This window comes from Pseudomonas sp. RA_15y_Pfl2_54, assembly GCF_963971015.1.
In the GTDB taxonomy this organism is placed as follows: Bacteria; Pseudomonadota; Gammaproteobacteria; order Pseudomonadales; family Pseudomonadaceae; genus Aquipseudomonas; species Aquipseudomonas baetica_A.
The window spans coordinates 1-114,744 of the sequence record NZ_CAXAPN010000022.1 but is presented as its reverse complement, the minus strand read 5'-3'; the positions used below and the strand labels follow the sequence as shown (position 1 = coordinate 114,744).

The window sequence follows — 114,744 nt, the reverse complement described above, 5'->3', positions numbered from 1 at the left end:
TGAAAACAAGGCACGTACGGTCAACCTGACTTACACCTATAAAGTGGGCGGTGTCGGGAATCTGATCACTTCATCTCCCTTGCCGATCAAGGTGACAGGTGTTGCCGCTCCGGGCGACGGCCCACGGGTTGCAAATGAGTTGAACGTACAATATTCGACGACCAGTAATACCTGTCCGAGCAATTCCAGTCTGGGAGCATGGTACTGCGCCGGGGTACTGATTCGCACAGTTGATGATTCGACGGCATTTCATGCCTGGAACCCTAGTCCGGGCGCCGAAAAACTAGGCGGGGTGTCATTCAGCTACATGAAGACGGGTATTGGCATGAATCAACTGCAAGGTAGTCGAACCCAGGGTTTTGTTCTGGAAACGGGGCAGAACTTTACCGTCAATGGGGGCTACCCGCTTCAAGTCCTGTGTTCATACCCCTACGATGGGGGCACTTTGATTCGTAGTGCAGCCGGCTGCGGGGCTGCGAGCAATTTCCCGAGCAGCAGTGTTCCATGTGCTGCTCAAGGCCTCACGACACTGACGACCTGGCGTGCGCACTTCCGGCAGTATCCAGCCAGCAGCACCAACCGCTATCACCATCAATGCAGTTTCGGTGTGGATAGGGCGGGGTTCGCACTCAGTTTACTTTCGCGGGAAAATCCAGCGGGTGAACTGGCTTCGTGGCGACAAAACGAGGTGATGATTAAGACCTGGCCGCAGAACATTTCGAATCTGCCGATCAAGGCGTTCATCTACTTCAATACTGCGAGCCGGGCGGTCGGTGTGGAAGGAGCGAAGAATATTCAGCGGGACTTCTTGAAAACGACAGGTAGACGTATTCCTGTCATTAAAGTCTCGCCCCATGCAGCGAACATCTTCAGTTACTCCGATGCCGATCAAGGGATCTAGGACAAAAAATCGGGCGCCATATCCGTCGCGGGACAGATATGGCGCCGGGTTGTTCAGGCGGTTTTCCAGGTGATCTCTTCTTCACCATCAGCGCTGATGCGCATCCAGCGATCCGCCGTTTCCTCGCCTTCTTCCTCGACCCACGTCCCCGGTGCACAACGCACTTCGACGTTCAGCGCAGCAAACGCGGCGCGGGCGCAGGCGATGTCGTCGTCCCATGGGGTCGCATCGCTTTCCAGGTACAGGCTGTTCCACTTGCCCACGGCTTTGGGCAGCCAGGTCACCGGGATGTTGCCGGCCTTGCACTTGTAGGTCTGGCCTTTCTGTACCCAGTCGCTGCACGGGCCCAACGCTTCACCGAGCCAGGCGGAAATGGCTTTGTGGTCGACGTCGGCGTCTTTCAGGTAAATCTCGATATCCGGTTGGCGCATGGATGTCCTCACTGCGGGTCTGAAAAATCCATTCGCGGATTTAGCCGGCCCCGGGCACTTGCCCGAGACCAAAAGTTATTGAAGAACGAAATAATCGTAGCGCATCGACACGGTGGTCACGAACGGCTCGGCCTGTTCGATCACCGCCGTGCGGCGTTCGGCACTGGCGCGCCAGCCGTGGGGTGTCATCGCCAGGAGGTTGGCGCGATCCTCGGGTTTGTCCAGCGTCAGCTTGAACTCCAACGTCTCACTGTGTGCCAGTGCCATGCCTGACGGCACCAAGGCCAGATGCTTGTCGTCGGTGTATTCGCGAACCTCGTCGTAAAGACGTTCGCGCAGTTCCATCAGATGGCCGCTGGTCGGGCCGACTTTCATCAGGCCGCCACCGACGCTGAGCAGGCGCTTGGCCTCTTCCCAGTCCAGCGGACTGAAAACACTGGCGAGAAACTGGCAACTGCCCGCCGCCAATGGCACGCGGGCCATGCTGGCGATCAACCAGGTCAGTTGCGGATTGCGTTTGCACGCGCGTTTGACCGCTTCGCGAGAGATGTCCAGCGCGTAGCCATCGGCATCCGGCAGGGCTTCGGCGATTTGCGCGGTGTAGTAACCCTCGCCACAACCGATATCGACCCAGCGCGCCGGTGCGTAACTCGCTGCCAGCTCGGCCAGACGCTTGGCCACCGGCGCGTAATGCCCGGCGTTCAAGAAGTCGCGGCGCGCCTCGACCATCGCCTGATTGTCGCCAGGGTCGCGGCTGTTTTTGTGCTGCACCGGCAACAGGTTCAAGTAACCCTGGCGTGCACGGTCGAAGCGATGCCCGGCGGGGCAGACCACGCCGTTGTCCACCGCGTTCAGCGGCTCACTGCAGATCGGGCATGCCAGCATCAGGCGAGCAACTTGATCAGGGTCTGGTAGTAGATCTCGGTCAGCACGTCGAGATCGGCGGCCAGTACGCGCTCGTTGACCTGGTGAATGGTTGCGTTGACCGGGCCCAGTTCAACGACTTGGGTGCCCATGGTCGCGATGAAACGGCCATCGGACGTGCCGCCGCTGGTGGACGCCTTGGTCTCGCGGCCGGTGATGTCCTTGATGCTCGACGACACCGCGTCGAGCAGCGCGCCCGGCTCGGTGAGGAACGGCAGGCCGGACAGCGCCCAGTCGATGTGCCAGTCCAGATCATGCTTGTCGAGGATGTCGGCCACGCGCTTTTGCAGGCCTTCAACGGTCGATTCGGTGGAGAAGCGGAAGTTGAACACCGCCACCAGATCGCCCGGAATCACGTTGGTCGCGCCGGTGCCGGAGTTGACGTTGGAAATCTGGAAACTGGTCGGCGGGAAGAAGTCGTTGCCGTGGTCCCAATGCTCGGCGGCCAGTTCAGCCAGGGCCGGCGCCGCGAGGTGAATCGGGTTCTTCGCCAGATGCGGGTAGGCGACGTGGCCCTGAATGCCTTTGATGGTGAGTTTGGCGCCAAGCGAGCCGCGACGGCCGTTTTTCACCACGTCGCCCACCAGTGTGGTGCTCGACGGTTCGCCGACGATGCACCAGTCCAGACGCTCTTTGCGCGCCGCCAGACGCTCAATCACAGCCTTGGTGCCGTGGTGCGCCGGGCCTTCTTCGTCGCTGGTGATCAGAAACGCGACCTTGCCCTTGTGATTCGGGTAATCGGCAACGAAACGCTCAGCGGCCACGGTCATCGACGCCAGGCTGCCTTTCATGTCTGCCGCGCCACGGCCGCAGAGCATGCCGTGTTCATCGATCACCGCATTGAACGGATCGATCTGCCAGGCGGTCACCGGGCCGGTCGGCACCACGTCGGTGTGACCGGCGAAGCACAGCACCGGGCCGTCGTTGTTGCCGTGGATGGCCCAGAAGTTATCCACATCTTCGATGCGCATCGGCTCCAGCGTGAAACCGGCATCGCCCAGGCGCTGCATCATCTGCTTCTGGCAATCGGCGTCGACCGGCGTCACGGACGGACGGCGGATCAGGTCGATGGCGAGTTGGAGGGTCGGCGAAAGGTCGGCGTGGGCCGTCATGGAGAACTCCGGAGATCATGAATGTGGGCGCGGACTAAATGTGGGAGCGGGCTTGCTCGCGAATGCATTGTGCCAGTCAACATCAACTTTTAATGACACACCGCATTCGCGAGCAAGCCCGCTCCCACAGGGATACAGTCCGGTCAGTCAGACCGCGTATCACGCCAAGCCCCGCAAAATGGCGGTTATCTTAAAGCAAAACGGCGACCATTGGCCGCCGTTTAGTGCATCGATGAGTATTTAGACGACCGGTGCCGGCTCAGGCGTCGCGGCAGGTTTTGGCAGTGACGACAGGAACGCCATGATCAGCGCCGCCAGATACGGCAGCGACTGCACCAGCAGCATCGCCACCCAGAAGCGCATGTCGTTGCTCGGAATGCCTTGCACCAGGAAGATCCCCAGCGCCGCGCCCCACAACAGCAGCATGATGAACAATTCTTCCCGTGCTTCGGAAATCGCCACCCAGAAGCCGTGGTTGTCGGCGTTTTTCGGCGTGCGGAAGAACGGAATGCTGCTGGTGAAGAAGCCGTACAGCACCGCTTTGGCGATGGTGTGCGACAACGCCAGCCCGGCCAGTGCCGCACAGAACGCATCCTTGAGGTTCACGCCCACCGCGCGGCGATACAGGAAGATGATCTTGCCGACCTTGAACACGAACAGCGCCAGCGGCGGGATTGCGAAAATCAGCAGCGGCGGGTCGACCCGTTGCGGCACGATGATCATCGCCGCCGACCACAACAAAGCGCCGATGGTGAAGAAAATGTTCATCCCGTCCGCGACCCACGGCAACCAGCCCGCGAGGAAGTGGTAGCGCTGGCCGCGAGTCAGTTCGGTGTCCTGGCCGCGCAGCAGACTGCGGGTATGGCGCTTGATGATCTGGATGGCGCCATAGGCCCAGCGGAAACGCTGCTTCTTGAAGTCGATGAAGGTGTCCGGCATCAGACCTTTGCCGTAGCTGTCGTGGTAATACGCCGCCGACAGGCCTTTTTCGAACACGCGCAGACCCAGTTCGGCGTCTTCACAGATGCACCAGTCGGCCCAGCCCAGTTCTTCCAGAACCGAGCGACGGGTCATGGTCATGGTGCCATGCTGGATGATCGCGTCACGGTCATTACGGGTGACCATGCCGATGTGGAAAAAACCTTTGTACTCGGCGTAGCAGAGTTTCTTGAAGGTGCTTTCGTTCTGGTCGCGATAATCCTGCGGCGACTGCACCACGGCGATTTTCGGATCGGCGAAGTGCGGCACCATGTGCTTGAGCCAGTCAGGGTGCACGCAGTAATCGGAGTCGATCACGGCGATCACTTCGGCGTCCTTGGCGGTGTGCGGGATCAGGTAGTTCAGCGCGCCGCCCTTGAAACCTGCCAACGGCGCTACATGGAAGAACTTGAAGCGCGGGCCGAGGGTTGCGCAGTAGTCGCGCACCGGTTCCCACACCGCCGGGTCCTTGGTGTTGTTGTCGATGATCAGGACTTCGAAGTCCGGATAGTCGAGGTTGGCCAAGGCGTTGAGGGTCTGTTTGACCATCTCCGGCGGCTCGTTGTAGCAGGGCACATGGATCGACACTTTAGGTCGGTAGTCCGAATCGCCGATCACCGGCAGGAATTCTCGTCGGCGCTTGTGAGTCCACACCGCTTCGGCCAGTTCATGCGCCTCGGTGAGCAACACGATGAACACCCCGAGCGCACCCAGCGCCAGGAGGAAACCCACCGTCAGGCTGAACCAGGTGCTGTATTGCTGGCTGTAGTCGTAACCGATCCACACCAGAACCGAACCGCAGAGGAACGCGATAAAGGTCAGGAAGGTACGGCCACGCTGGCGCAGGGCCGAGCCGTCGATCATCAGCAGCGTCAGCGAGAGCAGCGCCAGCACCACCGAACCGATGGCCAGCACGCGCCATTGCGGAATCGCCACCACTGGGCCTTCAAAGTTGAATTTTTGCTGACGCGCCGCGTTGAACACGCCCCAGTACGCGCCGACCGACCCCTCGTCACTGGCCTTCCACGGCTGATCAAAGGCTTCGATCACGAAGTAGTTGAAGCCCTGGCGGTTGAGTTTGTTGACCAGCGTGCGCAGGTAGATCGCCTGATCCGCCGGCGACGCGTCGGCGCCACCGCGCATGCGACCGTTGCTCGGCCAGCCCACTTCGGACAGCAGCAGCGGTTTTTTCGGGAACATCTTTTTCAGGTCGCGGGCACGGTCGAAAACGAACTGTCCGGCCTTGTCGACGGGAATGAATTCCCAGTACGGCAGCACGTGCGCGGCGATCAGGTCAACGTGCTTGGCCAGTTCCGGGTGTTCTTCCCAAACGTGCCATTGCTCGGAGGTGGTCACCGGCACTTTCACGGCTGCGCGTACGCGATCAAGCAACACGCTCAGTTGCTCGGCAGTGATTTCCTTGCGGAAAATCGCCTCGTTACCGACCACCACCCGAACCACGCTGCGCGAAGTGTTGGCCAGTTCGATGGCGCGCTGGATCTCCCGCTCGTTACGTTCCTGATCGGGGCTTATCCAGATCCCGAGGGTCACGCGTAAACCGAATTCTTCAGCCAGTTTCGGGATGTCTTGCAGGGAGCCGTCGACCGAGTAGATGCGGATGTTGTCCGTCAGCTTGCTCATGATCTCCAGGTCGCGGCGCATCTCCTCATCAGACGGATACTGATCCTTCTGTGGGTATTGTCCCTGCTGAAATGGCGAATAAGAGAAACCGGCGATCTGCTCCGGCCAGTTCGGTGCAGAAACCGGGCGATTGATCAGCGCCCAGAAACCGGTGAACAGGGCGGCGATTGCCAGAACCACCACCAGGTTGAGTCCAAATTTACGCGATGACATAGCTGTTTCGGGTTCCAAAGGCTGTGGAACGGAGGATCGGTCGGCTGTACGCCAGAGGGGCGCGCATCCTACACCGGCAGTTCGCCAGTCGTACATCGGACAGGGAAATGACTGACATTGGGCAACCGGCGTTGACTTAAGTTCTTACACTTGTAGCTTGAAGCTTAAAACTTGTCGCTGCGTAGCCCTATAATGCGCGCCGGTTTTTGGGGTAATGGTCATGAGTACAGAAGATCCACGGTTTGCAGGCATCGCCCGTTTGTATGGCATCGAAGGCCTGGAGCGTCTGCGCGCCGCCCATGTGGCGATCGTCGGCGTCGGCGGCGTCGGTTCCTGGGCGGCGGAAGCCATGGCCCGTTGCGGCGTGGGTGAAATCTCGCTGTTCGACCTGGACGACGTCTGCGTCAGCAACGCCAACCGGCAGTTGCATGCGCTGGACAGCACCGTCGGCAAACCCAAAGTCGAGGTCATGGCCGAGCGCCTGCGCGGGATCAATCCCGACTGCACCGTGCACGCGGTGGCGGATTTCGTCACCCGCGACACGATGGCCGAATACATCACGCCAAACATCGACTGCGTGATCGACTGCATCGACGCGGTCAACGCCAAGGCTGCGTTGATCGCCTGGTGCAAACGCCGCAAGATCCAGATCATCACCACGGGCGGCGCGGGCGGGCAGATTGACCCGACGCTGATTCAGGTCTGCGACCTGAACCGCACGTTCAATGATCCGTTGGCCTCGAAAGTGCGCTCTACGTTGCGCCGCGATTACGGTTTTTCGCGCACCGTGACCCGTCACTACAGCGTGCCGTGCGTGTTCTCCACCGAACAACTGCGCTATCCGAAGCCTGACGGCAGCATTTGTTTGCAGAAGAGCTTTGTCGGCGACGGCGTCAAACTGGACTGTGCCGGTGGATTTGGCGCGGTGATGATGGTGACGGCGACGTTTGGCATGGTCGCGGCAACCAAGGCTGTGGACAAGCTTGTGGCGGGTGTTCGGCGCCCGGCTGACCGAGTCAAACCTCAGGTTTGATGCAGAGGCTGATGGCCCCTTCGCGAGCAAGCCCGCATTGGGATGCGTTCCCCTGTGGGGGCAAACTTGCTCGCGAAGGCGATCAAACAGCCAACGCATTCATCCGCTTGAGCACGGCATTCAAGCCGTTACTGCGCGACGGTGAAAGCTGGCGCGAAAGCCCCAACTGGCTGAACCAGTCCGGCAAATCCACCTGCTGCAATTCATCAGCAGTCAACCCGTTGACCCGCACCAGCAGCAACGCCACCAACCCGCGAATCATCCGCGCATCGCTGCTGGCGCTGAATTGCCAGTAACCGTCCTGCAGTTTGCCCACCAGCCACACTTGGCTTTCACAACCATGCACCCGGTTGGCATCGTTTTTATCCGCATCGCCCAGCGGCGGCAGACGATCACCGAACTGCATCAGCAACCGCGCCCGCTGTTCCCAACCGGCAGCATTCTGAAAGGTTTGCAGCGCTTGCGCGGCGGCGATCGGCAGGCTCATCGCAACAATTCCAGCGCCTGATCCAGCGCTTCAAAAAAGCGCTCCAGATCTTCGGAGTCGTTGTACAGCGCCAGCGATACGCGAATCGCCCCAGCGAGCTCGAAGCTTTTGAGCAGTGGCATGGCGCAGTGATGCCCGGCGCGCACGGCAATGCCTTGCTCGGTGAGCAGGTGCGCCAGATCGGCGTTGTGCACGCCTTCGACGACAAAACTGGCCAGCGCCAGTTGCGGCGAGCCCAGCACGCGAATGCCGTTGCGAGCGGCGAGGCCGCACAGCAGATAATCATGCAGCGCCGCTTCGTGAGCAGACACCGCGTCCTGATCCAGCCCAGCCAGATAATCGAGGGTCGCCCCGAGGCCGATCACACTGGCAATCGGCGGCGTGCCCGCCTCGAAACCCAGGGGCGCCGGGCGGAAGCGCGCGTCGTGATAATTGGCTTCCAGCACCATTTCGCCGCCGAACTGCCACGGCTTCAGGTGTTCAAGCGCCTTGTTGCGCCCGAACAACACGCCGAGGCCATCAGGGCCATACAGCTTATGGCTGGAAAACACATAGAAGTCGCAACCGAGGGCCTGCATGTCCTGCCGACCATGTACCACGCCCTGGGCGCCATCGACCACGGTCAGGGCGTTTTGCGCCTTGGCCATGGCCAGCAACGCGGGCAGTGGTTGCCAGGCGCCGAGCACGTTGGACAACTGACTGACCGCCAGCAATCGGGTGCGCGGGGTGATCAAACGCACTGCCGCCGCGAGGTCGATCAAACCGTCGTCATCCAGCGGCAGGATCACCAGTTTCAGATCGCGACGTTGCGCCAGTTGCTGCCACGGCAGCAGGTTGGCGTGATGCTCCAGGGCGCTGATGACTATTTCATCGCCCGGATGGAAAAGATGTTCCAGGCCATAAGCCAGGAGATTCAGCGCACTGGTGGCGCCGTGGGTGAAGATGATCTGCCCGCTGTCACCGGCATTGAGCCACTGGGCAACCTTGAGGCGACTGTCTTCGAACGCTTGCGTGGCATGGGCGCCGGGCAAGTGCTGCGCACGGTGCACATTCGCTGCACCGTTGGCGTAGTAATGCGCCAATGCGTGGAGCAGGGCCTGGGGTTTTTGCGTGGTGGCGGCGTTGTCCAGGTAAGTCTGGTCTTGCCGTTGCAGTGCGGCGATGGCCGGGAAGTCGGCGCGCCACGGGGAGGGAATCATCATCTGTTCAGCCCTGTGAATTTGGGCGGGGTTTACGCCAGACCCTGCGGGAGCGGGCTTGCTCGCGAAAGCGTAGTGTCATTCAGCACTGCTGTTGAGTGACAGGACGCCTTCGCGAGCAAGCCCGCTCCCACAGGGGATCGGGTGGCTGCTTAGTTGTGAGCGTGCAGCGCTTCGTTCAGTTCGATGGCCGACTTGTGGGTTTTGCACTCCACGGCACCGGTTTGCGAGTTGCGACGGAACAGCAGGTCAGTCTGACCGGCCAGCTCGCGGGCCTTCACCACCTTGACCAGATTGTTGTGCTCGTCCAGCAGCGCCACCTTGGTGCCGGCGGTCACGTACAGGCCCGACTCGACGGTGTTGCGGTCGCCCAACGGGATACCGATACCGGCGTTGGCGCCGATCAGGCAGCCTTCGCCGACCTTGATCACGATGTTGCCGCCGCCCGACAGGGTGCCCATGGTCGAGCAACCGCCACCCAGATCCGAACCCTTGCCGACGAAGACGCCAGCGGATACACGGCCTTCGATCATGCCCGGGCCTTCGGTGCCGGCATTGAAGTTGATGAAACCTTCATGCATGACGGTGGTGCCTTCGCCCACATAGGCGCCCAGACGCAGGCGCGCGGCATCAGCGATACGTACGCCGGCCGGAACGACGTAGTCGGTCATTTTCGGGAATTTGTCCACCGAGAACACTTCCAGCAACTCGCCACGCAGACGGGCTTCGAGTTGCATTTCGGCCAGTTCGCTCTGGTCGATCGCGCCCTGGCTGGTCCAGGCAACGTTTGGCAGCAGCGGGAAGATCCCGGCCAGGCTCACACCGTGCGGCTTGACCAAGCGGTGGGACAGCAGGTGCAGCTTGAGGTAAGCCTCTGGCGTCGACGTCAGTTGTGTATCTTCGGCCAGTACGGTGGCGACCAGCGGCTTGTGGCTCTCGGCCAGACGGGTCAGCAGTTTGCCTTGAACGGCGTCGATGCCTTTGACCGCTTCAGCCAGTTGCGCAGCCTGCGCGGTGGTGAAGGTGATGGCCTGGTTGCCTTGGGTGTAACCGAGGATCGGCGCAACAGCCGCGACCAGTTCTGCCGACGGGTTGAGCAGTGGCTGTGCGTAGAACACTTCCAGCCATGCGCCTTGACGGTTTTGTGTGCCGACGCCGAAGGCGATGCTGAACAGGGAGTTGGACATGTGAATACCTCTAGCAATAAGTGACGGGCTGCTTTACTTGAGTGGGGCCGCGTAGATATCTGGCTTGAAGCCAATCAGGGTTCGGTCACCGAGATCGAGCACCGGGCGCTTGATCATCGAGGGTTGAGCGAGCATCAGTTCGATGGCTTTCGATTGGTCGAGATCGGCTTTGCGTTCGTCGTCGAGTTTGCGAAAGGTCGTGCCTGCCCGGTTCAACACCGTTTGCCAGCCGTGCTCGTCACACCATTGGGTCAGGTGTTCACGGTCGATACCGGCAGTTTTGTAATCATGGAAGTCGTAGCTGACAGCGTGTTCATCGAGCCAGGTGCGCGCCTTTTTCATGGTGTCGCAGGCTTTGATGCCGAAAAGGTGCAACGTTTTACTTGAAACGGTCAAGGAATCGCCCCCTTTACAGGTGCTGGAAAAAAATGGTCCGGGATTATGCCATGCCCCTTCGGGTAAAGCGCAAAACCTGTGGGCGCGAGTTGGCGAGACTGCGACGTAGGTGCAACGGTCACGCGCATCCTAAGCGGCTAATATGGCAGTTCAACGCTGTCGATCTCCTGAGATTTGTGCTTTATGCAAACTGCCTACACCGTCCTGATCCTGCTGATGCTGGTCAGCGTCTCGCGTTTGCTCGGACGGGTCATCCCGTTGCCATTGCCTCTGGTGCAAATCGCCGCCGGTGCCTTGCTGGCCTGGCCGACGCTGGGTCTGCATGTGGCGCTCGACCCGGAGCTGTTCCTGTTTTTGTTCCTGCCGCCGCTGCTGTTTTCCGACGGCTGGCGCATGCCCAAACGCGAGCTCTGGCATCTGCGGGGGCCCATCCTGACGCTGGCGGTGGGGTTGGTGCTGTTCACCGTGGTCGGCGCCGGGTACTTCATTCATTGGTTGCTGCCGACGATTGCGTTGCCCGTGGCTTTTGCTCTGGCAGCCGTGTTGTCGCCAACCGACGCCGTGGCCGTCTCGGCTATTTCGCAGAACCGCCTGCCGACGCCGCTGATGCACATGCTTCAAGGCGAGGCACTGATGAATGATGCGTCGGGCCTGGTGACGTTCAAGTTCGCCTTGGCGGCAGCCGTCACCGGAGTGTTCTCGCTTGCCAATGCGAGCCTGGACTTTGTCGTGGTGGCAATCGGCGGGCTGGCCGTTGGCGTGGCATTGAGCTGGTTGGTCGGGCGCGGGCGCGCCTGGATGATCGCCCGTGGCTGGGATGATCCGGCCACCCATGTGGTGTTCATGTTGTTGCTGCCGTTCGCCGCGTACGTTTTGGCTGAGCGCCTGGGTGTGTCGGGCATTCTTTCGGCGGTGGCGGCGGGGATGATGCAGAGCTGGCTCGACCTGCTGCCGCGCCAGACCAGCACCCGACTGCTCAATCGCAGCGTCTGGTCGCTGCTGGAGTTTGCCTTCAACGGCCTGATCTTTCTGCTATTGGGCTTGCAGTTGCCGGACATTATCAAGGCGGTGGTCAGCCATGAGCCGACGCTGTGGCCAACGTTGTTTTATCGCTGCCTCGATGTGGTGGCGATTTTCCTGGCGTTGGTGCTGCTGCGGTTTATCTGGGTGCAAAGCATCTGGCGGTTGTCCGTGCTGCTGCGGCGTTTGCGTGGCAAAGGTGAGCTGACACAAGTGCCCACCGCCCGTTCCTGCTGGTTGTTGACCGTCGGCGGTGTGCGCGGGGCGGTGACACTGGCGGGCGTGATGTCGGTACCGATGTTGATAGGGGCGCACGCATTTCCTGAGCGTGATCTGCTGATCTTCATCGCTGCCGGCGTGATCCTGCTGTCGTTGATATCGGCCTGCATTGTGCTGCCGCTGTTGCTGCATGGAATCCAGAAGAGTCCAGACGACAAACGCCGTCAGGAAGTCCGCGATGCCTGGCGCCAAACCGCTGAAGCGGCCATTCATGCGCTTGAAACCGAAGAGTTCCCCCCGCAGGACGCTGCACAAGCGGCGTTGGCGGCAGAGCTCAAGGCCCGGATCATGTCCGAATATCGCCATCAACTGGACGTGTTCAATGATTCCGCCGAAGCGCAGGCGCTGGCGTTCCAGATGGATCTGCTGGAACGTCATTTGCGTGTGAAGGCACTGCGGGCGCAGCGCCTTGAGCTCTATAGCCTGAGTCGCCATCACCGGATCGGCGATGACGTGCTCAGGGAAGTGCTGGCTGACCTGGACTTGAGCGAGGCGAATCTGGGAAAGATCAAATAGGCAGTTGGCGATAGTTGATGGGGGGGTAGGTCTGACTTGCAAACAACTTGTCGCCTTCGCTGAGTGTTGTATTTATTTTTGTCTGCCAATTCGACAAGGTCATGAAGTCTGGTATGTGGTAGTGCATGACGGAGTCTTTATCGTACTTGCCAAAAGACAGTGTTTGGGTCGGGTCAACATCAAAGAGATTAAGGTTGACTCGTGCTTTGGTCCAGCCGAAGTTGGTTTTGAAGAAGTTATAAACTACCGGTTTGTTCCACGGAATATTGGCCTGGGGGTGCAGGTGCGCATGATGAAAGCCCAAAGCATGACCAAACTCATGAAGCAGTGTGCGCTCAAAATCAAAGTGGTCCGGTTCTACTCCGATGCACAGGGTCGGAAGGTCAGCGTGGATGTTGAGTGCTTCTGTCCCCATGGTCGAGTAGCTATCCTTGCCGCCCACAGCGATGCGAATTTCCCCCTTGTCATCCGCCACGATTTCAAAGGCCAGACTGACGTAAGGCTCCCATTGGCGAATGATCCTTTCGATTCGGTCTCTCAGGTCAACAGGAACATCGTGGGCGAAAGAGATTTTAAGGGTGCTGGCGTTTTCCCAGAAATAGTTGGCATAAGCGACTGAGCGCTTGTGACGTCCTTGAGACAACGGTTGTACCCGGTCTTCGGTATGTTCTTCATTGATCGAGTCAGTGCAGTTGTTTTTATTCTGCAGCTTCAGTTCTACATAGTGGAATATTTGCATGATCAACATCCGTGTTGGTTGTGAATGTCTGTCCTGATCCATTGGACAAACCTGTTTAAGCGGATGCGAAGATAATCTGGTTGGGCGTTCTTTGGGGGCAGATGTTGTAACTTTATGCTGGATCCACGTTCCGCTATTGCATTTTTTTCAGGGTTTGGAGTATTGGCGCACAGGGATAACTCAGGGCGGCCGGACAGGAGACTGTTGATGGGGTGAATGTGTAACTTTTAATCAGGCCGTTGCGCCAGGTTGCCTGGCGCAAGACTTGGACAGTTACTGCTTGCGAGTAATAAAAGCGCGAATCCGCTCAGCCGCTTCAACGCATTCTGCCAAGGGGGCTACCAGCGCCATGCGCACGCGGCCAGCCCCAGGGTTGACGCCATCCACTTCCCGGGAGAGATAGGAGCCCGGCACCACAGTCACATGTTCTTCGGCAAACAGGTCACGGCAAAACGCCGCGTCATCACCTTGCACATTCGGCCACAGATAGAAGCTGCCATCCGGGCGCTGCACATCCAGCACCGGGCTGAGGATCTCCAATACGGCATCGAATTTCTCGCGGTACAGCGCACGGTTGGCACGTACATGCACTTCGTCATTCCACGCGGCAACGCTGGCCAGTTGGGTTTGTACCGGCATCGCACAACCGTGGTAGGTGCGATACAGCAGGAAGCCTTTGAGAATGTCGGCATCGCCGGCGACGAAACCGGAGCGCAGCCCCGGCAGGTTGGAGCGCTTGGACAGGCTGTGGAAGACCACGCAGCGTTTGAAGTCCTTGCGGCCCAGTTCTACGCAAGCAGTGAGCAAGCCCGGCGGGGGCGTCTGTTCGTCGAAGTACAACTCGCTGTAGCACTCATCGGCGGCGATCACGAAATCGTATTCGTCGGCCAGGGCGATGAGTTTTTTCAGCGTCTCGACCGGGATCAGCGCACCCGTCGGGTTACCCGGCGAGCACAGGAACAGGATCTGGCAGCGCGTCCAGATGTCCGGCGAGACGGCATCGAAGTCGGGGTTGAAACCGTTCTCGTCCAGGCACGGCAGGTAATGCGGCTTGGCACCGGCGAGGAAGGCGGCGCCTTCGTAGATCTGATAGAACGGGTTCGGGCTGACCACCAGTGCGTCGTCACCCCGGTTGACCACGGTTTGGGTGAAGGCAAACAGCGCCTCACGGGTTCCGTTGACCGGCAGCACGTTGCGCGCCGGGTCGATCCAGCCGGTGGGCACGCCGAAGCGGCGCTCGCACCAGCCGGCAATGGCTTCGCGCAGCGCCGCAATGCCGAGCGTGGTCGGGTACACCGCCATCTGATCCAGATTATTGGCCAACGCCTCGGCGACGAAGCTTGGCGAGCGATGCTTCGGTTCACCGATGGACAGCGCGATCGGGCGCTTGTCCGGATTCGGCGTGACGGTGCCGAGCAGGGCGCGCAGCTTTTCGAAAGGGTAGGGCTGGAGCTGGTTCAGAGCGTTGTTCATTCGTGCAGGGTCTCAATGCAAAGCAGATTAATCCGGGCGCGCAGTCAGATGCTGATGCGCGACAGTTTGATATCGGGTTCCTGATTGACGCTCAGATGTTCGACGATCGCATCCTGCAAACGGCTGCACAGCAGCGGATCGGATAACGGCTGATTGTGCGCGTCGGTGATGAAGAACACGTCTTCCACCCGTTCGCCCAGCGTGGCGATCTTGGCGTTCTGCAGTGACAGGTCGAACTCGAGGAATATCCCGCCAACGCGCGCCAGCAGTCCTGGCCGGTCGGGCGCGGTGAGCTCCAGCACCGTCACCGGTCGCTGGGCGTCGTTGTGGATCGTCACCTGCGGCGCAAAGGCAAAGTGCTTGAGCTGGCGTGGTACCCGGCGCTGGATGATCGTCGGGTAGTCGTCCGGGTTGCGCAAGGCTTCGGTCAGGCCTTCGCGGATCTGCTTGACCCGGGCCGGGTTGTCGCCGATCGAGTCGCCATCGGTGTCGAGCACGATGTAGGTGTCGAGGGTGAACTGGCTGCTCGAGGTGATGACCCGGGCATCATGAATGTTCAGGTTGAGCTGGTCCATCGCCGCCACGGTCACGGCAAAGAAATCGTGCTGATCGGGTGCATAGATGAAGATCTGCGTACCGCCCTCGAACTCGCGTTGGGTGGTTTCCTTGATCAGCACCAGTGGGCCACCATCGGTGGGCTGCTGGAGAATTGCATCGCTGTGCCAGGCCACATCGCCTGCTGTGTGACGCAGGAAGTAGTCATCGCCCAACTGCGCCCACAATTGCTCGACATCGTCCGGATCGGTGCCGCCGCGCACCAGGATGTCCAGGGCCGCGCTCTGGGTCTGGCGGATCTGCTCTTCGCGATCCACCGGGTTCTCGAGGCCTCGGCGCAGGGCGCGTTTGGTCTCGGTGTAGAGTTGGCGCAGCAGGCTCGCGCGCCATGAATTCCAGAGTGTCGGATTGGTCGCGTTGATATCGGCGACCGTCAGCACATACAGGTAGTCGAGGCGGGTTTCGTCGCCGACGGCCTGAGCGAAGTCGTGGATCACTTGCGGGTCGGACAAGTCTTTACGTTGGGCCGTGGTCGACATCACCAGGTGGTTCTGCACCAGCCAGACGATCAGACGGCTGTCCCATACCGGTAACTGATGACGCTGGCAGAACGCCTCGGCATCGACCGCACCGATTTCCGAGTGATCGCCATGCCGGCCCTTGCCGATGTCGTGGTACAGGCCGGCGAGGTAGATCAGCTCCGGTTTGGGCAGCTTGCCCATGAGCTTGCTGGCCAGCGGGAATTTTTCCGATACCTGGGTGTACTGCAACTTACGCAGGTGTTTGATGAGGTTCAGGGTGTGTGCGTCGACCGTATAGATGTGGAACAGGTCGTGCTGCATCTGCCCGACGATAAAGCCGAACTCCGGCAGGTAGCGCCCGAGAATGCCATAACGGTTCATCCGCCGCAGGTTTCGGTGGATGCCGACCTTGCACTTGAACAGCTCGATGAACAGGCTGGTATTGCGGATATCGTTGCGGAAGTTGTCGTCGATCAGGTGACGGTACTCGCGCAGCAAGCGAATGGTGTCGGCACGCACGCCTTTGATTTCAGGCTGCTGAGCCATCAACACGAAAATTTCGAGCATGGCGAACGGCGTGCGGCGGAATACATTGTCACTGCGCGCCTCGATATAGCCGTCGTGCAGTTGGAAGCGCGAGTTGATCGGTTGCGGCGGTGCTTCGTCCTCCGGTGCGAGAATGACCTCTTCGAAGTGCTGGATGATCAAGTCGCTGAGCTGGGCGATGCTCATCACTACGCGAAAGTACTGTTGCATGAAGTTTTCGACGGCCTGCTTGGCGTCGTCACCTTCAAAACCCAGTAACCCGGCAATGGTGCGTTGATAATCGAACAGCAGACGGTCTTCAGAGCGTCCGGCCAGCATGTGCAGGGCGTAACGCACCTTCCACAAAAACTCCTGCGAAGAGGCGAGCAAGGCGTTTTCGCTCTCGACCAGGAAGCCTTCGCCGGCCAGCGCGCGCAGGTTGAGAGTGCCGTATTGACGACGGGCAACCCAAAGAATCGTCTGAATGTCCCGCAGTCCGCCGGGCGAGCCTTTGACGTTGGGTTCCAGGTTGTATTCGGTGTCGTTGTACTTGTGGTGGCGAGTCTTCTGTTCGGCGCGCTTGGCCAGAAAGAACTCTTTGGCTGGCCACATGTGCGCGGTACTGGTGACGTCCAGCATGCGCTGGCGCAAACGCTCGGGGCCGCAAATGGTGCGGCTTTCCATCAGGTTGGTGACCACTGTCAGGTCGGCGCGGGCTTCTTCGGCGCATTCATCGACCGAGCGAACGCTCTGACCGACTTCGAGGCCGATGTCCCACAGCAAAGTCAGAAAACGCTCGATGGAATCGCGGAAAACTTCGTGATCGGCGCTGTCCAGCAGGATCAGCAGATCGATGTCCGAGTAAGGGTGCAACTCCCCTCGGCCGTAGCCGCCGACCGCGACCAGCGCGATATCGGCGTCTTCACTCCAGTTGAACTGCTCCCAGGCCTTTTGCAGGATGTTGTCGACGAACCAGGCGCGGTCTTCGATCAGCCGGCGGATGTCACGGCCGCAGCGAAAACGTGTGTCGAGCACCTCGCGGGCCTGGCGGATAGCCTTCTTGAACGCCGCTATGGGGCTCGCTTTCAGGGCCAGTTCAGCCTGGAACTGGCCGCGGTCGAAGAGTTCGGGATCCACCTGCGGCATCGATTGGCTTTCCTTCTGTAAAAGGCTGAGAGCGTGCTGGGGATCAGGCCGAAATGCGCGCGATGGTGTCGTCGGCGCGCAGAGTGAAGATCTCGTAGCCAGTGTCGGTTACCAGCAGGGTATGTTCCCACTGTGCCGAGAGCTTGCGGTCCTTGGTGATCGCCGTCCAGCCGTCGCCCAATACTTTGGTGTCGGCCTTGCCCTGATTGATCATCGGCTCGATGGTGAAGGTCATGCCGGCCTTCAGTTCCATGCCGGTGCCGGCGCGGCCGTAGTGGAGGATCTGTGGCTCTTCGTGGAACACCTTGCCGATGCCGTGACCACAGAATTCGCGAACCACCGAGAAACCGTTCTTTTCCGCATGCTTCTGGATGACTTCACCGATGTCACCCAGGCGGCAGCCAGGTTTGACGATCTCGATGGCCTTGTACATGCATTCCTGGGTGATCTGCGAAAGGCGCTCGGCCCAGACCGGTACTTCGCCGACGTGGAACATGCGGCTGGTGTCGCCGTGATAGCCGTCCTTGATCACTGTCACGTCGATGTTCAGGGTGTCGCCGTTTTTCAGCGGTTTGTCGTTCGGGATGCCGTGGCAGACCACATGGTTGATCGAGGTGCAGATCGACTTCGGATAGCCCTTGTAGTTGAGCGGGGCAGGGATGGCCTGCTGCACATTGACGATGTAGTCGTGGCAGATCTGGTTCAATTGATCAGTGGTAATGCCCGGTTTTACATGCTCGGCAATCATTTCCAGCACATCGGCGGCCAGTTTGCCGGCGACACGCATACCAGCGATGTCCTCGGGGGTTTTGAGGTTGACGGTCATACAGGCTCTCTCTGCGCTCGGCGGCGCTTGCTGATACGGGTAGGGTGGCAACTGTTCGTTTTGCGACCCCGAAAAACGCGATTCTAACAGACCAAAGGAGCAATTCCGCGCCGGTGTGCATCGCTTCTCTCTATACAATGGCGGGTGCCGGGCCGATTCCAAGGGGGCTGCGCCCATGTCCTTGGTGTGATTACAGATTTCGGGTTCCGTTTCTGCACACCCTGTGGTATAAAATGCGCCGCTTTCCGGGGATGCCCCGAAAAGCTTAAATCCACACACGTGTCGACACGATGACCTGGGTGCTTTTGGCTTTATGCCACTGGTTGGTCATTGGGATACGTGGAGGCCAAACCCGACTTATTAAGGAACTATCATGTCCCAAGTCAACATGCGCGATATGCTGAAGGCCGGTGTGCACTTCGGTCACCAAACCCGTTACTGGAATCCGAAAATGGGTAAGTACATTTTCGGCGCGCGTAACAAGATTCACATTATCAACCTTGAAAAAACCCTGCCAATGTTCAACGAAGCTCTGACTTTCGTAGAGCGTCTGGCCCAGGGCAAAAACAAGATTCTGTTCGTCGGCACCAAGCGTTCCGCTGGCAAGATCGTTGCTGAAGAAGCAGCACGTTGCGGTTCGCCGTACGTCGATCACCGCTGGTTGGGCGGCATGCTGACCAACTTCAAAACCATTCGTGCTTCCATCAAGCGTCTGCGTGACCTTGAAGTTCAAGCCGAAGACGGTACCTTCGCCAAGCTGACCAAGAAAGAAGCGCTGATGCGCACTCGTGATCTTGAGAAGCTGGATCGCTCCCTGGGCGGCATCAAGGACATGGGCGGTCTGCCAGACGCACTGTTCGTGATCGACGTTGACCACGAGCGCATCGCGATCACCGAAGCCAACAAGCTGGGCATTCCGGTCATCGGCGTTGTCGATACCAACAGCAGCCCGGAAGGCGTTGACTACATCATCCCAGGCAACGATGACGCAATCCGCGCTATCCAGCTGTACATGGGTTCGATGGCTGACGCAGTTATCCGTGGTCGCAACAATGTTGGCGGCGGCACTGTAGAATTCGCAGCTGAAGAAACTCAGGCTGCAGCTGAGTAATTGACGCCCTGGCGTTGACTCAGTAAGCAAAAAGGGGGCTTGGCCCCCTTTTTGCCACCTCGAAAACCATTTGTCGGCGCCCACTTGTGGTAGCGCTCACCCTGCATCTGTAACGTGCAGCGGCTACAAGGTGATTCGGGAAGAATTGAACGCCCGTTCGATCGGGTGGAATGGTTGAAAACCTATCCAAGAGGAATTTGAAAATGGCAGCAATTACTGCAGCGTTGGTTAAAGAACTGCGCGAGCGTACCGGCGAAGGCATGATGGATTGCAAGAAAGCCCTGGAAAAGGCTGACGGCGACATCGAAAAAGCCATTGATGACATGCGTGCTTCGGGCGCGATCAAAGCTGCGAAAAAAGCTGGCAACGTTGCCGCTGAAGGCGCAATCGCAATCAAGGACGACGGTAAAGCTGCCGTTATCCTGGAAGTGAACTCGCAGACCGACTTCCTGGCTCTGCAAGACGACTTCAAAAACTTTGTTGCTGCCAGCGTTGAAAAAGCTTTCGCTGACAAGCTGACCGATGCGGCTCCGCTGATCGCTGCTCAAGAAGCTGATCGCGAAGCACTGGTTGCCAAAGTAGGCGAAAACGTCAACATCCGTCGTCTGACCCGTATCGAAAGTGACGTTGTGGGCTCGTACCTGCACGGCAACAAGATCGGTGTTGTTGTGGCTCTGAAAGGCGGTGACGTCGAGCTGGCCAAAGACATCGCGATGCACGTAGCTGCAAGCAACCCTGAGTTCCTGCTGCCTTCGCAAGTTTCGGCTGAAGCGATCGAGCGCGAAAAAGCTGTGTTCATGCAGCTGAACGAAGAAAAAATCAAAGGCAAGCCAGAAAACATTGTTGAGAACATGGTCAAGGGCCGTATCAGCAAGTTCCTGGCAGAAGCGAGCCTGGTTGAGCAGGCGTTCGTCAAAAACCCTGAAATCAAGGTTGGCGAGCTGGCCAAGAAAGGCGGCGCAGAAATCGTTTCCTTCACTTACTACAAAGTAGGCGAAGGCATCGAGAAGCCGGTCGACAACTTCGCTGAAGAAGTTGCTGCCCAGCTGGCTGCCGCCAAGCAGTAAGACGGTTTTTCAACTGTCGCCCGAAAGAGGCTGCCCGCTCACGCGCGCAGCCTCTTTTCAGATGGGGCAACCAATTTTTTATTGGTTTCCACTTGGAACTGACTTACAAAGCCATGTTCCGATGGCGCTGAAGCAGCGCCAAGCTAGAGTGAACGCCAGCTGTAAACAGCTCGCAAAGAATTTTAAATACGCCGCAGGAGAGATTCGCAATGGCTCAGCAGGGCAGTGGTTATCAGGCTCGCTATAAACGCATTCTACTCAAGCTTAGCGGCGAGGCCCTGATGGGCTCGGAAGAGTTCGGGATCGATCCGAAAGTGTTGGATCGAATGGCGCTGGAAGTCGGTCAGCTGGTCGGTATCGGCGTACAGGTCGGTCTGGTGATCGGTGGTGGTAACCTGTTCCGCGGCGAAGCTCTGAGCAAAGCCGGCATGGATCGGGTGACAGGCGACCACATGGGCATGCTGGCCACTGTGATGAATGCCCTGGCCATGCGCGACGCGCTGGAGCGTGCCAATATCTCGGCCATCGTGATGTCGGCCATTTCCATGGTCGGCGTAACCGATCACTATGATCGCCGCAAAGCCATGCGCCACCTGAACTCCAAAGACGTCGTGATTTTCGCGGCCGGTACCGGCAATCCGTTCTTCACCACGGATTCGGCAGCCTGCCTGCGCGCAATCGAAATCGACGCGGACGTCGTGCTCAAGGCGACCAAGGTTGATGGCGTCTACACAGCCGATCCGTTCAAAGACCCGCATGCCGAGAAGTTCGATCATCTGACTTATGATGAAGTGCTGGATCGCAAGCTGGGTGTGATGGACCTGACGGCTATTTGCCTGTGCCGCGACCACAAGATGCCGCTGCGCGTATTCAACATGAACAAACCCGGTGCCCTGCTGAACATCGTCCATGGCGGCGCTGAAGGTACCCTGATCGAGGAAGGTCAACAATGATCAACGAAATCAAGAAAGACGCTCAAGAGCGTATGCAAAAGTCTCTGGACTCCCTGTCCCATGCATTCGGTCAGATTCGTACCGGCAAGGCGCACCCAAGCATCCTCGGCAGTGTGATGGTGCCTTACTACGGCACTGACACCCCGCTGAGTGGCGTTGCCAACGTCACCGTGAAAGACTCGCGCACGCTGCAGGTCGTGGCGTTCGAGCGCAACATGCTCGCAGCCGTCGACAAGGCTATCCAGAGCGCCGGTCTGAACCTCAACCCGACTAACCTGGGTGAGTTGCTGTTGATCCCGATGCCGGCCCTCACCGAGGAAACGCGTAAAGGCTTCACCAAGCAGGCACGCAGCGCTGCTGAAGACGCGCGTGTTGCCGTGCGCAATATTCGTCGTGATGCTTTGGGCGAGCTCAAGAAACTGGTCAAGGACAAGGAAATCAGCGAAGACGAAGAGCGTCGTGCCATCGCTGATATCGATAAGCTGACCAAAGAATCCGAGGCCCAGATCACCAAGGCCACGGACGAGAAAGAAAAAGACCTGATGGCCGTATAAGGGTCGAGCTTTAAATGGACAAGACCAAGCAGACTGCGCCGTCCGCGGTGCCGCGCCATGTCGCGATCATCATGGATGGCAACAATCGCTGGGCGAAAAAACGCTTTATGCCGGGTGTCGCCGGGCATAAAGCGGGCGTGGATGCTGTTCGGGCCGTGATCGAGGTGTGTGCTGAGGCCAAGGTCGAAGTGCTGACCCTGTTCGCCTTCTCCAGTGAGAACTGGCAGCGCCCGGCCGATGAGGTCAGTGCCTTGATGGATCTGTTCTTCAAGGCCTTGCGTCGTGAGGCCAAGCGCCTGAACGAGAACAACATCAGCCTGCGCATCATTGGCGATCGTTCGCGCTTCCATCCGGAGCTTCAGGCCGCGATGCGCGAAGCCGAAGCCATGACTGCGGGCTCCAATCGTTTTATCCTGCAGATCGCCGCCAACTACGGCGGTCAGTGGGATATCGCGCAAGCCGCGCAGCGTTTGGCGCGTGAAGTTCAGGCCGGGCATCTGCGTCCGGAAGACATTACTCCTGATCTGCTGCAAACCTGTCTGGCGACCGGCGATCTGCCGTTGCCGGACTTGTGCATCCGCACGGGCGGAGAGCACCGCATCAGCAACTTCCTGCTGTGGCAACTGGCTTACGCCGAGTTGTACTTCTCCGACCTGTTCTGGCCGGACTTCAAACACGATGCCATGCGCAATGCGCTGGCTGATTTCGCTTCGCGCCAGCGTCGTTTCGGTAAAACGAGCGAACAGGTCGAAGCTGGAGCCCGGGTTTAATGCTTAAACAACGAATCATCACTGCACTGATCCTGCTGCCGATCGCCTTGTGCGGGTTTTTCCTGCTCGAAGGTTCCGCTTTTGCGCTGTTCATCGGTCTGGTCGTGAGCCTCGGTGCCTGGGAATGGGCACGTCTGGCGGGCTTCACCGCGCAATCGTTTCGCGTCGGCTTTGCTGCCGTCGTCGCATTTATGTTGTTCGTCATGTACGTGGTGCCCAGTCTCGCGCCGTGGGTGCTGGGTGCTTCGGTGCTTTGGTGGGCAGTTGCGACGTATCTGGTGCTGACCTACCCGCGTTCCAGCGAACATTGGTCCAGTGCTGCCAGCAAGCTAGTGATTGGTCTGTTGATTTTGCTGCCGGCCTGGCAAGGCCTGATGCAGATCAAGCAATACCCATTGGGTAACTGGCTGATCATGGCAGTGATGGTGCTGGTCTGGGGCGCAGATATCGGCGCTTATTTTTCCGGTCGTGCATTCGGCAAGCGTAAGTTGGCCCCTCAAGTCAGTCCGGGTAAAAGCTGGGAAGGCGTCTACGGCGGTCTTGCCCTCAGTCTGGTGATCACCGCTATTGTCGGCCTGGTACGTGACTGGACGGTTGCCGAGTTGCTCAAGGGTTTGATTGGTGCTGCGCTGATCGTCTTCATCTCGGTTGTGGGCGACCTCACCGAAAGCATGTTCAAGCGCAAGTCCGGCATCAAGGACAGCAGTAATCTGCTGCCAGGTCATGGCGGCGTTCTTGATCGTATCGACAGTCTGACCGCGGCCATTCCAGTCTTCGCGGTGTTGCTGTGGATGGCTGCGCCGTGAGCCGCCCGCAACAGATCACTGTTTTGGGGGCGACCGGCTCGATTGGTCTGAGCACCCTTGATGTTATTGCGCGTCACCCTGAGCGCTATCAGGTTTTCGCATTGAGCGGTTTCACTCGCCTGAGTGAGTTGCTGGCGTTGTGCATGCGGCATGTGCCGCAATTTGCCGTGGTACCGCAAGTCGCCGCTGCGCGCGGTTTGCAGGACGATTTGCGCGCAGCCGGTTTGTCGACCCGTGTGCTGGTGGGGGAAGAGGGCCTGTGTCAGGTCGCTTCTGCACCGGAAGTCGACGCGGTGATGGCGGCGATCGTTGGCGCGGCTGGCCTGCGTCCGACTCTGGCGGCCGTCGTGGCCGGCAAGAAGATCCTTTTGGCCAATAAAGAGGCGCTGGTAATGTCCGGCGCCCTGTTTATGCAGGCGGTACGCCAAAGCGGTTCTGTGCTGCTGCCGATCGACAGCGAACACAACGCGATTTTCCAGTGTATGCCACTGGATTTTGCTCGCGGATTGAGCGCTGTCGGTGTTCGCCGGATTTTGCTTACAGCCTCTGGTGGTCCGTTCCGACAGACGCCGATGAGCGAATTGGCGCACGTTTCACCTGAGCAAGCGTGTGCCCACCCGAACTGGTCCATGGGGCGCAAGATTTCAGTAGACTCGGCCAGCATGATGAATAAAGGTCTTGAGTTGATCGAGGCTTGCTGGTTGTTTGATGCAAAGCCGTCGCAAGTCGAGGTGGTGATCCACCCGCAGAGCGTGATTCACTCGCTGGTCGACTATGTCGATGGCTCGGTACTGGCGCAATTGGGGAACCCTGACATGCGCACACCGATCGCCAATGCTCTGGCTTGGCCGGAACGCATAGACTCCGGTGTGGCGCCGCTTGATCTGTTCGCAGTTGCGCGCCTGGACTTTGAGGCGCCGGATGAGCAGCGCTTCCCTTGTCTGCGTCTGGCGCGTCAAGCTGCCGAAGCAGGCGACAGTGCACCGGCGATGCTCAATGCGGCGAACGAAGTGGCGGTGGCGGCGTTTCTCGACGGACGAATCCGTTACCTGGAAATCGCGAGTATCATCGAGCAGGTGTTGAACCTCGAACCGGTCGTAGCACTGGATGATCTCGACGCTGTGTTTACGGCAGACGCCAAGGCGCGAGTTCTGGCTGAGCAGTGGTTGAAGCGTCACGATCGATAGAATTTGAAACACAATGGCGTCACGCGGCACTGAACAGGATTGCGGAGAAAGTAGATGAGCGCGCTCTATATGATTGCCGGCACCCTGATCGCCTTGGGTGTGCTGGTCACCTTTCACGAATTCGGCCACTTCTGGGTCGCGCGGCGCTGTGGCGTCAAGGTTCTGCGCTTTTCCGTAGGCTTCGGCATGCCTCTGCTGCGCTGGCACGACAAACAGGGCACTGAGTTCGTCATCGCCGCGATTCCGCTGGGTGGCTACGTCAAAATGCTCGACGAGCGTGAGGGCGAGGTGCCGGTTGATCAACTGGATCACTCGTTTAACCGCAAGACGGTTCGTCAGCGAATCGCCATTGTTGCCGCCGGCCCTGTCGCCAACTTCCTTTTGGCCCTGGTGTTTTTCTGGGTGCTGGCCATGCTCGGTAGCGAGCAGGTACGCCCGGTCATCGGTGCGGTCGAGTCTGGCAGCATCGCCGCCAAGGCTGGTTTGGGTGTGGGGCAGGAGATCGTCGCGATTGATGGCGAGCCGACCACCGGTTGGGCAGCCGTCAACTTGCAGTTGGTGCGTCGGCTTGGTGAAAGCGGTTCGTTGCAGTTGCTGGTGCGTGAGCAGGGCTCTACCGCGGACTCTCCACGCGAGTTGGTGCTGGATCACTGGCTGCAGGGGGCTGATGAGCCCGATCCTATCCGCTCATTGGGTATTCGTCCGTGGCGTCCGGCCTTGGCGCCCGTGCTTGCCGAGCTTGATCCAGAAGGTCCAGCTCAGGCGGCTGGCCTGAAAACCGGTGATCGCCTTCTGTCTCTGGATGGCCAGGCGCTTAATGACTGGCAGCAAGTGGTTGATACCGTTCGTACGCGTCCTGATACCAAAATCATGCTGCGTATCGAGCGCGACGGTGCTCAAATCGACGTCCCGGTCACCTTGGCAGCGCGCGGCAAAAGCAAGTCTCCAAGCGGTTATCTGGGGGCGGGTGTAAAAGCTGTCGACTGGCCACCGGAGATGATCCGCGAAGTCAGTTACGGGCCGTTGGCCGCGATTGGCGAGGGCGCCCATCGTACTTGGACCATGAGCATTCTGACGCTGGACTCACTCAAGAAAATGCTGTTCGGCGAGCTCTCGGTAAAAAACTTGAGTGGACCGATAACCATTGCTAAAGTGGCGGGCGCTTCTGCCCAGTCGGGCGTCGCTGATTTCCTGAATTTCCTTGCTTATCTGAGTATTAGCCTGGGAGTTCTGAATTTGCTGCCCATCCCTGTACTGGATGGGGGGCACTTGTTGTTTTATCTGATCGAGTGGGCGCGTGGTCGTCCCTTGTCGGATCGGGTGCAAGGTTGGGGGATACAGATCGGTATCAGTTTGGTGGTCGGGGTGATGTTGCTTGCTCTGGTCAACGATCTGGGTCGACTGTAACGCTTCGCTGAATTGCGAATCTGCCGCATTTTGCGGCAGTTTGTTTATTGCCAGTTGGAATAAGAAAGGACTTCATGAAACGTCTGCTGCTAACTGCGGTTCTCACCGTATTGATGATCGCCGAAGTTCACGCCGAGTCCTTCACTATCTCTGATATTCGCGTCAATGGCCTCCAGCGGGTCTCCGCGGGTAGCGTCTTTGGTGCCTTGCCGTTGAACGTCGGCGAGCAGGCGGATGATCGTCGCCTGGTGGAATCCACTCGTGCGTTGTTCAAAACCGGTTTCTTTCAAGATATCCAGCTGGGCCGCGAAGGCAACGTTCTGGTGATCACGGTTGTTGAGCGTCCATCTGTCGCCAGTATCGAGATCGAAGGTAACAAAGCGATCTCTACTGAAGACTTGATGAAAGGCCTCAAGCAATCCGGTCTGGCCGAAGGCGAGATCTTCCAGCGTGCCACCCTCGAAGGTGTCCGTAACGAACTGCAACGCCAGTACGTCGCGCAAGGCCGCTATTCCGCGACCGTCGATACCGAAGTGGTATCGCAGCCGCGTAACCGTGTTGGCCTGAAAGTGAAGATCAACGAAGGCACCGTTGCTGCCATTCAGCACATCAACGTGGTAGGCAACACGGTTTTTCCCGAGGAAGACCTGACCGACCTGTTCGAGCTGAAAACCACCAACTGGCTGTCGTTCTTCAAGAACGATGACAAATATGCCCGTGAAAAACTGTCCGGTGACCTGGAGCGTCTGCGTTCCTACTACCTGGATCGCGGCTATATCAATATGGATATTGCTTCGACCCAGGTGTCCATCACTCCGGACAAGAAGCATGTCTACATCACCGTCAACGTGACCGAGGGTGAGAAATACACCGTTCGTGACGTCAAACTCAGCGGTGATCTCAAAGTACCTGAAGATCAGATCAAGTCCTTGTTGCTGGTGCAGAAAGGCCAGGTGTTCTCGCGCAAGCTGATGACCACTACTTCTGAACTGATCACCCGTCGTCTGGGTAACGAGGGTTATACCTTCGCCAACGTCAACGGCGTGCCTCAGCCGCACGACGATGATCACACCGTAGACATCCTGTTTGCTGTCGATCCGGGCAAGCGTGCCTACGTCAACCGCATCAACTTCCGTGGCAACACCAAGTCCGAGGACGAAGTGCTGCGTCGCGAAATGCGTCAAATGGAAGGTGGCTGGGCTTCGACCTACCTGATCGACCAATCCAAGACCCGTCTTGAGCGTCTGGGCTTCTTCAAGGAAGTCAACGTCGAAACGCCGGCTGTTCCGGGTGTCGACGACCAGGTTGACGTGAACTACAGCGTTGAAGAGCAGGCTTCCGGTTCGATTACCGCCAGCGTCGGTTTCGCCCAGAGCGCCGGTTTGATCCTCGGTGGTTCGATTACCCAGAACAACTTCCTCGGTACCGGTAACCGCGTCAGCGTCGGTCTGACTCGAAGCGAATACCAGAGCCGCTACAACTTCGGCTACGTTGACCCCTACTGGACCGCCGATGGCGTGAGCCTGGGTTACAACGCGTTCTATCGCACAACCGACTACGCTGAACTCGATGCCGATATTTCGAGCTATTCCGTAGACAGCCTGGGTGCGGGTGTTAACGTTGGCTACCCGATCAGCGAGACTTCGCGACTGACCTTCGGTCTGTCTGCCCAGCAAGACAAGATCAAGACCGGCAAATACACCGTTGACGAGATTTTCGACTTCGTTAACAAAGAAGGCGACAACTACCTGAACTTCAAGGCGTCGGCCGGCTGGTCCGAGTCGACCCTGAACAAAGGTGTACTGCCAACCCGTGGTCGCTCCCAGAGCCTCACCCTGGAAACCACCATTCCGGGCAGCGACCTTGCATTCTACAAACTTGACTACCGTGGTCAGTTGTTCCAGCCGATCAGCGAAAACTACACTTTGCGTCTGCACACCGAACTGGGTTATGGCGACGGTTATGGTTCCACAGATGGCTTGCCGTTCTATGAAAACTACTATGCTGGTGGTTTCAACTCGGTTCGTGGCTTCAAGGACAGCACCCTCGGCCCGCGTAGCACACCAAGTTCGGGTAACAACCCGGGTACTGTCAAAGATCCGGACCAAGACCCGCTGCCGTTCGGTGGCAACGTCCTGATTCAGGGCGGTGTGGAAGTTCTGTTCCCGCTGCCATTCGTCAAGGATCAGCGTTCCCTGCGTACTTCGGTATTCTGGGACGTGGGTAACGTTTTCGATTCGCAGTGCAAGGACACCACCAACGCAAACGGCACTTCGTCCAACACCAAGTGCAACGACATCAGCCTGAGCAACATGGCCAGTTCCGTCGGTGTTGGCGTGACCTGGGTTACCGCGCTGGGCCCCCTGAGTTTTGCTCTGGCCATGCCGGTCAAAAAACCGGATAACGCTGAAACTCAAGTGTTCCAATTCTCCCTCGGCCAGACGTTCTAAGCGTCTGACCCAAGATAACGACAATGGATTTTGTAGGAGTGCATCGTGCGTAAGTTGACTCAATTGGTTCTCCTGGCCTCCGTACTGGTGGCAGGCCCGGCATTCGCCGACATGAAAATTGCCGTTCTGAACTATCAGATGGCGTTGCTGGAATCGGACGCGGCCAAGAAATACGCTGTCGATGCGGAGAAGAAGTTCGGTCCTCAACTGACCAAGCTGAAAACTCTGGAAAGCAGCGCCAAGGGCATTCAGGATCGTCTGATGGCCGGTGGTGACAAGATGCAGCAGGGCGAGCGTGAGCGTCTGGAGCTGGAGTTCAAGCAAAAGGCCCGTGACTTCCAGTTCCAGTCCAAGGAACTGAATGAAGCCAAGGCCGTTGCCGACCGCGAAATGCTCAAGCAACTGAAGCCGAAACTGGATAGCGCTGTAGAAGGCGTCATCAAGAAAGGTGGTTTTGACCTGGTGCTCGAACGTGGCGCAGTGATCGATGTCAAGCCTCAGTACGACATCACACGCCAGGTTATCGAGCGCATGAATCAGCTGAAGTAACCCATGACCGTGACTATCAAGCTCGGCCAGTTGGCCGAGTTCCTCGGCGCCACCCTGCGTGGCGACCCGGAGAAGCAAATTACTGGGCTAGCCACTTTGCAAGAGGCTGGCCCAGCTCAGTTGAGCTTTCTGGCAAATCCTCAATATCGAAAATACCTGGCCGGTTCTCAGGCAGCAGCCTTGTTGCTCAAAGACGCCGACGCAGAAGGTTTTGCCGGTAATGCAGTGGTGGTGCCAGATCCTTATCTGGCTTATGCACGTATCTCTCACTTGTTCGATCCCAAACCGAAAGCTGCCGCGGGTATCCATCCCTCGGCAGTCATCGCTGACGACGCTGTGGTTGATCCAACCGCCAGCATCGGCCCCTTCGTGGTGATCGAGGCGGGTGCACGCATTGGGGCGCAAGTCACGCTGGGTGCCCATTGCGTCATCGGTGCCCGCAGCGAAATCGGCGAGGGCGGCTGGCTCGCTCCGCGTGTCACGCTGTATCACGATGTGCACATCGGCAAGCGTGTGGTTATCCAGTCCGGTGCCGTGCTCGGTGGTGAAGGCTTCGGCTTCGCCAATGAGAAGGGTATCTGGCAGAAAATTGCCCAGATCGGTGGTGTGACCATCGGCGACGATGTGGAGATCGGCGTGAATACTGCCATCGACCGCGGCGCGTTGGCCGATACCGTGATCGGCAATGGCGTGAAACTCGACAACCAGATCCAGATTGCCCACAACGTCCAGGTCGGTGATCACACTGCCATGGCCGCGTGCGTCGGGATCTCCGGTAGCACCAAAATCGGCAAGCACTGCATGCTGGCCGGAGGTGTCGGTCTGGTCGGCCACATTGATATTTGCGACAACGTTTTCCTGACCGGGATGACCATGGTGACGCACTCGATTACCGAGCCAGGCGCCTATTCTTCCGGCACAGCCATGCAACCGGCTGCCGAATGGCGCAAAAGCGCGGCACGCATTCGTCAGCTCGATGACATCGCGCGTCGTTTTAAACAGCTGGAAAAGCGCGTTGGGGAAGTGACCCCTGACGGCAATGCTTCATCAGATGGCTGATACCATTTCCATATCAAGTGTGCACAGCCTCTAGACTGCCTCCTTGATTTGCTAGAGGAGTGCGCGTCAGTCGCGCTCCCAATCTTTACATAGGCTTCCCCCCGAAATGATGGACATCAACGAGATTCGCGAATACCTGCCTCACCGTTACCCGTTCCTGCTGGTGGACCGGGTGGTGGATCTGGACACTGAAGGCAAGCGCATTCGCGCCTACAAGAATGTCAGCATCAATGAACCTTTCTTCAATGGTCACTTCCCGGCGCATCCAATCATGCCAGGCGTGCTGATCATCGAAGCGATGGCTCAAGCTGCCGGGATCCTCGGTTTCAAAATGCTCGACGTCAAACCGGCGGACGGCACCCTTTATTACTTCGTTGGTTCCGACAAGCTGCGTTTCCGCCAACCGGTCAAGCCTGGCGACCAGTTGATCCTTGAAGCCACGTTCATTAGCTGTAAACGCAAGATCTGGAAGTTTGAATGCCAGGCTTCGGTCGATGGCAAGCCGGTCTGCTCGGCCGAGATCATCTGCGCGGAACAAAAAGTATGAGTTTGATTGACCCTCGCGCAATCATCGATCCGTCGGCCGTTCTGGCAGACGGCGTCGAGGTCGGCCCTTGGTCGATCATCGGCGCAGGTGTGGAAATCGGCGAGGGTACCGTGATCGGGCCGCATGTGATCCTCAAAGGCCCGACACGTATCGGCAAGCACAATCGCATTTACCAGTTTTCCTCGGTAGGCGAAGACACGCCCGATCTGAAGTACAAAGGTGAAGAGACCCGACTGGTGATAGGTGACCACAACGTCATCCGCGAAGGCGTGACGATTCACCGTGGCACCGTGCAGGACCGTTCGGAAACCACGCTGGGCGATCACAACCTGATCATGGCCTATGCCCACATCGGTCACGACAGTGTCATCGGCAATAACTGCATCCTGGTCAACAACACGGCGTTGGCCGGCCATGTGCATGTTGACGACTGGGCGATCCTCTCCGGGTTCACCCTGGTTCACCAGTATTGCCACATTGGCGCCCATAGCTTTTCAGGCATGGGTACCGCGATCGGTAAAGACGTTCCCGCGTTTGTCACCGTGTTTGGCAACCCGGCCGAGGCGCGCAGCATGAATTTCGAAGGCATGCGCCGTCGCGGTTTCAGCGAAGACGCTATCCACGCATTGCGTCGTGCCTATAAGACCGTTTATCGCCAAGGGCTGACAGTCGAGCAGGCACTGGCTCAACTGGCCGAGCCTGCTGCTCTGTTCCCGGAAGTCGCGGTGTTTCGCGATTCCATCCAGTCGTCGACACGCGGCATCACCCGCTGATCATGGCCAATTTGCGTATTGCGCTGGTGGCGGGTGAAGCTTCCGGTGACATTTTGGGTGCCGGCCTCATGCGTGCCCTCAAGGCACAGCATCCGTCGGTCGAGTTCATCGGTGTCGGCGGTCCGTTGATGCAGGCGGAAGGTCTGACCTCGTACTTTCCCATGGAGCGCTTGTCGGTCATGGGGCTGGTTGAGGTCCTCGGTCGTTTGCGCGAGTTGCTCAAGCGTCGTAAAGAGCTGATTGCCACGCTGATTGCCGAAAAACCGGACGCGTTCATCGGTATCGATGCCCCCGACTTCAACCTCAATATCGAACTCAAGCTGCGTCAGGCCGGGATCAAAACCGTGCATTACGTCAGCCCGTCGGTGTGGGCGTGGCGGCAGAAGCGCGTGCTGAAGATTCGCGAAGGCTGCGATTTGATGCTCACCCTTTTCCCGTTCGAAGCCAGATTCTACGAAGAGAAAGGCGTACCGGTACGCTTCGTCGGTCACTCGCTGGCCGATGCCATTCCGCTGGAGGCTGATCGTGCGGCTGCGCGTGCCGAGTTGGGATTGCCTGATGGGCCGCTGATCGCGCTGATGCCTGGTAGTCGTGGCGGTGAGGTCGGTCGCCTCGGCGCACTGTTCCTCGATACCGCCCAGCGCCTGCGCGCGATGCGTCCGGGCGTTCGCTTTGTCATGCCGTGCGCCAGCCCGGAGCGCCGTTTGCAGCTTGAAGAACTGCTCGCTGGCCGCGATTTGCCGGTGACCTTGCTCGATGGCAAGTCTCATCTGGCCTTGGCTGCCTGTAACGCCGTATTGATCGCCTCCGGTACGGCAACCCTCGAAGCGCTGTTGTACAAGAGGCCGATGGTGGTTGCCTATCGTCTGGCACCGCTGACGTTCTGGATTCTCAAACGCATGGTCAAGAGCCCGTATGTATCGCTGCCAAATCTGTTGGCCCAGCGTCTGCTGGTTCCGGAGTTGTTGCAGGACGATGCAACTGTCGAGGCGCTTGCCCAGACCCTGTCGCCCTTGATCGAGGGCGGTGAAGAGCAGACTCGCGGCTTCGACGAGATTCACCGCACGCTGCGTCTGGACGCATCCAATCAGGCGGCGCATGCCGTCCTTAACCTGATCGGTCAATCACGATGAGCAAGACAAGCATGCAAATGGGCCTGGATTTCACGTTGGTCGCCGAAGTTGAAGAACTGGTCGCCGGCGTCGATGAAGTCGGTCGCGGCCCGTTGTGCGGTGCAGTGGTGACGGCAGCGGTGATCCTCGATCCGAACCGCCCTATCGTCGGGCTCAACGACTCGAAGAAACTCACCGAAGCCAAACGGGAAAAGCTTTACGACGAGATCATCGAAAAATCCCTGAGCTGGTGCATCGCTCGCGCCGAAGTCGAAGAAATCGATGAATTGAATATTTTGCACGCGACCATGCTGGCCATGCAGCGCGCCGTGGCCGGGCTGCACATCCAGCCGAAACTGGCGATGATCGATGGCAACCGCTGCCCGAAACTGCCGATGCGCGCCGAAGCGGTTGTAAAGGGCGATAGCAAGGTGCCTGCCATTGCTGCGGCATCGATTCTGGCCAAGGTCAGTCGTGACCGCGAAATGGCTGCGTTCGAACTGATTTACCCGGGTTATGGCATTGGCGGCCACAAAGGCTATCCGACGCCCGTTCATCTGGAAGCATTGTCCCGGCTCGGGCCGACCCCGATTCACCGGCGCTCGTTCGCCCCGGTGCGTCAGGCATATGAGGCGCTGGAAGGCCTGACGCAGGTTTAGTCGCAAGGCTGATGTTTTGTTCGAGGCCCGGTACAATCCGGGCCTTGTTGTCTCTATGTAACTGGACAGGATCACTATGCCGGCTTCATTCGTTCACCTACGCCTGCACACTGAATACTCCCTGGTCGACGGGCTGGTGCGGATCAAGCCACTGGTCAAGGCCCTGGCTGGCATGAACATGCCGGCCGTCGCGGTCACCGATCAGAACAACATGTGTTCCCTGGTCAAATTCTATAAAAACACCATGGGCGCAGGGATCAAGCCGATCTGCGGCGCTGACCTGTGGCTGTCGAACAAGGATCCGGATGCGCCGCTGAGCCGGATCAGCCTGTTGGTCATGAACGCCAAGGGCTATCGCAATCTCACTGAGCTGATTTCCCGTGGCTTCATTGAAGGTCAGCGCAATGGCATGATCATCGTCGAGCGAGAGTGGGTCGCCGAGGCCAGCGAAGGCCTGATCATGCTGTCTGCCGCCAAAGAAGGCGAGATCGGCATGGCCCTCATCGGCGGTAACCCGGCTGAAGCTGAGGTTCTGACGCGTGAATGGATGGCGGTGTTTCCGGATCGTTTTTATCTGGAAATCCAGCGTACCAACCGTCCCAACGATGAAGAGCAACTGCATGGTGCTGTGGCTCTGGCCGACAAGCTGGGCGCGCCACTGGTGGCGAGCAACGATGTGCGTTTCATCAAGCAGGAAGACTTCGCCGCCCACGAAACCCGCGTTTGCATCGGTGAGGGCCGCGCCCTCGACGATCCGCGGCGTTCGAAGAATTACAGCGATCAGCAATACCTCAAAAGCGCCGAGGAAATGGCCGAGCTGTTCAGCGACATTCCTGACGCCATCGAAAACACCGTCGAAATTGCCAAACGCTGCAATATCGATGTGAAACTGGGCACGCACTTCCTGCCCAACTTCCCGATTCCCGATGGCATGACCATCGATGAGTACTTCCGCAAGGTGTCCTTCGACGGTCTGGAGGAGCGGCTCGCGGTTCTGTTGCCCAAAGACACCACCGAAGACTACGAAGCCAAGCGTCAGGTGTACGTCGACCGCTTGAATTTCGAGCTGGATATCATCATCCAGATGGGCTTCCCCGGTTATTTCCTGATCGTGATGGACTTTATCCAGTGGGCCAAGAACAACGGCGTACCGGTTGGACCAGGTCGTGGGTCGGGTGCTGGATCGCTGGTGGCCTATGTGCAGAAAATCACCGACCTCGACCCGCTGGAATACGACCTGCTGTTCGAACGTTTCCTTAACCCGGAACGGGTATCGATGCCCGACTTCGACGTCGACTTCTGCATGGACGGTCGTGATCGGGTGATCGACTATGTGGCCGAGAAATACGGGCGCAACGCGGTAAGCCAGATCATCACCTTCGGTTCCATGGCGGCAAAAGCTGTGGTGCGTGACGTGGCGCGGGTACAGGGCAAGTCCTACGGCCTGGCGGATCGTCTGTCGAAGATGATTCCGTTTGAAGTCGGCATGACCCTGGAAAAAGCCTACGAGCAGGAAGAGATCCTGCGCGACTTCATTAAGGTCGATGAAGAGGCGGCGGAAATCTGGGAGATGGCGCGCAAGCTCGAAGGCGTTGTGCGTAACGTCGGCAAGCACGCTGGTGGTGTGGTGATCGCACCGACCAAACTGACCGACTTCTCGCCGATCTATTGCGACGAGGCCGGTGACGGTCTGGTAACCCAGTTCGACAAGGACGATGTTGAGGCTGCCGGTCTGGTGAAGTTCGACTTCCTCGGTCTGCGGACGTTGACGGTTATTGACTGGGCGCTAAAGACCATCAACCGAGACCGCGCCAAGGTCGACGAACCACCGCTGGATATCGCGTTCATCCCGCTGGATGACAAACCGACTTACCAGTTGCTGCAAAAAGCTGAAACCACTGCGGTGTTCCAGCTTGAATCCCGAGGCATGAAAGAGCTGATCAAAAAGCTCAAGCCCGACTGCCTGGAAGACTTGATCGCACTGGTAGCGCTGTTCCGTCCGGGCCCGCTGCAGTCCGGCATGGTGGACGACTTCATCAACCGTAAGCACGGTCGCGCCGAACTGGCGTACCCGCACTCGGATTACCAGTACGAGGGCCTCAAGCCAGTATTGGCACCGACTTACGGCATCATCCTGTATCAGGAACAGGTGATGCAGATTGCCCAGGTCATGGCCGGTTACACCCTCGGCGGTGCGGACATGCTGCGTCGGGCGATGGGTAAGAAAAAACCCGAAGAGATGGCCAAACAGCGCGGCGGTTTCATTGAAGGTTGCAAGACCAACAATATCGACGCCGACCTCGCCGGTAACATTTTCGACCTGGTGGAAAAATTCGCCGGTTACGGCTTCAACAAGTCTCACTCCGCCGCTTACGGTCTGGTTTCGTATCAGACTGCCTGGCTGAAAACCCATTACCCGGCGCCGTTCATGGCTGCGGTACTGTCGGCGGACATGCACAACACCGACAAGGTCGTGACCTTGATCGAAGAAATTCGCACGATGAAGCTGCGTCTCGACGCGCCAGACGTGAATACTTCGGAGTTCAAGTTCACGGTGAACGACGACGGCCGCATTGTGTATGGCCTCGGCGCGATCAAAGGGGTCGGTGAAGGCCCGGTAGAAGCAATCACTGAGGCGCGTCAGGAAGGCCCGTTCAAGGATTTGTTCGATTTCTGCGCCCGTGTCGACCTCAAGCGCATCAACAAGCGCACGCTCGACGGTTTGATTCGCAGCGGTGCACTGGATCGTCTGGGGCCTTATTTTCACGACGAACAAAAGGCTTATCAGGCCAATATCGACCGTAATCGCGCGGTGTTGCTGGCGGCGATGGAGGAGGCGATCAAGGCTGCAGAGCAAACCGCCCGCACCCACGACAGTGGTCACGCCGACCTGTTTGGCGGTCTGTTCGTCGAGGAAGATGCTGACGTTTATGCCAGTCATCGCAAAGCCAAGGAGCTGACCCTCAAGGAGCGCCTCAAGGGTGAAAAAGACACCCTGGGCCTGTACCTGACCGGTCACCCGATTGACGAATACGAAGGTGAGATCCGCCGTTTCGCCCGCCAGCGCATCATCGACCTGAAACCGGCGCGCGATACGCAAACCGTGGCCGGGATGATCATTGCCCTGCGGGTGATGAAGAACAAGAAGGGCGACAAGATGGGCTTCATCACCCTCGACGACCGCTCCGGCCGGATCGAAGCGTCGCTGTTTGCCGAAGCGTTCCATTCCGCGCAGTCGCTGTTGCAGACCGACGCGATGGTGGTGGTTGAAGGCGAGGTCAGCAACGATGACTTCTCCGGCGGCCTGCGCCTGCGGGTCAAGCGCGTGATGAGCATGGAAGATGCGCGCACCAACCTTGCCGAAAGCCTGCGCCTGAAGCTGCAAACCCAGGACCTCAAAGGCGATCAGCTACGCTGGTTGGGTGATTTGCTCAAGCGTCATCGCGGGGCGTGTCCGATCACCATGGAGTACACCAGCCCCGATGCGAAGACCTTGCTGCAGTTTGGCGAGACCTGGCGCATCGACCCGGCGGATGCGTTGATTCAAGCCTTGCGTGACCAGTTCGGGCGAGACAACGTCTTCCTCCAATACCGTTGAGCGGCAGGTGCCATCATTGCGCTTGCCCGAAACCTGAATTTTTAATCTCGACCTTAGCGCGCCTCTCCCTTAAGGTAGGGCGCGAATAGACAACCGGCCGACCCAAGCTCATTTGGGATACGACCCAAGACGGACGCCTATGAACCCGAATTTTCTAGATTTCGAACAGCCGATCGCCGACCTGCAAGCCAAGATCGAAGAGTTGCGCTTGGTCGGTAATGACAATTCGCTGAATATCGGCGATGAGATCTCCCGCCTGCAGGACAAGAGCAAAACGCTGACCGAGGACATCTTCGGCAAGCTGACCAGCTGGCAGATCGCACGCTTGGCGCGTCACCCGAAACGCCCGTATACCCTGGACTACATCGAACACATCTTCACCGAGTTCGATGAACTGCACGGCGACCGTCACTTCTCCGACGACGCTGCGATCGTGGGGGGCATTGCTCGTCTGGAAGACCAGCCAGTGATGATCATCGGTCACCAGAAGGGCCGCGAAGTCCGTGAAAAAGTACGCCGCAACTTCGGCATGCCGCGTCCGGAAGGCTACCGCAAGGCATGCCGTCTGATGGAAATGGCCGAGCGTTTCAAAATGCCGATCCTGACCTTCATCGACACCCCGGGTGCCTATCCAGGTATCGACGCCGAAGAGCGTAACCAGAGCGAAGCCATCGCCTGGAACCTGCGTGTGATGTCGCGCCTGAAGACCCCGATCATCGCCACCGTTATCGGCGAGGGTGGTTCAGGCGGTGCACTGGCCATCGGTGTTTGCGATCAGTTGAACATGCTGCAGTACTCGACCTACGCGGTGATCTCGCCGGAAGGTTGTGCTTCGATTCTGTGGAAAACCGCCGAAAAAGCGCCGGACGCTGCTGAAGCCATGGGCATCACTGCCGAGCGCCTGAAAGGTCTGGGCATCGTTGACAAGGTGATCGGCGAGCCTTTGGGCGGCGCTCACCGTGATCCGGCCGCTGCCGCTGCCTCGATTCGTGCCGAGCTGAGCTCGCAGCTGGCAATGCTGAAGAAGTTCGACAACGAAGCGCTGCTCAAGCGCCGTTACGATCGACTGATGAGCTACGGTCTCTGACAGATCGCGCAATACCCAATGTGGGAGCGGGCTTGCTCGCGAAAGCGGTATAACAGTCGACAGATGTGTTGAATGTTGAGACGCCTTCGCGAGCAAGCCCGCTCCCACTTTGATTTGGGCAAAGAGTTAGATAGGGGTCAGTCCGTGAGTGATCTGCCTTCCCGGCTTCTGCTGAATCTTGCAGCTTGGCGCAACGCCACTGCATGGCGCGTCGCTTTCTCCGGTGGTCTCGACTCGACCGTCCTGCTGCATCTGCTTGCCGATCTCGTAAAAGACCAATCCCTTCCGGCGCTAAGCGCCATCCACATTCATCACGGCCTCCAGCCTGCGGCGGATGCGTGGCCACAGCATTGCCAGTCGTTCTGTGATGCGCTGGGTGTTCCATTGCAAGTGGAGCGGGTCACGGTGCAACCGGGTGCGAGTCTGGAGCGAGCGGCGCGCAATGCGCGTTATGCGGTGTTCGGTGCGCTGACGCAGGCCAATGATGTGCTGCTGACCGGTCAGCATCGGGATGATCAGGCCGAAACATTACTGTTTCGTCTGTTGCGTGGCGCAGGTGTCAGAGGATTATCGGGCATGCCGAGCCAGCGAGCGCTGGGGCGGGGTGTTCTGATTCGACCTTTGCTTGATGTCCCTCGGGCTGAACTGGAGGCCTACGCACAAGCTCATCAATTGCACTGGATCGAAGACCCGTCGAATCAGGATCGTCAGTTCTCGCGTAATTACCTGCGCCATCAGGTCATGCCGCTGCTGAGCAGTCGCTGGCCGCAAGCGCAAGCAAGCATGGCGCGCAGCGCTGCGCATCTGCGTGAGGCGCAGGGTTTGCTCGATGAATTGGCGCAAATCGATCTGGCACAGGCTGCAACGCCTCATGAGTTCCAATGGCTGCGCTTGCCGTCTCTGGCGTTGGCGCCACTTTGCGCTCTCACCGCCCCCCGGCAACGAAATGCGCTGAGTCATTGGCTCGAACCGCTGACACGTTTGCCTGACACCGACCATTGGTCGGGTTGGGCGGATCTGTGCAATGCCAGTCACGATGCTTCGCCGGTCTGGCGTCTGGCCGATGGCGAGTTGCATCGCAGTGCCGGTCGTCTGTGGTGGCTCAGTGGCGACTGGCTGCGCGCTCCAGTGATCGACGGCGAGTGGCAGGCACCGGCGTCGCCGCTAAGCTTGCCCCATAACGGGGGGGTCATGTTCAGCGGTCAGGCTCCCTGCGGCCCGTTACGCATTGCCTATCGGCAGGGTGGCGAAGTGATGCATTTGGCGGATCGCGGCCATCGCGACCTCAAACGGTTGCTCAATGAGCGTGCGGTGCCGGGTTTCGTGCGTGGCAGATTGCCGCTGCTTTTTCGCGGTGACGAATTGCTCGCGGTGGCGAACCTGCCGGGACTTGATGGCCACGAGCAGGACGGCTGGAAAATGAGTTGGCAGCCAACAGACGAAGATCAAGGTTTGAGATGAAAGGGGCATTCCGGTAGACTACGCTCCCTTCTTGATACAACTTCTGTGGATTCGCCTGAATTGCAGGAGTTGCCGATTACCAAGCAGTCTTTGCTGGGCGATTCCAAAAAATGTGTAGCGCACAACGTACCGGTGTTTCATCTGCCGGTCTGTCCCAACGCGGCGGTTTTTTTGAAAGGTGCACTGTGATTAATGCTGGTGATCGGGGGCTTCGGCCTTCCTTCGCTTTCCCCGGCGGCTCGTACCGCTTTAACGCAGACTTCTAGGGTTTTTCATGACGCGCTACATATTCGTCACGGGCGGTGTTGTTTCTTCATTGGGGAAAGGCATTGCCTCGGCTTCATTGGCGGCCATCCTGGAGGCGCGGGGGCTTAAAGTCACCATGCTTAAGCTGGATCCGTACATCAACGTTGACCCGGGCACGATGAGCCCGTTCCAGCACGGTGAAGTGTTCGTCACCCATGACGGCGCCGAGACTGACCTGGACCTGGGCCATTACGAGCGGTTCATCCGCACGACCATGACCCAGAACAACAACTTCACCACCGGCCGTGTCTACGAGCACGTGCTGCGCAAAGAGCGCCGTGGTGACTACCTGGGTGCAACCATCCAGGTGATCCCGCACATCACCGACGAAATCAAGCGCCGCATCATCAAGGGGGCTGGCGATGCTGACGTGGCCATGGTCGAGATCGGTGGCACCGTGGGTGACATCGAGTCGCAACCGTTCCTCGAAGCCATTCGTCAATTGCGTTTCGAAGTCGGCGCCAAGCGCGCGATGCTGATGCACCTGACCTTGGTGCCGTACATCGCCACGGCCGGCGAGACCAAAACCAAGCCAACCCAGCACTCGGTAAAAGAGCTGCGTTCGATCGGCCTGCAGCCAGACGTGCTGGTGTGCCGTTCCGATCACCCGATCGACATCTCGTCGCGTCGCAAAATCGCTCAGTTCACCAACGTTGAAGAACGTGCGGTGATCGCGCTGGAAGACGCCGACACTATCTACAAGATCCCGGGCATCCTGCATTCCCAGGGCCTGGACGATTTCGTTGTCGAGCGTTTTGGCCTGCAATGCGGCAGCGCTGATCTGTCCGAGTGGGAAGCAGTGGTTGATGCCAAGCTGAACCCGGAACACGAAGTCACCATCGCGATGGTCGGCAAATACATGGAGCTGCTGGACGCCTACAAGTCGCTGATCGAAGCGATGAGTCACGCCGGCATCAGCAACCGCACCAAGGTCAACCTGCGCTACATCGACTCCGAAGACATCGAAAACCAGGGCACTGCGCTGCTCGAAGGTGTTGACGCGATTCTGGTGCCGGGCGGCTTCGGTCTGCGTGGCGTGGAAGGCAAGATCACCGCTGTTCAGTACGCTCGCGAAAACAAGGTTCCGTACCTGGGTATCTGCCTGGGTATGCAAGTGGCAGTCATCGAGTTCGCCCGTAACGTAATGGACTGGAAAGACGCCAACTCCACCGAGTTCGATCGCGCCAGCGGTCACCCGGTCGTGGGCCTGATCACCGAGTGGGAAGATGCGACCGGTGCCGTTGAAGTGCGTACCGAAGCTTCCGACCTGGGCGGCACCATGCGTCTCGGCGCTCAGGATTGCCTGCTCGAAGCCGGCTCCAAAGTGCACGATTGCTACGGCAAGGACGTGATTGTCGAGCGTCACCGTCATCGTTACGAAGTGAACAACAACCTGCTGCCGCAAATCATCGAAGCCGGCCTGAAAATCTCCGGTCGTTCCGCTGATGCTGCGCTGGTTGAAGTGGTTGAAGCACCGGATCATCCATGGTTCGTGGCTTGCCAGTTCCACCCTGAGTTCACCTCGACACCACGCGATGGCCATCCGCTGTTCAGCGGTTTTGTCAAAGCAGCGTTGGCTCAACACCAGAAGAAGGCGTAACCCCGATGGCACAGAAGATCATCCGCGTCGGCGACATCGAAATTGCCAACGACAAACCCATGGTGCTGTTCGGCGGCATGAACGTGCTGGAAAGCCGTGACATGGCCATGCAGGTTTGCGAAGAGTACGTGAAGGTTACCGAAAAGCTCGGCATCCCTTACGTGTTCAAGGCCAGCTTCGACAAAGCCAACCGTTCTTCTGTGGCCTCTTATCGCGGTCCTGGCCTGGAAGAGGGCATGCGCATCTTCCAGGACATCAAACAAGCCTTTGGCGTGCCGATCATCACCGACGTCCATGAGCCTGATCAGGCTCAGGTCGTTGCTGAAGTCTGCGACATCATCCAGTTGCCGGCCTTCCTGTCGCGCCAGACCGATCTGGTTGTCGCGATGGCCAGGACCAATGCCGTGATCAACATCAAGAAAGCCCAGTTCCTCGCCCCTCAGGAAATGAAACACATCCTGAACAAGTGCGTGGAAGCGGGTAACGATCAATTGATCCTCTGCGAGCGTGGTTCGAGCTTCGGCTACAACAACCTCGTGGTCGACATGCTCGGCTTCGGCATCATGAAGCAGTTCGAGTACCCGGTGTTCTTCGACGTGACTCACTCGCTGCAAATGCCTGGCGGTCGTTCCGACTCCGCCGGCGGTCGCCGCGCACAGGTTCTGGATCTGGCCAAGGCTGGCATGAGCCAGGGCTTGGCGGGTCTGTTCCTTGAGGCCCACCCAGACCCGGACAACGCCAAATGCGATGGCCCTTGCGCCTTGCGTCTGGACAAACTGGAGCCATTCCTGGCCCAGCTCAAAGCTTTGGACGAACTGGTGAAGAGTTTTCCGACGGTAGAAACCGCGTAAACCTCAATTCTCCGGTAAAGTACCGCACGATTTGTCGCTCATGCCCTCGGGCATGAGCGTTATCGTCTGCAAGACTGCCCGCTGCACACCCCTTGCCGACGGTAAAAAGATTTCCTCTAGCTGCGTCGTTTTCGTCAACTTTGGAGTGTTTACAACAATGGCAAAAATCGTCGACATCAAAGGTCGTGAAGTTCTCGACTCCCGTGGCAATCCCACCGTGGAAGCGGACGTGCTTCTCGACAACGGCATCATCGGCAGCGCCTGCGCGCCATCCGGTGCATCCACTGGCTCGCGTGAAGCGCTCGAGCTGCGTGATGGCGACAAGAGCCGTTACCTGGGCAAGGGCGTGCTCAAAGCGGTAGCCAACATCAACGGTCCGATCCGCGATCTGCTGCTGGGCGCCGACCCAAGCGACCAGAAAGCCCTGGATCACGCGATGATCAAGCTCGACGGTACCGAAAACAAAGCAACCCTGGGCGCCAACGCCATCCTCGCCGTGTCCCTGGCTGCGGCCAAGGCTGCTGCACAGGATCAGGACCTGCCGCTGTACGCGCACATCGCCAACCTGAACGGCACTCCGGGTGTTTACTCGATGCCGGTGCCGATGATGAACATCATCAACGGCGGCGAGCACGCCGATAACAACGTCGACATCCAGGAATTCATGGTTCAGCCAGTCGGCGCCAAGTCTTTCTCGGAAGGTCTGCGCATGGGCACCGAGATTTTCCATCACCTCAAAGCTGTGCTGAAGGCTCGTGGCCTGAGCACCGCTGTTGGCGACGAAGGCGGTTTCGCACCGAACCTGGCGTCCAACGAAGACGCTTTGAAAGTGATCTCCGAAGCCGTAGCCAACGCCGGTTACAAGCTGGGCACCGACGTGACCCTGGCGCTGGACTGCGCGGCCAGCGAATTCTACGAAGACGGCAAGTACAACCTGTCCGGCGAAGGTCAGGTATTTACCGCTGAAGGTTTTGCCGATTACCTCAAAGGCCTGACCGAACGTTATCCGATCATCTCGATCGAAGACGGTCTGGACGAGTCCGACTGGGCTGGCTGGAAGATCCTCACCGACAAGATCGGCGAGAAGGTTCAACTGGTTGGCGACGACCTGTTTGTGACCAATACCAAGATCCTGAAAGAAGGCATCGATAAAAAGATCGCCAACTCGATCCTGATCAAGTTCAACCAGATCGGCACGCTGACCGAAACCCTGGAAGCCATCCAGATGGCCAAGGCTGCCGGTTACACCGCCGTGATCTCGCACCGCTCGGGCGAAACCGAAGATTCGACCATTGCCGACCTGGCTGTGGGCACCTCGGCTGGCCAGATCAAGACCGGTTCGCTGTGCCGTTCCGACCGCGTTTCCAAGTACAACCAACTGCTGCGTATCGAAGAGCAGTTGAATGGCAAAGCCAAGTACAACGGTCGTAGCGAGTTCCGCGGTTAAGCGCAAACTGATGGAAGGACACCGGATTGTGTCGGAAAAGTCGTGACAGCGATGGATTTGCCACTAATCTGATGCCTTGAAAGCACAAGCCTGGTTCTTCCAGGCTTCGTGCTATCAGACGTTTCAAATTTTGCATGGCTGTCTTTTTTCACTGGATACCTGATATTCGATGCGCAGTCCCTACTGGTTGTTTCTAGTGTTGCTCTTGCTACTGGCCGGTCTGCAGTACCGTCTGTGGGTGGGCGATGGCAGTCTGGCGCAGGTCGCCGAACTGAATCAGCAGATTGCTGATCAACACGCCGAGAACGAAGCCTTGCTGGAGCGCAATCGGGTGATGGACGCCGAGGTCAGTGAGCTGAAAAAAGGCATGGAGACCGTTGAGGAACGAGCTCGCCATGAACTGGGCATGGTCAAGGACGGCGAAACCCTTTATCAGTTGGCTCAATGAACGATTCGCTGCCGGCCTTCTGGGCCGTGATTCCTGCCGCGGGCGTGGGTGCCCGAATGGCCGCGGACCGTCCCAAGCAATACCTGCAACTGGACGGGCGCACAATTCTCGAACACAGCCTCGGCTGTTTCCTCGATCACCCGAGCCTCATGGGGTTGGTGGTCAGTCTTGCTGTTGATGATCCTTATTGGCCGAACCTTGCTTGCGTCAACGATCCGCGTATTCAGCGGGTAGACGGCGGGGCCGAACGTTCTGGCTCAGTGCTCAATGCCTTGCTGCATCTGAATGCGCAGGGTGCCGACGATGACGATTGGGTGCTGGTGCACGATGCGGCACGACCTAACCTGAGCCGTGATGACCTCGACAGGTTGCTTGCCGAACTGGCCACTGACCCGGTGGGCGGTTTGCTGGCGGTGCCTGCGCGCGACACGCTCAAACGGGTCGACAAGCATGGTCGTGTTGTCGAAACCGTTGATCGCAGTGTGATCTGGCAGGCTTATACGCCACAGATGTTTCGCCTTGGTGCGCTGCACCGAGCGTTGGCGGACAGTCTGGTCGCGCAGGCAGTGATTACCGATGAGGCCTCGGCGATGGAGTGGGCTGGTCTGGCGCCGCGTCTGATCGAGGGGCGCGCGGATAACCTCAAAGTGACCCGGCCGGAAGATCTGGAGTGGCTGCGTCAGCGTTGGGCCAATCGCCGCTGAATCCCGGTCGCATAAACAACCCATCCCTCAGTTGCGATACTCAGGCCGCTCGGCCAACCCTTCCTTCAAGAAATCCACCAGTTTTCGCACTTTCGGCGACAGGTGCCGCTGCTGCGGATACAGCGCCCACACCGCGGTATTCGGCGGTTGATGGGCCTCCAGCAACGAAATCAACGCGCCGCTGTGCAGGTGCTCCAGCACGTAATAGTCCGGCAACTGACACAGACCGACCCCTTGCAGCGCCGCATCCAGCACCGCTTGCCCACTGTTGCAGCGCCAGTTTCCCTGCACCCGTTGGGAAAATTCTCGCCCGTTCTGTTCCAGTTGCCAGATATCCGAGCTGCCGATCAGGCAATTGTGCCGGCTCAGTTCCGACAAACTGTGTGGGCGGCCATACCTTTCCAGGTAGGACGGCGACGCACACAGATACATGCGCCGTGGCGCCAAGCGAGCAGCGACCAGTCGCGAGTCCTGCAACCGGCCCAGGCGAATCGCCAGATCCAAACCCTCATGCACCAAATCGAGTTGACGGTTGCTCAGTTCGATGTCAACGCGCAGTTGCGGGTAATGCCCCATGAATCGCGTCACCAGCGGCACGATAAAACGTTCGCCGTATGCCACGGCACAGGTCATGCGTAGCATGCCTTTGGGTTCGCTGGTCAGATCGCCGACCGCGCGCAGAGCTTCTTCTCGCCCGTCCTGCAAGCGTTGGCAATGTTGCAGAAAGGTTTGGCCGGCCTCGGTCAGTGCCACTCGACGAGTGCTGCGGTAGAGCAAGCGTGTCTGTAAACGCTCTTCCAGTCGTACGATTTGTCGACTGATGTGTGAGGAAGAAACACCAAGGCGTTCGGCAGCGGCGGTGAATTGGCTGCATTCGGCAACGGCGACGAATTCATCGATGCCTTCCCAGCGGTTGTCGGTCATCGGGATTATCCCTGTGTGGCAATAATGTTTTGCTTTTGTTCGGATTATTCATCAGTTGGCGCTGAACTACACTGCGTGTCTCGTTTTTATTCACTGGAGAGTCAGCATGATCAAGTCGCGCGCCGCCGTTGCCTTCGAGGCCAAGAAGCCGCTGGAAATCGTAGAAGTCGATGTCGCCATGCCCAAGGCGGGTGAAGTGTTGCTGCGCGTGGTGGCTTCCGGTGTTTGCCACACTGACGCTTACACGTTGTCCGGCGCTGACCCGGAAGGCATCTTTCCATCGATCCTCGGCCACGAAGGCGGCGCCATCGTTGAAGCTATCGGCGAAGGTGTCACCTCGGTTGCCGTTGGCGATCATGTGATCCCGCTGTACACCCCGGAATGCGGCCAGTGCAAATTCTGCAAGTCGGGCAAGACCAACCTGTGTCAGGCGATTCGTGCCACCCAGGGCAAAGGTTTGATGCCGGACGGCACTTCGCGTTTTTCCTACAAAGGCGAAACGATTTTCCACTACATGGGGACTTCGACCTTTTCCGAATACACCGTGTTGCCGGAAATCTCCGTGGCCAAGATCGCCAAGGACGCGCCATTGGAGAAGGTTTGCCTGCTGGGCTGTGGCGTCACCACCGGTATCGGCGCCGTAATCAACACCGCCAAGGTCAAGCCGGGTGACACCGTAGCGATCTTCGGTCTCGGCGGCATTGGCCTGTCGGCGGTCATCGGCGCCGTGAAGGCCAAGGCTTCGCGCATCATCGCCATCGATATCAACCCGGCCAAGTTCGAGATCGCCAAACAGTTGGGTGCCACCGATTGCGTTAACCCGAAAGACTTCGATCGTCCGATCCAGGAAGTGATCGTCGACATGACCGACGGCGGTGTCGACTTTTCTTTCGAATGTATCGGTAACGTGCAATTGATGCGCGCAGCGCTGGAATGCTGCCACAAGGGTTGGGGTGAGTCGGTGATCATCGGCGTGGCCGGTGCGGGCCAGGAAATCTCCACTCGTCCATTCCAACTGGTGACCGGGCGCGTCTGGCGCGGTTCGGCGTTCGGTGGCGTGCGTGGTCGCACCGAGCTGCCAAGCTACGTCGACATGGCCCAAAGCGGTGAAATTCCACTGGATACGTTCATCACCCACACCATGGGCCTGGAAGACATCAACAAGGCATTCGACCTGATGCACGAAGGCAAGAGCATTCGTACCGTCATTCATTTCTGATCAATCGCGACGTCATGGCTGCAAGTCTTGAAGGCTTGCAGCGTCGGCCGCGTAGGAGTCTTTACATGAGTCTGGAAAATATCTCCTGTCAGAAAAGTTTTGGTGGATGGCACAAGCGCTATCGCCATCGCTCGGATGTGCTCGGCTGCGACATGGTATTTGCCGTGTACTTGCCGCCACAGGCGGAGCAGGGCGGCAAGTTACCGGTGCTGTACTGGCTATCGGGCCTGACCTGTACCGATGAAAACTTCATGCAGAAAGCCGGCGCCATGCGCATGGCCGCCGAGCTCGGCTTGATCATCGTGGCGCCGGACACCAGTCCGCGTGGCCCTGATGTGCCGGGCGATCCTGAAGGTGCGTGGGACTTCGGCCTCGGTGCCGGATTTTATCTCAATGCCATGCAGGAACCGTGGTCGAGGCACTATCGGATGCATGACTATGTCGTGCAGGAATTGCCTTCACTGGTTGAAGCGCATTTTCCGGCCTCCGATAAGCGCAGCATCAGCGGCCACTCCATGGGCGGTCACGGCGCGCTCGTATGTGCGTTGCGTAATCCCGGGCGTTACCAATCGGTGTCGGCCTTTTCGCCGATCAACAACCCGATGGATTGCCCGTGGGGGCAGAAGGCGTTTTCGCGCTATTTGGGTGAAGACCGTTCGAAGTGGAAAGAATGGGATGCCTGCGCGCTGATCGCCGAAACCAACGAAAAGCTGCCGCTGCTGGTTGATCAAGGTGATCGGGATGACTTCCTGGCCACCCAGCTTAAACCCGAAGCCCTGCAACAAACGGCAAAACAAGCGAACCATCCGCTGACGTTGCGCCTGCAACCGGGCTACGACCACAGTTATTTCTTCATCTCAAGCTTCATAGACGACCACTTGCAGCATCACGCACGCGCTCTGCGCGGTTAATGCAGGTAGAATCACGCCCTGACAAAAATCGGGGCGTTTTTTATGCGTATTGGCCACGGCTATGATGTGCACCGTTTCGCTGAAGGCGATTTCATTACTCTGGGCGGCGTGCAGATTGCACACGGCTTCGGGCTGCTCGCTCATTCTGACGGTGACGTCCTGCTGCACGCCTTGAGCGATGCCTTGCTCGGCGCAGCTGCGCTGGGTGATATCGGCAAACACTTTCCGGACACCGACCCGCAGTTCAAGGGCGCCGACAGTCGCGCATTGCTGCGTCATGTGGTCGGGTTGATCCACGCCAAAGGCTGGAAAGTCGGCAATGTCGACAACACCATCGTCGCCCAGGCGCCAAAAATGGCCCCGCATATCGAATCGATGCGCGCGCTGATCGCTGCGGATCTACAAGTTGAGTTGGATCAAGTGAACGTGAAAGCTACCACCACCGAAAAGCTTGGCTTTGTCGGTCGCGAAGAAGGCATCGCCGTGCACTCCGTTGCCTTGTTGCTGCGCGCATGAATGAACTGCAATTGCTCGGCCCGCGGGCCTATGGCGAACCCCTCGGCACTGCGGTACTGAAAGCCATCGCGGAAGATTTTCAGGTCGATGAAGTGCTCGACATCCCGTTCAGCGGCGATGGCGAACACTTGTGGATCTGGGTCGAAAAACGGGGTCTGAACACTGAAGAGGCCGCGCGGCGTATCGCCAAGGCTGCCGGCGTCCCGTTGCGCACCGTCAGTTACGCCGGGCTCAAGGATCGGCAGGCGCTGACCCGTCAGTGGTTCAGCGTGCAACTGCCGGGCAAGGCTGACCCGGATCTGTCGGCGGCGGAAAACGACACACTGAAAATCCTCAAGACCACCCGCCATAAGCGCAAGCTGCAACGTGGTGCGCATTCGGCCAACGGCTTTACCTTGCGCCTGACCCAGTTCGCCGGCGACAAGGCGGCGATCGAGCAGCGTCTGCAGTTGATCGCCAAACAAGGCATTCCCAATTATTTCGGCGCCCAGCGTTTCGGCCATGACGGTGGCAACGTCGTCGATGCGCGTGCATGGGCGGCGCGCAAGGCCTTGCCAGAGCAGCGCAATGTGCGTTCGCGCCTGCTGTCGACGGCGCGCAGTTTTCTGTTCAATCAGGTGCTGGCGGCGCGGGTCGCTGATGGCACCTGGCAGCGCGCGCTGGTCGGCGATCTGTTGGCGTTCACCGATAGCCGCAGCTTTTTCCCGGCCGGTGAAGCCGAGTGCAGCGATCCGCGTCTGGCGATTCTCGATCTGCACCCGACCGGCCCGCAGTGGGGCGAAGGTGACGCTCCGACCGCTGGCGCTGTCCATGATCTGGAACAGGGGATTGCCGCCCGTGAAGCAGAACTGCGTGACTGGTTGATTCACGCCGGCATGAGCCACGAACGTCGCATCCTGCGACTGCCCATTGGCGGGTTGACGTGGCATTATCCCCAGCCTGACATTCTGCAACTGGAATTCGTCCTCCCGGCCGGATGCTTCGCCACCGTATTGGTGCGCGAGCTCGTTGATCTGGTGCCGGTGGGGCAGACGGACAGCCCATGCGTATTCTGATTTCTAACGACGATGGGGTAACCGCACCCGGTCTCGCCGCGCTTTATGCTGCGCTGGCGGATTACACCGAATGCGTGGTTATCGCCCCGGAGCAGGACAAAAGCGGCGCCAGCAGTTCGCTGACGCTCGACCGTCCATTGCATCCGCAATATCTGGCCAATGGCTTCATCAGCCTCAATGGCACACCGACCGACTGCGTGCACCTGGGCCTCAATGGTTTGCTGGAGCGCGAACCGGATATGGTGGTTTCCGGTATCAACCTCGGCGCCAATCTCGGCGATGACGTGTTGTATTCCGGGACAGTGGCGGCAGCCCTTGAAGGCCGGTTTCTCGAGCGCCCTTCGTTCGCCTTTTCGCTGGTCTCACGTCAGGTGGATAATCTTCCTGCGGCGGCCTACTTTGCGCGCAAGCTGGTCGAGGCCCATGCCGGGCTCGATCTGCCGCCGCGCACGGTGCTCAACGTGAACATTCCCAATCTGCCGATTGATCATATTCGCGGCATTCAGTTGACCCGACTCGGTCATCGCGCTCGGGCGGCGGCGCCAATGAAAGTGGTCGATCCGCGCGGCAAGTCTGGTTACTGGATTGCCGCCGCCGGCGATGCTGAAGACGGCGGCCCCGGGACTGATTTCCATGCCGTGATGCAGGGCTATGTTTCGATTACTCCGTTGCAGCTTGATCGCACCTTCAACGATGCCTTCAGAGGGCTCGACGGCTGGCTGGAGGGGCTGCGCTGATGGCTCGTGAACACGAAGACAGAATGCGTAGCGGCATCGGCATGACTTCCCAGCGAACGCGCGAGCGTCTGATTCAGCGTTTGTACGAAGAGGGTGTGTCCAACACTAAGGTACTGGAAGTGATCCGGCGCACGCCGCGTCACCTGTTCGTCGACGAAGCGCTGGCGCACCGCGCTTATGAAGACACGGCGTTGCCGATCGGCCACAACCAGACCATCTCCCAGCCTTATATGGTGGCGCGCATGAGCGAGTTGCTACTGGAGGCCGGGCCGCTGGACAAGGTGTTGGAGATTGGTACCGGCTCCGGTTACCAGACCGCCGTGTTGTCGCAACTGGTGGAGCGGGTCTTCTCGGTTGAGCGCATCAAGGTTTTGCAGGATCGCGCCAAGGAACGTCTGGTCGAACTGAACTTGCGCAACGTGGTGTTCCGTTGGGGCGATGGTTGGGAAGGCTGGCCGGCACTGGCGCCGTACAACGGTATTATCGTCACTGCCGTGGCCACCGACGTGCCGCAAGCGTTGCTCGATCAGTTGGCTCCGGGCGGGCGCCTGGTGATCCCGGTAGGCTCGGGTGAAGAACAGCAACTGATGCTGATCGTGCGCGAAGAGCACGGCTTTTCCCGACACGTTTTGGGCGCTGTGCGATTCGTGCCTTTGCTCAATGGGCCGCTGGCCTGAGCATATATTCAAAGGCGCTGAATTCCTTTCGTTCGCTTTGGTCTTACTTCGGTGGCGAGGGTTTAAACGCAGCAGGTTGTCAGCTTGCAAACGTGTGCGCGAAGCCATTTCGCAACATTAAAGGTAAAGCTGATTCGGCCCGTTATACTGGCGACACTTCATGCCGAAAGCCGGCATTTCAAATTTTTCAGCCACCACAAAGGGAGCGGCGGGTGAGTCTCACAGTCATTGCGCAGCGTATGGTTAACACGAGCTTTCAGCGCCTGGTGACTGGCCTTGTCTTGAGCACCTTGTTAGTGGGTTGCTCCAGCACCAAATCGAGCAATGTTCGAGTCGTTGATCGCAACGCGGTCGCTCAGCGTCCTACAGTGACAACTGGGCAGTATGTAGTCCGAAAGGGGGACACCTTGTTCTCCATCGCGTTTCGCTACGGCTGGGACTACAAAGCCCTCGCGGCTCGGAACAATATTCCTACGCCGTACACGATCCACCCAGGTCAGACAATTCGCTTTGATGGCCGCACCGGTTCAACGTCCACGGCGGTGGTGAGCCGCTCCAGTTCTTCGCCTTCATCGTCGAGTAAAACCACGGTAATCCGGCGCCAGGCGAATGGCACGACAACCACTACAACCACCGGTTCTACGGGCGCTGTACCGTCCGTCGCCAGCAAGCCAGCGCCCGCTCCACTGCCTCCAGCGGGTCCGGCCCCTACCGGCTGGGGATGGCCATCTAATGGCATCCTGATCGGGAAATTCTCTTCAAACGGTAGTTTGAATAAAGGAATTGATATCGCCGGGGATTTGGGACAGCCTGTTTTAGCTGCGTCTGATGGGACGGTTGTATACGCCGGGAGTGGCTTAAGGGGCTACGGCGAATTGGTCATCATCAAACACAGCGAAACCTACGTAAGTGCTTACGGTCACAACCGTCGGCTGTTGGTTCGGGAGGGACAGCAGGTCAAGGTCGGACAGACAATTGCCGAAATGGGGTCAACGGGTACAGACCGGGTGAAACTGCATTTTGAGATTCGCCGACAAGGTAAACCTGTAGATCCGCTGCAGTTCCTGCCAAGACGTTGATTTGTAAGCCAGCCTGTTCCGTCGCGTAGAGGGGACAGGCTCCAGCGCTGCCAAGGATAAAGGCGTCGCTTGAGCTTGGGGTCGAACTCACCAAAGGACTATAACAATGGCTCTCAGTAAAGAAGTGCCGGAGTTTGACATCGACGATGAGGTTCTCCTTATGGAAACCGTCATTGATTCGGATTCGATGTCGAATGATGAAGGGGCTGCTCCACCTTCCGTTCGTTCCAAATCCAAACACTCCGCTTCACTTAAACAACACAAGTACATCGACTACACGCGGGCACTCGATGCCACGCAACTGTATCTCAACGAAATCGGCTTTTCCCCATTGCTCTCCCCGGAGGAAGAAGTTCATTTTGCGCGATTGTCGCAAAGTGGCGATCCGGCCGGGCGTAAGCGCATGATTGAAAGTAACCTGCGGCTGGTGGTCAAAATCGCCCGGCGTTACGTCAATCGGGGGCTGTCACTGCTGGATCTGATCGAAGAGGGCAACCTCGGGCTGATCCGGGCGGTGGAAAAGTTCGATCCCGAGCGCGGCTTCCGCTTCTCGACCTACGCGACCTGGTGGATTCGTCAGACCATCGAGCGCGCCATCATGAATCAGACCCGGACCATCCGGTTGCCGATTCACGTGGTCAAGGAGCTCAATGTGTACCTGCGGGCTGCACGGGAGCTGACGCAAAAACTCGATCACGAACCTTCACCCGAAGAAATCGCCAACCTGCTGGAAAAACCGGTAGGTGAGGTCAAGCGTATGCTGGGCCTGAATGAACGGGTTTCTTCGGTCGACGTCTCGCTGGGTCCGGATTCGGATAAAACCCTGCTCGACACCCTCACTGATGATCGTCCAACCGATCCATGCGAACTGCTGCAGGATGATGACCTGTCACAGAGCATCGATCAGTGGCTGTCTGAACTGACCGACAAGCAGCGTGAGGTGGTCATACGCCGCTTCGGCCTGCGCGGCCACGAAAGCAGCACGCTGGAAGATGTAGGCCTGGAGATCGGGCTGACCCGGGAACGTGTCAGGCAAATTCAGGTGGAAGGCCTCAAACGCCTTCGCGAAATCCTTGAAAAGAACGGTCTGTCGAGCGAGTCGCTGTTCCAGTAAGCCACTCGATAGACCGACCGCCAAAAGCCCCGACTGGTTCGGGGCTTTTTGTTTTGTGGATTAACGCGGGTTTACTTGGCGCGATGTAGTCTCAGTTTGTAAGCCATTTCTTACTGTTTCGTAAGTGTTCGCTATTTTTACACGGCAGAAGAAGCCGATTGAGCGAGCTTATGTTTCTTAAGTTTATGATTAATAAGATTATTTTTTGATATGAGGTGCTTGTGACAGCCCATTTTGGCGTCCAGAGGCAATTGCTCTTGGCAGGGAACTCTTTAGTATCTGGGTTGTGTCGACGGACAGACACGCCCTTCAAGGATGAGGGGAACGGACATCGCAGGAAGCGATTCATCAGGACGATGAAAAGGAACACAGGGAATAGGGAAAAAATGTGGGCGGGTCAAACCGCCCCTTTTTTTTGCCTGTAAAAAGGCAAAACCCGGCAAAGCAAAAAGGCCCGCAAGGGGCCTTTTTATCGAGCGCGTGACAGATCAGCGTTCGAGGTCTTTGATCTTGCCTTTGACGCCATCCCACTCTTCGGCGTCTGGCATCGATTCTTTCTTCTCGGTGATGTTCGGCCAGATTTCGGCCAACTCGACGTTCAGTTGAATGAACTCCTGCATCTCTTCCGGAACTTCGTCCTCGGAGAAAATGGCCACGGCCGGGCATTCTGGTTCGCACAGGGCGCAATCGATGCACTCGTCCGGGTGAATCACCAGGAAGTTCGGGCCTTCGTAAAAGCAGTCCACCGGACACACTTCTACGCAGTCGGTGTACTTGCACTTGATGCAGTTGTCGGTGACGACGAAGGTCATTTCTAATTCTCTCCTCAGGCGGCGGCAGCGTTGCCCCTTCACGGTAGGGGGCGCCAGGTTCGGGAGCGATGTCTGCCAGCCAGGCTATTAGCCGGCAGCATCCCAAACCGCGCGAGATTCTACCAGCTTGAAGCCGTTTGCGTTATATCCGCTTCGTTAGTGCTTAGATCCGGTTCTTCAGTGCATATAACATTTCGAGCGCCCGACGCGGCGTCAGGTCATCCAGATCCAGCTTAGCCAACTCATCCAGCACCGGATGCGGCAGGCTGGCGAACATGTCACTTTGTTGCGGTGTCGCCGGTTTGCCCTTGGCCGCTGGTTTTGGCGCTTCATGTGGCAAAGCGGTGTCTTCCAGGCGGCTCAGATGTTCGCGGGCGCGTACGATCACTTCGCTCGGCACACCGGCCAGTTGTGCAACCGCCAAGCCATAGCTCTGGCTGGCAGGTCCGGGCAGGACGTGGTGCAGGAACACGATGCGTTCGTTGTGCTCGGTGGCGTTGAGATGCACATTCGCTACCAGTGGCTCGGCTTCCGGCAAAACGGTCAGTTCGAAATAGTGCGTAGCGAACAACGTATAGGCGCGTAGATGCGCCAAACGCTCGGCCGCCGCCCATGCCAGCGACAGACCGTCGAAGGTGCTGGTACCGCGACCGACTTCGTCCATCAGCACCAGGCTGCGCTCGGTAGCGTTGTGCAGGATGTTGGCGGTTTCGCTCATTTCCACCATGAAGGTCGAACGGCCACCGGCCAGGTCATCGCTCGAACCGATCCGGGTGAAGATCCGGTCGACCAGTGACAACTCGCAACTGGCTGCCGGTACGAAGCTGCCGATATGCGCCAGCAGCACGATCAATGCGGTTTGGCGCATGTAGGTGGATTTACCGCCCATGTTCGGGCCGGTGATCACCAGCATGCGCGTGTTGTCATCCAGGCTCAGATCGTTGGCCACGAACGGCGTGGTCAGCACTTGCTCGACCACCGGGTGACGCCCCTGAGTGATGCGCATGCACGGCTCGCCGACGAAGCGCGGGCAGTTCAGGTCAAGGTTCAGCGCACGTTCGGCGAGGTTGCTCAGCACGTCCAGTTCGGCCAGCGCACCGGCGGTGTCCTGCAACGGGGGCAACTGGCTGATCAGATCTTCCAGCAGCGCTTCGTAGAGCATCTTTTCGCGGGCCAGGGCACGGCTCTTGGCTGACAGTGCCTTGTCTTCGAATTCTTTCAGTTCCGGTGTGATGAAGCGCTCGGCGCCCTTGAGGGTTTGACGGCGGATGTAGTCTGCCGGAGCCGATTCAGCCTGCTTGCTCGGCAACTCGATGAAGTAGCCATGAATACGGTTGTAGCCGACTTTCAGGTTGGCCAGGCCGGTGCGGGCTTTCTCCCGCGCTTCCAGATCGATCAGGAACTGGCCGGCGTTTTCGCTCAACGATTGCAGCTCGTCGAGTTCGCTGTCGTAACCGGTTTTCAATACGCCGCCGTCACGGATCACCGCAGGCGGGTTGTCGATGATGGCTTTTTCCAGCAGCGCCGCCAGTTCCGGGTAGGTGCTGGTGGTGGTGGCCAGACGTTGCAAGTGCGGCGCTTCCAGATCGGTCATCGCCACTTGCAGTTGCGGCAGGGCGCCGAGGGCATCACGCAGCCGCGCGAGGTCACGGGGACGGGCATTGCGCAGACCGATTCGCGCCAGAATCCGCTCGATATCGCCGATTTCCTTGAGCTGCGGTTGCAGCTTTTCGAAGCGGTAGCCGTCGAGCAGACAAGTGATCGAAGTCTGGCGTGCCAGCAGTACGGTCAAGTCACGCAGCGGACGATTCAACCAGCGGGTCAGCAGACGGCTGCCCATCGCGGTCTGGCAACGATCGACCACCGATTGCAGGGTGTTGTCGCGACCACCGGCCAGGTTGGTGTCGAGTTCCAGGTTGCGGCGGCTTGCGCCGTCCAGCACCACGGTGTCGTCGAGGCGCTCATGGCGCAGGCTGCGCAAATGGGGCAGGGCGGTGCGTTGGGTTTCCTTGGCGTAGGCCAACAGGCAACCGGCAGCGCCGATGGCCAGGGTCAGGTTTTCGCAGCCAAAACCTTTCAGGTCCTGGGTGGAGAACTGTTGGCAGAGACTCTTGAGCGCCGAGTCACGCTCGAAATCCCACGGCGCACGGCGACGCACGCCACGGCGTTTTTCCGCTGGCAGATCTTTCGGCCAATCGTCCGGGATCAACAGCTCAACCGGGTTGACCCGCTCCAGTTCCGCCAGCAGGTTCTCCCAGCCTTTGATCTCCAGCACGGTGAAGTTACCACTGGTGATGTCCAGCACGGCCAAGCCGAACAAACGCTCGTCACCCAATACCGCCGCGATCAGGTTGTCGCGGCGCTCATCGAGCAGCGCCTCGTCGCTGACCGTGCCCGGGGTGATGATCCGCACCACCTGACGTTCCACCGGGCCTTTGCTGGTGGCCGGATCGCCAACTTGCTCGCAGATCACGACCGACTCGCCGAGCTTGACCAGTTTCGCCAGATAACCTTCCGCCGCGTGGTAAGGAATCCCACACATCGGAATTGCCTGCCCCGCCGACTGCCCGCGCGCGGTCAGGGTGATGTCCAGCAACTTGGCGGCCTTCTTCGCGTCTTCGTAGAAGATCTCGTAGAAGTCGCCCATGCGATAGAACATCAGCTGATCCGGGTGCTGGTTCTTCAGGCGCCAGTATTGCTGCATCATCGGGGTGTGGGAGGACAGGTCGGAGACGGCTTTATTCATCGGATTGTCAGGCAACTCGTTCAAAGGTGTAGGGCAAAAGCGAGGCATCTGCCAGGCTTTTACGCGATGAGCGCAAGGTTACCATGAGCGGTCTGCCCGACGCAGGCGCGACGGCCCGCTGACAGTTTTCTGCATTTAAATGTGATTTATGCACGATTTATGCAAATCAGCATTTGTCTTCGCGAAAAACTTCAAGCACTATGCGCGTTATGCAAAAACGCAACGTATCCTCCGTCTTAAGAGCACTGCTCGACCAGCACGGGATCTCCCCCACGGAGCTCCACCGTCGCACCGGCGTGCCTCAATCCACTCTCTCGCGGATTCTCAGCGGGAAGATCGTCGATCCTTCGGATAAACACATCTCGAAGATCGCCGAGTACTTCAATGTCAGCACCGATCAGTTGCGCGGGCGCGCGGATGTTGCGCCGTCGGCCGGTGCCGCGCGTGGTGACGTGCATGCGGAACTCAAGGACATAATGCTGTGGGACGACGACACCCCTGTCGATGACGACGAGGTGTCGGTACCCTTTCTTCGCGAGGTTGAATTGGCAGCTGGATCAGGAAGATTCGTCATCGAAGAAAGCGAGCGCTCCAGCCTGCGCTTCGGCAAGCGCAGCCTGCGGCACAACGGCGTGCAGTTCGACCAGGCCAAATGCGTGACCGTGCGTGGCAACAGCATGACGCCGGTGTTGCGCGATGGCGCCACCGTTGGTGTGAATGCGGGCAAGTGTGGCATCGGCGACATCATTGATGGCGACCTGTATGCGATCAATCACAACGGCCAGTTGCGGGTCAAGCAACTCTATCGCCTGCCTACGGGCATTCGCCTGCGCAGCTTCAACCGCGACGAACATCCGGACGAGGACTACACCTTCCAGGAAATCCAGGAAGAGCAGATCGTCATCCTCGGTCACGTCTTCTGGTGGGGCATGTACGCCCGTTAAGCAGACCCCGGTCAGATAAAACCCGTCCTCGGCGGGTTTTTTTTCGCCTGTGCAAAACCCCCAGTGCCTTGATTTATGCGGCTTTCATGCATGAATGCATGCTGCGCGCATAAATAAATGCATTTGCGCATTGACTGGATATGCATCCATGCATATTATTACCACCAAGCCGCTCGACAAAGCGGCTGGAAACGAAAGCTCTTTAGTTCCACAAGAACAGGCAGCGATGAACCGGCCTCAACGGTTCAGAGGGTTGGCAACTGACCCGGGTGTGCAGCGTAAAGCACCATAAGCAGTTATCCGGCGGGCAGGGACCGCGGTCGGAAAAACAATTTGAATGGACTCGTACCGCGCCAGTAGCGCCGAAAAGTCAGCTTCCTTTTTTGAACACAGGATTTAAAGGAAGGCGAAGGAGCGCATTACTGAAAAGCCCGGCGGATTTGCCGGGCTTTTTGGAATGCCTACCTCAAGAGAAACCGTTTGAACCCAACACACGCTATTCATCAATCACACCAGGAGGCGTGACATGACAAACGAGCAACAAGCGTTGGCGGACATGCCGATCTGGCTGGTCATCCTGCTCGCCCTGGTCGGCGGGGTATCCGGCGAAATGTGGCGGGCCGATAAGGAGGGCGCTCGTGGCTGGGCGCTGATGCGACGTCTGGCATTACGATCAGGGGCCTGCGTTATTTGCGGCGTCTCGGCGATCATGCTGCTGTACGCCGCCGGCATGTCGATCTGGGCCGCATGCGCAATCGGTTGCCTGACCGCAATGGCCGGCGCCGACGTGGCCATCGGTCTTTACGAACGCTGGGCGGCCAAGCGCATCGGCGTCTGCGAAGTGCCAGCGCCGCGCGATCCACAGTAACCCCTTCACTGATTTGCTCTGCCGCAACTGTTGCGGCGGGGTTTTGCGTGGACATTTGAAAAGGAGGTCAATACATGCCGGCACCGATCCAGCAGCCCTCGCAGCTGTTCACCGCGATGGCGACAACCTTGCGCAACGCCACCGGCCTGAATGTGCAGGTTGGCGGTCACGAAGACTTCAGTGCTCCCGGCGATCAGGCCTGGGTGTTGATCGACTTCGACCGCAACGCACCGGGAATACGTGCCGCTGATGGACGTATCGCTCATGTGCTGACGCTGTCGCTGCAAGTCATCCCGGCACTTTCCGCCACGGCGTTTGCAGCGTGCGATCTGATCGCCGTGCTGAAAAACCTGATTACCGACAACCGCTGGAACCTGCCCGGCGATCAATGCGATCTGCCGATGAACATTGATGGTCTGCCGTCACTGCTTATCCGCGCCGAGCAGCAATACAAAGCCTGGACCCTGACGTTCACCCAGACCCTCTACCTCGGCCAGACCTTGCTTGATGACCCGCTCGGCACGCCGAAATTCGCCCGTACCTGGGAAGTCAGCAATATCGACGACCCCGACCAATACACCGCGCTGGAGGCCTGACCGATGTTCGACGCATTGCTGCGCATGCAACTGGGCCCGGTCATCGAACGTCTGGCCGAGATGGAAGCGGAAATCGAAGACCTGCATCGGCGCGCCGAAAGCTACTGCCGCATCGGCGTCTGCCAGACAGTCGACGCGGCGAGCAACACCTGCACGGTCAGCCACGGTGGCCTGCTCACGCCGGCCATCAAGTTCTTCAACCCGAGCGCCGGAGCGCAAAGTGAATCGCGGATCCCGACCGTGGGTGAGCAGTGTCTGCTGTTCAACTACGGCAGCGGTGAAAGCAGCGCGCAGAGCGTGGCGCTTTTCGGTCTGAACAGTGACCGTTTTCCGCCGGCTTCGACCGTACCGACGCTGACGCGACGCGTGCATCAGGACGGCAGCGAAAGCGGCTACGACGACGCCACACACACCCTGCATTGGCAGAACGGCCCGGCAGCCTTCAGTGGTTCTCGCGAAGCGCTTGAGCTGAGCATCGGCGCCGCGCGACTGGCAATGACCCCGCAGGCGATCAACCTGCAACTGGGCGCGGTCGGCCTGACCATCGACGCCTCGGGCGTGCACTTCAGCGGCCCATTGGTCGATCACCAGGGCCGTGTCATCAGCCCCTGATTCAAGAGCTTCCCATGATCGGAATCGATAGAGACAGCGGGGCCGCGGTCGACGACTGGCTGCAGTTTGTGCAGCGCGCGACCCGGGCCCTGACCACGCCGCTGGGCACCCGGCAAAAAAGGCCCCTTTATGGCTCGCTGATCCCCACGCTGCTGGGGAAAAACCTCGGCGACGACGTTTTGCTTCTGGCTCAGAGCCACGCAGCACAGGCGTTCTACAACAAGCAAAACGGCATCGATGATTTTCAGCCGCAAGTGATCGTCGCCAGCCGTCAGGGCGCCGGTCTGCTGCTGCGTTTCGCCGGTACCTGGAAAAACCGTCAACAGACATTCGAGGTCGTGACATGAGCATGTTGATCCCCGGCCAGAACCAATTGGCCGAACCCGCGCTGATCGCCGTCGACGCCTTCGAAGACCTGCTCGCCGAGTTCAAGACTTTCGTCGTCGAATACGTCAGCGCCCGAGCGCCGGGCAGCGCTGCGAAACTCAAAACCAGTCTGGAGAACGAGAGCGAGTTGCTGACGATGGCGCTCGAAGCCTTCTGCGTTCGACTGCAAACCCACGAGCGCAAATACAACGCCCGCATCAAGCAGATGCTGGCGTGGTGGGCGACTGGCAGCAACCTCGACGCACGGCTGGCGGACATGGGCCTGGAGCGGCAGTTGCTGGATCCAGGTGACCCGGCGGCATTCCCGCCAGTGCCGGCGATTTACGAAAGCGACGACGACGCCCGGTTGCGTTATTACCTGGCACCGCATGCACCGGCGGCGGGTTCGCGGATGCAGTATCGCCGCGAGGTGTTCACCCTCGGCGAACGGCCGACGGTGAAAGTCGAATCCACCGATGCCGGTGTGGTGAATGTCACTTACACCTTCAACCCGGATGGCCTCGCCGCGCAGGTCAAGGATGGCAATGGCCGCCGCACCGCGCCGGGTGAAGTGCAGGTCACCGTGCTTGCTCGGAACGGTGACGGCACGCCTTCGCAGGCATTGCTTGAAGGCGTTCGCCAACACTTCGCCCGGCCCGATGTGCGACCGGAAACCGACCTCGTCACCGTCAAGGCTGCCGACATTCAGCGCTACAAAATTCGCGTGGTCGCCAAGATCAATTCCGGCCCCGATTCGGGCCTGACCCAAGTCGCCGCGCAGCAGCAATTGCAGGATTATGCCGACAGTTGTCATCGCCTCGAAGGACGGGTCGATCCGAGCTGGATCGACTACACGCTGCACAGCGCCGGTGCCGTGCAACTGCAGATTCTGGAACCGCTGGCGCCGATCGTGACCACTGCGTTTCAAGCGCCGTACTGCACGGCGGTCGAGGTCGAGGTGCTGACGTTATGAGTGAGCCAACACAACGCCCGAGTTTGTTGCCGGCCAACAGCTCGGCACTCGAACGCGGGCTGGATCAGGGCTTCGGCGCACTGCTTGATCGCATCGTGCCGCCGTTTCCTGAACTGATGAATCCGAGTGAAACACCGGTCGCGTTTCTGCCGTATCTGGCGGCTGATCGCGGTGTCGCCGAATGGAGCACTGCCGCACCGGAAACGGAAAAGCGCCTGACCGTCGAACTCGCCTGGCCCACCGCACGCCAGGCCGGCACCCGCAAGGCACTGGAGAACGCGGCCAAGGGGTTGCAACTGCGCCCCGAAGTTCGCGCTTGGTACGAGCAGACACCGCCCGGCGCGCCCTACAGCTTTACCGTGCGCGCCTTCAGCGACCAACCCTACAGCGAAGAAATCGACGCCCGTCTCGACCGACGGCTGGCCGATGCCAAGAGCGAACGGGATGTGCTGTCGGTCTCTGTAGGCCTGAGCGCCTTCGGCAATCACGTCATCGGCGCCGCGACCTTCTGCGGCGAACTGACCACGGTTTATCCGGTGTTCATCGAAGGGCTTGAAACCTCTGGCGAGGCGTTCATGGCCGCTGCTTTGTACACCGTCGAAACATCCACTATTTATCCTCAGGGGGCCTGAATGGCTGACTATTACACCCTGCTCACCAACGCAGGGATTGCCTACGAAACGGCGTGCAAAGCCGCGGGCGTACCGATCAAGTTGACGCAAATTTCTGTCGGCGACGGCGGCGGCGCGGTCTACAACCCGGCCGCGACCGCCACGGCGCTGAAACGTGAAGTCTGGCGCGGGCCACTCAATGCGCTGTTCCAGGACGAGAAGAATCCGAGCTGGCTGCTCGCCGAAGTGACCATTCCGCCGGATGTTGGCGGTTGGTATGTGCGTGAAGCCGGGCTGTGGACCGACACCGGGATTCTCTACGCCATCGTCAAATATCCGGAGTCGTTCAAACCGGTTCTGGCCACCTCCGGATCGGGTAAAGAGTTCTACATTCGCTCGATTTTCGAGACCAGCAATGCGTCGCTGGTGACGTTGTTGATTGATGACACGGTGGTGAAGGCGACTCGTGCATGGGTCATGAGTTACCTCGCCGAAGAACTCGGCAAACTCGATGGCAAGCAATCGGTGCGCGTTGCGGCTACCACCAACATCGTGTTGAACGGTGCGCAGCAAATCGACGGCGTGGCCGTGATTGCTGGCGACCGCCTGTTGCTGACGAATCAGACTTTGGCCAAGGACAATGGCCTGTGGATTGTCGCCAACGGTGACTGGGTGCGGGCGACCGATGCCAACTCCAGCGCCAAGGTCACGCCCGGTCTGACGGTGATGGTGGAGGAGGGCGCGGCGAACGGAGATTCGCTGTGGCACCTGACCACCAACGCGCCGATCACTCTCGGCACCACCGCGCTGACGTTCAAAATGCTCGCCGGGCGTACCGGGATTGCGGCCGGGACTTACAAAAGTCTGACGGTTGATGAATATGGCCGGGCGACTGCCGGTGCGAACCCTGAAACGTTGGCCGGGTTTGGCATTAAGGATTCTTACACCAAGGCTGAAGTTGAAGCGCTGATTGCCAAGGCATCGGCGTTGCCGGTGGGCTCGATTGTGGCGTTCCCGGTTGACTCGCCACCGCCGGGGTTTCTTGAACTGGATAACAGTGTCAAGAGTAGTGCGACTTACCCGGACTTGAGCGCTTATCTGGGCGGCAAGTTCAACAAGGGCGATGAGGGTGTCGGGAACTTCCGGTTGCCTGAGGCGCGAGGGGAGTTTTTGCGTGGTTGGGATCATGGGCGTGGGGTGGACGCTGGACGTGGTCTTGGTAGTTGGCAGGCGGACGACAACAAATCCCATATTCACGGGACGACCTACGACGTTATTGCCGATATTTTCATGCCCGGCGACGTCCGGCGGAACTATCTTCAGCAATACAACAATATCGACGATGTTGTGACAAAGGCATCGGGTGGGGCAGAAGCACGCCCACGCAACATCGCCGTCATGTGGTGCATCAAAGCCTGGAACGCCCCGGTCAATCAGGGAACCATCGATGTTGCCGCGCTGGCCAAGGAAGTCGAACGGCTCAAGTCCGCCGTTCCGGTGGGCGCTGTTCTGGCATTCCCGACAGGGATCGTTGCACCCGGTTATCTGGAGCTGGATGGCAGTGTGCAGAGCATTGCGACTTATCCGGATCTGGCAGCGTTTCTCGGCACCACTTACAACAAGGGCAACGAAGGCGCCGGGAATTTCCGTTTGCCAGAGTCTCGTGGTGAGTTCCTCCGTGGCTGGGACCATGGGCGGGGTATCGATATCGGTCGCAGTATCGGCAGCTATCAGGCGGGTACGAAGACGCAAGGCGATGATGGCACTGCGCCTGCTGTTCAAGGTATTGGCAACTCCAATTTGATTGATGCCGATCCTGCTCCTGGCTTCAGTGGCGATATTTACTACACCGCTACCGATCTCACCGTGAAGAACTTTACTAACGTTTTCTGGAAAACGGTGCGCCCCCGCAACCTTGCGGTCATGTGGTGCATCAAAGCCTGGAACGCCCCGGTCAACCAGGGAAGCATCGATATTGCGGCCGTGTCTGTTCTGGCACAGCAAGCCACTGAGATGAATCAAGGTACGGCAAAAGTTGCCACGCAGGCACTCACTGAGTCAGGCACAGATGACGCTACTATCGTCACGCCGAAAAAATTGCGTTTAGGATTTCAGATTCTCAAAGCTGCGAACGGCTATGTGGTTTTTCCATCGTGGCTGGGAGGCCTCATTATCCAGTGGGGCTACTCGTCGATTCCGGCAGTGTCGACGACGGTTCCATTTTCCTTGAGTTACCCAAATGCGTGTTTCTGCGTTCAAACCTCACCGTTTAACGTCTCGGGTGCAGCTGATGTTGCTGAGTTGACTTCGGTACCTGGCAAAAACGGATTTACGGCTGTCGGGGTAAGTTCGGGGACTTCAGGGGCTCCTGTGCAAACAGCGACCAATTTTTATTGGCTCTCGATTGGTCATTGATGGTGGACATATGAAATACGTAACTTTTGATTCTCAAGGCATTCTTGAGTCCCGCCTTATTCGCGGTGTAAGCGATATTCCAAAAGGTGCTGTCGAGGTTGATGAGGGCCTATGGATGCGCATAACTCAGGAACTTGATGGCGTATGGAAATTGACTGATGACGGGTCCATTTTCAAGCATGCGCTCCCCGAATTGCACCCTGTCGAATATTCCCCTGAGGAAATTGAAGCTTTGAGGCGTCGTGCGTACGCCGACCCCATTACCGGATCGGACCGACTATTCGCTGAGGCCCAGCGCATGGAGGTTATGGGCGAAACCGGTTGGGAGAGCGTTCGTACTGCGGGCATCCAAAGATTCAATGAAATCCAGCAAGAGTTCCCGTGGGTGACTTCCAAAGCACAACTCATGGATTGAACGCCCCGAACCCCGGGGCGTTCTTTTATCCGCAATTCAACACCCGCCAAGCCCCTCCCCACGAGGGGCTTTCCCGTTTATGGAGAAACGAAAAATGGCAACCCGCCAAACCTACACCGTGCTCGTCCCATTTCCCACCGGCGGTGGGCACTGGTCGAGCGTCGGTCAAGACCTTGATCTGCTCGACGTCGAGGCGAGTGCTTTGCACACCGCCGGTCGACTGGAACTGAAAACACCTACCACCCAGGCCAAAAAGGCCGCTGCCAAGAAGGCTGACTGAACATGGCTGAGGTTTTGAACTTCGAGCACAACGGCATTACCGTCAATGCCACCGAATCCCCCGAGGCCATGGGTGGCCTGGGTGACAACGTCATCGGTCTGGTCGGCACTGCGCCGAAGGCCGATCCGCTGATTCCGCGTAACGCCCCGTTCCGCATCAACAGCTTCACCACCCATGCGCTGCTCGATCCGACCGGTTCGGAAGAGGGCACGCTGTACCACGCGGTTTACCAGATCCTCAAAGTGGTCAAGGTGCCGGTTTACGTAGTGATCGTCGAAGCGGGCGCGACCCCGGCCGACACCGTCAACGCAGTGATTGGCGGCGTTGAGCCGGCGACTGGCCGCAAACTGGGTCTGGCCGCACTGGGCAGTGTCCCGGAAGACCTGACCATCATCGGCGCGCCGGGCTTCACCGGCACTAAAGCGGTGGCCAGCGAGTTCGCCTCGTTCGGCAAGCGCATCAAGGCCCGTGTGGTACTGGATGGCAAGGATGCCTCGGTCGCCGATCAGGTGCTGTACAGCCAGGAACTGGGCGGCGCCGATCTCGGTTTCGACCGTTGCCTGGTGGTGCACAACATGCCGGCCGTGTACTCGAAAGCGGCGAAGAAAAACGTCTTCCTGTCGCCTTCCAGCCTGGCGATTGCCGCGCTGGCCAAGGTCAAGCAGTGGGAGAGCCCGGGCAACCAGGTGACCTACGCCGAAGACGTTTCCCGCGTCGTGGAATACAACATCCTCGACACCTCCACCGAAGGCGATCTGCTCAACCGTTACGGCGTGAGCTACTACGCCCGCACCGTGCTCGGCGGCTTCTCGCTACTGGGTAACCGCTCGATCACCGGCAAGTTCATCAGCTACGTCGGCCTCGAAGATGCGATCAGCCGCAAGCTGGTCAAGGCCGGCCAGAAAGCCATGGCGAAGAACCTGACCAAGTCGTTCATGGATCAGGAGGTCAAGCGCATCAACGACTGGTTGCAGACCCTGGTCGCCGACGAAACCATTCCGGGCGGTAGCGTCTATCTGCACCCGGAACTCAACAGCGTCGAGAAGTACAAGAACGGCACCTGGTACGTGGTCATCGACTACGGCCGCTACGCGCCGAACGAACACATGGTTTATCAACTCAACGCCCGCGATGAAATCATCGAGCAGTTCCTGGAGGACGTTCTCTAATGTTTACCAACCGCGTAAGACAGGCCATCGCGGCCACCCTGCAAGGCCTGCCGCTGTCGGCGACCGTTGAGGAATTCACCCCGCCGAAAATCGATTTCGACATGGAAAGCATGACGGGCGGGCGCTTCATCGTTGAGGAAATGGCCAAGAGCGCCAAGCCGCTGAATGCTCAGATCAAGCTGCAAGGCACCGGTGCTGAAGTGTTGCTGGCGATGGGGGTGAAACTGGGTGACGACATCCTGCTGAACGTGCGTGAAGCCGGTCAGGATCAGGACGGCAATACCTGGTTCACCTATCACACCATCGGCGGCAAGCTCAAAACCATGGGTGAGGACGCGATCAAAATGGGCGGCAAAGCCCTGACGACGCTGGACTTCTCCTGCCGCACCTACAACCGTCTGGAAAACGGCATTCCGGTGATCGACATCGACGTGCGCACCCAGAAATTCGTGCTCAACGGCGTCGACATCCTCGGTGATGCGCGTCGTGCGGTGCTGATGCCGTAACGCTGTAAGCCAGCCCGGCACCTGACCCTGTGGGAGCGGGCTTGCTCGCGAATGCGGTGTGACAGTCGACACTCATTCATCTGACAGGCCGCCTTCGCGAGCAAGCCCGCTCCCACATTGGGCCAGTGTGACTGGCCGATGTTTAGCAACACCCCTCCTCAAGAATCACCAAGGAATTCATTCATGTCGTGGATGCCACCCCAGCATGACCTGCTGTCGCCGATCACCGGCGACGACGGCGCGCAGATCGAACAGATCCAGCTCAAACCATTGTTCTATGCCGCGCAAAAAGAAGCGCTGGAACGCGCCGGCGATGATGAAGACGATCAGTTCTTCGAACTGGCGCTGCTCGCTACCGGCCTGTCGGTCAAGGAACTCGACCAGCTCAAACGCCCGGACTACGTGAGCATCGCCCAGTACGTGCACGAAATGTCGACCCGTCCGGCGTCGTACTTTCTCGATCAGGTTGAAGACGCGGAAAAGTCCGACGATCCCGATCAAATCCAACTGCTGCAACCGCTCGCCGTGACCGGCCGCACCGTGACGTCGCTGAGCCTGGAAATGCCGGTGCTGCGCGCCACCAAAGTGATGAAGAAACTGAAAACGGCCAAGGAACGCGCCGAGTTCATCACCGCCCACTGCGCCGGCCTGATGATCCCCGATCTGGCTCACTTGACCGTCCCGGACTGGACCCAGTTGCAGGTGCGCATAGACGATTTTTTAAACCAGCCGGCGGCCTACTTTCGGAACGCGACATCGAAGTAATCCTCGATATCGTCCCGCTCATTTACCCGGTAAGTGAGGCGGAGATTCTGGAATGGGACGCCGAAAAGGCGTTGCGCCGCTACGACATAGCGATCACTCGCCTTGGCGTGAAACAGGAGTAGAGCGGCATGGCAGATGATAACTATGCGTTGACGTTCGCGAAGGTCAATCAAGAGACCCTGACGTCTACGGCATTGTCTGGGGCGGGGGCAGACCCGGCAGGTGCGGCAAGGCTTGAAGGTGGGTTCGCCGGGCTGAGACTGGCACTGGTCGATGCCTCCGTCGAGTTGCGCAATTTGACAGCCGAACAGATCCAGCTCAGGGATGTGCTGGGATCGATACACGAGGTGCTGACCTCGCAGCGCTCGTTGCAACAGGCGATAAATGATCGGCAAGCGCAATTGGGCGCTACGGCCGCTGGCAGTGAGCAAAAAATACCGCGCAGTGCGGATGCTGGCGATCTTCCCCCTAAGCGTTTGCAAACGACCATCGAACTCGACGCTGCGATGGTGAAGCTTGGGCGGGTTGAAGGGCTTGATAGTCATCAGCGTCAATCTCAGTTGGTCATGCTGGAGAAAATGGCCACTGAAGAAAAAGTCGCCGCTGGCGGGACGACCGCCCTTGATCTGATCGACGTCAAGCTCGCCGCCGCCAGGGCCGGGGTGGGGCGTCCAGTCGATGACAAGGGCAACGTTGATCCGGCTGCCGGGCGAAAAAACCTGGTGGACTTCACCCTAGATACAGGCGTCACCGCGACAGCGTTTGGAATGAAGGCACTGGACACCGCCGATATGTTGATCGGTTGGCGTACCTCGATGAGCCTTGAACGGCCAGAAACGCTCGATTTGGCCGACGCCGTCACTGTGCTCGGCGGTAGCCTGAGTGCTCCGATGGCTGACATCGGCGCGATTCTCGGCAGTTACGGTGCGTCGGGAAAACGGGCCGGATTGTCGGTCGAGGAATCGGCAGCGTTTTCCGCGGCGTTGCTCAATGCCGGCGTCAATAGGGCGGATGCCGGAGTGGCGTTCGAAAAAATCATCACGACCCTGGCCTTGGGGGATAAGGCCACGCCTTCCCAGCAGGCGGCGATGGTGCAGTTGGGATTCAATCCTGAAACCTTGGCTGCCAAGATGAAGGCTGATGCCCCTGACGCAATCCAGCAAGTGCTTGAGGCACTTAAAAAGCAAAACCCTGATAAACAATTGAGTTTGTCAAAGGCGCTTTTCACAGTTGACCGGCCGATTATTCAATTGTTGGAGAACACCGGTGAAGTGCAACGCGCTTTTTCACTGGTTGCAGACAAACAAAGCTACGCAAGTTCGGCTCGTGGTGAAGAAGGGGGCGCGCTCAATCAGGCCTCCCTGGCGCAATCGAATACATCGCAAGCGCGTTGGAATGCGCTGGATGCGAGCCTCGATCGGTTTTCTGCAGCGTTCGGCAATGCCCTGGCTCCTTTAACCGATGGCGCCGCGGTGGTTCTCACGACGTTGGTCAAGGGTGTGAGCGCCGCAGCAGAAGCGCTTCCGGCCCTCACTGCCGGTCTGGTTCTGCTTGGCGCTGCAGCTTTACCGTTTGTGGGCGGCGCGTTGAAGTTGGGCGTGGCGTCGGTGCTCGACCTGGTTGCCAAGAAGCTGCTACGCCTGGCATCCACGCGATTGCCGGCGGATATCGCCGACGCGATTACCGGTGACGACGATGGTAATGGGCGTCGGAAAAAGAAACGCTCTGGACGTGGGCCTGGTCGGCGTTCGCTTTCCAGAGCACCGGCTCGCGCAACAGTCCCACGCGTCACTGGGGGCGGTCGTTTGGCAGGTATGACGGCCAAAGTCGCGCCGCTTTTTGATCAAGTGAAGATCGGGGTCAAACTCTGGGCAGATGACATCGCTGGCAGCAAGCTGAGCTCACGGCTCAAAGGGCCGGTCGCCAAACTTGCGCCTCTCGCTGAAAGTCTGGGCGCCAAGGTCATGCCGTCGGTTGCTAAAGCATTGCCCTTCGTCAAGGTCGGTGCGCCACTGGCCATTGCGCATGCTGCGTACTCGGGACTGAAAGGCTGGCGAGAGGGCGATGAAAAAGCGGTAAAAGGCGCCGCCGGCGAACTGGCCGGGACCGCCATTGGTGCCACCATAGGTACGTTCATTGCGCCGGGTATCGGTACTTTCATTGGTGGGACATTGGGCGGAATGCTCGGATCCTATCTGGGTGAAAAACTGGCGACGCCTCCCGAGGACAAACTTGCCCCACCAGCGCAGGTTGCCAAAGATCTATCGAGCGCGCAGACCCAAAACCAGCAAATCACCTATGCACCGTCGATACAGATCAGCGGCAGCGAAGTGGCCAGTTCCGAGAAGGTTGGCGCGATGATCTCGCAGGTCATGCAAAACCACTTCAACAGTCAGTTCATTCCGACGATGAACACCAACCCCCTCGCCACCCGCCGTGACGCAGCCCTCACCGATGGAGTCGCCTGATGAAACAACAAATGGCCCTGGGCAGTTTCATCTTCGGCCTCTCGCGCAATTTCGCCTACAGCACGCTGGCGCGCAAATCCGACGGCGGCTGGACGGAACTGCAGATTCTCACCAGCAAACCCAAGTCCCATCAAATCGGACAGAAGCCCGAAACCCTGACCATCACTGGCAAATCAATGTACGCGGTGGCCATGGATCGGCTGGATGAGCTGCGGGCGCTGCAAGCCCTTCGTGTGCCGCTGCCGCTGATTGATGGCATCGGTCGAAACTGGGGCCTGTGGCGAATCACCATGGTTCAGGAAACCCAGACCTGCATCATCGATGATGGTACGGCGATGGTGGTGGACTGGACCCTCGAATTAGCGGAGTTCAACAATGCGTAAGGTCCGAAGCGTGGCCGGTGATTCGGTGAATCTGCTGCTCTACCGCGAGACCGGTCGCAGCGATGACGCCGCCGAAGAAGCCCTGTGGAAACTCAACCCGACCCTGGCCGAACACGGCCCGGTCCTGCCGGCCGGTGTCTGGGTGACCTTGCCGGAACTCGACAGCAGACCGGCCGCGATCAAGCCGGTTTTGGCGTGGGATTAAGGAGGTTGCATGGCACAGGGATTTACACCGGCGATCGAAATCTACGGGGCCAACCATGCCCTGCTGAACCAGCGCCTGATCAGTTGGGAACACATTGATGCCGCCGGGATGGAGTCCGATCAGCTGACACTGGTGATCGACCTGGAAGGCCTTGAAGGCTTGCCGACCCTGGGCGGAAAAATCGGCCTGCGGGTTGGCTATCTGGAGTCCGGGCTGGTCGAAAAGGGCCAGTTCAAGGTGACTCGACTGACCCCGACGCTGTTCCCGTTACGCTTGACACTGGTGGCTACCGCAGCGCCTTTCAGCGGCAAGGATGAGACCCGATTCAAGGAACGGCGCACAGCCAGTCATGGCCCGACAACCCTGGGCGGACTGTTTCGCGAACTGGTCTCGCCGCACGGTTTTTCGCCGCGCGTCGATCCAGAGCTGGCGCTGATCCGGATTGCTCATGTTGATCAGTCGAACGAAACCGATATGAGCTTTATCACACGACTGGCAAAGAAGTACGACGCGGTGGCCAAACCGTTCAACGACCTCTACGTGCTGGCGAAACCGGCGCAGCTCAAAAACCTCTCGGGCCAGGTGATACCTGACGTCAGGCTGTCGGTGACCAGCAACAATCGACCGGGGGATCACGCCTTCATCAGCGCCACACTGGAAGAGACGGCCCGTACTCAGAATCAGGGTTGCAAGACCTGCTTCTGGGACATCGCCGCCGGCAAACTGCGCGAGGTGATAACCGGTTCCGAGCCCTACAAGGTCATTCGCCAGAAACAGGCCAGTGAAGAAGAAGCCAAAGCCATCGGCGAAGCCGAAGTGCGCAAGATGCTGCGCGAGAAATACAAGCTGAAGGTTACCTGCCCAGGCGATCCGCTGCTGGCCGCCGAAGGCCTGTTGGTGCTCGATGACACCTGGCCGGACTTCATGCGCGGTCGCTGGTCGATCAAAAAGGTCACCGCCAGCGGCAAGCGCGAGGAAAGCTATCGCTGCTTGATCGAGGCAAGCGGCCTCGACGCCAAGACCTGATCCCCGCACAAACTCAAAGTGGGAGCGGGCTGCTCGCGAAAGCGTTGTGTCAGTCGCCATCGATGTTGAATGCGCCGTCCCCTTCGCGAGCAAGCCCGCTCCCACATGGGGGCCTGCGGTAATTCCCTTCATTCTGGAACACCACCATGAAGATCACCCCGATCCTCACGCAGTTGCGTGCGCAATGCCCTGGCCTTGCCAATCACATTGCGGTGGGCGTGGATCTGGCCTTGCTGCAAGGCAACGCCGATCTGCCGACACCTTCGGCCCACGTCACACCGCTGGCCGATCTGGCCAGTAACAGCACCGCCCAAAACCTCACCACCCAACCGATCCGCGACCGCTTCGACATCGTTCTGGTGCTTGACGCCAGCGACGCTACAAAAGCGCTGGATCTGTTGCACGACCTGCGCGCCGAACTGTGGCGTGCGCTGGTGGGTTTCAAAGCCGATGCCGACTACAGCGCCATCGTTTATGACGGCGGCGAGATGGTGTCGATCAACAGCAGCCGCGTCTTTTACCGGCTGCGCTTTTTTGCCGAGTTCCAGCTTGGCCGCAATCTGCCGAGTCAGCCTGCGGAAAGTTGGCACGAACGTGAACTGGACGGTTTGTCGTCCTTTACCGGGGCCACCGTGCGGGTCGATGCGATCGACCCCGCTGACCCCAACCTGAAACGCCCGGGCCCCGATGGGCGCGTGGAACTGACTTTCTCTGGAGACGTAACCCCATGAGCAATCGCATCACCGTAGTGCCGGCCGCTGGCCGTGCCGTGCCAGACCCGGAGGCGGGCGATCTGCTGCCTCTTGAAGGCCGTGAAGTGCTGGACAGCGCCTGGTGGCGCCGACGTCTGACCGACGGCGATATCACACTCAAAACCGCAAAAGCGGCTAAACCACAGGGAGCCAAATAATGGCGATCGGATTCAGCAACATCCCCGCGGACATTCGTGTACCGCTGTTCTATGCCGAAATGGACAACTCGGCCGCCAATAGCGCGACCTCGGCCATGCGCCGTCTGATCGTGGCCCAGGTCAATGACAACATCGCGCCGACCGAAGTCGGCAAACTGGTTTTGGTCTCCAGCGTCGCGCTGGCGAAAAGCATCGGCGGCCAAGGTTCGATGCTCGCCTCGATGTACGAGACCTTCCGCAAGGCTGACCCGATCGGCGAGATCTGGTGCCTGCCACTGCACAACGTTGAAGGCGCTATCGCCAAAGGTGTGTTGACCCTGACCGGCACCGCGACTCAGGCTGGCGTGCTCAACCTGTACGTCGGTGGTGTGCGTGTGCAAGCCACCGTGGTCAACGGTGCCACGGCGGCACAAGCGGCCACTGCGCTGGCGCAGAAAATCAACGCCACGGCTGATCTGCCTGTCAGCGCTGCGGCTGTCGAAGGTGTAGTGACCCTGTCCGCGAAATGGACCGGTGACAGCGGCAACGACATCAGCTTGCAATTCAATCGCCTGGGCAAGAGCAACGGCGAAGAAACCCCGGCTGGCCTGACCACCGCGATTACCGCCATGACCGGCGGCGTTGGTGTACCGGATCAGGTCGCTGCGGTCGCGGCGCTGGGCGATGAGCCGTTCGAATTCATCGCGCTGCCGTGGTCGGATCTGTCGACCCTCAACACCTGGCAAGCGGTCATGGATGACAGCACCGGTCGCTGGTCTTGGGCCAAGCAACTGTTCGGTCACGTCTACAGCGCCAAGCGCGGCACCGTTGGCACGCTGGTCGCCGCAGGCCAGGCCCGCAACGACCAGCACATGACCATTCAGGCGCTGGAGCCGGGCGTACCGCAACCGGTTTGGGTTCAAGCCGCCGCACTGGCCGCACGCACGTCGGTGTTCATCTCCGCCGACGCCAGCCGTCCGACCCAGAGCGGCAGCCTGCCGGGTGTCGATCCGGCGCCGGCGAGCGAGCGTTTCACCCTGACCGAGCGTCAGTCGCTGCTCAACTACGGCATCGCCACCGCTTACTACGAAGGCGGTTACGTGCGCATCCAGCGTTCGATCACCACGTACCAGAAGAACGCTTACGGCCAGGCCGACAACTCCTACCTGGACAGCGAAACCATGCACCAGTCGGCGTTCATCGTGCGTCGTCTGCAAAGCGTGATCACCAGCAAATACGGTCGCCACAAACTGGCCTCCGACGGCACCCGCTTCGGCGCCGGCCAGCCAATCGTTACCCCGAGCACCATTCGCGGTGAGCTGATTGCCCAGTACGCCAAGCTCGAACTGGAAGGCCACGTCGAGAACGCCGAGCTGTTCGCCGAGCACCTGATCGTCGAGCGTGACGTGCAGGACCCGAGCCGCGTGAACGTGCTGTTCCCGCCGGATTACATCAACGGTCTGCGCGTGTTCGCACTGCTCAACCAATTCCGTCTGCAGTACGACGACGCGGCTTGATAACCGCGTTTAGCGTCAAGCATTCAGCCCACCTCGCGTGGGCTTTTTTATTGAAGGGAGTAACACCATGGGTCAACTGATTGCAGGCACCTGCTACGTCAAAGTCGACGGCGCGCAACTGACTATCAATGGCGGCTGCGAAGCCCCGCTGATGGCGGTCAAACGCGAAACCGTCGTACCCGGCTTCTACAAGGAAACCGACATCGCGCCGTCGTTCAAAGTGACCGCGCTGCACACCGCCGACTTCCCGCTGAAGAAGCTGATCGAAGGCACGGACATCACCGTCACCTGCGAATTCAGCAACGGCAAAGTCTACGTGCTGGCCGGTGCGTACCTGGTCGAAGAGCCCGTTTCCAAAGGCGATGACGCCACCATCGAACTGAAATTCGAAGGTATCAAGGGGACCTGGCAATGAGCGGCGCCGTGAAGCTTCAAGTTGCGATCGAAGCTCACGGCGAGCCCCTGACCGAACTCGTCCTGCGCCGTCCGACGGTGCAGGAAGTGCGAGCGATCAAGGCGCTGCCGTACAAGATCGACAAGAGCGAAGAGGTCAGCCTCGACATGGACGTCGCGGCCAAATACATCGCCGTGTGCGCCGGCATTCCGCCGTCGTCGGTCAACCAGTTGGATCTGGCTGACCTCAACGCGCTGAGTTGGGCCGTTGCGAGTTTTTTCATGAGTGCGGCGTCGGCGCCATCACCGACCTGATCGCCGTCGCCTATGACCTGGCCTGGTTCTGGAAGGTTGACCCCGAACAGATGATGGCCAGGCCACTGGATGTGCTCCGCGAATCGCTGGAGCACGCGCAACGGATCAACGCGATGCAGCAGGTGCAGTGATGGCAGACACAGATAGCAACCCCAAAACATCGGTGCTGATTACCGGCATTGATGAGCTGTCGCCCAAACTCGGCGCCCTGCGAGTGAAAGTCGATAGCTTCAAGAAAAACCTCGAACAGACCGGCCTCGGCAAACTGGACATCAGCGGGCTGTTCAAGGGCGGCAGCGTGATTACGCCGTTCGTGGACGGCATCAAGTCGGCGGCGGCGTTTCAGGGCAAATTGACCGAAGTCAGCGAGGCGGCGAAAACCGTCGACCTGCCCGCCGCACCGAAAGTGGCTGCGCAGAACATGAACGTGTTCAGTGCGGCGATGGATAAGGTCTCGGCTGCCGTGGATGCGGCGTTGGTGCCGGCAGTGGGGGCGTTGGTGGTCGGGCTGGAACCGATGCTGAACCAGGTCAGCAGCCTGCTCGCCGACAACCCGAAACTGGTCGAAGGCCTGGCGGCGGGGGCGATTGCCTTCTCTGCCATGCAAACCGCCGTCACCGGTATGACCCAGGTCATGGACGTCATGAGCATGGTGCTCAAGACCAATCCGATCATGTTGATCGCGATGGGCATCGCGTTGGCGGCCGGTTTGATTTATGCCAACTGGACGCCGATCAGCGCTTTTTTCAAGGGCATGTGGGAGGGCGTGAAAAACATCGGTGTGAGTGCGATGGCGACGTTGCGCTCGATCCTTGACTGGCGACCGCTGGATGCACTGGCGGCGCTGTGGTCCCCGATTGCGGGATTCTTCTCGGGCATCTGGGACAAGGTCAAAACCGTCACCGCGCCGGTGATTGACTTTTTCAAATCGGTGTTCTCGTGGACGCCCGCCGGCATGATCCTGGAAAACTGGGCGCCGCTGACCGGTCTGTTTTCGGCGATCTGGGAATTGCTCAAGGCCTTGAGTGTGCCGGTGATGGCGTTCCTCAAGGGGCTGTTCGACTGGACACCGTTGGGGATGATCATCAACAACTGGGGGGCGATCACCGGGTTCTTAGCCTCGATCTGGACGGCGCTGCAACCGGCGGCACAAGCCATCAAGGACTTCTTCGGCACGTTGTTCGACTATTCCCCTCTGGGGATGATCGTCAACAACTGGGGCAGTATCGTGGCCTTCTTCGAACCGGTCTGGGCCGCATTGCAAACTTCGGCTCAGCAGATCAAAAGCTTCTTCCAGAGCCTGTTCGAGTGGTCGCCGCTGGAACAGATTGCGACGTACTGGCAGCCGATCAGCGAAGTATTTTCGGCGCTGTGGGGTGTGGTGCAGGCGCTGGCTGCGCCGGTACTGGAGTTTCTGCACAACATGTTCGAATGGACGCCGTTGGGGCAGATCATCAAGAACTGGGGGCCGATCACCGAGTGGTTCGGCGAGTTGTGGCAAAAGCTGCAAACCGTCATTGCGCCGATCAAGGAGTTGTTCGACGGTGGTTTCGCCGGGTTGATCGCCAAGGTCACCGGCAAGGTCGAAACCTTGACTCAGGCGCAACAGCAGACCAATGCAGAAGGCAAGGGGGAACTGGCGCCGGCGTTCTTTGGCGCAAGCCCTCAAACGTCGTCCAACGGTGTGTTGCAGGGCGGTTCGCTGCCACAAACCTCCAGCGCCCTGATCCAGCAAAGCGCCGCCAACAACCGTACGCAACTCGAAGGCGGCCTGACCGTGCGCTTCGAAAATGCGCCGGTGGGGCTGCGCACCGATCAACCGCAAACCAATCAACCGGGCCTGGCGCTGTCTTCGCGCATTGGCTATCGCTCGCTGTCGGCAGGAGGTTCCAATGAACTGGCGTGACCGTTTGTTGCCGGCATCCTTTCGCGGTGTCGGGTTCTGGATCGATCAGGCGAAAACCCCGGTCGGTCGCAAAGGTCAGTTGCATGAGTATCCGCAGCGTGACCTGCCGTTTTTCGAGGACCTTGGTCAGCAGGCCAAGACCCACGATCTGACGGCGTTCATCATCGGCCCTGACTGCCTTGAGCAGCGTGACAAGCTGCTCAAGGCGCTGGAGGCGGGCAGCGGTGAGCTGGTGCACCCGTGGCTCGGCCGCCTGCAAGTCAAGGTCGGCGAATGCGACATGACCCACACCCGCCAGGACGGCGGGTTGGTGACTTTCGCGTTGAAGTTTTACCCCGATAAACCGCTGCCTTTTCCGACCGCCACCGTCAGCACCCAGAAAGTCTTGTTGTCGAAAGCCGACACGCTGCTGGGTTCGGCGGTAGCGCGCTTCGAACAGGCCATGACCTTGATCAAGGCTGCGCGGATCGGCATTGCCAATCTGCGCAACAGCCTTACCGGGGTGTACGAGGTGATCAAGGAACAGCTCAAACCGCTGATCGAGCAATACCGGCAGATCACCGAACTGGTCAAAGCGGTCAAGGAATTGCCCAAGGAAGTGGCGGCCGAGTTCAAGGGCTTGCTTGGTGATATCAAAGAACTCAAGGCATTCGCGAAGGAAGGCTACCGTGGCGTGATTGCCGACGTGTCCCAACAACTCGAAGCCATCCGCAAGGCTGATGCGCCGAAGATCACCACCGGCAAGGACACCAACGCGGCGGCGCAAGCCATGGCCGATCTGGTGCAGGACACCCTGCTGGTGAAAGTGGCGCAATGGGTGGCGTCGATGCCGATAGCGACCCCTGCGGTGAAATTGTCATCGACACCGTCGGTGGCTCAGCAGGCGAATCAACCGGTAACCCGTCAGGAAGTACCGGTGACCGATGAGATGAAAGCGCTGCAGAAGGCTATCGGGGCGGCCATTGATCCGATGCTGGACAAGGCCGATCCCAAGCATCACCAGGCAATCAATGATGTGAAGGAAGCGCTGATTGCGCATCTCAAGGCTGTGGCGTCATCCGGTGTGCGACAGATCAGTAAATCGTTCCAGGAAAGCCTGCCGGCGCTGGTCGTGGCCTACAAGCAATTTGCCGATGCTACACGGGTGACTCAAGTGACTCAGAGCAATGCGATGAACCATCCGGGTTTTTCACCTAACGACGTGAACGTGTCCAGGGAGTAAGCCATGAGCGAGATGGATAACCGCGTCACGCTGACGGTCAATAACATGGAATACGGTGGCTGGAAAAGCGTCGAAATCAGCGCTGATCTGGAGCGCCAGTTCCGCACTTTCAAACTCGACATCACCTGGCAATGGCCAGGGCAGACGGTGGATCAGCGGATCAAACCGGGCGACCCGTGCGAAGTGAGAATCGGCCAGGATCTGGTGCTCACCGGTTACGTGTTCAAGGCACCGATTCGTTATGACGGCCGGCAGATCAGCCTGAGTATCGAGGGCAGTTCCAAGACTCAGGACCTGGTCGATTGCGCCGCCACCAACCGGCCCAATCAATGGCAGGAGCAACCGCTACTGAGCATCGTGCAGGCACTGGCGATGGAGTATTCGCTGATGGTCGTCAACGAAATCCCCGAGACCGCACGGTTGACCAAACACACGATCGTGCCGGGAGAAACAGTCTTTCAGTCGATCGACCGTTTGCTCTCGTTGTTGCGGGTGTTTTCCACCGATGACGAGCAGGGCCGGTTGGTGTTGGCCAAGCCTGGCAGTGGCGGACGCGCTAGCGATGCGCTGGAGTTGGGCAAAAATATTTTGTCGGCCAATGCAGCGATGGATCAAAGCCAGGTGTTCTCCGAATACCGAGTGATCGGCCAGCAGAAAGGCTCGGACAACAAGAGCGGGGCGGCGGTCAGCGAAGTTGAATCCACGGCGGCCGACCTGACCTTCAAGCGGCGGCGTACCACGATTATTAACGAGGGCACGGCGCTGACTTTCGAGCTGGCCCAGCAACGGGCCCAATGGGAGAGCGCCACCCGCATGGGCCGCGCACAGTCCACCACTTATCAAGTGCAGGGATGGCGCCAGTCCAACGGTGATCTGTGGCGTCATAACACGCTGGTGAAGGTCAAGGATCCGGTGCTCGATTTCGATAGCGACATGCTGATCTCCAAAGTGACGTATTCGCTGTCGGCGCAGGGCTCGGTGACGACCCTGCAAGTGGCGCCGCCGCATACCTTCGATCCTGATCCAATCCCCCCGAAAAAAACCTGAGCCTGACACCCGCCCCCACGTTTGTCCGTGTCGGGGCTGCTCTTTGAGGACAATTCATGAGCCTACTGACACGCCTGCTGGCGCGCGGCACTGTCGTGCTCGCCCATTCGGCATCCAAGCTGCAATCGCTGCAAATGCGCCTCACCGCTGGCGAAGTGAACGATGACATGGAGCACTTCGAACCTTACGGCTTTACCAGTAACCCACTGGCCGGCGCTGAAGGTGTTGTCACGTTTATCGGCGGTGACCGTTCACACGCCATCGCCCTGGTGATCGCCGACCGCCGTTATCGCCTGCAATCGCTGGCCTCCGGTGAAGTGGCGATCTACACCGACGAAGGCGACAAGATTCACTTCAAGCGTGGCCGGATCATCGATATCGAAACCGCCACCCTGAACATCCGCGCCACGACCGCTGTGAATTTCGATACGCCGGTGATCAACCAGACCGGCAAGATCGTTTCCAGCGGAGACCAACTGGCTGGCGGCATCAGCCAGATCAAACATGTGCACGTCGGTGTACAGGCCGGCAACGGCCAGACCGGTGCACCGGCAGGAGGCCAATGATGTTGATCAGCCAGAACCTCCACGCTGCGCTGACCCGAGCCGTGCTTATCAGCCTGTTCACCTGGCGCCGTGCCGCCGATGACGACGCCCTCGACGACGACGAACGTTACGGCTGGTGGGGCGACACATTTCCCACCGTCGCCGACGACCGCATCGGTTCGCGATTGTGGCTGTTGCGCCGGGTCAAGCTGACCCGCCAGACCCAGATGGACGCCGAATTCTATGCCCGCGAAGCCCTGCAATGGCTGATCGACGACGGCCATTGCAGCGCCATCGACATCATCAGCGAACGCCTCGACGCCCAGCGCCTGAACCTGCGCACGGTCCTGACCCTGGCCGACGGCGAACGTCTGGACATCAACCCCGATAACAGTTGGCAGGTGATCTATGCCGTTTGAAACCCCTTCGCTGCCGGTGCTGATCAAGCGCACCCAAAGCGACCTGGCCGGCGATTCGCTGCGCCAGTCCGATGCGCAAGTGCTGGCCCGTGCCTTAGGCGGCGCCGCTTATGGCCTGTACGGTTACCTCGACTGGATTGCCGAGCAGATTTTGCCGGACAAAGCCGATGAATCGACCCTGGAACGCATCGCCGCATTGCGCCTGAATCAGCCGCGCAAACCTGCGCAAGTGGCCACCGGCAGTGTGAGTTTTACTGCGACGGCCGGTGCTGTTCTGGACGCCGACACACTGCTGCAATCAAGCGATGGTCGCACCTACAAAGTGACGACCGCGCGCACCACGGTGAATGGCAGCAACAGCACCACCATCGCCGCACTCGACGCCGGTAGCCTGGGCAATGCCGACGCGGGTCTGGCACTGACGCCGGTGCAACCGATTGCCGGCGTGGTCGGCAACAGTTTCGTGGTGCTGGCGCCGGGTCTCAGCGGCGGCGTGGCGCGGGAAAGTCTGGAATCGCTGCGCTCGCGGGTGATTCGCTCTTACCGCGTGATTCCCCATGGCGGCTCGGCCAGTGACTACGAGACGTGGGCGCTGGAAGTGCCGGGCGTGACGCGCGCATGGTGCCGGGGTGGTTTGCTCGGGCCGGGCACGGTAACGGTGTTCATCATGCGTGATGAAGATCCGCAACCGGTGCCCAACGACGAGCAACTGGCCGAGGTTCAGGACTACATCGAACCGCTGCGCCCGGTGACCGCCGAGGTCCATGTGCAGCGACCGATCCAGGTGCCGGTGGTCTATCGCTTCAAGAGCGTCAATCCGGACACCACCGCTGTGCGCGCCGCCGTTGAAGCGCAATTGCGCGACCTGCACAACCGTGAGGCCGATCTGGGTGTGCCGTTGCTGATCAGCCATATCCGCGAAGCCATCAGCAGTGCCGGCGGTGAATACGATCACACGTTGACCGCACCGGCCGCTGATGTACCGGCCGGTCAAAGCGAATTGCTGACCTTCGGAGGTTGCGTATGGGGGGCATAAGAACCGCCGCGCAATATCAGGCGCAACTGCGCGCCCTGCTGCCGAGCGGCCCGGCATGGGACCCGGAGCATGTGCCGGAACTCGAAGAAGTGCTGCAAGGCGTCGCCGTCGAACTGGCCCGCCTCGACGCCCGCGCCGCCGACCTGCTCAACGAGATGGACCCGGCAGGCGTCAGCGAACTGGTGCCGGACTGGGAGCGGGTGATGGACCTGCCCGACCCGTGCCTGGGCGCCACGCCACTGTTCGACGACCGCCGCCTCGCCGTACGCCGCCGTTTGCTCGCGGTCGGCAGCCAGGCCGTCGGCTACTACCTCGAAATCGCCAAAAGCCAAGGCTACCCCAACGCCAGCATCACCGAACACGAAGCCCCACGCATGGGCCGTGCGCGCTTCGGTGCCGCGCATTGGGGCACGTGGGAAGCGCAGTTCATGTGGACGCTCAACACCGGCGGCCGCCTGCTGCTCGGCCGGCGATTCGGCGCGAGTTACTGGGGCGAGCGCTTCGGCGTCAACCCAGGCTCGGCACTGGAATGCCTGATCCACCGCAGCGCACCGGCGCATACCAAGGTGCACATCAATTATGACTAGGGAGGAATGAAGGGATGGATTATCCGAAGAGTGTGCCCAGCGCCGGGTTGGTGAATGGGAAGTTTGTTGATGAGAACCCGTTGATGGGGACGCCGGGGTCGTTGATTCCGGCGGTGTGGGGCAACAGTGTGACTCAGGAGATCCTGAGTGTGATTACCGGTGGCGGCTTGGTCGCTTCTGAAGCGGATAACGGCCAGTTGTTCAAGGCGATACAGGCGATTGTTGGCAAAGCCAGTCCGATGCGTTCGGTCATCACTCGGGTAGGCACGTCGAGGTTGTTGACTGGTGAAGAGCTTGGTCTGGTTCTGATCGATGCCGGGGCCGGATCGCTGAGTGTACGTCTGCCGCCAGCCAATGCCAGCTTAGGGGTACGTGACGTCATTGTGCGGCGTGTCGATAACAGTGGAAATCGCTTGGTCGTGCAAAGTTCAAGCGGCGATGTGATCAAGTTTCACACCCACCTGAATGCTTCGGGTTATCCGTTTCTCGTTTTGATGGGAGCGGGTGACTGGTGGCATTTACGCAGCGATACATCGGGCAATTGGTGGCCAGTCGGTCGTCTGGACGGATCCTCACTCGGGTACATCGCCTTTGAGACCACGCTGGCAGTACTGCCCGGTGGCTATGCCGCGCTGAATGGATCGTTACTGAATCGCTCGGAATGGCCATGGCTCTGGGATCACGCGCAGCAGTCGGGCATGTTGCGTTCGGAAGCCGATCGAGGTGGTGCGTGGACGCCTGGAGACGGCGCCACGACTTTTCGTCTGCCAGAGGCCCGTGGCGAGTTTTTGCGCGTACTGGCCGAAGGCGGTCTGGTCGATACCGGACGTGCACCGGGGTCTTGGCAAAAAGGCTCTTTGGTTCAGGGCGACAATGGGATTGCCGACAATATTTTGTTCGCGACACACATCATTTCCCAGAAAACCCAGTTGGGTCTCGACATGGGCAACTACGCCGATTACGCGGGCGCTACAGTCAAATACATCACACCTGCAGCGCCGGTTACGCCAATCGTAGACTCTGAGTTGTTGAACCATGGCGGTATCACGCGTCCTCGAAATATTGCCTATCCGGGTCGAATCAAACTTATCTGAGGTGCCCATGTTTAATTATCTGATTGATCACTTGGGCTTCTTGAATGGCCCTGTTGAATTTGCTGTTACACCAGGCCTCGGTGTCCAACTGCCGAGTAATGCCGTTCAACTTTCATTCAAATTACCAGCGCCTGAAAGTGGCCGTGTCTGGACATTGGTGAACAACGTTCCCCGTGAAGTGATAGACCGTCGAGGTGCGGTGTATCGGAAGGAAAACGGAGTAAAGCAGATATGGAGTGAGCCGGGAGAGTTACCAGACGAACTCACTGCCGAACCGTGGCCGGGCGACGGTTACTTCTGGATCGAGAACACTTGGAAACTCGATGAAACCGCGCGCGTATTTGCGATCAAAGTCGATGTGTTCCGCTTGCGAGACACGTTACTTCGCGACGCCGTCCTGCGCATCGCGCCCCTTCAATACGCCGAAGACATCGGCGATGCCAGTCATGACGAACAGCTTCTGTTGATCGAATGGAAACTCTACAGCGTTGAACTCAACCGCATCGAAAAGCAGGCCGGTTTCCCCGAGGAAATCATCTGGCCCGTTGCACCCGGAACGACGGTAAACACCTGATTCACACACAAGGAGAAGGATAGTGGACTATCCAAACAGTGTCCCGAGTGCCGGCTTGCTCAACGGTCGGTTTGTCGATGAAGACCCAATCGCCGGCAAACCGGGATCGTTGATACCGGCCAGTTGGGGCAATGGCGTTACCCAGGAGTTGCTGAATGTCATCCAGGCAGCGGGCCTCACCGCGTCAGAAGCCAAAACCGATCAGCTGCTGACGGCCTTGCGCAGCAACCGATTGTTTGCAACACCGCCACAGTTTGATAACAGCCAGAACGTTGCCACCACCGGTTTTGTAAACCGCAGCGGTACGCAGTTTTCCGGATTTTCGACCTATGCGACCAGCGCTGCTTTGACAGCGTCTCAAGCGGGCGGAGTGGTGAGTTTCAACAGCAGCACGGCGGTCACGGCCACGATGCCGGTTACCACCAGTGTCATGAGCACAAGCACGCTGACCATCCTTAATCTTGGCACCGGTGTGCTGACGATCAACCCGGCGCCGAACGACCGTATTGTCAGCAGCAATACGGTGGGAACGCTGGTACTGGGTATCGGTGACTCCGCGCAGTTGTTCCGTACAGGCGGCGACTGGCGCCTCTACGGCGGCTCGGTCAGCGACCGGTTCGCGTCGGCTAATTCCGGTGTCTTTGGCGATGCCGGCTATCAGCGGTTTGCGAGCGGCGTTATCGAGCAGTGGGGGGCGGCAGTTTCGGACGCCAATGGCGATGTCAATGTCGTATTCCCTATCGCTTTCCCCAATGCATTCAGCAACATCGTGGCGACTCATGCCGGGGGCGATAGCGCCATGGTTATTCTGAATGGCAACCCGTCGGCAAACAAATTCGGGTGCCATCTGAAAATCCGCAGTTATCTCGGTACGGTCTCAGCCGGCTGGACTGTCCACTATCAGGTGAAGGGTTATTGAATGAACGTCTACAGTGTTCTCTTCAGCGCCAGCACCCGGGGCGTTTATGTACCGGGTATCCATTTGTCGGAGATTCCCGACGACGTCATCGAAATTCCTCAAGCCTACTGGACCTCGCTTCTGCAGCAACTGTCGGTCTCTGCAAAAGTCATTGGTGTACGGGCGGATAACGGCTTTCCCATTCTCGTTGACCCGCCACCGCCTTCAGCAGAGGAAGCCGCCGACGCTGAGCGTCATTGGCGCACCGCGCAACTGGCCGCCACTGATGGTCTGGTGGCACGTGACCGCGATGAACTCGAGGACGGCGGCGGCACTACATTGACCACCGAGCAATACGCTGAATTGCAAACCTATCGCCGAGAGTTGCGGGACTGGCCGCAAGGTTCTTTTTTTCCGTTCAGCGAGCATCGGCCGGTAGCGCCGAAGTGGCTGGCTGCTGCGCGCTAAATCATCAGGGATGTGGAAATGGATTATCCAAAAAGTGTTCCCAGCGTAGGGCTGGTCAACGGCAAGTTCGTCAATGAAGACGTCATCGCAGGATTGCCTGGATCTTTGATCCCGGCTACCTGGGGCAATAGCGTTACCGATGAATTGTTGAATGTCGTCAAATCCGCTGGGCTTGAACCGAGCGAAACCGATGCCACGCAAGTGCTGCAAGCGGTGAAAAAGCTCAGTCAGGCAGGCGAAGATAAACATGCGTCCGATCTCGGTGCCGCCAACCTTTACATGGCCAACTACGCGCCAGCTATCACGGCGCTGAAGGATGGCCTCGCGTTGCGATTCACCGCCGGTAATGCCAACACCGGGGCGAGTACATTTGCGCCGAATGGTTTGCTGCCCAAGCCGCTGGTGAATCTGGCGCTGAGTGCGTTGCGCCCGGCGGAGATTGTTGGCGGCAGTGTGTGCGCGGTGGTGTACAGCGCGGCGCTGGACAGCTGGGTTTTGGTTTATGCGAGCGGTGGTATCGCATTGAGTGGGCGGTTGTTGGGGGTGAAGACGTTTACTGCATCCGGGACATATGTGCCCGCCGTGGGCATGAAAAATGTGTTGGTGAAAATGGTTGGCGGTGGTGGTGGTAGTGCGGGCATTCCTGCAACAGGCTCCAATCAGATTTCTGTCTCGGGTGGTGGTGCGTCGGGCGGATATGCAGAAGCCTGGCTTGATTCTGCAGCGATTGGCAGCAGTCAGACGATCACGATAGGCAGCGCAGGCGCGAGCGGGCCTATAGCAGAAGGTAACGGTGGTAGTGCCGGGAGCGGGGGAACCAGCTCATTCGGATCGCTTGTTTCTGCTCCGGGTGGTGGGGGTGGTAACGGGGTCGCATTGCTGGCATTACCTGGGTTCGGTTTGTATACGGGCGGTTTTCCAAACCAGGCCCCATCTGGCGGCAATATTGTCAGCACGGCGGGAGCCGCAGGCAGCCCGGGTATCTGCGTCAACGGCTCGGTGCTTGCGGGGCACGGCGCTAGCTCCCCATTGGGAAGCGGCGGATATGGCAGCAGCGCCTTGTCTGTGGCGGCGGCGCCGGGCTCCGGCTACGGTTCCGGAGCGGGCGGTATTGGTAACTCGGTTAACCGACCTGGAAGACAAGGTGGGGCCGGTGGTCCGGGTGCCGTAATCATTTACGAGTACGCCTGATGAAAACCTACGCGCGCATCGCCAATAACACGGTGGTCGAACTGTTCTCGACTGACGGCAATATGGTCGAGATGTTTCACCCGGATTTGCTCTGGAATGACATCACCGCTATCACTCCAGCGCCACAAGTCGAATGGACAGCGAACTTTGGCACTCTTGGCTGGGTGTATTCGCCGCCCGAGGACAATGTCCAGAACAGCACTCTGAAAACTCTGGCAAGAAAATGGCTGGCAGGCATTGGCCGCCAACCATGATTCAATCCGGGCATCCAGGGAGGATTACGCATTATGCAAATAACTGAAAACAACCTTATCAACATCATGCCCAACGCCCGCACCCAAGCGGGCGTTTTTGTTTCTGCGCTCAACAGCGCAATGGCCAACCGTCGGATCGATACGCCCAAACGTATCGCTGCATTCCTCGCGCAAATCGGCCACGAGTCGGGCCAGTTGCGGTACGTGCGCGAGTTGGGCAACAACCAGTACCTGAGCAAGTACGACACTGGCACCTTGGCGTTACGGCTGGGCAACACGCTTGAGGCCGATGGTGACGGGCAAAGGTACCGCGGTCGCGGGCTGATCCAGATCACCGGTCGCGCCAACTATCGCCAATGCAGCCTCGGCTTGTTCGGCGATGAGCGTTTGCTGTCCTTGCCGGAACTGCTGGAAAAACCGCAATGGGCCGCCGAATCCGCCGCGTGGTTCTGGGAAAAGAATGGCTTGAACGAACTGGCCGACCGCGACCAGTTCAACACGATCACCCGGCGCATCAACGGCGGGTTGAACGGTTTGCAGGATCGGCTGGAAATCTGGGCGCGGGCGAGGGCGGTGCTATGCCAATCCCCTGGCGAGTGATTGGCGTTGTTTTGCTCGCCGCCGGGGCGGCGGCGCTGGCCTGGCAGTTTCAGGACTGGCGTTACGGTCGGCAGTTGGCCGAGCAGGCTCGGTTAAACGCCGAAACGCTCAATCAACAGACCACGGCCGCCGCCACCGCACAACAGGCCGAACAGGATAAACGTCTGGCGCTGGAGCAACGCCTTGCGGCCAGTGAAAAAACCCACTATCGAGCCATGAGCGATGCCCAACGTGATCAGGATCGCCTGCGCGATCGTCTTGCCACTGCTGATCTGCGCCTGTCAGTCCTTCTCGACACCGGCGACGTTGCCCAAGGCTGCCGGGTGCCAGCCACCGCCGGTACCGGCAGCGTGGATCATGCAACCGTACGCGCCCGACTTGACCCGGCGCATGCTCAACGAATTATCGCCATCACCGACACCGGCGACCGCGGACTGATTGCCTTGCAGGCCTGTCAGGCCTATGTCAGAGCATTGGCGCCTGAACATTTTGAATGAGTCTGTGTATTGAAAGCGCAACCGGCTCGTGTACGGTGGTACGCATTCCACGCGATCCGGAGAGCACCTTGAAAGAGATCACCCAACTGGCTGCCGAACTTGGCCGACGCCTGCAAGTGCTCAATGCCCACGTCACCACGGCCGAATCCTGCACCGGCGGCGGCATTGCCGAAGCCATCACACGGATACCGGGCAGCTCGGCGTGGTTCGAGGCCGGCTATGTGACCTACTCCAATCGCCAGAAAACCCGGCAACTGAATGTGCCGGCCGAGTTGTTCGAAACGGTGGGAGCGGTCAGTCGTGAAGTGGTTGAGGCCATGGTGTGCGGCGCCCAGGACAAAAGCCTGGCGCGGTTCGCCGTGGCCGTCAGCGGCGTGGCCGGCCCCGACGGCGGTACACCGAACAAGCCTGTGGGCACGGTGTGGCTGGCGTGGGGCGTCGGCGACGCGGTTTGCAGCGAGGTTCAGCACTTTGCCGGTAACCGCGATGAAGTCCGCCGACAAACGGTGAAGGCCGCGCTAGAGGGGCTCCTGCGACTAGCGGCAAGAGAAATCGAAAATCAGGGGTAGGCGATCCACGAACGCTGTGGAATAATACTGGCTACTTATACAGGTGTTGGCCGTCAGGCCTTATTGATTACGTGAGGACTTTAATGGACGACAACAAGAAGAAAGCCTTGGCTGCGGCCCTGGGTCAGATCGAACGTCAATTCGGCAAGGGTGCCGTAATGCGTATGGGCGATCAGGACCGTCAGGCGATCCCATCCATCTCCACTGGCTCTCTGGGTCTGGACATTGCACTCGGCATTGGCGGCCTGCCAAAAGGCCGTATCGTTGAAATCTACGGTCCTGAATCTTCCGGTAAAACCACACTGACGCTGTCCGTGATCGCCCAGGCTCAAAAAGCCGGCGCGACCTGCGCATTCGTCGACGCCGAACACGCACTCGACCCTGAGTACGCCGGCAAACTGGGCGTCAATGTCGACGACCTGCTGGTTTCCCAGCCGGACACCGGCGAACAGGCCCTGGAAATCACCGACATGCTGGTGCGCTCCAACGCTGTTGACGTGATCATCGTCGACTCCGTGGCGGCATTGGTGCCTAAGGCTGAAATCGAAGGCGAAATGGGCGACATGCACGTCGGCCTGCAAGCCCGTTTGATGTCGCAGGCGCTGCGTAAAATCACCGGTAACATCAAGAACGCCAACTGCCTGGTCATCTTCATCAACCAGATCCGTATGAAGATCGGCGTGATGTTTGGTAGCCCGGAAACCACCACCGGTGGTAATGCGTTGAAGTTCTACGCATCGGTCCGTCTCGACATCCGCCGTACTGGTGCAGTGAAAGAAGGCGACGAAGTGGTGGGTAGCGAAACCCGCGTCAAGGTTGTGAAGAACAAGGTGGCTTCGCCGTTCCGTCAGGCCGAGTTCCAGATTCTTTACGGCAAGGGCATCTACCTCAATGGCGAGATGATCGACCTGGGTGTGCTGCACGGTTTCGTCGAGAAGTCCGGCGCCTGGTATGCCTATGAAGGCACCAAGATCGGTCAGGGCAAGGCCAACTCGGCCAAGTTCCTCGCGGACAATCCTGAAATCGCCACCAAGCTCGAGAAACAACTGCGTGACAAGCTGCTGGCCCCCGTAGCAGACGTCAAGGCTTCGCTGGCCAAGGACAAGGTTGACGATATGGCCGAGGCCGATGTCGACGTTTGAAGCCTTTGAATGACACTTGTACTCGATACCCTCGTCGCGGTGCGGCGAACCGCCATGGACCTGCTCGCACGTCGTGAGCACGGTCGAGTCGAGCTGACGCGTAAACTGCGTCAGCGCGGCGCTCCGGCGGAGATGATCGAAACAGCCCTGGACCGCTTGACGGAAGAAGGGCTGCTTTCGGAGTCTCGTTACCTTGAAAGCTTTGTTTCCTACCGCGCCCGTTCCGGTTATGGCCCTCTGCGAATCCGTGAGGAACTGAGCCAGCGCGGTTTGCAACGTGCCGATATCGAACTCGCCTTACGCGAAAGTGGTATCAGTTGGCAGGAACAACTTCAGGACACGTGGCAGCGAAAGTTCTCCGGGCATCTGCCGATTGATGCCAAAGAGCGGGCCAAACAAGGTCGGTTCCTGGCGTATCGGGGCTTCTCGATGGAGATGATCAACCGCTTGTTCAGCGGCAGAGGGATGGACGATTAAAACGGTTAAACAAAAACGGCCCGCTATGAAAATAGCGGGCCGTTTTTTTTTGCCTTCAAATTACCTTCGAAGGCTCTCGGTTGCGTTGCGCGGTTTGCGGTTTGGAATGGGCCCAGTTTTCCGGCAAGTTGATGTAGTCCACCAGCTCCCTTAAGCGTCCGTGATTGCGGGCATTGAAGGCGAATGCCAATCGCGTCAGGTGGCTGAACTGTGCCTCGTCGTGTTCCTCACCATTGAAAGTGTGTTGATGGAACTGGTCGCTCAAACACAAATCGGCAAAGGCTTCCTGCAGATGCGCCAGTGCCTGATCGCTGAGCTTGTGGTTCATGCGGATCACGAATTGGCGCTTGAGCCAGCGGCTGGAGTGGAAGTTGCTGTAAAACTGGTTGATTTCTTCTACTGCCTCCTCGACCGAGTAGACCAGCCGCATCAGTTTCATGTCGGTCGACAGGATGTAGTGGTTGTCCGCCAGTTGCTGGTGGATGAAATCCATCGCACCCTGCCAGAAGGTGCCCCCTGGTGCATCCAGCAGTATCACCGGTACCAGTGGGCTTTTACCGGTCTGAATCAGCGTCAGCACTTCCAGTGCTTCATCCAGCGTGCCGAAGCCGCCAGGGCACAGCACCAGTGCATCGGCTTCCTTGACGAAGAACAGCTTTCGGGTGAAGAAGAAGTGGAAGGGCAACAGATTGCCGGTGCCGCCCACGGTGGGATTGGCATGCTGCTCGAAGGGCAGGTTGATGTTGAAGCCCAGGCTGTGATCGCGACCTGCCCCCTCATGCGCGGCGGCCATGATGCCGCCACCTGCCCCGGTGATGACCATCATTTCCGAGCGCACCAGCGCTGCACCGAGTTCCCGGGCCATGGCGTACAGGGGATGCTCGACCGGCGTGCGCGCCGAGCCGAAGACGGTGACTTTGCGTCGGCCCTTGAATTGCTCCAGCACCCGAAACGCCTCCTCCAGCTCGCGCAGGGCTTGCAGGGTGATCTTGGCATTCCATCGATTGTGATCTTCCTGAGCCATACGCAGCACGGTCAGGATCATGTCGCGATAGATAGGGATATTGGGGCTATTGGGTGAAACGCGGTTGAGTTGTTCTTCGACCTTGATGACGAGGTCAGGGCCGCTTTCCTGAAAATGACGGCTTAAGAGGTCATTCGGTTGGTAAGGCATTCAACGTCTCCTTCTGCACAGAGCTTGTGGCCCTGACGAGCGGCGTCAGTGCCGCGCTGCAAAAACACACAGTCGGCAGTTCCTTTTCTGCCGTTAACAAGTGATCGGGAATACTCTGAATCTAGACCCTTGTGCGCGATTGCGCCGACTCGATCATTGCGCCGCACGTCCAGACTGGCAATCGCTGATTGATTTTTACGCGATGACAGCACCGCTCGTCCGAACGTGCGCCGAGCGGCAAACCCTCTGATTAACTGATTTACAGGCACCGTACGACAACGTTGCGTCAACGACAGTACGCAAGGTGCGCGCTATTGAAGGATTTGCGGTTGGCAAGGAGGCGGGACATATGCCCAGAGTGATTCTGGAAATCGATACGCAGCTGTATCGGATGTTGAAAGCATCGGCCGAGACCCATCAAGTCAGTCTCGAAGATGAATGTTGCCGGCGGTTGGCGGGAGGAGAGCGCCGTTCACACTATTTACAGGCCTTGCTGGCTGAGCTACGCGCCGAGGATGAACAGCGGCGCGCCAATTCGCGATGATTACTTCTTTTTCGCCGGTGCGGCTTTCGGGCAATCCGATTCCTGGTAACTGGCGGAGCCGATCGCTTTGTTGGTTTTCACTTCGGTGAAGTCGTAACGCATGATCGCGCCCTTGGCCATCAGCTTGCGGTACGACGGGTTGTTGCAAACCGAGGCGCCCAGCTGGAAATATACGGCTTTGGGATCAGCGCGCATTTTCTCGGCGTGGCTCTTTTGCACGCTCAGGTGGTTGATCAACTGCGTGCCTTCAACGGTGTAGCCCTGATCAAGAATGTCTTCATTGATGGCCCGTGGCGTACCGACGCTGCTTTGAGCGGCGACGTTGCGCAGCTCTCTGTTCAGATTCTGCTCACTCAAGGACGCCGCCTGAGCGGTGAAGGACGACGCCAGCACAATGGCAGCGGTGGGAACGATAAGGCGCAGCATGAAACTCTCCTGATTCGGTGACTGGTGGTTCGACCAGCCACGGGGCTGTGCGTTCAGTGGCGGCGAATTATAGGGGAGCCGGTCTGGACGGTACAGGCTTGTGCCCGCCGCTCTGGTAAACTGCCGGCCTTTATTGCCCTGCCGAGTGTTGTTCGTGTCGAGTTTCCCTGTCTGCCGGTCGTCCCCGCGATGAATCATGCCCCCAACGCTGTAGCCCGCCTGCGCGATGAGCGCGAGGACGCGGGCATCAAGCCGATTCAGGCGCGAGGTTTTCGCTCCGAGCGGTGCCGCGACTGCCGGGTGATCATCAGTCATTGCCTGTGCGCCTGGCGGCCAAGCGTCGAAACCCGTTCCGGTGTGTGTCTGATCATGACCGGCAAGGAAGTGTTCAAACCGAGCAACACCGGTTGGCTGATAGCTGATGTGGTCAGCGATAACCATGCGTTCATCTGGTCGCGCACCGAGCCGGACCCGCAGATGTTGGCGCTGCTCAACGATCCGCAATGGCAGCCGTATCTGGTGTTTCCCGGCGAATACGTCGAGCCATCGCGAGTGACCAATACCGTCGCGGCTGATGGCAGCAAGCGGCCGCTGTTCATTTTGCTCGACGCAACCTGGACCGAGGCGCGGAAAATCTTTCGCAAGAGTCCGTACTTCGATCGCCTGCCGATTCTCAGTCTGTTGCCCGACAAACTCTCGCGCTACCGCCTGCGCCGCTCAACCCGAAGCGAGCACCTGTGCACCGCCGAAGTGGCGGCGTTGTGCCTTGAGCTGGCCGGCGATACGGACGCCGCCTCGGCGCTGGACGCCTATTTCGATGTGTTCAGCCAGCATTACCTCGGTGCCAAACAGCAATTGGACGTGAACGAATCAACCCCGGCCCACGCCGAGCTGCAACCCTTTATACGAAAGCCGCAAGCAGCGTTGGCCCAATAGTGGCCCATACTGTACAGCGCGCTGGCCGTACTGCTTGACCGCCCAGTCTTCGCTGGGCATGCTTGGCGCCGATTAGGGTGCGGCCAAGGTTTGAAACGCCGTGTTTGCAAGTGATTGGCGTTGAACGTGCCCCTGTGGATACCGCTACAAAGCGGCATCTTGAGTTGCTTTGGCCAGACCCGAATGCTCCGGGCCGGCCATCAAAAACAGGATCATTTGAAAAATGGCCACATACGACATCCTGATTGCCGATGATCACCCCCTCTTTCGTAGCGCACTGCATCAAGCGGTTACGCTGGGCCTTGGCCCGGATGTGCGCCTGGTGGAAGTGGCGAGCATCGCCGAACTGGAAACGCGTCTGACTGAAAAGTCTGACTGGGATCTGGTCCTGCTGGACCTGAACATGCCCGGTGCTTTCGGATTTTCCGGGTTGGTGATGTTGCGCGGCCAATACCCGCAGATTCCGGTGGTGATGGTTTCGGCGCAGGAAGAAGCATCTGTGATGGTTAAGTCCCGCGAGTTTGGCGCCAGTGGTTTTATTCCCAAGTCCAGTGGCCTGAGCGTGATTCAGGAGGCCGTGCGCAAAGTGCTCGATGGCGACGTGTTCTGGCCACCGCAAGCGTTCGAGGCGGTCAGCGTTTCGGCTGAGGCCAAGGCTGCCAGCGATGGCCTTGCCAGCCTGACGCCGCAGCAATTTCGCGTATTGACGATGGTCTGCGAAGGGTTGCTGAACAAGCAGATTGCCTACGAGCTGAGCGTGTCGGAAGCGACCATCAAGGCCCACGTCACGGCAATCTTTCGCAAGTTGAATGTGCGCACTCGCACGCAGGCTGCTTTGCTTCTGCAACAACTTGAGTCAATTGCGAGCCAATAATGACTGGCGTCTTCACGCTTTTTTGACTGTCGTTGATCTAGCTTTCCCACTCCTTTTTGGTTGGTTTCTACTTTATGTCACCTTTCAAGGGCCAGACTGGCCTGAAACGCATCCTCAACGCTTCCGGTTACTCGCTCGATGGCCTGCGCGCGGCCTTCACGGGCGAAGCGGCGTTCCGTCAATTGGTGCTGCTCAATGTGGTGCTGATTCCGTTGACGTTCTTCCTCAATGTTAGCCGGGTTGAGCGGGCGCTATTGATCGCTGTGTGCCTGTTGGCGCTGATCGTCGAGTTGCTGAACTCGGCAGTGGAAGCGGCCATCGACCGCATCTCGCTGGAATTGCACCCACTGTCCAAGAACGCCAAGGACATGGGCAGCGCGGCGCAATTCGTTGCGCTGAGCATGATCGCCCTGGTGTGGGCCGTGATTCTGCTTTAAGCGATGGTTGGCAAGACGATCTCGTCGCTGCGCTGCACCCCGGCGGTGAAAGCGCGGCACAGTTCGAGAAACTCGCGCATGGCCGACGTCTGGTATTTCTGTTTGTGCCAGATGAAGTAGAACTGTCGCGCCAGATCCAGATCTGGCGTTTCCACCGCCACCAGACTGCCGCGGCGGAAGGCATCGCGCAGCGCCAGTCGCGAGATGCAGCCAATCCCCAATCCTGATTCCACTGCACGTTTGATCGCTTCGGTGTGCTCCAGCTCCAGCCGGATGTTCAACGCACTGCGATGGTGACGCATGGCCTGATCGAAGGTCAGGCGCGTGCCGGAGCCTTGTTCACGCAGAATCCATGCCTCATGGGTCAACTCTTCCATGGTCGCGCTGCCGCGTTTGGCCAGCGGATGCTGCGGGGCGCAGAACACCACCAGCTCATCCTCGACCCAGCTCTGCACTTCGATGTCCGGGTGGTTGCAATCACCTTCGATTAGACCCAGATCAATTTCGTAGTGGGCCACCTGGTGCACGATATTGGCTGTGTTCTGTACATGCAGCTTTACCTGGCTTTCCGGGTGGCGCTGCATGAAGCCGCCGATCAGCAGGGTCGCCAGATAATTGCCGATGGTCAGCGTCGCGCCGACGGAGAGCGAGCCGAAACCGGATTTGCCGTTGAGCAGGTCTTCGATTTCCTTGGCCTGATCGAGCAGCGCCACTGCTTGTGGCAACAGCTGTTTGCCGAGGGCATTGAGGCTCAACCGTTTGCCGGCGCGGTCGAACAGTTGGCAGCTGGATTGGCGCTCAAGCTCGGTAATAGAGGTGCTGGCCGCCGATTGCGAGAGGTTGAGCAGACCCGCAGCACGGGAAACGCTTTCCTGCTGGGCGACGGCGACGAAGACTTGCAGTTGACGGAGAGTAAATCGCATATCGATATAACCGATAACCCTTATCTTAATAATCCAGTTAACAGATATTGTCGGCGCTATTAGAATGCGATGCAATTGCGCACCATCGGCATTTATTCAGCCCAGAGCAAGCGCAGAGCCAATATCCAGGAGTCAAACGTACATGAGCAACATGAACCACGAGCGTGTCCTCAGTGTTCATCACTGGAACGATACCCTGTTCAGCTTCAAGTGCACCCGCGATCCGGGCCTGCGCTTCGAGAACGGGCAGTTCGTGATGATCGGCCTGCAACAGCCCAACGGCCGCCCGCTTATGCGCGCTTACTCGATCGCCAGCCCGAACTGGGAAGAGCATCTGGAATTTTTCAGCATCAAGGTGCCTGACGGCCCGCTGACCTCCCAGTTGCAGCATCTGAAGGAAGGCGACGAGATCATCATCAGCAAAAAGCCTACGGGCACGCTGGTGCTGGACGATTTGAAGCCAGGCAAACACCTTTACCTGCTCAGCACCGGTACCGGTCTGGCGCCGTTCATGAGCGTGATCCAGGATCCGGAAACCTACGAGCGTTTCGAAAAAGTCATCCTGTGCCACGGCGTGCGCTACGTGAACGAAGTCGCTTACCGCGAATTCATCACCGAGCATCTGCCGCAGAACGAGTTTTTCGGTGAAGCGCTGCGTGACAAGCTGATTTACTACCCGACCGTCACTCGCGAGCCGTTCGAGAACGAAGGTCGTCTGACCGACCTGATGCGCAGCGGCAAACTGTTCAGCGACATCGGCCTGCCGCCGATCAACCCGCAGGACGACCGCGCCATGTTGTGCGGCAGCCCAAGCATGCTCGACGAGACCAGCGAAGTACTCAACAGCTTCGGCCTGACCGTGTCGCCGCGTATGCGCGAGCCGGGCGACTACCTGATCGAGCGTGCGTTCGTCGAGAAGTAAGCACCGTCAAAACCCGTGGGAGCGAGCTCCTGAAGAGGGCGGAACATTCAGCCGTTGTGTTGACTGACACGCCACCTTCGCGAGCAAGCCCGTTCCCACATTGGGTTTGTGGTGTGACAGTAAAAAACCCGCGTGCCTGAGAAGGTCACGCGGGTTTTTTCGTTTTCGGGGTTTATGCTTCGGCGGGGATGACCTCTAGGACGCAAATCTGCGCAGGCGTCGGGTAATGCCAGCGCACATCCAGATCCCAGAATTGCGCGCCGTATTCGCGTTCCGGCGCCGGGGTTTGATAGGCCGGGCGCGGATCCTGGGCCAGGCATTGCTCGATCAACTCGACCAGTGGCTCGGCAAGGCGTCGCGCGTGGGCATGCGCCTGTTGCAGCGCGCTGTCCGTCCACTGCACGTCGATCAGTTGCGGCGCGGCGCTGGCGATGCTGTTGGAGGCGCTGTTGATGATGTCGGCGTAAGGCACGTAGGGTTTGATGTCGAGGATCGGCGTGCCATCAAGCAAGTCGATGCCGGAGATGAACAGGCGATGAGCTTCAACCTTGTCCAGTTTCACCACGGATTGGCCGATGCCATTCGGGCGATGGGTGGCGCGGGTGGCGAACACGCCCATCGACTTGTTGCCGCCCAGGCGAGGCGGGCGGACCTTCAGGCGCGGTTTTTCTTCCAGCGCTTGATGGAAGAGGAACAGTAACCAGATGTGGCTGACGTGCTCCAGCCCCTGCACCGCGTCACCCTGATCGAACGGCGCCACCAGTTCCAGCACACCACGGGCGGCGGGGGCCAGTTGTGGCTGACGAGGGATGGCGAACTTCTCCTTGAAGCAGGAGCGCACGAAGCCGATGGGGGAGACGCTGTAAGTCATGGTTTAGAGTCAGAAGCGGGATCGGGCGGGCATGATACCCCGGCATGCCTCAAGACGGGTGCTGGCAGGGCTGGCCTCTTCGCGAGCAAGCTCCACACAGAGAACGCATTGCAAATGTGCAAGCGAGCCTGCTCGCGAAGGCCGCGCCGCCGATATCAGAGGTTGAACCCACCATCCAGCGGAATGATATTCCCCGTCATATAAGCGCCGGCGGTGCTCGCCAGACTGATAGCCAAGGCCGCCATCTCTTCCTCACGCCCCCAGCGCTTCATCGGAATCAGCGCCGTATCCTCGGCCAACGCCTGCTGATCATTGCCAATATGCTGGGTCATCTTGCTCGGAAACCGACCTGGTGCAATCACGTTAACGTTGATGTGCTGGCTCACCAGTTCGCGCGCGAGAATTCGCGACAGTTGATGCAAAGCCGCTTTACTCGGCCCATAGGCATACGCCTGCTCACCAAAAGAAGACATTCCGGCCACTGAGCCGATATTGATGATCCGCGCCGGATTGGCCGCCGACCCCGCTTTGCGCAGCAGTGGCAGAAACTGCTGGATACAGGTGAACACCGACGTCACGTTGAGCTGCATGACTTTCTCCCAGCCCTTGACCGGGTAACTCTCCAGCGGGGCGCCCCAGGTCGTGCCGGCATTGTTCACCAGAATATCCAGATGGGTGATCTGCTCGCCCAGTCGCGCGGCCAGTTCTTGGACGCCTTGTTCAATCGCCAGATTCGCCGCCACGCCATGGCAGATGCCCAGGGCGCTGAGTTCTTCGGCGGTTTGATGACAGGCTTCTGCATCCCGGGAGCAGACGTACACATGGGCGCCGGCCTCGACAAACGCCTTGGCGATCATTTTGCCGATACCACGGGTGCCGCCGGTCACCAGAGCGGTGCGGCCTTTCAGGGAAAAGTACGGGTGCATGGCAAGTCCTGAGGGCTAGGGATGAGTACACCCTAGTCGTCAACCGCGAAAAGCGGAGCCACTATTTTTGCAAGGAATGAACGGTCATGCGCAGCGGCGGCGATTGGATATCGCCGCCGCTGAAGAGCGATCAGGTGCGAACGCGCAGGGTCAGGCCCTTGAGGAAGTTGCGCAGCAACTGGTCGCCGCACGGGCGGTAGTTGGTGTGGCCGACCTTGCGGAACAGCGCGCTCAGCTCGGGCTTGGACACCGGGAACTCGGCAGCCTTGAGGATGGCATGCATGTCGTCTTCTTTCAGTTCGAAGGCCACGCGCAGTTTTTTCAGGATGATGTTGTTGGTCACCGGCACTTCGATCGGCTGCGGCGGACGGCTTTCGTCCTTGCCACGCTTGAAGATCACCAGGCCGTCGAGGAAGTGCGCGATGACTTCGTCCGGGCAGCGCACGAAACCTTCTTCGTCTTCTTCTTTCTTGTCGAGCCAGGTGATTACGTCAGCGAGGTCCACGTCCATGCCGCCGAGTTTGATGATTTCGACGACTTTTTTGTCGCTGATGTCGAGCATGTAGCGCACGCTGCGCAAAACGTCGTTATGAATCATGTGGGTAATCCTGATAAACGTTGTGGGCATCGCGCGGGCGCAATGCCGGAATGTGTGGCGGCAATCGAAGCTTTAGAACTTCTCTTTGCCGGACAAGTAGCGCCATTGACCGACCGGAACCTTGCCAATCGAGACGCCGCCGATGCGGATGCGACGGATGCCGACAACCTTGAGGCCAACCGCTTCGCAGAACTGGGCGATGATCCCCGGCTGCGGGTTTTTCATGGCGAAGCGCAGGCGGTTTTCGTTCTGCCAACTGGCCTTGACCGGCGGCAGTTCCTTGCCCTTGTGGGTGAGGCCGTGCTGCAAGCGGTTAAGGCCGTGAGCGACCATGTCACCTTCGACTTCAACGATGTATTCCTGCTCGATCTTGGCCGAGTCGGCAGTGAGCTTGCGCAGAATCTTCCAGTCCTGGGTGAACACCAGCAGGCCGCTGGCCTTGGCTTGCAGGTCGGTGCTGGCGGTCAGGCGCAGGAAATGGCCACGCAACGGGCGTTTGCTGAAACGGTGTTCTTGGCTGAGGGTTTCAGCACTCAGTGTCTGCATCGCGCTGTCCGCATCCATGCCCGCCGGCACGTTGAGCAGGATGGTCACCGGCTCCGGTGCGGTGGCTTTGGCGTCCTTGTCGAGTTCGACCTTCTGGTCGCCGACCTTGAATTGCGGCTCGTCGATCACTTCGCCGTCCACGGTGACCCAGCCGCCCTCAATGAACAGCTCGGCCTCGCGGCGGGAGCAACCCACCAGTTCGATGAGGCGTTTGGAGAGGCGAATCGGGTCAGTCATGACAGGGCCGTAACAAAAAAGGGGTGGGCATTGTACCTGTGTGGCGCCGGTTAAGCCCGGTTCCATTTACAGGCGGTTAATTGAGGGTGGGAGCGGGCTTGCTCATGAGTGCGCAGTATCTGTTGACGCCAAGGCTGCTGATCCACCGCTTTGGCGAGCAAGCCCGTTCCCACAGGTTGTTCTGTGTTGCATCAGCCGTGTTGCGAGCGCTGCGGGTTCTGCCGCAAGCGCATATGCAGCAAAGGATACGGCTGGCCCATGCCATCGACTTGCGAGCGGCCGATGACTTCAAAACCTTGCTTGAAGTAAAACCCCAGCGCCTGTGGGTTCTGTTCGTTAACGTCGAGTTCGTCGGCGTTCAAATGCTGCATGGCGTAATTCAGCAGTTTTTTGCCCAGACCCTGGCCGCGATGGTCGGGATCAATGAACAGCATTTCGATCTTGCCTGCCGCAACACCGGCGAAACCGGTGATGCGTTGCTCGCGATCCTTGGTGCAGATCAGCATCACCGCGTCGAGGTAGCGAGTCAGCACCAGATTGCGCAACAGTTCGATGTAGCTGTCCGGCAGAAAATCATGGGTCGCGCGGACCGAGGCCTCCCAGACCCGGGTCAGTTCCTGATAGTCGCTGAGTTTCGGCGTGTGGATGACCGAATGGTGACGCATGCCCGGTAGCCTCTTGTCAGGTGTGATGGGAGTCCTTCCCCCCCCACAAACGATAGACCTAAAAAAGCCCCGCATCTCGTAAAAAGAGCGGGGCTTTTCAATACGACACTATTGCCCTGTGGGAGCGGGCTTGCTCGCGAAAGCGGTGTGTCCGTCACCGGATTTGTCGACTGATACGACGTACTCGCGAGCAAGCCCGCCCACAGGTACTGCGTGGTGCTTAGATCTGTTCAGCCCACAGATCGTATTCGTCAGCGTCAGTCACTTTGCACCAGACCTTGTCGCCCGGCTTGAGGTTGCTGCCGTTGTCGATGAACACGTTGCCGTCGATTTCCGGGGCGTCAAAGAAGCAGCGGCCGACGGCGCCTTGTTCGTCGACTTCGTCCACCAGCACTTCGATTTCACGGCCGATGCGCATTTGCAGGCGCGCCGAGCTGATCGCTTGCTGATGCGCCATGAAGCGCTCCCAACGATCTTGCTTGACGTCGTCAGGCACCACGTCCAGATCCAGATCGTTGGCCGGAGCGCCGTCAACCGGCGAGTACTGGAAGCAGCCGACGCGGTCGAGCTGCGCTTCGGTCAGCCAGTTCAGCAGGTACTGGAAGTCTTCTTCGGTTTCGCCCGGGAAGCCGACGATGAAGGTCGAACGGATGATCAGGTCCGGGCAGATCTCGCGCCAGTTCTTGATGCGTGCCAGGGTCTTGTCTTCGAAGGCCGGGCGTTTCATCGACTTCAGCACTTTCGGGCTGGCGTGCTGGAACGGGATGTCCAGGTACGGCAGGATCTTGCCGGCGGCCATCAACGGGATCAGCTCGTCAACGTGCGGGTATGGGTAAACGTAGTGCAGACGCACCCAGACCCCGAGGGTGCTCAGGGCCTCGCAGAGCTCGGTCATGCGGGTTTTTACCGGCGCGCCGTTCCAGAACCCGGTGCGGTATTTCACGTCGACGCCGTAGGCGCTGGTGTCTTGCGAGATCACCAGCAGCTCTTTGACGCCGGATTTGACCAGGCGCTGAGCCTCGTCCAGCACATCACCGACCGGACGGCTGACCAGTTTGCCGCGCATCGACGGGATGATGCAGAAGCTGCAACTGTGGTTGCAGCCTTCGGAAATTTTCAGATAGGCGTAGTGGCGCGGCGTCAGCTTGATGCCTTGCGGCGGCACCAGGTCGATCAGCGGGTTGTGATCCTGACGCGGCGGCACGACTTCGTGCACGGCATTGACCACTTGCTCGTACTGCTGCGGGCCGGTCACGGCCAGCACGCTCGGGTGTACGTCGCGGATGTTGCCTTCTTCCACGCCCATGCAGCCGGTGACGATGACCTTGCCGTTTTCCTTGATCGCCTCGCCGATCACTTCCAAAGACTCAGCCTTGGCCGAATCGATGAAACCGCAGGTGTTGACGACCACGACGTCGGCGTCCTGATAGGTGGACACCACGTCATAGCCTTCCATACGCAGCTGGGTCAGGATGCGCTCGGAGTCGACCAGTGCTTTCGGGCAACCCAGAGATACAAAGCCAACCTTTGGATTGGCCGGCGCAGGAGTGGTGGACATGTCTAACCTCGGTATTTTGTGACATCGATTGCCTGACGCAGGAATCGAGAGACGGGCGCTTGAATGGCGCCTCTGATCAAAAAGTGCGCAATTCTAGCGGCGTGCAACGCACTTGACCAGCTTTATGCCGGGAAATACGACGAGTGCTGCGCTATGCTTCGCGCCGTTGGGCCTTGCCAAATTTTTACAGTCAACAAATCATCTGTAACAGCAAGTAAAACAGCGCATGCTGCACCACACAACATAGTGTTTCATTCGAAGTAGCCGGTCTGGGAATCAGGAGTGTTGGATGGGGCAGGCAAGTAGTCAGGCGGCGGGCGCCGAGCATTCGACGGCAAAGCCGATCGGCATGCTGGTCGCGGCGGTCGGGGTGGTTTACGGCGACATCGGCACGAGCCCGTTGTACACCCTCAAAGAAGTGTTTTCCGGCGGTTACGGTGTGCCCGTCAATCACGACGGGGTGTTGGGCATTTTGTCGTTGATTTTCTGGTCGCTGATCTGGGTCGTGTCGATCAAATACATGATGTTCGTGCTGCGCGCCGACAACCAGGGGGAGGGCGGGATCATGGCGCTCACCGCACTGGCACGGCGAGCGGCGGGCGAGCGCAAGAAATTGCGTTCATTGCTGGTGGTTTGCGGGCTGATCGGTGCGGCGCTGTTTTACGGCGACAGCATGATCACGCCGGCGATTTCCGTGCTGTCGGCGATTGAAGGCGTCGGTCTGGCGTTTGAAGGCATCGACCATTGGGTGGTGCCGTTGTCGCTGGTGGTGCTGGTCGGGTTGTTCCTGATTCAGCGTCACGGCACGGCGCGGATCGGTATTCTCTTCGGGCCGATCATGGTCACCTGGTTTCTGGTGCTCGGCGCCCTTGGCGTGTACGGCATCAGCCACACGCCGGAGGTGCTGTATGCGCTGAATCCAGTGTGGGCGGTACGGTTTTTCATGGTGCATGCGGGCATGGGCGTGGCAATCCTCGGCGCGGTGGTGCTGGCGCTGACCGGTGCCGAAGCACTTTACGCCGACATGGGCCACTTTGGCCGCAAGCCGATTGCCCGTGCCTGGTTCCTGCTGGTGCTGCCGGCGTTGGTGCTCAACTACTTCGGTCAAGGCGCCTTGATGCTGGAAAACCCGGAAGCGGCACGTAACCCGTTCTACCTGCTGGCACCAAGCTGGGCACTGATTCCGCTGGTGGGGCTGGCAACGCTGGCGACCGTGATCGCCTCGCAAGCGGTGATTTCCGGTGCATTCTCCCTGACCCGTCAGGCGATCCAGCTCGGTTACATCCCACGCATGTACATCCAGCACACCTCCAGCGACGAGCAGGGCCAGATTTACATCGGTGCCGTGAACTGGTCGCTGATGGTTGGCGTGGTCTTGCTGGTGCTGGGCTTTGAATCCTCCGGCGCACTGGCCTCGGCTTACGGTGTGGCGGTGACCGGCACCATGCTGATGACCACGATTCTGGTGTCGGCCGTCATGTTGCTGCTGTGGAAATGGCCACCGATCCTCGCGGTGCCGGTGCTGATCGGTTTCCTGCTGGTGGACGGCCTGTACTTTGCCGCCAACGTGCCGAAGATCGTGCAGGGCGGTGCGTTTCCGGTGATTGCCGGTATCGCCTTGTTCGTGTTGATGACCACCTGGAAGCGCGGTAAGCAGTTGCTGGTCGAGCGTCTCGACGAAGGCGCCTTGCCGCTGCCCATCTTCATCAGCAGCATTCGTGTGCAACCGCCGCATCGCGTCCAGGGCACCGCCGTGTTCCTCACCGCGCGCCCCGACGCCGTGCCCCACGCGCTGTTACACAACCTGCTGCACAACCAGGTGCTGCACGAGCAAGTGGTGTTGTTGACCGTGGTCTACGAAGACATCCCGCGGGTGCCGCCGCAACGGCGATTCGAAGTGGATGCCTACGGAGAAGGCTTCTTCCGGGTGATCCTGCACTTTGGCTTCACTGACGAGCCGGACGTGCCGCAAGCGCTGAAGTTGTGTCATCTGGACGAGCTGGATTTCAGCCCGATGCGCACCACTTACTTCCTCAGCCGTGAAACGGTGATTGCCTCGAAACTTGAGGGGATGGCGCGTTGGCGTGAAGCGCTGTTCGCGTTCATGTTGAAGAACGCCAACGGGAACTTGAGGTTCTTCAATTTGCCGCTGAACAGGGTGATTGAGTTGGGGACGCAGGTAGAGATGTAAGCCCACTGGAATGTAAAAAGCCCCCGCAACTGCAAAGTTACGGGGGCTTTTTGTTGGGTGCGCTTCAGATCACTCTTCAGCCACCTTGCCCGCAGCCTGACGCTTCTCGATCAAGTCCACCAAGCGCTTGGCCAGTGCCGGATAGTTCTCATCGAAGTGATGACCACCCGGCAGTTTCACTGCTTCGCCGACGGCTGTCTTGTCGGTGCAGCCGCTTTCATCGGCCTCTTCTTCACCGTAGATGCACACAACCTTGGCCGCTGGCAGCTTGGCCATTTCCGGGCCGGTGGCGGCTTCTTTGCCGGCGTTGCCGAGCCAGCCTTCGACTTCGATCTCGAAGCTGCCGGTGCGGGCGAAGGCCAGCAGGATGATGGCGTCGACGCGTTGCTGCTCGGTTTCAGGCAGGCGGTTGTAGATCGCCGGCAAGACATCGGCACCGAACGAGTAACCGGTGAGGATGAAGCGCTTGGTGCCCCATTTCTGCCGGTAGTGCTGCATCAGTTCGGTCAGGTCCAGCGCGCTTTGCTCTGGACTCTTGTGCTGCCAGTAGTAGCGCAGGGTGTCGATGCCGACCACCGGGTAGCCGATCTTGGCCATTTCGCCCGCTACGTCCCGGTCGAGGTCGCGCCAGCCGCCGTCACCCGACAGGAACAGGGTGACGGTGTCTTTGGCCTGGCCGGCCGGGACTTCAACCACCGGGATCGCCAGACCACCGTTGGCCTTGTCGCCGCCGACGAGGATTTTGCGCAGTTCGTTGTTCAGCACTTGCGGCAGGTTGATGTCGTAGTCGCTGATACTGGTTTCGGCGTTCGGTTGATCGCGCACGAAACCGGCGCTGGTGTCGTCCGGGTTGTCGTTCCATGCCACCAGCCAGTGGCCGTGGGCAGCGGATTTAGGCAGCAGGTGGGTGCAGCCGGGTTTTTCCAGCGCCAGGCCAACCGATACGGCTTGGGCCTTGTCGTCCTTCTGCTCGGACAACCAGCGCCACGCCAGCACCGCACCAGGGCCGATGCCGCTGACCAGGGTGGCCGGGCCGTTCAGTTCGCGCAGACCCGTCTGCAGGGCGCGGCTTTGCAGCAGGCAGTCCTGGGGCAGAACCACCTGAACGATCTGCGCCGAAGCGCTGCGGCTCAGGGTGGTCAGTTGCTTTTCACTGAGTTTCTGGTCGTCATTGACGGCCACCAGCACCTGAGCCTTGGGCTGGGTGCCGGGAATCACACGGGTCATGGCCGGGCCATCGACGGGCGTGAGTTGTTCGAGGGTCGGTTCCGGTGCCGGACGTTTGAGGTACCAGTAACCGCCGCCGGCAATCACGGCCAGCACAATCAGTGCGGCCAGGATGTACTTCAGGGAGCGTTGAATCATCAGCGTTTCACCAATCCAGTCAAGCCGCCCGCGATCAGGGCGGCAGTATCAGCCAGCGCCACCAGCGGATCCAGTCCGGCGGGCACGGCCATATAACGGGGTTCCCAGTCAGGCTGGAACTTGTCTTTGAAGCGGCGCAAACCTTGGAAGTTGTACAGCTGCTCACCACGGCGGAAAACCATCGAGCCCAGACGCTGGGTCAACGGTGCACCCCGTCGAGGTTGCAACCCCGACAACGGCACCATGCCCAGGCTGAAGCGCGCGTATCCGTGACTCTTATAATGTTGAATCAGGCCGACCATCATGAATTCCATGGTCAGCTTGGGAGCCTCCGGGTGCGCGCGCATCAGGTCGAGACTGGCCAAGTCATGGCTGTAGGTCTCGAGCAGGTTGGCGAACGCCACCGGACGACCTTCGAAGCGAATCACCGCAATGCGGAAATGCTTCAGGTAATCGTCGCTGAAACGGCCGAGGGAGAAACCTTTCTCGCGTACATTCTTGCCGGTCAGCCAGGCATCGGAAATAACCTTGAGCTCATCCATCGGCGCTTGCCCCGGCTCGTGGATTTCCAGCGACAGACCGTCGCGGGTGCCACGGTTCCAGGTGTAGCGCAGATCCTTCATCTCTTTGCCCTTGGCTTCCAGGTCAAAGCGATGCAGGTCGACCCGGGCTTCTTCGCCAAGCTTGATCGCGGTCAGGCCGATGTCCATGTAGTACGGCAGGTTTTCCGCGCGTACTTGATAGAACACGGGGCGAGCGTGATGGATGTCGCACAGGTCGCGGAACTGCCAGATCATCTCGGCGCGTTGCTGGCCGGGGCCGATAGGGTCGTACAACGCCACGAGGCTGCGGCCACGACGGGCATACATCAGGAACGCTTCGTCGTTGGGGTGGAACAGCAACGCCTTGTCACCGGTCAGCGCGAGGCCGCCATCGGGTTGCGAGGACGCCATCAGAATCTTCGCCGCGCGATCGATTTCGTCCGGCGTCGGCAAATGAATCACCGGGCGCGCGGTGCGCAGCAGCCAGGTCAGTGCAATCACCAGCAACAGCACCGCCGCGCCGAGCAGCGAGCGCAGGCCGCGTGGTGCGTCGGCGTCGAGGGTGAACTGCCACCATAGTTGATGGCTGTACGGTACGTCTTGATAAGCGAACAACAGCAGCCAGGTCGAGGCGCCCAGCACGCAGAGGCTGGCCACCAGATACAGCGGCGAGAACGGCAGTTCGGTCAGGCGGCTTGGGCGATAGAACGAGCGACGGAACACACCCAGCAACGCCGCGGTGAGTGTCATCAGCGTGGCTTCTTCCCAGTCGAAGCCTTTGAGCAGCGAGAGCAGGGCACCGACAAGCAACAGAATGGTGGTCAGCATCCACGCGGCTGAGAGGCGACGGCGCAGGCCCTGAGCCAGCATCAGACAGAGCACACCGATCAGGCTGGCGCCGAAGTGCGAAGCGTCGACCAAACGATGAGGGATCAGGAAACCGATGTGCTCCAGGCGCGTGTCGATCTCGGGTGTGGCACCGGAGAACAGCAGCACCACGCCGGACAGAAACACCAGCACCGCCAGAATCGGCGCCGCCAGACCGGACGCCGCGCGCATGGTCTGGGTCTGGAACAGGCGCTGGCCTTCATTGATCAACAGCAATACGCAGGCGACCAGCAGCGGCAGCACCACGTAGATCAGGCGATAGAGCAGCAACGCAGCGGCCAGTGGTGCGGCACCGAGTTTGTCGGCAAACGCGGCCAGCAGGATCGCTTCGAATACGCCGACACCGCCTGGCACATGGCTGAGTACGCCAGCGGCCAGCGCCAGCAGGTACACCAGCAGGAACGCGCCAAACGGTGGGCTTTCGGGCAGTAACAGATACAGGACAGTCGCAGCAGCGGCGACGTCGAGAGCGGTGATGAGCAGTTGCAGGAAAGTCAGGCGTCGACCCGGCAGGCGCAAGGTGCGACGGCCGGCCTTGACCAGCAGGTTGTCACGATACGGTTGTTCCGGCAGGCGACGACGATAGATGCCGATCATCAGGATTGCGCCGAGCAGCAGCACAGTCGCAGCGATCGTACCCAGCAGTCCCTCGGACAAGCCCAGTGCCTGAGAGGCGGCGGGCAGATCGCTCAGGGTCGCCAGAGCCGCCAGCGGGGGCAGGGCGCAGCCGAGCGACAGGCTGGCGAACAAGGTCATGTGCGCGACTTCCGACGCCCCCAGGCCCAGTCGTGCATATAAACGATAGCGAACCGAACCGCCGGACAGCATCGACAGGCCGATGGCATTGCCAATCGCAAACGCGGTGAAACCGCCGAGCGCCAGTGTGCGCGGTGGCAATGTCACGCCGGCATAGCGACTGGCCGACCATTCGTAACCCAGCAGAATAATAAAGCCGACCACGGTCGCGGCGAATGCACCGAGGAGGGCGGGTGTGGGCACGGCAAGAATCGAGTCATGCAAGGCATCGAGATCGAGCTCGGCGAGCAGATGACGACAGGCAATCAGCGCAATGGTAAACAACAGCAACGTGACCGCCAGGCCAATCGGTTGCCGGTATTTGCTTAACCGATCCAGCAAGCGCAAACGCTCGGGTTTGATCGGGTGTTCCGCTGTGACGGTGTCTTGTGGATCAGACGAGTTGGCGCGCATCAATCACCTCTTGGATTGTGCGCGACAGGATGGAGGTATCCAGCCAAGTTACCAATCCCTGTAGAAAAAAATAATCACAAAATACTACGCCTCTCACCGGGTATCGACGAGGGCAGTCATGGATGGCAGACGTCTTGTTCGCGACACAAGCATAGTCGCAACTCGGCGGGTCTGATGATCCTGGACGATTCACTGCACTGTGACAGATCATTGTTGCGAAAGGACTTTTTCCACAGATACAAAAAAGGCCACTCTTTCGAGTAGCCTTTTTTGATGTTTGGTTGCGGGAGCCGGATTTGAACCGACGACCTTCGGGTTATGAGCCCGACGAGCTACCAGACTGCTCCATCCCGCGTCTGTGTGGCGGCATTCTACAGGCGAACGGCGAGGTGTCAACCGCTAATTCCGTAAAGGGTCAAATAAGTGTGGAATCGCGCCAAACGGTCGCAGGTGGCGCGTTAAGTTTCGGAAACGAAACGAATTCCTGTTTGACGGTTGTCATGGCTGCGAGGGCTGAAACTGAAAAACACGCACGCACAAAAAAGGCCACTCTTTCGAGTAGCCTTTTTTGATGTTTGGTTGCGGGAGCCGGATTTGAACCGACGACCTTCGGGTTATGAGCCCGACGAGCTACCAGACTGCTCCATCCCGCGTCTGTGTGTCGGCATTCTACAGAGGATCGCTGGGCTGTCAACCTTCAATCCGGATAAAAAGTGTTGAGGTTCAATCGGTTAGCGTTTTATTGGGATGTTGGAACACGCTACAGGTCAGGTGGGACAAGGCTTTCGGCTCTATTGGTTGTCGATTTTCGATTGAGAAAATAAATTCATAGGGCTTTTCCTACAGATGGAAAAGAACATTCAGACCACTGGTGCTATATACAGTTGTCAGTGAGATACTGCCTATCCGGTTCGCCACGTTTCCTTTTCTGACATGACTCAGCGAAAAATCATCCACGTCGACTGTGACTGTTTCTACGCCGCCATCGAAATGCGCGATGACCCGCGCTTGGCCGGCAAACCGTTGGCGGTGGGCGGGTCGGCAGATCGGCGCGGGGTGATTGCCACCTGTAATTACGAGGCGCGTGCCTATGGTGTGCGCTCGGCCATGTCATCGGGGCATGCCCTGAAGCTGTGCCCGGACCTGACCATCGTCAAACCGCGCATGGACGCCTATCGAGAAGCTTCAAAGGAAATTCATACAATCTTTGCCGATTACACTGATCTGATCGAGCCACTGTCGCTGGATGAGGCCTACCTTGATGTGTCGGACAGTGCCCATTTCGGTGGCAGTGCCACGCGCATCGCCCAAGACATCCGCCGTCGCGTCTCCAATCAATTGCACATCACTGTTTCTGCAGGCGTGGCGCCGAACAAATTTCTGGCGAAGATCGCCAGTGACTGGAAGAAGCCCAATGGCTTGTTCGTGATTACGCCGGATCAGGTCGAAGATTTTGTCAGCGGCTTGCCGGTAAGCAAATTGCACGGTGTCGGCAAGGTCACCGCCGACAAGCTGGGCAAGTTCGGCATCGTCGACTGTATGCAATTGCGCGAGTGGGACAAGCTGGCGCTGGTGCGCGAGTTCGGCAGTTTTGGCGAGCGACTCTGGAGTCTTGCCCGTGGGATTGATGAGCGGCTGGTCCACAATGACAGTCGCCGTCAGTCGATCAGCGTGGAAAATACCTACGATGTTGACCTGCCGGATCTGCGCAGTTGCCTGGATAAGCTGCCAGAGCTTCTGGAAACCCTGAAAACCCGTATGGCGCGAATCGATAGCAGTTATCGCCCGGGCAAACCGTTCGTCAAAGTGAAATTCCACGACTTTACCCAGACCACGCTGGAGCAGGCCGGGGCAGGGCGGGATCTTGGCAGCTATCAGTTGATGCTCACGCAGGCGTTCAATCGGGGTGGCAAACCGGTACGTTTGCTGGGGGTTGGCGTGAGGCTTGAGGATTTGCGCGGCGGGTTTGAGCAGATGGAGTTGTTTGAGCGGTAGTTTTGCGGTGAATATCGTTCGGCCTTCGCGGCAAGACCGCTCCCACAGGGAATTTGTGCAAGACACAGATCCAATGTAGGGGCGGGCTTGCCCGCGATGCTTTCAGCTTTTAATTAGATCCTGGATCAGCCACCAGGCGTCCCGCATCCTTGGTCAAGGACTTGAGAAATTCAGCCTGCAACTCGGGATCGTTACGCGTCAGTTCGATCAGGCTTTGTTCCAGTTCGCTGGCTTCTTCTTCCAGGCCCAGTTCCGACAGACGTTTGACTCGGTGCACCCACTGGCTCACTTCGTCATCTTCAAGGTCGTCGTAAATCAGCCCGTGGGCTTCCAGCAGCTTGCCACGCAGGTGGCTGCTGATCACCAGGGATGAGTCAGAGTGCACGTCATCCTTGGCGTCTTCGACGCTGATCTGCAATTTGCCGACATGATTGAGGTCATTTTCGGCGAACGGACTGTCCAGCAGGTTGAGACGCAGCACGCCGTTGCGGTCGGTGGTCATGTCGAAAGTCTGTTTGCCAGCCTTGACTTGTACCGGGCGCTCGCTCCACGGCAGGCTCGAATACTCCGTGCGCTTGTCGCGTTGGACTTCATCGATGCCGGCCAGGTTCTGTTGCGCACGACCGTTGGACTGCACGTTCATGAACGGGTTGAGTCCGGCGAAGCCGTAGCTGAGCCAGTCCTTGGTCACGCTGTCCGGCAAGTTGCCGAGCGCGAATACGTTGACCACGTTCGCGCCGACGCCACCGACCACGGCCACCACACCCAGCGGGATCTCGTAGATTTCCCGCCAGGGCTGGTAAGGCGTGTAGCGATCGTAACGACGGGTGACGTCGAACTCGGTGACTTCGAACGTTTTCTGCTCGTTGATCTTCACGCGTCGCTGCGGCAGCTCAAGCACCTTAGGCTCACCGACATCGATCTGCAGGCTGTGATCGAGCAGTTTGCGCTCGACCCGCTCTTCGTGCTCGCTGCGCTGTGACATGTGATTGGCACAGCCGCTGACCAGCAGGGCACCGCACAGGGCGGTGCCACCGAGGCCTAAGGTGTTTCGCTTGAACATGACGTCTCTATCTGGTTTCAGCGGCGGATACGGGCCTGAAGGAAGGACAATACGTCAGCCACCGGCAGCGCTTGCGCCTCGCCTTCGGTACGGCTCTTGTATTCCAGGTTGCCTTCGGCGAGGCCGCGGTCGCTGACCACGATGCGGTGTGGAATGCCGATCAGTTCCATGTCCGCGAACTTGATGCCCGGGCTGGTTTTCTTGTCGCGATCGTCCAGCAGCACTTCGAAACCGGCCGCAGTCAGTTCCGCGTACAGCTTGTCGGTGGCTTCGCGAACCTGTTCGGTTTCATAACGCAGCGGCACCAGCGCGATCTGGAACGGCGCCAGGGTGTCGCTCCAGATGATGCCGTTTGCATCGTTGTTCTGCTCGATGGCGGCAGCCACCACGCGGGACACGCCAATACCGTAGCAACCCATTTCCAGGGTCACTGGCTTGCCGTTCTCGCCCAGCACTTCGCACTTCATTGCTTTGCTGTACTTGTTGCCCAGCTGGAAGATGTGACCGACTTCGATGCCGCGCTTGATTTCCAGCGTGCCTTTGCCGTCCGGGCTTGGGTCACCCGCCACCACGTTGCGCAGGTCAGCCACGGTCGGAACCGGCAGGTCTCGCTCCCAGTTCACGCCGAAGTAGTGCTTGTCATCGATGTTCGCGCCGATACCGAAGTCGCTCATCAGCTCGACCGAGCGGTCGATGATGATTGGCAGCGGCAGGTTCAGTGGGCCGAGGGAACCGGCACCGGCGCCAATGGCGTCACGCAGTTCGGAGTCGGTCGCCATGACCAGCGGGCTGGCAACGCCGGGTTGCTGGGCGGCTTTGATCTCGTTGAGTTCGTGGTCGCCACGGATCACCAGAGCGATCAGTTTGCCTTCTTCTTCGGCGCGCACGATCAGGGTCTTGATGGTCTTTTCAATCGGCAGATTGAATTTTTCCACCAGTGCAGCAATGGTCTTGGTGTCCGGAGTGTCCACCAGACGCAGCTCTTGAGTCGGTGCAGGGCGGGAAGTCTCTCGTGGCACCGCTTCGGCTTTCTCGATGTTCGCCGCATAGTCGGAGCCGTTGCTGAAGGCGATGTCGTCTTCGCCGGACTCGGCCAGTACGTGGAACTCGTGGGAACCGGCGCCGCCGATCGAGCCGTTGTCAGCCTCGACAGGGCGGAACTTCAGGCCCAGACGCGTGAACACGTTGCAGTACGCCTGATGCATGCGGTCATAAGTGACCTGCAGCGAAGCCTGATCGGCGTGGAACGAGTAGGCGTCTTTCATGATGAATTCGCGGCCGCGCATCAAACCGAAGCGTGGGCGGATTTCGTCACGGAATTTGGTCTGGATCTGGTACAGGTTGATGGGCAGCTGTTTGTAGCTGCTCAACTCGTTGCGCATCAGATCGGTGATCACTTCCTCGTGGGTCGGGCCCGCGCAGAAGTCGCGACCGTGGCGGTCTTTGATGCGCAGCAACTCAGGGCCGTATTCTTCCCAGCGCCCCGATTCCTGCCACAGCTCGGCCGGTTGGGTGCTCGGCATCAACACTTCCAGAGAGCCGGCAGCGTTCATTTCTTCGCGAACGATGGCTTCAACCTTACGCATAACCCGCAGGCCCATGGGCAGCCAGGTGTACAGGCCCGAGGCGAGTTTGCGGATCATGCCGGCGCGCAGCATCAGCTGATGGCTGATCACGACCGCATCGGAAGGCGTTTCTTTCTGTGTGGCGAGCAAAAATTGACTGGTGCGCATGGTTGGCCGTTGTCGGTTGCTATGACTGGAAATGACGGAGCAGTGTACCGGCGAGTTTTGCTGCCGTACAGAAGTGTGGTCAGTGCAGTGGGGTAACGGCGGGATTCCTCCCGCCGTTGGCGAAACGTCTTACGATTCTTCCGCAACCGGCGTCGGCACGGGCTCCTGCGTCGGTGTCGGGCCTTCGCGACGGCTTTCCTGGAACCAGTGCAGGGCGATCAGCACCAGTGTCGGTACGCCGAGCAATGCGGTGATGAGGAAGAAGTTGTGGTAACCGAACTTCTCCACCATGACCCCGGAATACCCACCAATGAGGCGCGGCAACAGGAGCATGATCGAGCTGAGCAGGGCGTATTGCGTTGCGGAGAATTTCAGGTTGGTCAGGCTCGACAGGTACGCAACAAACGCCGAAGTTGCAAGGCCCGAGCTGAAGTTGTCGAGGGAAATGGTCACCACCAGCATCTTAAGGTTCGGACCCATGTCGGCCAGCATCAGGAACAGCAGGTTGGTGCCTGCCGAGGCCGCGCCACCGATAAACAGGATCGGCAGAATCCCGAAGCGTACGATCAGCAGGCCGCCCATGCCCGCACCCACGAGGGTCATGATCAGGCCGAAAATCTTGCTGACGCTGGCGATCTGATCCTTGGTGAAGCCCTGGTCGATGTAGAACACGTTGGCCATCACGCCCATGACCGTGTCGGACATCCGATAGGTAGCGATCAGCCCGAGCAACAACAGGGCTTGCCAGCGGTAGCGCAGGATGAAGTCGTTGACGGGCGTCAGCACGGGCGCAAGCCCACGGCGTCCCATGGCCGACAGGCACATCCAGGTGAGCAAGGTGTAGAGAATGGCGCGCAGGAAGGCGCGGTCTTCGAGCAGCAGGTCCAGCGGGCTGACGCCTTCAAACAGCACGCTGGCGAAATCGGTGTTGTACAACTGAGTGAACATCGCCGGCACGGACACCAACAAGATGATCAATACCAATACCGACATCAATTGGTGCATGAAGGTGTAGCGGCCGGCCTGCAATTGGGTGCGCAGCGGCACTGGCGGTTCACGCATGAACAGGGTCGTGAGCAGGGCGGGAATCATCAGCGCGCCGAACAGCGCATACGTGCCAGCCCAGGCCGAATGTTTGTAGTTGAAACCGGTCGAGCCAAAGCCTTCGGCGAAAAACAATGCGCCAGCGGTCGCCAACAGGGCGGCGACGCGATAGCCAGACATATAACTGGCGGCCAGTGCTGCCTGGCGGCTGTCGTCGGCGATTTCCAGGCGATAGGCATCCACCGCGATGTCTTGGGTGGCGGAAGCGAAGGCGACGACAACGGCGATGGCGATCAGCCAGGACAGATGCTTCTGCGGATCGCAGAAACCCATGCCGATCAGGCCCAGAATCACCAGCACCTGCGAGAGCACCAGCCACGAGCGGCGACGGCCAAGCTTGCCCAGCAAGGGCAGGCGCCATTGGTCGAGCAGCGGTGACCAGACCCATTTGAACGCATAGGCCAGGCCGATCAGGCTCGCGTAACCAATGGTTTCCCGGGCCACGCCGGCCTCACGCAGCCAGACGGAAAGCGTTGAAAACACCAGCATGTACGGCAGGCCGGCGGCGAAACCCAGCAGCAACAGCACGAGTGTCGAAGGACTGGCATAGGCGGCGAGCGCGGCGCGCCAGGTTTTACGGGGCATGGGCTGAAGTCTGCCTCAAGATTGCGAAAACAAAGCGCGCACTCTAACCGCTGTGCTCTACCGGACGCCAGCCATGGCGCTGAATATCCACACGATTGTTCAGGATGGTGATGCCTTCCATGCGCAAACGCGCACGTTGTTCATCGCCCGATGGGCTGCCTGCCGGCAGGCTGATCCGACCGCCGGCGCCCAATACGCGGTGCCAGGGCAGTTTGGTGTCGCCGGGCAATTGACTCAGGGTGCGCCCGACCCAGCGCGCGGCACGCCCCAGCCCGGCAAGGTCAGCCAATTGACCATAGCTGACGACCTTGCCCTCGGGCACTTGGGCGAGGGTCGAGTAGAGCGCCGTGCGTCGGATTTGCGCTTCGCTCTCGTTTTCGTGAATCAGGTCTGTCACGTCCGCGGTTCCTGAATGTGTTCGTTCGATATTTTCAAGGGTAAATGCAGACCGTGCAGTTGAGAAATGAACTCAATAGAAATAGTCCGGTCAGTCCTTGTCAGGGTCTTATTCCTACGGATAATGCCGAACTTTTTCGCAAACTTGAGCCCTCGATTCGCTTATGTTTTCCAGAACCTTGCTGTGCCTTGCTGTTTTCAGTGCGTCCACGCCCCTGCTTGCCGACACCGTCTGGATGAAGAACGGCGACAAGTTGAGCGGTAAAATCACCCTGTTCGATGGCGGTAAGCTGTTGGTTCAGACCCAGTACGCTGGCGCGGTCTCGATCAACTGGAAAGAGGTCAAGACCCTGGAAAGTGACCAGGAGTTGCTGGTCAAGCAGGACGCCTATAACGGTGAGAAAGCCAAATCGCTGACCGCTGCCGGCGACGGAAAGGTCACGCTGGCCAACGGCGAAGCGCCGAAAACCGTGGAGCTGGCGAGCATTCAGCAAATTCTCAAGCCCAAGCCGGTGGTCGAGGATCTGGTGTGGAAGGGTAATGTCGACCTGGCACTCGATTATCAGCGCGCCGAAAAGGACACTGATGATTACGACATCGGCTTCAAGACCTCTGCGCGTCATGGGCGCTGGCGTCATACCGCTGAAGGCGAATACAACCGCGAAGTGCAGAATGACGTGACCACCACCGACAACTGGCGCGCCGAGTATGCACTCGACCGGTTCCTGACTGATCAGTGGTTCTGGCAGGGGCGCCTGAACTACAAACGCGATCACGTCGAGGAATTGTCACGTCAGCGAGTCGTGGGTACCGGCCCCGGCTACCAGTTCTGGGATGACGAATTGGGTGCGTTCTCGCTCGGCTCGCTGTTGAACCGGACGGACTATGAATACAGCGATGGCAGCAAGGACAACTTTTACTCCGTCGCGATGAAGTGGGACTACAACCGCTACCTGATTGGCAAGAAGGTCGAGTTCTTCACTAACGGTGAGGTCGGCAAGCCGTTGTCCGGTGTGGCGGATTACGCGCTGGATGCCGAAATGGGGCTGCGCTACAAGGTTACCGACTGGGCTTCGCTGAATCTCAAGGCTGAGCGCGACATCATCAGCGGTACCGATGATGCGGATTTGAGCAAGACACGTTACACCGCAGGCTTTGGCGTGGCCTGGTAGGGTAAAAGCAAAAGATCGCAGCCTGCGGCGGCGCCTACAAAGAATCAGCGTAGGAGTTGCTGCGGGCTGCGATCTTTTTTTGCGCCTGGAAAACAAGCGTGTCTAGTCCTGAAATAGGTTTACACCTATCTCACCCTAACGCCCGATGCACTGCATCGGGCGTTTTGTATTTTAAGGACAGGTGCGGGCGCTCTTGGTTGTAGATCAAGACCGCTTCCCGCACC

At 59.1% G+C, this 114,744-nt stretch carries 112 protein-coding genes, 2 tRNA genes and 1 pseudogene (1 of these 115 only partly in view); 83 read left to right on the top strand and 32 right to left on the bottom strand.

The window, feature by feature from the left end:
- Positions 1-901: pseudogene (locus AACY50_RS17460) on the top strand (hypothetical protein) (its annotated part extends 364 nt beyond the left edge of the window); the annotation flags it as partial.
- A gap of 53 nt (positions 902-954) precedes the next feature.
- On the opposite strand, the gene AACY50_RS17455 reads toward AACY50_RS17460, so the two are convergent.
- The 4 genes from AACY50_RS17455 to AACY50_RS17440 all read right to left on the bottom strand — a co-directional run bounded on the left by AACY50_RS17455 (position 955) and on the right by AACY50_RS17440 (position 6,200).
- Positions 955-1,332, bottom strand: coding sequence for a hypothetical protein (locus AACY50_RS17455; RefSeq protein ID WP_339430531.1), 378 nt, complete (start codon positions 1,330-1,332; stop codon positions 955-957).
- A 75-nt stretch (positions 1,333-1,407) separates the two neighbouring features.
- Positions 1,408-2,217, bottom strand: a complete 810-nt coding sequence (locus AACY50_RS17450) for a putative RNA methyltransferase (RefSeq protein ID WP_339430532.1) — start codon at positions 2,215-2,217, stop codon at positions 1,408-1,410.
- A complete protein-coding gene (gene dapE / locus AACY50_RS17445) occupies positions 2,217-3,368 on the bottom strand; it encodes a succinyl-diaminopimelate desuccinylase (RefSeq protein WP_339430533.1) in 1,152 nt (383 codons plus the stop codon). The genes AACY50_RS17450 and dapE overlap by 1 nt, the downstream gene beginning before the upstream one ends.
- 240 nt (positions 3,369-3,608) lie before the next feature.
- A complete protein-coding gene (locus tag AACY50_RS17440; RefSeq protein ID WP_339464333.1) occupies positions 3,609-6,200 on the bottom strand; it encodes a glycosyltransferase in 2,592 nt (863 codons plus the stop codon).
- 220 nt (positions 6,201-6,420) lie between these two features.
- Between AACY50_RS17440 and tcdA the strand changes: the two genes are divergently transcribed.
- Positions 6,421-7,233, top strand: coding sequence for a tRNA cyclic N6-threonylcarbamoyladenosine(37) synthase TcdA (tcdA, locus tag AACY50_RS17435; RefSeq protein WP_401160484.1), 813 nt, complete (start codon positions 6,421-6,423; stop codon positions 7,231-7,233).
- An 82-nt stretch (positions 7,234-7,315) separates the two neighbouring features.
- Here tcdA and AACY50_RS17430 read toward each other — a convergent pair whose 3' ends face one another.
- The 4 genes from AACY50_RS17430 to AACY50_RS17415 form a co-directional block, all read right to left on the bottom strand.
- On the bottom strand, positions 7,316-7,720 hold the full coding sequence (locus tag AACY50_RS17430; protein ID WP_339430536.1) for a SufE family protein: 405 nt from the start codon (positions 7,718-7,720) through the stop codon (positions 7,316-7,318).
- On the bottom strand, positions 7,717-8,922 hold the full coding sequence (locus AACY50_RS17425) for an aminotransferase class V-fold PLP-dependent enzyme (RefSeq protein ID WP_339464334.1): 1,206 nt from the start codon (positions 8,920-8,922) through the stop codon (positions 7,717-7,719). The genes AACY50_RS17430 and AACY50_RS17425 overlap by 4 nt, the downstream gene beginning before the upstream one ends.
- Positions 8,923-9,071: 149 nt before the next feature.
- Positions 9,072-10,106 (bottom strand): 2,3,4,5-tetrahydropyridine-2,6-dicarboxylate N-succinyltransferase, encoded by a 1,035-nt coding sequence (dapD, locus tag AACY50_RS17420; RefSeq protein WP_339430538.1) that lies wholly within the window; start codon positions 10,104-10,106, stop codon positions 9,072-9,074.
- 33 nt (positions 10,107-10,139) lie between these two features.
- Entirely contained in the window at positions 10,140-10,502 is a 363-nt protein-coding gene (locus tag AACY50_RS17415) for an ArsC family reductase (protein WP_339538900.1), read from the bottom strand.
- A 183-nt stretch (positions 10,503-10,685) separates the two neighbouring features.
- On the opposite strand from AACY50_RS17415, the gene AACY50_RS17410 reads away from it, so the two are divergent.
- Positions 10,686-12,317: a Na+/H+ antiporter gene (locus tag AACY50_RS17410; protein ID WP_339430539.1), complete on the top strand. Its 1,632-nt coding sequence runs from the start codon at positions 10,686-10,688 to the stop codon at positions 12,315-12,317.
- Here the strand turns inward: AACY50_RS17410 and AACY50_RS17405 are convergent.
- The 4 genes from AACY50_RS17405 to map all read right to left on the bottom strand — a co-directional run bounded on the left by AACY50_RS17405 (position 12,310) and on the right by map (position 18,102).
- Positions 12,310-13,056 (bottom strand): M12 family metallopeptidase, encoded by a 747-nt coding sequence (locus AACY50_RS17405; RefSeq protein ID WP_339430540.1) that lies wholly within the window; start codon positions 13,054-13,056, stop codon positions 12,310-12,312. The two genes, AACY50_RS17410 and AACY50_RS17405, sit on opposite strands and share 8 nt — an antisense overlap.
- A gap of 273 nt (positions 13,057-13,329) precedes the next feature.
- On the bottom strand, positions 13,330-14,529 hold the full coding sequence (dapC, locus tag AACY50_RS17400; RefSeq protein ID WP_339430541.1) for a succinyldiaminopimelate transaminase: 1,200 nt from the start codon (positions 14,527-14,529) through the stop codon (positions 13,330-13,332).
- Between the two features lie 44 nt (positions 14,530-14,573).
- Entirely contained in the window at positions 14,574-17,276 is a 2,703-nt protein-coding gene (locus AACY50_RS17395; protein WP_339430542.1) for a [protein-PII] uridylyltransferase, read from the bottom strand.
- A gap of 43 nt (positions 17,277-17,319) precedes the next feature.
- Positions 17,320-18,102 (bottom strand): type I methionyl aminopeptidase, encoded by a 783-nt coding sequence (gene map, locus AACY50_RS17390; protein WP_339430543.1) that lies wholly within the window; start codon positions 18,100-18,102, stop codon positions 17,320-17,322.
- Between the two features lie 373 nt (positions 18,103-18,475).
- Between map and rpsB the strand changes: the two genes are divergently transcribed.
- The 23 genes from rpsB (at position 18,476) to ispD (ending at position 44,608) form a co-directional block, all read left to right on the top strand.
- The gene (rpsB, locus tag AACY50_RS17385) at positions 18,476-19,213 is read left to right on the top strand and encodes a 30S ribosomal protein S2 (RefSeq protein WP_095189367.1); all 738 of its coding nucleotides are present in this window, start codon (positions 18,476-18,478) and stop codon (positions 19,211-19,213) included.
- A gap of 203 nt (positions 19,214-19,416) precedes the next feature.
- Positions 19,417-20,280, top strand: coding sequence for a translation elongation factor Ts (gene tsf / locus AACY50_RS17380; protein WP_339430544.1), 864 nt, complete (start codon positions 19,417-19,419; stop codon positions 20,278-20,280).
- Between the two features lie 209 nt (positions 20,281-20,489).
- Positions 20,490-21,233, top strand: coding sequence for a UMP kinase (gene pyrH / locus AACY50_RS17375; protein WP_003222124.1), 744 nt, complete (start codon positions 20,490-20,492; stop codon positions 21,231-21,233).
- The gene (frr, locus tag AACY50_RS17370) at positions 21,230-21,787 is read left to right on the top strand and encodes a ribosome recycling factor (protein ID WP_339430545.1); all 558 of its coding nucleotides are present in this window, start codon (positions 21,230-21,232) and stop codon (positions 21,785-21,787) included. The genes pyrH and frr overlap by 4 nt, the downstream gene beginning before the upstream one ends.
- Positions 21,788-21,801: 14 nt before the next feature.
- On the top strand, positions 21,802-22,557 hold the full coding sequence (gene uppS / locus AACY50_RS17365; protein ID WP_221732444.1) for a polyprenyl diphosphate synthase: 756 nt from the start codon (positions 21,802-21,804) through the stop codon (positions 22,555-22,557).
- Positions 22,557-23,363, top strand: a complete 807-nt coding sequence (locus AACY50_RS17360; protein ID WP_339430546.1) for a phosphatidate cytidylyltransferase — start codon at positions 22,557-22,559, stop codon at positions 23,361-23,363. Before uppS ends, AACY50_RS17360 begins: the two co-directional genes overlap by 1 nt.
- A complete protein-coding gene (gene ispC / locus AACY50_RS17355) occupies positions 23,360-24,550 on the top strand; it encodes a 1-deoxy-D-xylulose-5-phosphate reductoisomerase (protein ID WP_339430547.1) in 1,191 nt (396 codons plus the stop codon). Before AACY50_RS17360 ends, ispC begins: the two co-directional genes overlap by 4 nt.
- A 54-nt stretch (positions 24,551-24,604) precedes the next feature.
- Entirely contained in the window at positions 24,605-25,957 is a 1,353-nt protein-coding gene (gene rseP, locus AACY50_RS17350) for a sigma E protease regulator RseP (RefSeq protein ID WP_339430548.1), read from the top strand.
- Between the two features lie 74 nt (positions 25,958-26,031).
- Complete coding sequence (gene bamA, locus AACY50_RS17345) at positions 26,032-28,407, top strand: outer membrane protein assembly factor BamA (protein ID WP_339430549.1); 2,376 nt, start codon at positions 26,032-26,034, stop codon at positions 28,405-28,407.
- 45 nt (positions 28,408-28,452) lie between these two features.
- Complete coding sequence (locus AACY50_RS17340) at positions 28,453-28,956, top strand: OmpH family outer membrane protein (protein WP_339430550.1); 504 nt, start codon at positions 28,453-28,455, stop codon at positions 28,954-28,956.
- A 3-nt stretch (positions 28,957-28,959) separates the two neighbouring features.
- Complete coding sequence (lpxD, locus tag AACY50_RS17335) at positions 28,960-30,015, top strand: UDP-3-O-(3-hydroxymyristoyl)glucosamine N-acyltransferase (protein ID WP_339430551.1); 1,056 nt, start codon at positions 28,960-28,962, stop codon at positions 30,013-30,015.
- Between the two features lie 106 nt (positions 30,016-30,121).
- Entirely contained in the window at positions 30,122-30,562 is a 441-nt protein-coding gene (gene fabZ, locus AACY50_RS17330) for a 3-hydroxyacyl-ACP dehydratase FabZ (protein ID WP_042557884.1), read from the top strand.
- Complete coding sequence (gene lpxA, locus AACY50_RS17325) at positions 30,559-31,335, top strand: acyl-ACP--UDP-N-acetylglucosamine O-acyltransferase (RefSeq protein WP_339430552.1); 777 nt, start codon at positions 30,559-30,561, stop codon at positions 31,333-31,335. The genes fabZ and lpxA overlap by 4 nt, the downstream gene beginning before the upstream one ends.
- Before the next feature lie 2 nt (positions 31,336-31,337).
- A complete protein-coding gene (lpxB, locus tag AACY50_RS17320) occupies positions 31,338-32,468 on the top strand; it encodes a lipid-A-disaccharide synthase (RefSeq protein ID WP_339430553.1) in 1,131 nt (376 codons plus the stop codon).
- Positions 32,469-32,479: 11 nt separating this feature from the next.
- Positions 32,480-33,106, top strand: coding sequence for a ribonuclease HII (gene rnhB, locus AACY50_RS17315; protein ID WP_339430762.1), 627 nt, complete (start codon positions 32,480-32,482; stop codon positions 33,104-33,106).
- A 76-nt stretch (positions 33,107-33,182) separates the two neighbouring features.
- A complete protein-coding gene (dnaE, locus tag AACY50_RS17310; protein ID WP_339430554.1) occupies positions 33,183-36,704 on the top strand; it encodes a DNA polymerase III subunit alpha in 3,522 nt (1,173 codons plus the stop codon).
- 139 nt (positions 36,705-36,843) lie between these two features.
- Complete coding sequence (locus tag AACY50_RS17305) at positions 36,844-37,791, top strand: acetyl-CoA carboxylase carboxyltransferase subunit alpha (RefSeq protein WP_038357918.1); 948 nt, start codon at positions 36,844-36,846, stop codon at positions 37,789-37,791.
- Positions 37,792-37,935: 144 nt separating this feature from the next.
- Positions 37,936-39,252, top strand: coding sequence for a tRNA lysidine(34) synthetase TilS (gene tilS, locus AACY50_RS17300; RefSeq protein ID WP_339507505.1), 1,317 nt, complete (start codon positions 37,936-37,938; stop codon positions 39,250-39,252).
- 274 nt (positions 39,253-39,526) lie between these two features.
- Positions 39,527-41,158, top strand: coding sequence for a CTP synthase (locus AACY50_RS17295; RefSeq protein ID WP_339538899.1), 1,632 nt, complete (start codon positions 39,527-39,529; stop codon positions 41,156-41,158).
- 5 nt (positions 41,159-41,163) lie between these two features.
- Complete coding sequence (gene kdsA / locus AACY50_RS17290) at positions 41,164-42,009, top strand: 3-deoxy-8-phosphooctulonate synthase (protein WP_339430557.1); 846 nt, start codon at positions 41,164-41,166, stop codon at positions 42,007-42,009.
- Between the two features lie 157 nt (positions 42,010-42,166).
- Complete coding sequence (gene eno, locus AACY50_RS17285; protein ID WP_339430558.1) at positions 42,167-43,456, top strand: phosphopyruvate hydratase; 1,290 nt, start codon at positions 42,167-42,169, stop codon at positions 43,454-43,456.
- A gap of 169 nt (positions 43,457-43,625) precedes the next feature.
- Positions 43,626-43,904: a cell division protein FtsB gene (gene ftsB / locus AACY50_RS17280; protein WP_339430559.1), complete on the top strand. Its 279-nt coding sequence runs from the start codon at positions 43,626-43,628 to the stop codon at positions 43,902-43,904.
- Positions 43,901-44,608, top strand: a complete 708-nt coding sequence (gene ispD / locus AACY50_RS17275; protein WP_339430560.1) for a 2-C-methyl-D-erythritol 4-phosphate cytidylyltransferase — start codon at positions 43,901-43,903, stop codon at positions 44,606-44,608. The genes ftsB and ispD overlap by 4 nt, the downstream gene beginning before the upstream one ends.
- A 27-nt stretch (positions 44,609-44,635) precedes the next feature.
- Here ispD and AACY50_RS17270 read toward each other — a convergent pair whose 3' ends face one another.
- Complete coding sequence (locus AACY50_RS17270; RefSeq protein WP_339430561.1) at positions 44,636-45,532, bottom strand: LysR substrate-binding domain-containing protein; 897 nt, start codon at positions 45,530-45,532, stop codon at positions 44,636-44,638.
- A 106-nt stretch (positions 45,533-45,638) separates the two neighbouring features.
- Here AACY50_RS17270 and AACY50_RS17265 point away from each other — a divergent pair, with 106 nt between their 5' ends.
- The 8 genes from AACY50_RS17265 to rpoS all read left to right on the top strand — a co-directional run bounded on the left by AACY50_RS17265 (position 45,639) and on the right by rpoS (position 52,840).
- On the top strand, positions 45,639-46,751 hold the full coding sequence (locus AACY50_RS17265) for an S-(hydroxymethyl)glutathione dehydrogenase/class III alcohol dehydrogenase (protein ID WP_339430562.1): 1,113 nt from the start codon (positions 45,639-45,641) through the stop codon (positions 46,749-46,751).
- A 65-nt stretch (positions 46,752-46,816) separates the two neighbouring features.
- Positions 46,817-47,662, top strand: coding sequence for an S-formylglutathione hydrolase (gene fghA, locus AACY50_RS17260; RefSeq protein WP_339430563.1), 846 nt, complete (start codon positions 46,817-46,819; stop codon positions 47,660-47,662).
- Between the two features lie 42 nt (positions 47,663-47,704).
- Positions 47,705-48,178 carry a 2-C-methyl-D-erythritol 2,4-cyclodiphosphate synthase gene (gene ispF, locus AACY50_RS17255; RefSeq protein WP_221732463.1) on the top strand — a complete coding sequence of 158 codons (474 nt, stop codon included), beginning with the start codon at positions 47,705-47,707 and terminating at the stop codon, positions 48,176-48,178.
- Entirely contained in the window at positions 48,175-49,233 is a 1,059-nt protein-coding gene (gene truD, locus AACY50_RS17250; RefSeq protein ID WP_339430564.1) for a tRNA pseudouridine(13) synthase TruD, read from the top strand. The genes ispF and truD overlap by 4 nt, the downstream gene beginning before the upstream one ends.
- Complete coding sequence (gene surE / locus AACY50_RS17245) at positions 49,221-49,970, top strand: 5'/3'-nucleotidase SurE (RefSeq protein ID WP_339430565.1); 750 nt, start codon at positions 49,221-49,223, stop codon at positions 49,968-49,970. Before truD ends, surE begins: the two co-directional genes overlap by 13 nt.
- 41 nt (positions 49,971-50,011) lie before the next feature.
- A complete protein-coding gene (locus AACY50_RS17240; protein ID WP_339430763.1) occupies positions 50,012-50,647 on the top strand; it encodes a protein-L-isoaspartate(D-aspartate) O-methyltransferase in 636 nt (211 codons plus the stop codon).
- Between the two features lie 212 nt (positions 50,648-50,859).
- Positions 50,860-51,726, top strand: coding sequence for a peptidoglycan DD-metalloendopeptidase family protein (locus tag AACY50_RS17235; protein WP_339430566.1), 867 nt, complete (start codon positions 50,860-50,862; stop codon positions 51,724-51,726).
- Between the two features lie 106 nt (positions 51,727-51,832).
- Positions 51,833-52,840: an RNA polymerase sigma factor RpoS gene (gene rpoS / locus AACY50_RS17230; protein ID WP_221732467.1), complete on the top strand. Its 1,008-nt coding sequence runs from the start codon at positions 51,833-51,835 to the stop codon at positions 52,838-52,840.
- Positions 52,841-53,328: 488 nt separating this feature from the next.
- Here rpoS and fdxA read toward each other — a convergent pair whose 3' ends face one another.
- Together fdxA and mutS are read right to left on the bottom strand one after the other, a co-directional pair.
- Positions 53,329-53,652 (bottom strand): ferredoxin FdxA, encoded by a 324-nt coding sequence (gene fdxA / locus AACY50_RS17225; protein WP_054047139.1) that lies wholly within the window; start codon positions 53,650-53,652, stop codon positions 53,329-53,331.
- 163 nt (positions 53,653-53,815) lie between these two features.
- Positions 53,816-56,398: a DNA mismatch repair protein MutS gene (mutS, locus tag AACY50_RS17220; RefSeq protein WP_339507508.1), complete on the bottom strand. Its 2,583-nt coding sequence runs from the start codon at positions 56,396-56,398 to the stop codon at positions 53,816-53,818.
- A 200-nt stretch (positions 56,399-56,598) separates the two neighbouring features.
- Here mutS and AACY50_RS17215 point away from each other — a divergent pair, with 200 nt between their 5' ends.
- The 41 genes from AACY50_RS17215 (at position 56,599) to recX (ending at position 88,640) form a co-directional block, all read left to right on the top strand.
- The gene (locus AACY50_RS17215) at positions 56,599-57,342 is read left to right on the top strand and encodes a LexA family transcriptional regulator (RefSeq protein ID WP_339430568.1); all 744 of its coding nucleotides are present in this window, start codon (positions 56,599-56,601) and stop codon (positions 57,340-57,342) included.
- Between the two features lie 526 nt (positions 57,343-57,868).
- Positions 57,869-58,210 (top strand): phage holin family protein, encoded by a 342-nt coding sequence (locus AACY50_RS17210; protein ID WP_339507510.1) that lies wholly within the window; start codon positions 57,869-57,871, stop codon positions 58,208-58,210.
- 74 nt (positions 58,211-58,284) lie between these two features.
- Positions 58,285-58,806 (top strand): hypothetical protein, encoded by a 522-nt coding sequence (locus AACY50_RS17205; RefSeq protein WP_339494437.1) that lies wholly within the window; start codon positions 58,285-58,287, stop codon positions 58,804-58,806.
- 3 nt (positions 58,807-58,809) lie between these two features.
- Positions 58,810-59,418, top strand: coding sequence for a phage baseplate assembly protein V (locus AACY50_RS17200; RefSeq protein WP_339430571.1), 609 nt, complete (start codon positions 58,810-58,812; stop codon positions 59,416-59,418).
- A gap of 14 nt (positions 59,419-59,432) precedes the next feature.
- Positions 59,433-59,765 carry a phage baseplate protein gene (locus AACY50_RS17195; protein ID WP_339507511.1) on the top strand — a complete coding sequence of 111 codons (333 nt, stop codon included), beginning with the start codon at positions 59,433-59,435 and terminating at the stop codon, positions 59,763-59,765.
- Complete coding sequence (locus AACY50_RS17190; protein ID WP_339538898.1) at positions 59,762-60,757, top strand: baseplate J/gp47 family protein; 996 nt, start codon at positions 59,762-59,764, stop codon at positions 60,755-60,757. Before AACY50_RS17195 ends, AACY50_RS17190 begins: the two co-directional genes overlap by 4 nt.
- Positions 60,754-61,389: a phage tail protein I gene (locus AACY50_RS17185; protein WP_339538897.1), complete on the top strand. Its 636-nt coding sequence runs from the start codon at positions 60,754-60,756 to the stop codon at positions 61,387-61,389. Before AACY50_RS17190 ends, AACY50_RS17185 begins: the two co-directional genes overlap by 4 nt.
- Entirely contained in the window at positions 61,390-63,783 is a 2,394-nt protein-coding gene (locus AACY50_RS17180) for a phage tail-collar fiber domain-containing protein (protein ID WP_339538896.1), read from the top strand. It abuts the gene before it with no gap.
- Between the two features lie 10 nt (positions 63,784-63,793).
- Positions 63,794-64,198 carry a hypothetical protein gene (locus tag AACY50_RS17175; protein ID WP_221732476.1) on the top strand — a complete coding sequence of 135 codons (405 nt, stop codon included), beginning with the start codon at positions 63,794-63,796 and terminating at the stop codon, positions 64,196-64,198.
- Between the two features lie 94 nt (positions 64,199-64,292).
- Positions 64,293-64,478: a hypothetical protein gene (locus tag AACY50_RS17170; RefSeq protein ID WP_003222199.1), complete on the top strand. Its 186-nt coding sequence runs from the start codon at positions 64,293-64,295 to the stop codon at positions 64,476-64,478.
- Between the two features lie 2 nt (positions 64,479-64,480).
- Positions 64,481-65,647: a phage tail protein gene (locus AACY50_RS17165; protein WP_150604687.1), complete on the top strand. Its 1,167-nt coding sequence runs from the start codon at positions 64,481-64,483 to the stop codon at positions 65,645-65,647.
- A complete protein-coding gene (locus tag AACY50_RS17160) occupies positions 65,647-66,153 on the top strand; it encodes a phage major tail tube protein (protein ID WP_160056265.1) in 507 nt (168 codons plus the stop codon). The genes AACY50_RS17165 and AACY50_RS17160 overlap by 1 nt, the downstream gene beginning before the upstream one ends.
- Before the next feature lie 183 nt (positions 66,154-66,336).
- Positions 66,337-66,918, top strand: a complete 582-nt coding sequence (locus tag AACY50_RS17155; RefSeq protein WP_339430577.1) for a phage tail assembly protein — start codon at positions 66,337-66,339, stop codon at positions 66,916-66,918.
- A 128-nt stretch (positions 66,919-67,046) separates the two neighbouring features.
- Entirely contained in the window at positions 67,047-69,386 is a 2,340-nt protein-coding gene (locus AACY50_RS17150; RefSeq protein WP_339538895.1) for a phage tail tape measure protein, read from the top strand.
- A complete protein-coding gene (locus tag AACY50_RS17145) occupies positions 69,386-69,769 on the top strand; it encodes a phage tail protein (RefSeq protein ID WP_339494428.1) in 384 nt (127 codons plus the stop codon). The genes AACY50_RS17150 and AACY50_RS17145 overlap by 1 nt, the downstream gene beginning before the upstream one ends.
- Positions 69,762-69,974, top strand: coding sequence for a tail protein X (locus AACY50_RS17140; protein WP_339430579.1), 213 nt, complete (start codon positions 69,762-69,764; stop codon positions 69,972-69,974). Before AACY50_RS17145 ends, AACY50_RS17140 begins: the two co-directional genes overlap by 8 nt.
- Positions 69,975-69,983: 9 nt before the next feature.
- Complete coding sequence (locus AACY50_RS17135) at positions 69,984-71,000, top strand: phage late control D family protein (protein ID WP_339430580.1); 1,017 nt, start codon at positions 69,984-69,986, stop codon at positions 70,998-71,000.
- Between the two features lie 146 nt (positions 71,001-71,146).
- Entirely contained in the window at positions 71,147-71,731 is a 585-nt protein-coding gene (locus AACY50_RS17130) for a phage tail terminator protein (protein ID WP_221732483.1), read from the top strand.
- Positions 71,728-71,910, top strand: coding sequence for a DUF2635 domain-containing protein (locus AACY50_RS17125; protein ID WP_221732484.1), 183 nt, complete (start codon positions 71,728-71,730; stop codon positions 71,908-71,910). Before AACY50_RS17130 ends, AACY50_RS17125 begins: the two co-directional genes overlap by 4 nt.
- A complete protein-coding gene (locus AACY50_RS17120) occupies positions 71,910-73,406 on the top strand; it encodes a phage tail sheath subtilisin-like domain-containing protein (protein WP_339430582.1) in 1,497 nt (498 codons plus the stop codon). Before AACY50_RS17125 ends, AACY50_RS17120 begins: the two co-directional genes overlap by 1 nt.
- Before the next feature lie 67 nt (positions 73,407-73,473).
- A complete protein-coding gene (locus AACY50_RS17115) occupies positions 73,474-73,821 on the top strand; it encodes a phage tail tube protein (protein ID WP_007908779.1) in 348 nt (115 codons plus the stop codon).
- Positions 73,818-74,114, top strand: coding sequence for a phage tail assembly protein (locus AACY50_RS17110; protein WP_007908778.1), 297 nt, complete (start codon positions 73,818-73,820; stop codon positions 74,112-74,114). The genes AACY50_RS17115 and AACY50_RS17110 overlap by 4 nt, the downstream gene beginning before the upstream one ends.
- On the top strand, positions 74,060-74,245 hold the full coding sequence (locus AACY50_RS17105) for a hypothetical protein (protein ID WP_339538901.1): 186 nt from the start codon (positions 74,060-74,062) through the stop codon (positions 74,243-74,245). Before AACY50_RS17110 ends, AACY50_RS17105 begins: the two co-directional genes overlap by 55 nt.
- Positions 74,245-76,020: a phage tail protein gene (locus AACY50_RS17100; protein ID WP_339538894.1), complete on the top strand. Its 1,776-nt coding sequence runs from the start codon at positions 74,245-74,247 to the stop codon at positions 76,018-76,020. The genes AACY50_RS17105 and AACY50_RS17100 overlap by 1 nt, the downstream gene beginning before the upstream one ends.
- The gene (locus AACY50_RS17095) at positions 76,007-77,242 is read left to right on the top strand and encodes a DNA circularization protein (RefSeq protein WP_339538893.1); all 1,236 of its coding nucleotides are present in this window, start codon (positions 76,007-76,009) and stop codon (positions 77,240-77,242) included. The genes AACY50_RS17100 and AACY50_RS17095 overlap by 14 nt, the downstream gene beginning before the upstream one ends.
- Before the next feature lie 3 nt (positions 77,243-77,245).
- A complete protein-coding gene (locus AACY50_RS17090; protein ID WP_339464352.1) occupies positions 77,246-78,289 on the top strand; it encodes a phage baseplate assembly protein in 1,044 nt (347 codons plus the stop codon).
- Between the two features lie 56 nt (positions 78,290-78,345).
- The gene (locus AACY50_RS17085) at positions 78,346-78,855 is read left to right on the top strand and encodes a phage baseplate assembly protein V (RefSeq protein WP_221732489.1); all 510 of its coding nucleotides are present in this window, start codon (positions 78,346-78,348) and stop codon (positions 78,853-78,855) included.
- The gene (locus AACY50_RS17080; RefSeq protein WP_221732523.1) at positions 78,855-79,253 is read left to right on the top strand and encodes a phage GP46 family protein; all 399 of its coding nucleotides are present in this window, start codon (positions 78,855-78,857) and stop codon (positions 79,251-79,253) included. The genes AACY50_RS17085 and AACY50_RS17080 overlap by 1 nt, the downstream gene beginning before the upstream one ends.
- Positions 79,243-80,289, top strand: a complete 1,047-nt coding sequence (locus tag AACY50_RS17075; protein WP_339430586.1) for a baseplate J/gp47 family protein — start codon at positions 79,243-79,245, stop codon at positions 80,287-80,289. The genes AACY50_RS17080 and AACY50_RS17075 overlap by 11 nt, the downstream gene beginning before the upstream one ends.
- Positions 80,277-80,876 (top strand): YmfQ family protein, encoded by a 600-nt coding sequence (locus AACY50_RS17070; protein WP_339430587.1) that lies wholly within the window; start codon positions 80,277-80,279, stop codon positions 80,874-80,876. Before AACY50_RS17075 ends, AACY50_RS17070 begins: the two co-directional genes overlap by 13 nt.
- A gap of 14 nt (positions 80,877-80,890) precedes the next feature.
- The gene (locus AACY50_RS17065; RefSeq protein WP_339464354.1) at positions 80,891-81,970 is read left to right on the top strand and encodes a phage tail protein; all 1,080 of its coding nucleotides are present in this window, start codon (positions 80,891-80,893) and stop codon (positions 81,968-81,970) included.
- A 7-nt stretch (positions 81,971-81,977) separates the two neighbouring features.
- Positions 81,978-82,544, top strand: a complete 567-nt coding sequence (locus tag AACY50_RS17060) for a tail fiber assembly protein (RefSeq protein WP_339538892.1) — start codon at positions 81,978-81,980, stop codon at positions 82,542-82,544.
- Positions 82,545-82,599: 55 nt separating this feature from the next.
- Positions 82,600-83,463 carry a gp53-like domain-containing protein gene (locus tag AACY50_RS17055; protein ID WP_339538891.1) on the top strand — a complete coding sequence of 288 codons (864 nt, stop codon included), beginning with the start codon at positions 82,600-82,602 and terminating at the stop codon, positions 83,461-83,463.
- Positions 83,464-83,910, top strand: coding sequence for a phage tail assembly chaperone (locus tag AACY50_RS17050; protein WP_339464357.1), 447 nt, complete (start codon positions 83,464-83,466; stop codon positions 83,908-83,910).
- A gap of 18 nt (positions 83,911-83,928) precedes the next feature.
- A complete protein-coding gene (locus AACY50_RS17045; protein ID WP_339538890.1) occupies positions 83,929-85,101 on the top strand; it encodes a glycine-rich domain-containing protein in 1,173 nt (390 codons plus the stop codon).
- Entirely contained in the window at positions 85,101-85,355 is a 255-nt protein-coding gene (locus AACY50_RS17040; protein ID WP_339464359.1) for a hypothetical protein, read from the top strand. Before AACY50_RS17045 ends, AACY50_RS17040 begins: the two co-directional genes overlap by 1 nt.
- Before the next feature lie 33 nt (positions 85,356-85,388).
- Positions 85,389-85,955 carry a glycoside hydrolase family 19 protein gene (locus tag AACY50_RS17035; protein WP_339538889.1) on the top strand — a complete coding sequence of 189 codons (567 nt, stop codon included), beginning with the start codon at positions 85,389-85,391 and terminating at the stop codon, positions 85,953-85,955.
- Positions 85,934-86,452, top strand: coding sequence for a lysis system i-spanin subunit Rz (locus AACY50_RS17030; protein ID WP_339538888.1), 519 nt, complete (start codon positions 85,934-85,936; stop codon positions 86,450-86,452). Before AACY50_RS17035 ends, AACY50_RS17030 begins: the two co-directional genes overlap by 22 nt.
- Positions 86,453-86,520: 68 nt before the next feature.
- Entirely contained in the window at positions 86,521-87,021 is a 501-nt protein-coding gene (locus tag AACY50_RS17025) for a CinA family protein (protein ID WP_339430765.1), read from the top strand.
- Positions 87,022-87,104: 83 nt separating this feature from the next.
- On the top strand, positions 87,105-88,163 hold the full coding sequence (gene recA, locus AACY50_RS17020; protein ID WP_339430596.1) for a recombinase RecA: 1,059 nt from the start codon (positions 87,105-87,107) through the stop codon (positions 88,161-88,163).
- 9 nt (positions 88,164-88,172) lie between these two features.
- Entirely contained in the window at positions 88,173-88,640 is a 468-nt protein-coding gene (gene recX, locus AACY50_RS17015; protein ID WP_339494409.1) for a recombination regulator RecX, read from the top strand.
- Positions 88,641-88,695: 55 nt separating this feature from the next.
- Here recX and AACY50_RS17010 read toward each other — a convergent pair whose 3' ends face one another.
- A complete protein-coding gene (locus AACY50_RS17010; protein ID WP_339430598.1) occupies positions 88,696-89,814 on the bottom strand; it encodes an LOG family protein in 1,119 nt (372 codons plus the stop codon).
- Between the two features lie 349 nt (positions 89,815-90,163).
- Here AACY50_RS17010 and AACY50_RS17005 point away from each other — a divergent pair, with 349 nt between their 5' ends.
- Positions 90,164-90,358 (top strand): hypothetical protein, encoded by a 195-nt coding sequence (locus tag AACY50_RS17005; RefSeq protein WP_339430599.1) that lies wholly within the window; start codon positions 90,164-90,166, stop codon positions 90,356-90,358.
- Here the strand turns inward: AACY50_RS17005 and AACY50_RS17000 are convergent, their stop codons facing one another.
- Positions 90,359-90,784 (bottom strand): PA3611 family quorum-sensing-regulated virulence factor, encoded by a 426-nt coding sequence (locus AACY50_RS17000; RefSeq protein WP_221732506.1) that lies wholly within the window; start codon positions 90,782-90,784, stop codon positions 90,359-90,361. It lies immediately after the preceding gene.
- A 189-nt stretch (positions 90,785-90,973) separates the two neighbouring features.
- Between AACY50_RS17000 and AACY50_RS16995 the strand changes: the two genes are divergently transcribed.
- The 3 genes from AACY50_RS16995 (at position 90,974) to AACY50_RS16985 (ending at position 93,031) form a co-directional block, all read left to right on the top strand.
- Positions 90,974-91,720: a tRNA-uridine aminocarboxypropyltransferase gene (locus AACY50_RS16995; protein WP_339430600.1), complete on the top strand. Its 747-nt coding sequence runs from the start codon at positions 90,974-90,976 to the stop codon at positions 91,718-91,720.
- Positions 91,721-91,943: 223 nt separating this feature from the next.
- Complete coding sequence (gene erdR / locus AACY50_RS16990; RefSeq protein ID WP_221732508.1) at positions 91,944-92,594, top strand: response regulator transcription factor ErdR; 651 nt, start codon at positions 91,944-91,946, stop codon at positions 92,592-92,594.
- A 74-nt stretch (positions 92,595-92,668) separates the two neighbouring features.
- Positions 92,669-93,031, top strand: a complete 363-nt coding sequence (locus tag AACY50_RS16985; protein WP_236190235.1) for a diacylglycerol kinase — start codon at positions 92,669-92,671, stop codon at positions 93,029-93,031.
- Here AACY50_RS16985 and AACY50_RS16980 read toward each other — a convergent pair.
- Positions 93,028-93,954 (bottom strand): LysR family transcriptional regulator, encoded by a 927-nt coding sequence (locus AACY50_RS16980; RefSeq protein ID WP_221732510.1) that lies wholly within the window; start codon positions 93,952-93,954, stop codon positions 93,028-93,030. The two genes, AACY50_RS16985 and AACY50_RS16980, sit on opposite strands and share 4 nt — an antisense overlap.
- 142 nt (positions 93,955-94,096) lie before the next feature.
- Here AACY50_RS16980 and fpr point away from each other — a divergent pair, with 142 nt between their 5' ends.
- Positions 94,097-94,876 (top strand): ferredoxin-NADP reductase, encoded by a 780-nt coding sequence (gene fpr, locus AACY50_RS16975; protein WP_002554680.1) that lies wholly within the window; start codon positions 94,097-94,099, stop codon positions 94,874-94,876.
- 172 nt (positions 94,877-95,048) lie between these two features.
- Here the strand turns inward: fpr and tsaA are convergent, their stop codons facing one another.
- From tsaA to rimO, 6 genes are all read right to left on the bottom strand, one after another.
- Positions 95,049-95,747, bottom strand: coding sequence for a tRNA (N6-threonylcarbamoyladenosine(37)-N6)-methyltransferase TrmO (gene tsaA / locus AACY50_RS16970; protein ID WP_339464364.1), 699 nt, complete (start codon positions 95,745-95,747; stop codon positions 95,049-95,051).
- Positions 95,748-95,902: 155 nt separating this feature from the next.
- Positions 95,903-96,673, bottom strand: coding sequence for an SDR family oxidoreductase (locus AACY50_RS16965; RefSeq protein ID WP_339430604.1), 771 nt, complete (start codon positions 96,671-96,673; stop codon positions 95,903-95,905).
- A 130-nt stretch (positions 96,674-96,803) separates the two neighbouring features.
- Positions 96,804-97,271, bottom strand: a complete 468-nt coding sequence (locus AACY50_RS16960) for a YehS family protein (protein WP_339430605.1) — start codon at positions 97,269-97,271, stop codon at positions 96,804-96,806.
- A gap of 72 nt (positions 97,272-97,343) precedes the next feature.
- Positions 97,344-98,054 carry an rRNA pseudouridine synthase gene (locus tag AACY50_RS16955; RefSeq protein WP_339430606.1) on the bottom strand — a complete coding sequence of 237 codons (711 nt, stop codon included), beginning with the start codon at positions 98,052-98,054 and terminating at the stop codon, positions 97,344-97,346.
- A gap of 191 nt (positions 98,055-98,245) precedes the next feature.
- Complete coding sequence (locus tag AACY50_RS16950; RefSeq protein WP_339430607.1) at positions 98,246-98,719, bottom strand: GNAT family N-acetyltransferase; 474 nt, start codon at positions 98,717-98,719, stop codon at positions 98,246-98,248.
- 220 nt (positions 98,720-98,939) lie between these two features.
- Complete coding sequence (gene rimO / locus AACY50_RS16945; RefSeq protein WP_075946795.1) at positions 98,940-100,277, bottom strand: 30S ribosomal protein S12 methylthiotransferase RimO; 1,338 nt, start codon at positions 100,275-100,277, stop codon at positions 98,940-98,942.
- A 289-nt stretch (positions 100,278-100,566) separates the two neighbouring features.
- Between rimO and AACY50_RS16940 the strand changes: the two genes are divergently transcribed.
- A complete protein-coding gene (locus tag AACY50_RS16940; protein WP_339430608.1) occupies positions 100,567-102,468 on the top strand; it encodes a potassium transporter Kup in 1,902 nt (633 codons plus the stop codon).
- 69 nt (positions 102,469-102,537) lie between these two features.
- On the opposite strand, the gene AACY50_RS16935 is transcribed toward AACY50_RS16940, so the two are convergent.
- The 4 genes from AACY50_RS16935 to AACY50_RS16920 all read right to left on the bottom strand — a co-directional run bounded on the left by AACY50_RS16935 (position 102,538) and on the right by AACY50_RS16920 (position 107,125).
- Positions 102,538-103,833 carry a virulence factor family protein gene (locus AACY50_RS16935; RefSeq protein ID WP_339464405.1) on the bottom strand — a complete coding sequence of 432 codons (1,296 nt, stop codon included), beginning with the start codon at positions 103,831-103,833 and terminating at the stop codon, positions 102,538-102,540.
- On the bottom strand, positions 103,833-106,472 hold the full coding sequence (gene mprF / locus AACY50_RS16930; protein ID WP_339538887.1) for a bifunctional lysylphosphatidylglycerol flippase/synthetase MprF: 2,640 nt from the start codon (positions 106,470-106,472) through the stop codon (positions 103,833-103,835). The genes AACY50_RS16935 and mprF overlap by 1 nt, the downstream gene beginning before the upstream one ends.
- A gap of 278 nt (positions 106,473-106,750) precedes the next feature.
- A tRNA-Met gene (locus AACY50_RS16925) sits at positions 106,751-106,827 on the bottom strand.
- 221 nt (positions 106,828-107,048) lie between these two features.
- Positions 107,049-107,125, bottom strand: a tRNA-Met gene (locus tag AACY50_RS16920).
- A gap of 280 nt (positions 107,126-107,405) precedes the next feature.
- Here AACY50_RS16920 and dinB point away from each other — a divergent pair.
- A complete protein-coding gene (dinB, locus tag AACY50_RS16915; protein WP_339430611.1) occupies positions 107,406-108,467 on the top strand; it encodes a DNA polymerase IV in 1,062 nt (353 codons plus the stop codon).
- Positions 108,468-108,576: 109 nt separating this feature from the next.
- On the opposite strand, the gene AACY50_RS16910 is transcribed toward dinB, so the two are convergent.
- The 4 genes from AACY50_RS16910 to AACY50_RS16895 all read right to left on the bottom strand — a co-directional run bounded on the left by AACY50_RS16910 (position 108,577) and on the right by AACY50_RS16895 (position 113,349).
- Positions 108,577-109,530: a hypothetical protein gene (locus tag AACY50_RS16910; RefSeq protein ID WP_339430612.1), complete on the bottom strand. Its 954-nt coding sequence runs from the start codon at positions 109,528-109,530 to the stop codon at positions 108,577-108,579.
- Positions 109,531-109,547: 17 nt separating this feature from the next.
- Complete coding sequence (locus AACY50_RS16905; protein WP_339538886.1) at positions 109,548-111,263, bottom strand: proline--tRNA ligase; 1,716 nt, start codon at positions 111,261-111,263, stop codon at positions 109,548-109,550.
- A gap of 129 nt (positions 111,264-111,392) precedes the next feature.
- Positions 111,393-112,952: an AmpG family muropeptide MFS transporter gene (locus tag AACY50_RS16900; RefSeq protein ID WP_339538885.1), complete on the bottom strand. Its 1,560-nt coding sequence runs from the start codon at positions 112,950-112,952 to the stop codon at positions 111,393-111,395.
- 43 nt (positions 112,953-112,995) lie between these two features.
- A complete protein-coding gene (locus tag AACY50_RS16895; RefSeq protein ID WP_339430615.1) occupies positions 112,996-113,349 on the bottom strand; it encodes an MGMT family protein in 354 nt (117 codons plus the stop codon).
- Positions 113,350-113,512: 163 nt separating this feature from the next.
- Here AACY50_RS16895 and AACY50_RS16890 point away from each other — a divergent pair, with 163 nt between their 5' ends.
- Entirely contained in the window at positions 113,513-114,520 is a 1,008-nt protein-coding gene (locus AACY50_RS16890; protein WP_221731464.1) for a DUF481 domain-containing protein, read from the top strand.
- Positions 114,521-114,744: the final 224 nt, after the last annotated feature.

Coding starts and splice junctions, on each gene's coding strand:
- dinB (WP_339430611.1), top strand. CDS start 107,406: ATGACTCAGCGAAAAATCATCCACGTCGACTGTGACTGTTTCTACGCC.
- AACY50_RS17130 (WP_221732483.1), top strand. CDS start 71,147: ATGAAGATCACCCCGATCCTCACGCAGTTGCGTGCGCAATGCCCTGGC.
- AACY50_RS17000 (WP_221732506.1), bottom strand. CDS start 90,784: ATGCTGCGCCTTATCGTTCCCACCGCTGCCATTGTGCTGGCGTCGTCC.
- uppS (WP_221732444.1), top strand. CDS start 21,802: ATGGACAAGACCAAGCAGACTGCGCCGTCCGCGGTGCCGCGCCATGTC.
- rpsB (WP_095189367.1), top strand. CDS start 18,476: ATGTCCCAAGTCAACATGCGCGATATGCTGAAGGCCGGTGTGCACTTC.
- AACY50_RS17450 (WP_339430532.1), bottom strand. CDS start 2,217: ATGCTGGCATGCCCGATCTGCAGTGAGCCGCTGAACGCGGTGGACAAC.
- AACY50_RS17210 (WP_339507510.1), top strand. CDS start 57,869: ATGACAAACGAGCAACAAGCGTTGGCGGACATGCCGATCTGGCTGGTC.
- AACY50_RS17440 (WP_339464333.1), bottom strand. CDS start 6,200: ATGTCATCGCGTAAATTTGGACTCAACCTGGTGGTGGTTCTGGCAATC.
- AACY50_RS17165 (WP_150604687.1), top strand. CDS start 64,481: ATGGCTGAGGTTTTGAACTTCGAGCACAACGGCATTACCGTCAATGCC.
- AACY50_RS17030 (WP_339538888.1), top strand. CDS start 85,934: ATGCCAATCCCCTGGCGAGTGATTGGCGTTGTTTTGCTCGCCGCCGGG.
- fabZ (WP_042557884.1), top strand. CDS start 30,122: ATGATGGACATCAACGAGATTCGCGAATACCTGCCTCACCGTTACCCG.
- AACY50_RS16900 (WP_339538885.1), bottom strand. CDS start 112,952: ATGCCCCGTAAAACCTGGCGCGCCGCGCTCGCCGCCTATGCCAGTCCT.
- AACY50_RS17035 (WP_339538889.1), top strand. CDS start 85,389: ATGCAAATAACTGAAAACAACCTTATCAACATCATGCCCAACGCCCGC.
- AACY50_RS17185 (WP_339538897.1), top strand. CDS start 60,754: ATGAGTGAGCCAACACAACGCCCGAGTTTGTTGCCGGCCAACAGCTCG.
- AACY50_RS16980 (WP_221732510.1), bottom strand. CDS start 93,954: ATGCGATTTACTCTCCGTCAACTGCAAGTCTTCGTCGCCGTCGCCCAG.
- AACY50_RS17125 (WP_221732484.1), top strand. CDS start 71,728: ATGAGCAATCGCATCACCGTAGTGCCGGCCGCTGGCCGTGCCGTGCCA.
- AACY50_RS16950 (WP_339430607.1), bottom strand. CDS start 98,719: ATGCGTCACCATTCGGTCATCCACACGCCGAAACTCAGCGACTATCAG.
- tsaA (WP_339464364.1), bottom strand. CDS start 95,747: ATGACTTACAGCGTCTCCCCCATCGGCTTCGTGCGCTCCTGCTTCAAG.
- ispF (WP_221732463.1), top strand. CDS start 47,705: ATGCGTATTGGCCACGGCTATGATGTGCACCGTTTCGCTGAAGGCGAT.
- AACY50_RS17135 (WP_339430580.1), top strand. CDS start 69,984: ATGGCACAGGGATTTACACCGGCGATCGAAATCTACGGGGCCAACCAT.
- kdsA (WP_339430557.1), top strand. CDS start 41,164: ATGGCACAGAAGATCATCCGCGTCGGCGACATCGAAATTGCCAACGAC.
- surE (WP_339430565.1), top strand. CDS start 49,221: ATGCGTATTCTGATTTCTAACGACGATGGGGTAACCGCACCCGGTCTC.
- AACY50_RS16965 (WP_339430604.1), bottom strand. CDS start 96,673: ATGCACCCGTACTTTTCCCTGAAAGGCCGCACCGCTCTGGTGACCGGC.
- AACY50_RS16910 (WP_339430612.1), bottom strand. CDS start 109,530: ATGTTCAAGCGAAACACCTTAGGCCTCGGTGGCACCGCCCTGTGCGGT.
- AACY50_RS17395 (WP_339430542.1), bottom strand. CDS start 17,276: ATGCCGCAGGTGGATCCCGAACTCTTCGACCGCGGCCAGTTCCAGGCT.
- lpxA (WP_339430552.1), top strand. CDS start 30,559: ATGAGTTTGATTGACCCTCGCGCAATCATCGATCCGTCGGCCGTTCTG.
- pyrH (WP_003222124.1), top strand. CDS start 20,490: ATGGCTCAGCAGGGCAGTGGTTATCAGGCTCGCTATAAACGCATTCTA.
- AACY50_RS17410 (WP_339430539.1), top strand. CDS start 10,686: ATGCAAACTGCCTACACCGTCCTGATCCTGCTGATGCTGGTCAGCGTC.
- dapE (WP_339430533.1), bottom strand. CDS start 3,368: ATGACGGCCCACGCCGACCTTTCGCCGACCCTCCAACTCGCCATCGAC.
- AACY50_RS17405 (WP_339430540.1), bottom strand. CDS start 13,056: ATGCAAATATTCCACTATGTAGAACTGAAGCTGCAGAATAAAAACAAC.
- map (WP_339430543.1), bottom strand. CDS start 18,102: ATGACCGTCAACCTCAAAACCCCCGAGGACATCGCTGGTATGCGTGTC.
- fpr (WP_002554680.1), top strand. CDS start 94,097: ATGAGCAACATGAACCACGAGCGTGTCCTCAGTGTTCATCACTGGAAC.
- AACY50_RS16935 (WP_339464405.1), bottom strand. CDS start 103,833: ATGATTCAACGCTCCCTGAAGTACATCCTGGCCGCACTGATTGTGCTG.
- AACY50_RS16940 (WP_339430608.1), top strand. CDS start 100,567: ATGGGGCAGGCAAGTAGTCAGGCGGCGGGCGCCGAGCATTCGACGGCA.
- AACY50_RS17115 (WP_007908779.1), top strand. CDS start 73,474: ATGGGTCAACTGATTGCAGGCACCTGCTACGTCAAAGTCGACGGCGCG.
- AACY50_RS17155 (WP_339430577.1), top strand. CDS start 66,337: ATGTCGTGGATGCCACCCCAGCATGACCTGCTGTCGCCGATCACCGGC.
- AACY50_RS17170 (WP_003222199.1), top strand. CDS start 64,293: ATGGCAACCCGCCAAACCTACACCGTGCTCGTCCCATTTCCCACCGGC.
- AACY50_RS17215 (WP_339430568.1), top strand. CDS start 56,599: ATGCGCGTTATGCAAAAACGCAACGTATCCTCCGTCTTAAGAGCACTG.
- AACY50_RS17270 (WP_339430561.1), bottom strand. CDS start 45,532: ATGACCGACAACCGCTGGGAAGGCATCGATGAATTCGTCGCCGTTGCC.
- AACY50_RS17305 (WP_038357918.1), top strand. CDS start 36,844: ATGAACCCGAATTTTCTAGATTTCGAACAGCCGATCGCCGACCTGCAA.
- AACY50_RS17085 (WP_221732489.1), top strand. CDS start 78,346: ATGAGCCTACTGACACGCCTGCTGGCGCGCGGCACTGTCGTGCTCGCC.
- AACY50_RS16995 (WP_339430600.1), top strand. CDS start 90,974: ATGAATCATGCCCCCAACGCTGTAGCCCGCCTGCGCGATGAGCGCGAG.
- AACY50_RS17190 (WP_339538898.1), top strand. CDS start 59,762: ATGAGCATGTTGATCCCCGGCCAGAACCAATTGGCCGAACCCGCGCTG.
- frr (WP_339430545.1), top strand. CDS start 21,230: ATGATCAACGAAATCAAGAAAGACGCTCAAGAGCGTATGCAAAAGTCT.
- AACY50_RS17065 (WP_339464354.1), top strand. CDS start 80,891: ATGGATTATCCGAAGAGTGTGCCCAGCGCCGGGTTGGTGAATGGGAAG.
- AACY50_RS17145 (WP_339494428.1), top strand. CDS start 69,386: ATGAAACAACAAATGGCCCTGGGCAGTTTCATCTTCGGCCTCTCGCGC.
- AACY50_RS17060 (WP_339538892.1), top strand. CDS start 81,978: ATGTTTAATTATCTGATTGATCACTTGGGCTTCTTGAATGGCCCTGTT.
- AACY50_RS17425 (WP_339464334.1), bottom strand. CDS start 8,922: ATGATGATTCCCTCCCCGTGGCGCGCCGACTTCCCGGCCATCGCCGCA.
- fdxA (WP_054047139.1), bottom strand. CDS start 53,652: ATGACCTTCGTCGTCACCGACAACTGCATCAAGTGCAAGTACACCGAC.
- AACY50_RS16960 (WP_339430605.1), bottom strand. CDS start 97,271: ATGATTCATAACGACGTTTTGCGCAGCGTGCGCTACATGCTCGACATC.
- AACY50_RS17200 (WP_339430571.1), top strand. CDS start 58,810: ATGTTCGACGCATTGCTGCGCATGCAACTGGGCCCGGTCATCGAACGT.
- dapC (WP_339430541.1), bottom strand. CDS start 14,529: ATGAACAACGCTCTGAACCAGCTCCAGCCCTACCCTTTCGAAAAGCTG.
- AACY50_RS17110 (WP_007908778.1), top strand. CDS start 73,818: ATGAGCGGCGCCGTGAAGCTTCAAGTTGCGATCGAAGCTCACGGCGAG.
- AACY50_RS17205 (WP_339494437.1), top strand. CDS start 58,285: ATGCCGGCACCGATCCAGCAGCCCTCGCAGCTGTTCACCGCGATGGCG.
- AACY50_RS17455 (WP_339430531.1), bottom strand. CDS start 1,332: ATGCGCCAACCGGATATCGAGATTTACCTGAAAGACGCCGACGTCGAC.
- eno (WP_339430558.1), top strand. CDS start 42,167: ATGGCAAAAATCGTCGACATCAAAGGTCGTGAAGTTCTCGACTCCCGT.
- AACY50_RS17095 (WP_339538893.1), top strand. CDS start 76,007: ATGAACTGGCGTGACCGTTTGTTGCCGGCATCCTTTCGCGGTGTCGGG.
- AACY50_RS17140 (WP_339430579.1), top strand. CDS start 69,762: ATGCGTAAGGTCCGAAGCGTGGCCGGTGATTCGGTGAATCTGCTGCTC.
- AACY50_RS16890 (WP_221731464.1), top strand. CDS start 113,513: ATGTTTTCCAGAACCTTGCTGTGCCTTGCTGTTTTCAGTGCGTCCACG.
- lpxB (WP_339430553.1), top strand. CDS start 31,338: ATGGCCAATTTGCGTATTGCGCTGGTGGCGGGTGAAGCTTCCGGTGAC.
- AACY50_RS17080 (WP_221732523.1), top strand. CDS start 78,855: ATGTTGATCAGCCAGAACCTCCACGCTGCGCTGACCCGAGCCGTGCTT.
- recX (WP_339494409.1), top strand. CDS start 88,173: ATGACACTTGTACTCGATACCCTCGTCGCGGTGCGGCGAACCGCCATG.
- tcdA (WP_401160484.1), top strand. CDS start 6,421: ATGAGTACAGAAGATCCACGGTTTGCAGGCATCGCCCGTTTGTATGGC.
- AACY50_RS17180 (WP_339538896.1), top strand. CDS start 61,390: ATGGCTGACTATTACACCCTGCTCACCAACGCAGGGATTGCCTACGAA.
- AACY50_RS17295 (WP_339538899.1), top strand. CDS start 39,527: ATGACGCGCTACATATTCGTCACGGGCGGTGTTGTTTCTTCATTGGGG.
- AACY50_RS17075 (WP_339430586.1), top strand. CDS start 79,243: ATGCCGTTTGAAACCCCTTCGCTGCCGGTGCTGATCAAGCGCACCCAA.
- AACY50_RS17430 (WP_339430536.1), bottom strand. CDS start 7,720: ATGAGCCTGCCGATCGCCGCCGCGCAAGCGCTGCAAACCTTTCAGAAT.
- truD (WP_339430564.1), top strand. CDS start 48,175: ATGAATGAACTGCAATTGCTCGGCCCGCGGGCCTATGGCGAACCCCTC.
- AACY50_RS17360 (WP_339430546.1), top strand. CDS start 22,557: ATGCTTAAACAACGAATCATCACTGCACTGATCCTGCTGCCGATCGCC.
- AACY50_RS17100 (WP_339538894.1), top strand. CDS start 74,245: ATGGCAGACACAGATAGCAACCCCAAAACATCGGTGCTGATTACCGGC.
- lpxD (WP_339430551.1), top strand. CDS start 28,960: ATGACCGTGACTATCAAGCTCGGCCAGTTGGCCGAGTTCCTCGGCGCC.
- rseP (WP_339430548.1), top strand. CDS start 24,605: ATGAGCGCGCTCTATATGATTGCCGGCACCCTGATCGCCTTGGGTGTG.
- dapD (WP_339430538.1), bottom strand. CDS start 10,106: ATGTCCAACTCCCTGTTCAGCATCGCCTTCGGCGTCGGCACACAAAAC.
- AACY50_RS17195 (WP_339507511.1), top strand. CDS start 59,433: ATGATCGGAATCGATAGAGACAGCGGGGCCGCGGTCGACGACTGGCTG.
- tsf (WP_339430544.1), top strand. CDS start 19,417: ATGGCAGCAATTACTGCAGCGTTGGTTAAAGAACTGCGCGAGCGTACC.
- AACY50_RS17150 (WP_339538895.1), top strand. CDS start 67,047: ATGGCAGATGATAACTATGCGTTGACGTTCGCGAAGGTCAATCAAGAG.
- AACY50_RS17120 (WP_339430582.1), top strand. CDS start 71,910: ATGGCGATCGGATTCAGCAACATCCCCGCGGACATTCGTGTACCGCTG.
- ftsB (WP_339430559.1), top strand. CDS start 43,626: ATGCGCAGTCCCTACTGGTTGTTTCTAGTGTTGCTCTTGCTACTGGCC.
- AACY50_RS17240 (WP_339430763.1), top strand. CDS start 50,012: ATGACTTCCCAGCGAACGCGCGAGCGTCTGATTCAGCGTTTGTACGAA.
- AACY50_RS16985 (WP_236190235.1), top strand. CDS start 92,669: ATGTCACCTTTCAAGGGCCAGACTGGCCTGAAACGCATCCTCAACGCT.
- ispD (WP_339430560.1), top strand. CDS start 43,901: ATGAACGATTCGCTGCCGGCCTTCTGGGCCGTGATTCCTGCCGCGGGC.
- AACY50_RS17160 (WP_160056265.1), top strand. CDS start 65,647: ATGTTTACCAACCGCGTAAGACAGGCCATCGCGGCCACCCTGCAAGGC.
- AACY50_RS17040 (WP_339464359.1), top strand. CDS start 85,101: ATGAAAACCTACGCGCGCATCGCCAATAACACGGTGGTCGAACTGTTC.
- AACY50_RS17265 (WP_339430562.1), top strand. CDS start 45,639: ATGATCAAGTCGCGCGCCGCCGTTGCCTTCGAGGCCAAGAAGCCGCTG.
- AACY50_RS17070 (WP_339430587.1), top strand. CDS start 80,277: ATGGGGGGCATAAGAACCGCCGCGCAATATCAGGCGCAACTGCGCGCC.
- erdR (WP_221732508.1), top strand. CDS start 91,944: ATGGCCACATACGACATCCTGATTGCCGATGATCACCCCCTCTTTCGT.
- AACY50_RS17090 (WP_339464352.1), top strand. CDS start 77,246: ATGAGCGAGATGGATAACCGCGTCACGCTGACGGTCAATAACATGGAA.
- rnhB (WP_339430762.1), top strand. CDS start 32,480: ATGCAAATGGGCCTGGATTTCACGTTGGTCGCCGAAGTTGAAGAACTG.
- mprF (WP_339538887.1), bottom strand. CDS start 106,472: ATGCGCGCCAACTCGTCTGATCCACAAGACACCGTCACAGCGGAACAC.
- recA (WP_339430596.1), top strand. CDS start 87,105: ATGGACGACAACAAGAAGAAAGCCTTGGCTGCGGCCCTGGGTCAGATC.
- bamA (WP_339430549.1), top strand. CDS start 26,032: ATGAAACGTCTGCTGCTAACTGCGGTTCTCACCGTATTGATGATCGCC.
- rimO (WP_075946795.1), bottom strand. CDS start 100,277: ATGTCCACCACTCCTGCGCCGGCCAATCCAAAGGTTGGCTTTGTATCT.
- AACY50_RS17050 (WP_339464357.1), top strand. CDS start 83,464: ATGAACGTCTACAGTGTTCTCTTCAGCGCCAGCACCCGGGGCGTTTAT.
- AACY50_RS17005 (WP_339430599.1), top strand. CDS start 90,164: ATGCCCAGAGTGATTCTGGAAATCGATACGCAGCTGTATCGGATGTTG.
- AACY50_RS17175 (WP_221732476.1), top strand. CDS start 63,794: ATGAAATACGTAACTTTTGATTCTCAAGGCATTCTTGAGTCCCGCCTT.
- AACY50_RS17045 (WP_339538890.1), top strand. CDS start 83,929: ATGGATTATCCAAAAAGTGTTCCCAGCGTAGGGCTGGTCAACGGCAAG.
- rpoS (WP_221732467.1), top strand. CDS start 51,833: ATGGCTCTCAGTAAAGAAGTGCCGGAGTTTGACATCGACGATGAGGTT.
- AACY50_RS16905 (WP_339538886.1), bottom strand. CDS start 111,263: ATGCGCACCAGTCAATTTTTGCTCGCCACACAGAAAGAAACGCCTTCC.
- fghA (WP_339430563.1), top strand. CDS start 46,817: ATGAGTCTGGAAAATATCTCCTGTCAGAAAAGTTTTGGTGGATGGCAC.
- dnaE (WP_339430554.1), top strand. CDS start 33,183: ATGCCGGCTTCATTCGTTCACCTACGCCTGCACACTGAATACTCCCTG.
- mutS (WP_339507508.1), bottom strand. CDS start 56,398: ATGAATAAAGCCGTCTCCGACCTGTCCTCCCACACCCCGATGATGCAG.
- AACY50_RS16955 (WP_339430606.1), bottom strand. CDS start 98,054: ATGACTGACCCGATTCGCCTCTCCAAACGCCTCATCGAACTGGTGGGT.
- AACY50_RS17010 (WP_339430598.1), bottom strand. CDS start 89,814: ATGCCTTACCAACCGAATGACCTCTTAAGCCGTCATTTTCAGGAAAGC.